The sequence below is a fragment of the uncultured Granulicatella sp. genome (assembly GCF_963516875.1).
Lineage (GTDB): Bacteria > Bacillota > Bacilli > Lactobacillales > Aerococcaceae > Granulicatella.
In genome coordinates this window covers 57672-173014 of the sequence record NZ_CAUQCL010000001.1, presented here as the reverse complement: position 1 = coordinate 173014, position 115343 = coordinate 57672, and the positions used below count along the sequence as shown (strand labels likewise).

General features: G+C 33.7%; 98 protein-coding genes, 1 other RNA gene, 2 pseudogenes and 1 CRISPR repeat array (2 of these 102 cut by a window edge). Of the genes and pseudogenes, 87 read left to right on the top strand and 14 right to left on the bottom strand.

Annotated features, from left to right (window positions below; all coding sequences use genetic code 11):
* Positions 1-537 carry the 5' portion of a cysteine synthase A gene (cysK, locus tag RWM24_RS00740; protein WP_314110638.1) on the bottom strand. Its footprint begins 390 nt before the window's first position, so only the first 537 of its 927 coding nucleotides appear in the window; its start codon is at positions 535-537; its stop codon lies beyond the left edge, outside the window.
* 120 nt (positions 538-657) lie between these two features.
* On the opposite strand from cysK, the gene RWM24_RS00735 reads away from it, so the two are divergent.
* The 16 genes from RWM24_RS00735 (at position 658) to RWM24_RS00660 (ending at position 31162) form a co-directional block, all read left to right on the top strand.
* A complete protein-coding gene (locus RWM24_RS00735; RefSeq protein WP_314110636.1) occupies positions 658-1665 on the top strand; it encodes a serine hydrolase domain-containing protein in 1008 nt (335 codons plus the stop codon).
* Positions 1666-2070: 405 nt separating this feature from the next.
* Complete coding sequence (cas1, locus tag RWM24_RS00730; RefSeq protein ID WP_314110634.1) at positions 2071-2937, top strand: type II CRISPR-associated endonuclease Cas1; 867 nt, start codon at positions 2071-2073, stop codon at positions 2935-2937.
* Positions 2934-3272: a CRISPR-associated endonuclease Cas2 gene (gene cas2, locus RWM24_RS00725; protein WP_314110632.1), complete on the top strand. Its 339-nt coding sequence runs from the start codon at positions 2934-2936 to the stop codon at positions 3270-3272. The genes cas1 and cas2 overlap by 4 nt, the downstream gene beginning before the upstream one ends.
* Positions 3268-3933: a type II-A CRISPR-associated protein Csn2 gene (gene csn2, locus RWM24_RS00720; protein WP_314110677.1), complete on the top strand. Its 666-nt coding sequence runs from the start codon at positions 3268-3270 to the stop codon at positions 3931-3933. Before cas2 ends, csn2 begins: the two co-directional genes overlap by 5 nt.
* A gap of 176 nt (positions 3934-4109) precedes the next feature.
* Positions 4110-8138, top strand: coding sequence for a type II CRISPR RNA-guided endonuclease Cas9 (gene cas9 / locus RWM24_RS00715; protein ID WP_314110630.1), 4029 nt, complete (start codon positions 4110-4112; stop codon positions 8136-8138).
* Between the two features lie 117 nt (positions 8139-8255).
* Positions 8256-9005: direct repeats of the CRISPR family, unit length 19 nt; unit sequence GTTTTAGAGCTGTGTTGTT.
* Between the two features lie 499 nt (positions 9006-9504).
* Positions 9505-23340, top strand: a complete 13836-nt coding sequence (locus tag RWM24_RS00710) for a YSIRK-type signal peptide-containing protein (protein ID WP_314110628.1) — start codon at positions 9505-9507, stop codon at positions 23338-23340.
* 240 nt (positions 23341-23580) lie between these two features.
* Positions 23581-24489: a hypothetical protein gene (locus RWM24_RS00705; RefSeq protein WP_314110626.1), complete on the top strand. Its 909-nt coding sequence runs from the start codon at positions 23581-23583 to the stop codon at positions 24487-24489.
* Between the two features lie 8 nt (positions 24490-24497).
* Positions 24498-24716: a CPCC family cysteine-rich protein gene (locus RWM24_RS00700; RefSeq protein ID WP_314110624.1), complete on the top strand. Its 219-nt coding sequence runs from the start codon at positions 24498-24500 to the stop codon at positions 24714-24716.
* Between the two features lie 106 nt (positions 24717-24822).
* Positions 24823-25119 carry a rhodanese-like domain-containing protein gene (locus tag RWM24_RS00695; RefSeq protein ID WP_314110622.1) on the top strand — a complete coding sequence of 99 codons (297 nt, stop codon included), beginning with the start codon at positions 24823-24825 and terminating at the stop codon, positions 25117-25119.
* A gap of 126 nt (positions 25120-25245) precedes the next feature.
* A complete protein-coding gene (gene tmk, locus RWM24_RS00690; RefSeq protein WP_314110620.1) occupies positions 25246-25902 on the top strand; it encodes a dTMP kinase in 657 nt (218 codons plus the stop codon).
* Between the two features lies 1 nt (position 25903).
* Positions 25904-26233 carry a cyclic-di-AMP receptor gene (locus RWM24_RS00685; protein ID WP_227930835.1) on the top strand — a complete coding sequence of 110 codons (330 nt, stop codon included), beginning with the start codon at positions 25904-25906 and terminating at the stop codon, positions 26231-26233.
* Positions 26234-26240: 7 nt separating this feature from the next.
* A complete protein-coding gene (gene holB / locus RWM24_RS00680) occupies positions 26241-27194 on the top strand; it encodes a DNA polymerase III subunit delta' (protein ID WP_314110619.1) in 954 nt (317 codons plus the stop codon).
* Between the two features lie 15 nt (positions 27195-27209).
* Positions 27210-27566: an initiation control protein YabA gene (locus tag RWM24_RS00675; protein WP_006703426.1), complete on the top strand. Its 357-nt coding sequence runs from the start codon at positions 27210-27212 to the stop codon at positions 27564-27566.
* A 506-nt stretch (positions 27567-28072) separates the two neighbouring features.
* Complete coding sequence (locus RWM24_RS00670) at positions 28073-29530, top strand: arylsulfatase (RefSeq protein WP_399539140.1); 1458 nt, start codon at positions 28073-28075, stop codon at positions 29528-29530.
* Positions 29530-30402, top strand: coding sequence for a formylglycine-generating enzyme family protein (locus RWM24_RS00665; RefSeq protein WP_314110614.1), 873 nt, complete (start codon positions 29530-29532; stop codon positions 30400-30402). Before RWM24_RS00670 ends, RWM24_RS00665 begins: the two co-directional genes overlap by 1 nt.
* A complete protein-coding gene (locus RWM24_RS00660; RefSeq protein ID WP_314110612.1) occupies positions 30383-31162 on the top strand; it encodes a sulfite exporter TauE/SafE family protein in 780 nt (259 codons plus the stop codon). The genes RWM24_RS00665 and RWM24_RS00660 overlap by 20 nt, the downstream gene beginning before the upstream one ends.
* Positions 31163-31663: 501 nt before the next feature.
* Here RWM24_RS00660 and rsmI read toward each other — a convergent pair.
* From rsmI to RWM24_RS00645, 3 genes are read right to left on the bottom strand one after another with little or no spacing between them, the layout of a single operon-like run.
* On the bottom strand, positions 31664-32551 hold the full coding sequence (gene rsmI / locus RWM24_RS00655) for a 16S rRNA (cytidine(1402)-2'-O)-methyltransferase (RefSeq protein ID WP_314110610.1): 888 nt from the start codon (positions 32549-32551) through the stop codon (positions 31664-31666).
* Positions 32548-32859: a GIY-YIG nuclease family protein gene (locus RWM24_RS00650; protein ID WP_314110608.1), complete on the bottom strand. Its 312-nt coding sequence runs from the start codon at positions 32857-32859 to the stop codon at positions 32548-32550. The genes rsmI and RWM24_RS00650 overlap by 4 nt, the downstream gene beginning before the upstream one ends.
* A gap of 4 nt (positions 32860-32863) precedes the next feature.
* Positions 32864-33610 carry a tRNA1(Val) (adenine(37)-N6)-methyltransferase gene (locus RWM24_RS00645; RefSeq protein ID WP_314110606.1) on the bottom strand — a complete coding sequence of 249 codons (747 nt, stop codon included), beginning with the start codon at positions 33608-33610 and terminating at the stop codon, positions 32864-32866.
* Positions 33611-33780: 170 nt separating this feature from the next.
* Between RWM24_RS00645 and RWM24_RS00640 the strand changes: the two genes are divergently transcribed.
* The 16 genes and pseudogenes from RWM24_RS00640 (at position 33781) to ssrA (ending at position 49319) form a co-directional block, all read left to right on the top strand.
* Positions 33781-35256, top strand: coding sequence for a DUF4097 family beta strand repeat-containing protein (locus RWM24_RS00640; protein ID WP_314110605.1), 1476 nt, complete (start codon positions 33781-33783; stop codon positions 35254-35256).
* Positions 35257-35283: 27 nt separating this feature from the next.
* Positions 35284-35565: a PspC domain-containing protein gene (locus RWM24_RS00635; protein ID WP_314110603.1), complete on the top strand. Its 282-nt coding sequence runs from the start codon at positions 35284-35286 to the stop codon at positions 35563-35565.
* Positions 35566-35569: 4 nt separating this feature from the next.
* The gene (locus RWM24_RS00630; RefSeq protein WP_006703435.1) at positions 35570-35917 is read left to right on the top strand and encodes a phage holin family protein; all 348 of its coding nucleotides are present in this window, start codon (positions 35570-35572) and stop codon (positions 35915-35917) included.
* A 178-nt stretch (positions 35918-36095) separates the two neighbouring features.
* Positions 36096-37028, top strand: coding sequence for an HPr(Ser) kinase/phosphatase (gene hprK, locus RWM24_RS00625; protein WP_314110600.1), 933 nt, complete (start codon positions 36096-36098; stop codon positions 37026-37028).
* Between the two features lie 11 nt (positions 37029-37039).
* Complete coding sequence (lgt, locus tag RWM24_RS00620; RefSeq protein ID WP_314110598.1) at positions 37040-37888, top strand: prolipoprotein diacylglyceryl transferase; 849 nt, start codon at positions 37040-37042, stop codon at positions 37886-37888.
* Between the two features lie 12 nt (positions 37889-37900).
* Positions 37901-38944 (top strand): NAD(P)H-dependent glycerol-3-phosphate dehydrogenase, encoded by a 1044-nt coding sequence (locus RWM24_RS00615; protein ID WP_314110596.1) that lies wholly within the window; start codon positions 37901-37903, stop codon positions 38942-38944.
* Positions 38941-39861, top strand: a complete 921-nt coding sequence (gene galU / locus RWM24_RS00610; RefSeq protein ID WP_314110595.1) for a UTP--glucose-1-phosphate uridylyltransferase GalU — start codon at positions 38941-38943, stop codon at positions 39859-39861. The genes RWM24_RS00615 and galU overlap by 4 nt, the downstream gene beginning before the upstream one ends.
* A gap of 100 nt (positions 39862-39961) precedes the next feature.
* Entirely contained in the window at positions 39962-40906 is a 945-nt protein-coding gene (trxB, locus tag RWM24_RS00605; protein ID WP_314110592.1) for a thioredoxin-disulfide reductase, read from the top strand.
* 187 nt (positions 40907-41093) lie between these two features.
* Entirely contained in the window at positions 41094-41246 is a 153-nt protein-coding gene (gene rpmG / locus RWM24_RS00600; RefSeq protein ID WP_005607156.1) for a 50S ribosomal protein L33, read from the top strand.
* 161 nt (positions 41247-41407) lie between these two features.
* Positions 41408-41740: pseudogene (locus RWM24_RS08335) on the top strand (helix-turn-helix domain-containing protein); the annotation flags it as partial.
* Between the two features lie 92 nt (positions 41741-41832).
* Positions 41833-42816, top strand: coding sequence for an IS3 family transposase (locus tag RWM24_RS00590; protein ID WP_314110676.1), 984 nt, complete (start codon positions 41833-41835; stop codon positions 42814-42816).
* A 431-nt stretch (positions 42817-43247) separates the two neighbouring features.
* Entirely contained in the window at positions 43248-44642 is a 1395-nt protein-coding gene (locus RWM24_RS00585; RefSeq protein WP_314110590.1) for an MATE family efflux transporter, read from the top strand.
* A gap of 3 nt (positions 44643-44645) precedes the next feature.
* Positions 44646-46358 (top strand): ABC transporter ATP-binding protein, encoded by a 1713-nt coding sequence (locus RWM24_RS00580; protein ID WP_314110588.1) that lies wholly within the window; start codon positions 44646-44648, stop codon positions 46356-46358.
* A gap of 116 nt (positions 46359-46474) precedes the next feature.
* Entirely contained in the window at positions 46475-48022 is a 1548-nt protein-coding gene (gene abc-f / locus RWM24_RS00575) for a ribosomal protection-like ABC-F family protein (protein WP_314110586.1), read from the top strand.
* A gap of 64 nt (positions 48023-48086) precedes the next feature.
* Positions 48087-48812 (top strand): histidine phosphatase family protein, encoded by a 726-nt coding sequence (locus RWM24_RS00570; protein WP_314110585.1) that lies wholly within the window; start codon positions 48087-48089, stop codon positions 48810-48812.
* A gap of 139 nt (positions 48813-48951) precedes the next feature.
* Positions 48952-49319: a transfer-messenger RNA gene (gene ssrA / locus RWM24_RS00565) on the top strand.
* A gap of 387 nt (positions 49320-49706) precedes the next feature.
* On the opposite strand, the gene RWM24_RS00560 is transcribed toward ssrA, so the two are convergent.
* Together RWM24_RS00560 and RWM24_RS00555 are read right to left on the bottom strand one after the other, a co-directional pair.
* Positions 49707-50360 (bottom strand): adenosylcobyric acid synthase, encoded by a 654-nt coding sequence (locus tag RWM24_RS00560; RefSeq protein ID WP_314110583.1) that lies wholly within the window; start codon positions 50358-50360, stop codon positions 49707-49709.
* Positions 50357-51700: a Mur ligase family protein gene (locus RWM24_RS00555; protein WP_314110581.1), complete on the bottom strand. Its 1344-nt coding sequence runs from the start codon at positions 51698-51700 to the stop codon at positions 50357-50359. Before RWM24_RS00555 ends, RWM24_RS00560 begins: the two co-directional genes overlap by 4 nt.
* A 217-nt stretch (positions 51701-51917) precedes the next feature.
* Between RWM24_RS00555 and RWM24_RS00550 the strand changes: the two genes are divergently transcribed.
* The 25 genes and pseudogenes from RWM24_RS00550 to RWM24_RS00430 all read left to right on the top strand — a co-directional run bounded on the left by RWM24_RS00550 (position 51918) and on the right by RWM24_RS00430 (position 74908).
* A complete protein-coding gene (locus RWM24_RS00550) occupies positions 51918-52496 on the top strand; it encodes a thymidine kinase (protein WP_314110580.1) in 579 nt (192 codons plus the stop codon).
* 10 nt (positions 52497-52506) lie between these two features.
* Complete coding sequence (prfA, locus tag RWM24_RS00545) at positions 52507-53586, top strand: peptide chain release factor 1 (RefSeq protein ID WP_314110577.1); 1080 nt, start codon at positions 52507-52509, stop codon at positions 53584-53586.
* Entirely contained in the window at positions 53573-54448 is an 876-nt protein-coding gene (gene prmC, locus RWM24_RS00540; RefSeq protein ID WP_314110574.1) for a peptide chain release factor N(5)-glutamine methyltransferase, read from the top strand. The genes prfA and prmC overlap by 14 nt, the downstream gene beginning before the upstream one ends.
* A 1-nt stretch (position 54449) precedes the next feature.
* Complete coding sequence (locus RWM24_RS00535; protein ID WP_314110572.1) at positions 54450-55475, top strand: L-threonylcarbamoyladenylate synthase; 1026 nt, start codon at positions 54450-54452, stop codon at positions 55473-55475.
* Positions 55476-55585: 110 nt separating this feature from the next.
* Positions 55586-56818 carry a serine hydroxymethyltransferase gene (gene glyA, locus RWM24_RS00530; RefSeq protein ID WP_314110570.1) on the top strand — a complete coding sequence of 411 codons (1233 nt, stop codon included), beginning with the start codon at positions 55586-55588 and terminating at the stop codon, positions 56816-56818.
* Between the two features lie 156 nt (positions 56819-56974).
* Complete coding sequence (gene upp, locus RWM24_RS00525; RefSeq protein ID WP_314110568.1) at positions 56975-57610, top strand: uracil phosphoribosyltransferase; 636 nt, start codon at positions 56975-56977, stop codon at positions 57608-57610.
* 130 nt (positions 57611-57740) lie between these two features.
* Entirely contained in the window at positions 57741-58454 is a 714-nt protein-coding gene (gene atpB / locus RWM24_RS00520) for a F0F1 ATP synthase subunit A (protein WP_314110566.1), read from the top strand.
* A gap of 24 nt (positions 58455-58478) precedes the next feature.
* A complete protein-coding gene (atpE, locus tag RWM24_RS00515; RefSeq protein WP_006703461.1) occupies positions 58479-58694 on the top strand; it encodes a F0F1 ATP synthase subunit C in 216 nt (71 codons plus the stop codon).
* A 41-nt stretch (positions 58695-58735) separates the two neighbouring features.
* Positions 58736-59236: a F0F1 ATP synthase subunit B gene (atpF, locus tag RWM24_RS00510; protein WP_314110564.1), complete on the top strand. Its 501-nt coding sequence runs from the start codon at positions 58736-58738 to the stop codon at positions 59234-59236.
* Complete coding sequence (gene atpH, locus RWM24_RS00505) at positions 59236-59778, top strand: ATP synthase F1 subunit delta (RefSeq protein ID WP_314110562.1); 543 nt, start codon at positions 59236-59238, stop codon at positions 59776-59778. The genes atpF and atpH overlap by 1 nt, the downstream gene beginning before the upstream one ends.
* A 4-nt stretch (positions 59779-59782) precedes the next feature.
* Positions 59783-61297 (top strand): F0F1 ATP synthase subunit alpha, encoded by a 1515-nt coding sequence (atpA, locus tag RWM24_RS00500; protein ID WP_314110560.1) that lies wholly within the window; start codon positions 59783-59785, stop codon positions 61295-61297.
* A gap of 28 nt (positions 61298-61325) precedes the next feature.
* Complete coding sequence (locus RWM24_RS00495; protein WP_314110557.1) at positions 61326-62258, top strand: F0F1 ATP synthase subunit gamma; 933 nt, start codon at positions 61326-61328, stop codon at positions 62256-62258.
* 21 nt (positions 62259-62279) lie between these two features.
* Complete coding sequence (gene atpD / locus RWM24_RS00490) at positions 62280-63704, top strand: F0F1 ATP synthase subunit beta (RefSeq protein ID WP_314110556.1); 1425 nt, start codon at positions 62280-62282, stop codon at positions 63702-63704.
* Between the two features lie 2 nt (positions 63705-63706).
* Entirely contained in the window at positions 63707-64141 is a 435-nt protein-coding gene (locus RWM24_RS00485) for a F0F1 ATP synthase subunit epsilon (RefSeq protein ID WP_314110554.1), read from the top strand.
* Between the two features lie 154 nt (positions 64142-64295).
* Positions 64296-64565: a 30S ribosomal protein S14 gene (gene rpsN / locus RWM24_RS00480; RefSeq protein ID WP_314110552.1), complete on the top strand. Its 270-nt coding sequence runs from the start codon at positions 64296-64298 to the stop codon at positions 64563-64565.
* A gap of 23 nt (positions 64566-64588) precedes the next feature.
* Positions 64589-64699 carry a putative metal homeostasis protein gene (locus RWM24_RS00475; RefSeq protein ID WP_227930882.1) on the top strand — a complete coding sequence of 37 codons (111 nt, stop codon included), beginning with the start codon at positions 64589-64591 and terminating at the stop codon, positions 64697-64699.
* A gap of 13 nt (positions 64700-64712) precedes the next feature.
* A pseudogene (locus RWM24_RS00470) lies at positions 64713-65681 on the top strand (metal ABC transporter substrate-binding protein); the annotation flags it as partial.
* Positions 65682-65905: 224 nt separating this feature from the next.
* Complete coding sequence (gene nrdD / locus RWM24_RS00465) at positions 65906-68074, top strand: anaerobic ribonucleoside-triphosphate reductase (protein ID WP_399539130.1); 2169 nt, start codon at positions 65906-65908, stop codon at positions 68072-68074.
* Between the two features lie 11 nt (positions 68075-68085).
* Positions 68086-68646: an anaerobic ribonucleoside-triphosphate reductase activating protein gene (nrdG, locus tag RWM24_RS00460; RefSeq protein WP_314110549.1), complete on the top strand. Its 561-nt coding sequence runs from the start codon at positions 68086-68088 to the stop codon at positions 68644-68646.
* A 72-nt stretch (positions 68647-68718) separates the two neighbouring features.
* The gene (locus RWM24_RS00455) at positions 68719-69870 is read left to right on the top strand and encodes an MFS transporter (protein ID WP_314110548.1); all 1152 of its coding nucleotides are present in this window, start codon (positions 68719-68721) and stop codon (positions 69868-69870) included.
* A gap of 284 nt (positions 69871-70154) precedes the next feature.
* Positions 70155-71045, top strand: coding sequence for a ribosome small subunit-dependent GTPase A (gene rsgA, locus RWM24_RS00450; protein WP_314110546.1), 891 nt, complete (start codon positions 70155-70157; stop codon positions 71043-71045).
* 22 nt (positions 71046-71067) lie between these two features.
* Complete coding sequence (gene rpe / locus RWM24_RS00445) at positions 71068-71712, top strand: ribulose-phosphate 3-epimerase (protein WP_314110544.1); 645 nt, start codon at positions 71068-71070, stop codon at positions 71710-71712.
* Between the two features lie 14 nt (positions 71713-71726).
* On the top strand, positions 71727-72401 hold the full coding sequence (locus RWM24_RS00440; protein WP_314110543.1) for a thiamine diphosphokinase: 675 nt from the start codon (positions 71727-71729) through the stop codon (positions 72399-72401).
* Positions 72402-72569: 168 nt separating this feature from the next.
* On the top strand, positions 72570-72851 hold the full coding sequence (locus RWM24_RS00435) for a DUF6110 family protein (RefSeq protein ID WP_314110541.1): 282 nt from the start codon (positions 72570-72572) through the stop codon (positions 72849-72851).
* Positions 72851-74908 carry a heavy metal translocating P-type ATPase gene (locus RWM24_RS00430; RefSeq protein WP_314110539.1) on the top strand — a complete coding sequence of 686 codons (2058 nt, stop codon included), beginning with the start codon at positions 72851-72853 and terminating at the stop codon, positions 74906-74908. Before RWM24_RS00435 ends, RWM24_RS00430 begins: the two co-directional genes overlap by 1 nt.
* 43 nt (positions 74909-74951) lie before the next feature.
* Here the strand turns inward: RWM24_RS00430 and rpmB are convergent, their stop codons facing one another.
* Entirely contained in the window at positions 74952-75140 is a 189-nt protein-coding gene (gene rpmB, locus RWM24_RS00425) for a 50S ribosomal protein L28 (protein ID WP_006703478.1), read from the bottom strand.
* Between the two features lie 263 nt (positions 75141-75403).
* Between rpmB and RWM24_RS00420 the strand changes: the two genes are divergently transcribed.
* From RWM24_RS00420 to plsX, 4 genes are all read left to right on the top strand, one after another.
* Positions 75404-75766: an Asp23/Gls24 family envelope stress response protein gene (locus tag RWM24_RS00420; RefSeq protein ID WP_227930892.1), complete on the top strand. Its 363-nt coding sequence runs from the start codon at positions 75404-75406 to the stop codon at positions 75764-75766.
* A gap of 34 nt (positions 75767-75800) precedes the next feature.
* Positions 75801-77480, top strand: a complete 1680-nt coding sequence (locus tag RWM24_RS00415) for a DAK2 domain-containing protein (protein ID WP_314110536.1) — start codon at positions 75801-75803, stop codon at positions 77478-77480.
* A 311-nt stretch (positions 77481-77791) separates the two neighbouring features.
* Positions 77792-79843: an ATP-dependent DNA helicase RecG gene (gene recG / locus RWM24_RS00410; RefSeq protein WP_314110534.1), complete on the top strand. Its 2052-nt coding sequence runs from the start codon at positions 77792-77794 to the stop codon at positions 79841-79843.
* Complete coding sequence (plsX, locus tag RWM24_RS00405) at positions 79836-80837, top strand: phosphate acyltransferase PlsX (protein WP_314110532.1); 1002 nt, start codon at positions 79836-79838, stop codon at positions 80835-80837. Before recG ends, plsX begins: the two co-directional genes overlap by 8 nt.
* A 460-nt stretch (positions 80838-81297) precedes the next feature.
* Here the strand turns inward: plsX and RWM24_RS00400 are convergent, their stop codons facing one another.
* Both RWM24_RS00400 and RWM24_RS00395 read right to left on the bottom strand, forming a co-directional pair.
* Entirely contained in the window at positions 81298-81639 is a 342-nt protein-coding gene (locus RWM24_RS00400; protein ID WP_314110530.1) for a DUF3899 domain-containing protein, read from the bottom strand.
* Between the two features lie 14 nt (positions 81640-81653).
* A complete protein-coding gene (locus RWM24_RS00395; RefSeq protein ID WP_314110529.1) occupies positions 81654-81932 on the bottom strand; it encodes a DUF4305 domain-containing protein in 279 nt (92 codons plus the stop codon).
* Positions 81933-82090: 158 nt separating this feature from the next.
* Here RWM24_RS00395 and groES point away from each other — a divergent pair, with 158 nt between their 5' ends.
* The 8 genes from groES (at position 82091) to RWM24_RS00355 (ending at position 89981) form a co-directional block, all read left to right on the top strand.
* Positions 82091-82360 carry a co-chaperone GroES gene (gene groES / locus RWM24_RS00390; protein ID WP_006703485.1) on the top strand — a complete coding sequence of 90 codons (270 nt, stop codon included), beginning with the start codon at positions 82091-82093 and terminating at the stop codon, positions 82358-82360.
* Positions 82361-82379: 19 nt separating this feature from the next.
* Positions 82380-83999, top strand: coding sequence for a chaperonin GroEL (gene groL / locus RWM24_RS00385; protein ID WP_314110527.1), 1620 nt, complete (start codon positions 82380-82382; stop codon positions 83997-83999).
* A 367-nt stretch (positions 84000-84366) separates the two neighbouring features.
* Positions 84367-84897: an ECF transporter S component gene (locus RWM24_RS00380; protein WP_390890836.1), complete on the top strand. Its 531-nt coding sequence runs from the start codon at positions 84367-84369 to the stop codon at positions 84895-84897.
* 2 nt (positions 84898-84899) lie between these two features.
* Positions 84900-85421 carry a transcription repressor NadR gene (locus tag RWM24_RS00375; protein WP_314110525.1) on the top strand — a complete coding sequence of 174 codons (522 nt, stop codon included), beginning with the start codon at positions 84900-84902 and terminating at the stop codon, positions 85419-85421.
* 453 nt (positions 85422-85874) lie between these two features.
* The gene (locus tag RWM24_RS00370; RefSeq protein ID WP_314110523.1) at positions 85875-86510 is read left to right on the top strand and encodes a TetR/AcrR family transcriptional regulator; all 636 of its coding nucleotides are present in this window, start codon (positions 85875-85877) and stop codon (positions 86508-86510) included.
* Positions 86511-86684: 174 nt separating this feature from the next.
* On the top strand, positions 86685-87425 hold the full coding sequence (locus RWM24_RS00365; RefSeq protein WP_314110521.1) for an ABC transporter permease: 741 nt from the start codon (positions 86685-86687) through the stop codon (positions 87423-87425).
* 132 nt (positions 87426-87557) lie between these two features.
* Positions 87558-88286 (top strand): ATP-binding cassette domain-containing protein, encoded by a 729-nt coding sequence (locus tag RWM24_RS00360; RefSeq protein WP_314110519.1) that lies wholly within the window; start codon positions 87558-87560, stop codon positions 88284-88286.
* A 12-nt stretch (positions 88287-88298) separates the two neighbouring features.
* Positions 88299-89981, top strand: a complete 1683-nt coding sequence (locus RWM24_RS00355) for an ABC transporter ATP-binding protein (protein ID WP_314110517.1) — start codon at positions 88299-88301, stop codon at positions 89979-89981.
* A 90-nt stretch (positions 89982-90071) separates the two neighbouring features.
* Here RWM24_RS00355 and RWM24_RS00350 read toward each other — a convergent pair whose 3' ends face one another.
* On the bottom strand, positions 90072-90788 hold the full coding sequence (locus tag RWM24_RS00350) for an SMI1/KNR4 family protein (RefSeq protein ID WP_314110515.1): 717 nt from the start codon (positions 90786-90788) through the stop codon (positions 90072-90074).
* 140 nt (positions 90789-90928) lie between these two features.
* Here RWM24_RS00350 and RWM24_RS00345 point away from each other — a divergent pair, with 140 nt between their 5' ends.
* From RWM24_RS00345 to RWM24_RS00315, 7 genes are all read left to right on the top strand, one after another.
* Positions 90929-91486 carry a LemA family protein gene (locus RWM24_RS00345; protein ID WP_314110513.1) on the top strand — a complete coding sequence of 186 codons (558 nt, stop codon included), beginning with the start codon at positions 90929-90931 and terminating at the stop codon, positions 91484-91486.
* A gap of 21 nt (positions 91487-91507) precedes the next feature.
* Entirely contained in the window at positions 91508-92404 is an 897-nt protein-coding gene (gene htpX, locus RWM24_RS00340) for a zinc metalloprotease HtpX (protein WP_314110511.1), read from the top strand.
* 165 nt (positions 92405-92569) lie between these two features.
* Positions 92570-93331 carry a hypothetical protein gene (locus RWM24_RS00335; RefSeq protein ID WP_314110509.1) on the top strand — a complete coding sequence of 254 codons (762 nt, stop codon included), beginning with the start codon at positions 92570-92572 and terminating at the stop codon, positions 93329-93331.
* 85 nt (positions 93332-93416) lie between these two features.
* On the top strand, positions 93417-94439 hold the full coding sequence (locus RWM24_RS00330; protein ID WP_314110506.1) for a lipoate--protein ligase: 1023 nt from the start codon (positions 93417-93419) through the stop codon (positions 94437-94439).
* Positions 94440-94556: 117 nt separating this feature from the next.
* Complete coding sequence (locus tag RWM24_RS00325) at positions 94557-95219, top strand: adaptor protein MecA (protein ID WP_314110504.1); 663 nt, start codon at positions 94557-94559, stop codon at positions 95217-95219.
* Between the two features lie 75 nt (positions 95220-95294).
* Positions 95295-96044, top strand: a complete 750-nt coding sequence (locus RWM24_RS00320; protein WP_314110502.1) for an NADPH-dependent oxidoreductase — start codon at positions 95295-95297, stop codon at positions 96042-96044.
* 63 nt (positions 96045-96107) lie between these two features.
* On the top strand, positions 96108-96419 hold the full coding sequence (locus RWM24_RS00315; RefSeq protein ID WP_314110500.1) for a hypothetical protein: 312 nt from the start codon (positions 96108-96110) through the stop codon (positions 96417-96419).
* Between the two features lie 61 nt (positions 96420-96480).
* Here RWM24_RS00315 and thrC read toward each other — a convergent pair whose 3' ends face one another.
* Positions 96481-97974 (bottom strand): threonine synthase, encoded by a 1494-nt coding sequence (gene thrC, locus RWM24_RS00310; RefSeq protein WP_314110497.1) that lies wholly within the window; start codon positions 97972-97974, stop codon positions 96481-96483.
* 130 nt (positions 97975-98104) lie between these two features.
* Positions 98105-98647, bottom strand: a complete 543-nt coding sequence (locus tag RWM24_RS00305) for a biotin transporter BioY (RefSeq protein WP_314110495.1) — start codon at positions 98645-98647, stop codon at positions 98105-98107.
* Positions 98648-98842: 195 nt separating this feature from the next.
* On the opposite strand from RWM24_RS00305, the gene RWM24_RS00300 reads away from it, so the two are divergent.
* Positions 98843-100582 carry an ABC transporter ATP-binding protein gene (locus tag RWM24_RS00300; protein ID WP_314110493.1) on the top strand — a complete coding sequence of 580 codons (1740 nt, stop codon included), beginning with the start codon at positions 98843-98845 and terminating at the stop codon, positions 100580-100582.
* Complete coding sequence (locus tag RWM24_RS00295; RefSeq protein ID WP_314110492.1) at positions 100572-102380, top strand: ABC transporter ATP-binding protein; 1809 nt, start codon at positions 100572-100574, stop codon at positions 102378-102380. The genes RWM24_RS00300 and RWM24_RS00295 overlap by 11 nt, the downstream gene beginning before the upstream one ends.
* Before the next feature lie 373 nt (positions 102381-102753).
* Here the strand turns inward: RWM24_RS00295 and RWM24_RS00290 are convergent, their stop codons facing one another.
* Positions 102754-103407 (bottom strand): PD-(D/E)XK nuclease family transposase, encoded by a 654-nt coding sequence (locus RWM24_RS00290; RefSeq protein WP_314110490.1) that lies wholly within the window; start codon positions 103405-103407, stop codon positions 102754-102756.
* A gap of 234 nt (positions 103408-103641) precedes the next feature.
* Entirely contained in the window at positions 103642-104667 is a 1026-nt protein-coding gene (locus RWM24_RS00285; RefSeq protein WP_314110488.1) for a PDDEXK nuclease domain-containing protein, read from the bottom strand.
* Positions 104668-104887: 220 nt separating this feature from the next.
* Here RWM24_RS00285 and RWM24_RS00280 point away from each other — a divergent pair, with 220 nt between their 5' ends.
* From RWM24_RS00280 to RWM24_RS00240, 9 genes are all read left to right on the top strand, one after another.
* Positions 104888-107074: a Tex family protein gene (locus RWM24_RS00280; RefSeq protein ID WP_314110486.1), complete on the top strand. Its 2187-nt coding sequence runs from the start codon at positions 104888-104890 to the stop codon at positions 107072-107074.
* 129 nt (positions 107075-107203) lie between these two features.
* Positions 107204-107485: a DUF1507 family protein gene (locus RWM24_RS00275; RefSeq protein WP_314110485.1), complete on the top strand. Its 282-nt coding sequence runs from the start codon at positions 107204-107206 to the stop codon at positions 107483-107485.
* 23 nt (positions 107486-107508) lie between these two features.
* The gene (locus RWM24_RS00270) at positions 107509-108810 is read left to right on the top strand and encodes a putative peptidoglycan glycosyltransferase FtsW (protein ID WP_314110484.1); all 1302 of its coding nucleotides are present in this window, start codon (positions 107509-107511) and stop codon (positions 108808-108810) included.
* Complete coding sequence (locus RWM24_RS00265; RefSeq protein WP_314110482.1) at positions 108788-112216, top strand: pyruvate carboxylase; 3429 nt, start codon at positions 108788-108790, stop codon at positions 112214-112216. The genes RWM24_RS00270 and RWM24_RS00265 overlap by 23 nt, the downstream gene beginning before the upstream one ends.
* A 17-nt stretch (positions 112217-112233) precedes the next feature.
* A complete protein-coding gene (locus tag RWM24_RS00260; protein ID WP_314110480.1) occupies positions 112234-112527 on the top strand; it encodes a YlbG family protein in 294 nt (97 codons plus the stop codon).
* A gap of 218 nt (positions 112528-112745) precedes the next feature.
* Positions 112746-113321 carry a 16S rRNA (guanine(966)-N(2))-methyltransferase RsmD gene (gene rsmD / locus RWM24_RS00255; RefSeq protein ID WP_314110674.1) on the top strand — a complete coding sequence of 192 codons (576 nt, stop codon included), beginning with the start codon at positions 112746-112748 and terminating at the stop codon, positions 113319-113321.
* Between the two features lie 9 nt (positions 113322-113330).
* On the top strand, positions 113331-113852 hold the full coding sequence (gene coaD, locus RWM24_RS00250; RefSeq protein ID WP_314110478.1) for a pantetheine-phosphate adenylyltransferase: 522 nt from the start codon (positions 113331-113333) through the stop codon (positions 113850-113852).
* A 2-nt stretch (positions 113853-113854) separates the two neighbouring features.
* Positions 113855-114889: a SepM family pheromone-processing serine protease gene (locus tag RWM24_RS00245; RefSeq protein ID WP_314110476.1), complete on the top strand. Its 1035-nt coding sequence runs from the start codon at positions 113855-113857 to the stop codon at positions 114887-114889.
* Positions 114890-114936: 47 nt separating this feature from the next.
* Positions 114937-115343: the 5' portion of a ComEA family DNA-binding protein gene (locus RWM24_RS00240; protein WP_314110474.1), read on the top strand. Its footprint extends 256 nt past the window's final position; 407 of the gene's 663 nt are visible here — the first part of the coding sequence; the start codon lies at positions 114937-114939; its stop codon lies off the right edge, out of view.

Sequence of the window (115343 nt, the reverse complement as noted above, 5' to 3'; positions counted from 1 at the left end):
TCCAATTCCGGCAACAAATGCATCAGGTGTTTCACCATCAAAAGCTTGAATAATTTCTTGACCAGTTGTTTGATAGTGAATGCTTGGATTAGCTGGGTTATCAAATTGTTTTGCCCAGAAATAACCAGGTTGTTGTGATAATTCTTCTGCTTTTTGAACGGCAGCTCCGAAACCTTCAGCAGCAGGTGTTAATAGTACTTCTGTACCATAGGCTGCCATTAATTGACGACGTTCGATAGACATTGAGTCTGGCATAATCGTAATCACTTTGTAGCCTTTAGCTGCTCCAACTAGGGATAAGCCGACACCAGTATTTCCAGAAGTTGCTTCGATAATTGTATCTCCTGGTTTTAGGTGACCTTCTCTTTCAGCAGTTTCAATAATATTCAGTGCGATACGGTCTTTTACAGAACCACCAGCGTTAAAAGCTTCCACTTTCACGTAAATATCTGCACTATCTGCATCTGTTAAACGATTTAGTTTAACAAGGGGTGTATTACCGATTAATTCAGTAATATGGTTTACTCTTTTTGACATAAGAATACCTCCAAAATATTTAATTGGGCAACTTTGAAGGGCTGCTTAAGGGGTATTTTAGACCTATTTTCCTTCTGTTGCAAGAGAAAAAAACAAAAAAATATGAAAGAAGTTAAATATATGAAAAAGTTTCTAAAAACAATGAAAAAAATTGAAGATTTCATGAATATGGGTGTATTTTCAGGATTTAGTGTAGCGTTTATCGAAGAGGGGAAAGTAATAAAGTCTTTTGAAGGAACTCTTACTAATCATGAGCATTCTAAATTAGTTGAAGATGGATTGTTTTATGATTTAGCTTCCGTTACAAAAGCATTCGTAACGAGTACTTTATTAGTCCAAATGGTCGAAAAAGGGGAAATTCATTTAGATGAACCTATTACTAAATGGTTTCTAAATGCGGATAAAAGAGTTACACTTCGGCATTTAATCACTCATACTTCAGGATTATGGGGATATATTGAGAATAGAAATGAATTAGAACCGAATGAGTTAATTGAAGCTTTATCGATATTACCGGTGACGGAAACATTTCATCATACGGTAAAATATACGGATACCGGCTTTGTTTTAGCGGGAATTATTTTGGAAAAAGAATTTGGCAAACCGATAGCAGATTTATTTGATGAAAGAATCGCTCGTCCGTTAAAACTAACCGCCTCATACGGTCCACTTCCGAGTGAGTGTTGTGTTCCAACTGGTTTTGAAGAAAGACGTGGAAGATTATTACAAGGGGAAGTACATGATCCTAAAGCAAGTATTTTACAAAGAAGATGTGGAAGTGCAGGGCTATTTGCAACGCTGGATGATTGTATTACGCTAGTGCAATTATATTTAAACGATGGGAAGTTAGGAGATTTTGAATATTGTAGTGCAGAGATGATACAAAGTTTGCTGATGGACTGGACACCTACAAGAAAAGCGGGAAGATCTCTTGGATGGGATATGGACCAAGTAGGCGAACAAATTTGGTTAAGACACACTGGATTTACAGGAACAACAGTATTAATGAATTTGAAAACAAAGCAGGCAATGATTTTATTAACGAATCGCATTTATCAATATGAAGATACGCCATCTTATAATCGATTACGAGAAGAATTGATTCAGCTTTATGAACGGGAAGCGTAGTATAAAGAGACTTCTTGAATATAGTAGCAAAGGACGCCAGCAGCCCTGCGGTCTCATGGCTAAATTTTGAGCCTAAGGTCTCAAAATTTCCAGTGATAAAATCTGCATACTGCAGTTTTTATCACTCGTGCTACTATAAGAAGACTTTTGTACTTTAAGGGGAGTTTATGAGAGTGCGATATTAAAATGACTTCTTGGTATGGTAGCAATATGGACGTCAGCAGCCTCGCTTGCGAGTCTCGTGCTACTATAGGAGGACTGGTATACTTTTAATTTAATAAGTTTAGAAAGAAGTTTCTTTTGTAGAACTTCTTTTTTTGTAAATTCACTCACAAAATGTAGACTAGAACTTCCGCCAATGATAAACTGACTATATACGGATTATATCAGTCAGGAGTGGGAAAAATGGGTTGGAGAACAATTGTTGTTAAAGCACATGCTAAGTTGTCGTATAAAAATAATTATTTAATTTATAAAGACTCTGAAATTGTAGAACAAATTCATTTATCGGAAATTGATATTTTATTATTAGAGAGAACAGATATTTTAATTACAACGATGTTAATAAAGCGATTAATGGATGAAAAAATATTAGTCATTATTTGTGATGATAAACGATTACCTATTGCTCAAGTGGTACCTTATTACGGAAGTCATAATAGCAGCTTACAATTGGCAAAACAACTTCAATGGGAGAAGGATAGAAAGGTAGAAGTTTGGACAGAAATTATATTGCAAAAAATGATGAATCAAGCAAGTCATCTATATCAGCAAGATTATACAGTGAAATCAGAATCATTAGGTCAACTCATTCATGAATTACAATTAAATGATATTACCAATCGAGAAGGTCATGCAGCAAGAATTTATTTTACAACATTATTTGGAAGTAAGTTTACAAGAGATGATGCTAATGATATTAATGCTGCGCTAGATTATGGATATATGTTATTATTAAGTCTATTTGCCAGAGAAATTGTTTCAAATGGATGTTTAACACAGCTAGGATTAAAACATGCAAATCAATTTAATGCTTTTAATTTAGCGAGTGATTTAATGGAACCATTTCGTCCATTAGTAGATCAAATTGTTTATCAGAATCGTTATAAAGTTTTTATGGATCTTAAAAGAGATTTATTTCAATTATTTTGTAAAACTTATCATTATGATAAAAAAGAAATGTATTTATCAAATATTGTTAGTGAGTATACGAAAAAGGTGATTAAAGTTTTAAATGGGGAGAAGACGGAAGTACCGGTGTTTCGTCTATGAGTGAGAGATATATGCGAATGTTGTTAATGTTTGATATGCCAGTAGAAACAGCGGAAGAAAGAAAAGCATATCGACAATTTCGGAAATTTTTATTGAGTGAGGGATTTATTAAACATCAATTTTCAGTCTATAGTAAATTATTGTTGAATGGAACTGCGAATCAAAGCATGATTGCACGATTAAAACAACATAATCCTAAAAGAGGGATGATTACAATATTAACTGTAACTGAGAAACAATTTGCTAGGATGATTTATTTGTCATGTGAGAGAAATCATTCAGTTGCCAATACTGAAGCAAGATTAGTATTTTTGGGAGATGATGAAAATGATTAGAATTGGATTACCTTTAGCAGATGAAGAAATTTTTGTGGAAGGAGCAACATTAGTAAGTATTGAATCAAGAGAAGCACTTGCTCGTACAGTTGAGAATTTTTATCGTTATGATGGTGAAGGAAGTGTGAAATTAGCCGATAAAAAATTTAAACCGATTAAAGAGTCAGAAGTAATGATTGTGACGGATATACTTGGTTATGATGTTAATTCGACAGCTATGTTAAAACTAATTTATGGAGATATTGAAAATCAATTAAATGAAAAACCAGAAGTTAAATCCATGATTGAAAAATTAACGGATACGATAACGGAATTAATTAGTTATGAACTAGTTGAAAATGAATTAGATCTAGAGTATGACGAAATAACGATTCAAGAATTAATTAAGGCTTTAGGAGTTCAAATTGAAACAAGAAGTGATAGTTTGTTGGATAAAATAATGGAAATTATCCAAGTTTATAAGTATTTGAGTAAAAAGAAGATTTTAATTTTTGTGAATGTATTAATCTATTTCAAAAAAAGAGAAGTGAAAGAAATTTTAGATTATATTCGTTTGAATCATTTAGATGTTTGCTTTTTAGAAGGGAAGTTAGTAGAGGATTTCTCAATGATAAGTTATAAAATAGATGAAGACTTTTGCTTCTTTACAAAAAATGTATAAAAAAAGATGTCGAATCGACATCCACGTATGAAACGTTGTTTACGGACAAGCCTTATTTTAACTTGCTGTGTTGTTCTGAATAGTTCCACACTGAAAGTATACAACAAATAGTTTTAAATGTAAACGTTTTTTTGTTAAAATGAAGCTGTGAATCATTTCTTAAAGAGGTGGGAAATATGAGAAAAAATTACTCCATTGGATTAGATATTGGGACAAATAGTGTTGGGTATAGTGTTATTTTTGATGACAATTATAAAGTTCCCGTAAAAAAAGTAAAAGTTTTAGGAAATACTAATAAAAAATCTATTCGTAAAAATTTAATGGGTTCCGTATTGTTTGATAGTGGTGAAACAGCGATGGCTCGTCGAATGAAGCGCACCAATCGTCGTAGAATTGAACGAAGAAGGAATCGAATTCGTTATTTACAAGAAATTTTCGCGCCATTTATGATGCAAGTGGATGAAAATTTCTTTGTAAGATTACAAGATTCATTTTTATGGGAAGAGGATAAACCACATAGTAAATATCTATTTTTTGGAAATGTTGAACAAGAAGTTGCATTTCATGATAACTATAAAACGATCTACCATTTGAGAAAAGAATTAGCAGATGGAAAAGAAAAAGCGGATTTACGTTTAGTTTATTTAGCCTTAGCTCATATTGTTAAGTTTAGAGGACATTTTTTAATTGAAGGAAATGTAGATGTTGAAAACAATGATATCCAACAATTATTTGATGAATTTTTAACTAGCTATAGTACCTATTTTGAAGATAGTTCTGTGTTAGAAAAGAAAATGGAAGTTAGAGAAATTTTAATAGAGAAAATTAGTAAATCTGCTAAAAAAGATAAAATTGTACAAAGCTATTTGATTGATAAAAAGAGTCCATTGATTGAATTTTTAAAATTAATCGTAGGTAATTCAGGAGAATTTAAAAAGATTTTTGAGTTAGATGAAAAATCTTCTCTTCAATTCTCTAAGGAAAGCTATGAAGATGACCTAACTGCATTATTGGAACAAGTAGGAGATGAAGTAGCGGATGTATTCCTAGCTGCTAAGAAAGTTTATGATAGTGTCGTTTTAGCAAATATTTTATCTATTAAGAATAAAAATACAAAAGCGCCATTATCTGCTGCTATGATTGAACGATATGAAAATCACCAAGAAGAGTTAGCGGAATTAAAACAGTTTTTCAAAGCAACTTTGGAACGAGAAACATACAAAGAATTCTTCAATGACCCTAAAAAAGATGGTTACGCAGGGTACATTGATGGAAGTACGACTCAAGAAACTTTTTATAAACAATTGAAGAAGTTATTTGAAGCAACAGAAGCTCCTGAATTATTCAAAGAAAAACTAGAACGAGAAGACTTTTTAAGAAAACAACGGACATTTGATAACGGATCTATACCACATCAGATTCATCAAAAAGAATTTGAAGCCATTATTGAACGACAAGGTGTGTTTTATCCATTTTTATTAGAAAATAAAGATAAATTAGTCAAAATTTTTGAATTTAGAATTCCTTATTATGTTGGACCTTTAGCGAAAAATCAACAAAGTCCATTTGCCTGGGCGACTTATCATTCTGATGAACCAGTACGTCCATGGAATTTTGAAGAAATTGTCGATACAAAAGTTGCTGCAGAAGAATTTATTCATCGTATGACAAACTATGATATTTATCTACCAGATCAAAAAGTATTGCCAAAACATAGTTATTTATATGAATTATTTACAGTTTATAATGAATTAACTAAAATTCAATTTGTGGATGATCAAAATCATAAATCATATTTTAATGCTAAAGCTAAAAAAGATATTATAGAGAATGTATTTAAAAAAGAACGTAAAGTTACGCTTGAAAAGCTAATGAACTATCTAAAAGTTGCTTATGCTGATTTTAGAATAGAAAGTATTGTTGGTTTGAGTAAGGATACAAAATCCTTTAATGCTTCATTAGGCACGTATCATGATTTATTAAAATTAAAAGTGGATAAAGAGTTTTTAGATAATGAATCTAATCTTCCAATAATTGAAGATATTATTTTAACGTTAACAATTTTTGAAGATCGAAAAATGATTCGTGAACGTTTAAGTCAGTATAAAACTTATTTTGACGAAAAAGTGATGAAACGATTGGAAAGACGCCACTATACAGGGTGGGGGAGATTGTCTAAGAAATTAATTGATGGAATTAGAGATAATGGGAAAACAATTTTAGATTATTTGAAAGATGATCCTGCTGGAAATCGTAATTTTATGCAATTAATTCGAGATGACTATTTAACATTCAAAAAACAAATTGCCGAAGCTCAAGTAGTTGGAGAAGCAGATAGTTTAGTCGAACAAGTACAATCTCTTGCTGGAAGTCCCGCAATTAAAAAAGGTATTTTACAAACTATGAAAATTGTAGATGAACTCGTTAAAATTATGGGATATAAACCAACTAGTATTGTCATTGAAATGGCTAGAGAAAACCAAACAACCGCTCAGGGATTGAAACAATCTAGAACTAGATTTAAAAAATTATCTGAAAGTTTGAAATTATTATCTAGTAAACTACTCGAAGACCATAATATTACGAATAAAGAATTGTTGAAGGAAAAATTATATTTGTATTGTTTGCAAAATGGAATAGATATGTATACTGGTAAACCGCTAGATATTAATTGTTTAAGTAATTATGATGTGGATCATATTATTCCTCGTAGTTTCTTACCAGATGATTCCATTGATAATAAAGTATTAGTTAGTTCGAAAGAGAATCGTGGGAAATCTGATAATGTTCCAAGTATAGAAGTTGTGAATCAAATGGATGCATACTGGAGAGTTTTATTAAATGCAAAATTAATGAGTGAATCTAAATATAATCGATTAACAAAAGCACGTCATGGCGGATTAACAGATAAGGACAAAGAAGGTTTTATTCATCGACAATTAGTTGAAACTCGACAAATTACGAAACATATCGCAAGAATGTTAGACGAAAGATGGAATTCAACTGTAGATGAATCGGGTAAGAAAATCTATGAAGTAAAAATTGTAACTTTAAAATCTAGTTTAGTATCTAACTTTAGAAAGATGTTTGATATTCCGAAAATTCGTGATTTGAATCATTACCATCATGCTCATGATGCATATTTAAATGCAGTAGTGGGAAATCTTTTGATTAAAAAATATCCAAGACTAGCTCCTGAATTTATTTATGGACAACACTTGTACCTAACTCGTAAGGCAAATGAAGAAGAAAAAGCTACTAAAAAGGTAATGCTATATTCAAATGTATTGAATTTTTTAAAAGATGATGGAGAACAGACAGACTCCAAAGGAAATGTGATTTGGAATAAGGATCAACAGATTGGAATGATTAAGAAGATAGTCTTTAATAATCAAGTAACCGTTGTGAAGAAAACGGAAGTTCAATCTGGTGGTTTTACTAATGAAACAGTTGAGAAAAAAGGAACTTCTGATAAATTACTTCCACGTAAAAATGGATGGGATACGAATAAATATGGTGGAGTAGGAAGTCCAAAAATTGCTTATTCTGTTATGTTTGAGTATGAAAAAACTAAAGGTAAGAAAACTGTTAAGGCCAAAGAAATTATAGGAGTATCAATTATGAATCAAAAACGGTTTGAAGATAATCCTAATAAATTCCTTGAAGAATTAGGCTATACAAATATACAAGAAAATTCTATTCTTATTCTTCCTAAATATACTTTATTTGAATTGGAAGACGGTAAACGACGTAGATTAGCAAGTCACCAAGAATTACAAAAAGCAAATGAATTTACAATATCTAAAGATTCTACACTATTGTTATATCATGCAATTCATAGAGATGATGAGGAAAATAAGAAATATCGAGAATATTTAAATCAACATCGCTCTGAATTTAGAGAGTTATTTGATTTCATTATTGAAAAATCTGAACAATGGATTGTTAAGCCAACAGCAGTAACTAAATTAAGAAAAATAATGGATAAAAATTATGAAAAAGCTTCAATTGATGAACTTTCAACAGCAATTTTATCTTTATTAACGTTCACTCAAGCAGGTGCATCGGCAGCCTTTCAATTTTTTGGAGAACAAATCGATCGGCAACGTTATACAACGGTTACGGAAATTTTAACTGGGACATTAATCTATCAATCGGTTACAGGTTTTTATGAAACAAGAATAGATTTGAAACTAGAAAAGTAATATAATCTACCTGTTCATGTAAAATATCAAATATAAAAAATGGAATTATTCAGAACTGAAGTCTTGCTAGGATGAATAGTGCGATTACGAAACCACGCGGAAATTTTGAAGTGCGAGGTTTTAGAGCTGTGTTGTTCTGAATGGTTCCAAAATGACCAAGTTACATTTGTAGCACAAGCTACAGTTTTAGAGCTGTGTTGTTCTGAATGGTTCCAAAATATAGTGTTTCGGGAGCTAATCTATTCGTATCGTTTTAGAGCTGTGTTGTTCTGAATGGTTCCAAAATTTCAAATGTCACGACTCCGTCTCGCCCTGGGTTTTAGAGCTGTGTTGTTCTGAATGGTTCCAAAATATAGTGTTTCGGGAGCTAATCTATTCGTATCGTTTTAGAGCTGTGTTGTTCTGAATGGTTCCAAAATAGTATGGATTGACTCTTTTTTGTGGTAAACAGTTTTAGAGCTGTGTTGTTCTGAATGGTTCCAAAATTGCAGATATAATAGTTACTGTACCTACATGGTTTTAGAGCTGTGTTGTTCTGAATGGTTCCAAAATCCACATTTCGTGGAGAGGAAAATACAAAGGGTTTTAGAGCTGTGTTGTTCTGAATGGTTCCAAAATTGAAGAACATAATGCAGAGACTACAACTAGGTTTTAGAACTGTGTTGTTCTGAATGGTTCCAAAATTACGGCACTTTCTGAATACCCATTTCTTGCAGTTTTAGAGCTGTGTTGTTCTGAATGGTTCCAAAATTTCGCTTTTAAATTTTAATTCTCTTATAGCTGTTTTAGAGCTGTGTTGTTCTGAATGGTTCCAAAATCCATGAAAGTACAGAAACAAACATCCCTCAGTTTTAGAGCTGTGTTGTTTCTATAGTTTTAAATTCAATAGTATTTTTTCTTGTATTTTGTAAAATAGTCGAGTAAGGTATGGATATAGTTCTCAATTTTTTGAGAATTTGCTGGTTATATTTTAAAATTTTAGAATGAAATATTTCTGAGAATAAGTTTGAAAATAGAATATAGGAAATGTTTTAGAGTTGTGTTGTTCAGAATGGTTCTAAAATAATGAAATATAATTTAAAAGGAAGCGGAGATACCAATTCCATAAATAGCACCTAGAACCTATCTAGGTGTTTTTTTGTGTCCAATAATTTGAATAATTAAAATTCGATATAATTCATAAAAATAATAGTTCTTAACTAGAAAAATAATAAATTCTCCAAATATAATGGTTTGTAAGAAGAAATGATGTAGAAAAGAAGAAATTCGAACATATTGTGAATTCTCAAACTATTATATTTTTAGATAATTATATAGTATAATAAAGCATATTTACAATATAAAAATAACAGTAAAGGAGAATACGATGAGAAGAAGATCAGAAAATATGTGGAATAAAGTCCAAAGATTTTCAATCCGAAAATTTTCATTCGGTGTAACATCAGCATTAGTTGGAACATTCTTTCTAGCAAATGCTTCAATGGTTCAAGCTTCATCAGTAGAGAAAGAAGTTGGAACTCAAAATAACCAGTTAGAAATAAATAAGGCAACCGAAGCCCCTTCGAAAGAAAATAAGGTTGAAGTAACAAAAGAAAAAACTGTTGAAAAAAACACTTTATCTGAAGCAATTAATCAGTTAACAGATATTTTAACAACTGTAAATAAGGATAAAGTTTCAAAGAGTAGTTTATTACAATTTGAAACAGCCTTATCAGAAGCGAAATCGGTTTTACAAAATGAATCAGCAACTCAAGAAGAAGTTGATAGTATTGCAAGAAGCTTAAAAAGTGCTATCTCGATTGTAAAATCAATGCCAAAATTATCAGCTTCAAGTGACAAAAAAGAGAAGAAAAATATTGTTCCTCAAAAAGAAACAGTAGAAACACCTTCATCCAAAGTACAAGAAGAAGTTTCTTCTCCAAAAACACAAGAAGAAAAGAATGCATCTTTGAAACAAATTCAAAAAGATCTTCAAAAATATCTAACAGTAGTTGAAGAAAAAGAAAATAAAGAAACTAAAATAGAAGAAGCGAAATCTATTTTAGCCAATATCACAACACAATTAGAAAATCCTACACTAAATTCAGAAGAGTTGACAGTATTGTTAAAACAAGCTAGTCAAGTAAGAAATTCTATTGTAAATGAAGTGTTAAGAGAAAATACAGGTACTCGTGATTTACGTAATGGAAATAAAATTGAAGAAGGTTCTCATAATAGAGCAGCTTCAATTTCTCCAACATGGGATTCAAGTGACAACTTATTAATTTATCAACGTCACCGTGCGAGTGATGGAAGCAGAGTCGTTAGAAATGGATTAACAGAATATACCGAAAAAAAAGTAGATATGTTCGCTAAAACGACAACAATCGGTGGAGAACGTTATGTAGTTTATGATGTTTTCTTCAATAATGATGGTGTCTCAATGGCTCACCTAAGTAGATATCAAATTTATCGATTAATTTTACCACCTCAAATTTTAGATTTGAATAGTGATGGTACATATAAAAATAACACTTTAAGAGATTTGAAATTTGAATCTTATACGAGAAATGGTAACTCTGGAACTCTTTCTCAAAATCCAGAAAACTTTACTAGAACGTCTTCTCATAATGTTAATTTCTTAAACAATTCAGTTGATTATGGTTCAGGTTGGAGAAAATTAACGTATTTCAATGCTTTAGATATTAGACATGGAAATAGTTATAACCAAGATATGAGTGAGACATTTAAAGGAAATAGTAATGACCCGCTTTTAATCCATGCAGTTACAAGAACGGAAAGCAAATTTAACAAATACTCTTATGGTTTTGGGGTTAAAACAGAGGATAGAGACTCTGCAATTCACATGCAAGTGAAAGCTAAGCTGAAAGCTGGAGTAACAGACGATCAGGTAAGAGATGCGTTTGCATTAGCAGTTGTCGGTACATTTGGAAAAACTACAAACCAAGCATATACATTCATTTCAGGACGAGATGCAAATGAACCAAAATATACAGATTATCCAGACCAACCAGTACAACCAACATTAAGAGAAAAACAAGCGAAACTATATCCTATCCAAGGTAGCACTCATACAAAAGTTGTCGGAGATGCAATTCCAAACACAGGTAATCCTGTAGTAGATAAATATATTACACGTAAGGGTAGTGGAGAATTTCCTGGTGGAATGAGTTGGAGCTGGAAAAATAATTCTGCACCAAGTACAGCAGAAGCTGGGAAGTTTACTTATACTGCAATTGCAAGATATCAAGATAATTCAACTTCAGAAGACGCAAATTCAGGTTCAGATGGGAAAGTCCACTTTACGGTTAATCCTAAAAAACCTGTGATCACAGCAAGTGATGTGCAACATAAAAAAGGATTAACTAATCAAACAATCACGGTAAATGTTGGTACAGGAGTTAAGAACGGTTCTGTTGTAAAATTATACGATGGAGATCGTGTAATTGGACAAGGAACATCAAATGGGACAACTGCAAGAATTACGGTGTCAGGAGCTTTACCAGGAAATCCTCTTAAAGCTGAAACAACGGTTGACAATGGTGGAGTTGTAGTTTCTGAGAAAAGTGACTCAGTTACACCAACAGAAGCACCAGATACACAACCACCAACATTAGCTATTACACCAGCTAATCAGACAGTAGTTGAAGGACAAAATGTAACCTTTACAGTAACAGCAAGAGATAATAAACATGTTAATCTTAATGCTAATGATTTTCTAACAAAATATGGTACTAGGGTCTTTTCAGGGAAAGCATCTATAATTTCACCAACAGACACTGAAACTGAAAAAGTAAGAACTATTACGATTACAACAACAGCAGAAGATGTTGGTAAGACTAATACAATTACTTTCAATGCTACGGATAATGCTAATCATACAGCGATACCAGTGAGCTTTACTTTTACTGTAACTAGACGTGACGATATGCCACCAACGGTTAAAATGACAAATCCGACAGACGGAAACAAATCAACTATATTAACAAACAATGAGTCAACATCTCCAGTTACTCGTATTTATAGAGGGGCAACTTTAAATGTTCCATTATCAATGTTTGATAATGATCCTAAAGGAAAAGTAAACTTAAAATATGAAAGTGGATTACCTAAAGGTGTTAATTTTAACAATGGAACAACTCTTACAAAAACAGGAGCAGTAGAAAATAATCCTGGAACAACAACTGTTACTGGAAAAGTTGCTGCTGATGCACCATTAGGAAAACATACGGCTACTTTTAAAGTGTCAGATGACCAAAGTGGTAATGTTGATAGAGGTAATACGTCTACGGTGAAATTTAGAACCGAAGTCGTTGATTTAGAGTTTGAAGATGGTAAAGGTGAAGTTAGACAAGATGGTACTTTAGTTATCAAAGGAAATAAAGGTACTTCACTAAATGATGCTAATGAGTATTTAAGAACTACTGATGGAACAACCCATAATGACAGTTTCTTCCCTGGAGGAATGAAATTTAGATTTATTCAACCAGATAACACTGTTAAGAATAATCTTACTTTTAATACGCCAGGTAAACATGTTGTAAAAGCAGCAGCTTACTTCCCTGAGAATTATGCAGGAACGAATGGAATTCAAACAGTTCCTCGTACTGGAGTTACAGGTGATAATGTTTCTGAAATTATAAATAGAGCATATTTAACGAAAACTATTGAATTCCAAGTAAAACCAACTGCGCCAACAGTAACGCCAGAAACAAATGGGGATGTTACAGTAACGCCAGTGACTGAAGAAAATGTCAATACATTTAATTTCACTTATAATGATCCGAATAACACACCAAAAACTGTTACAGCTACTAAGACTGGAAATGGATGGACATTAAGTAATGCTCCAGCTGATGGTGTGACGATTGATCAAACTACAGGTAAAGTAACAATCAAAGATAGAGCAATAAAAGACTCTATTCCAGTTACAGCAATATCTAAAACAACTGATAACGTAGAAAGTGATCCATCAAGAGCTAATTCAAACGTTGGAGATAAAATACCACCAGTATTTACGTTTACTCCTAATGGAAAAGAAAAAATAGTGGATGCTACTGGAAAACAAGTTGTTTATGTAACTCCAACGGAAGATACAAATCTTAATATTGGGGCTGTAACGGATAATTCAAATAAATTAGTGGAAGCTATATTTAAAGGAACAGATGGTAACGCTAGTGGCTTAGGTTTACCAGGGTTAACACATAATGGAGTACTTCGTGCTAATAATGTCGAAGTAGCCGCACCAAGAGATATCATAGTAACAGGGAAAGTAAGTGAGTATAAAACTGGAACAACACGATGGGTTGATGATGAGTTATATACTCGTAATGTGAATGCGACAGATGCTTCAAACAATTCAATATCTAATACGCGCGAACATCCTACAGCTGTTACCTTTAAAGTTTTAACTCAAGCAACGAAATATGTTCCGCATGTTGGAAATCAAGTAATTAATAAGGATATTACTGCTCCAGGTGCAACGGTTACTCAAGCAGAGTTTGATACTATTAAATCAAATATTACCTTCACTTCAGATCGTGGTGATGTGAAAATCAGTAACGGTGCTAACAATAGAACTGCTAATTTAAATATCACGATGAAAGACAATGGTGCAATTAAAAAGAATCCTACAGATGGTTCATATTATGTAGATGTTAAAATTGAATATCCAGACCACTCAACAGAAGATGTTAGAATTCCGGTTACTAAGTCTGATACAACAGCACCAAGAGTAACAATAAATGGTAAAGAATTATCAGAAACTGCTACAGATTATTCATTTGTAGTATTTAAAGGGTCTACATTTAACCCAACATTAAGAGTAAGTGACGATAAAAACAATGTGAAAAGCGTAACTGTTTCAGGTTTACCAAGTGGGAATAATTTCTCAGCAACAGGAGACTGGTCTAAAAATGGAGCAGATGTTCAAGTAGCAGGTAATACTGTTACAGCAACAAATACTGCTCAATTAGGAGAGCATGAAGCAAGTATTGTTGTAAAAGATGCACTAAATAATGAGAAAACTTATAAATTCAAATATAAAGTTGTAGATGTTGAAATTAAAGAAACACCAAAAACAGTTCCATTAAATACACAATTAGGAGATTCTCATAATTATGTAAAAGTAGTAGACGGCACAAATAATGATGGGGATGATAAATACTATCCAGACGGTATGTCGTTCAAATGGAAGAAGGGTACTGCAGAGGTTGCTAATGAAACTAGATTGAGCAGACCAGGAATTGTTTCTGATTATAAACCAGAAGTGAAGTTTAAATCTGGAGCTGGTTTCTATACAAAAACAATCGATGGTAAGGAAGTTAAAGTATACACACCTGCTACAATTGAAAGAGATCAAGTATTCCGTGTTAAACCAACAGCTCCAACAATTACGCCTAAAGATGACGGAGATGTGACAGTAACGCCGGTAAGTGAAGAAAATGTTAATAGATTAGACTTTACTTATGTTCATCCCAATAATTCTACTTTTAGAATAACAGCTACAAAAAATGGTAATATATGGTCGCTATCGCCAAATACTCCTCAAGATGGTGTAACTATTAATCCAGATACGGGTGTTGTAACGATTAAAGACCGTGCTATTAAGGATGCAACTGAAATAACAGCTAAATCTGTGACAACAGATAGCGTAGATAGTGATACAACAACAGGGAATTCTAAGGCCGGGGATAAAGAACCACCGAAATTTGAATTTACTCCGAATGGTGTAGAAACAAAAGTAGAACCTAATGGAGAACAAGTAGTTTATGTAACGCCTACAGAAGATACAAATCTAACAATTGGTAGAGTAACGGATAATTCTGGTAAACTATTAGAATCTAGAATGATGGAAAAAAATGGGGACATAAGTAATGGTTTAGGATTCCCAGGATTATCTTATAATGAATTGATTCGTAGAGAGAATACTGAAGTAGAAGCACCAAGAGATGTCAATATTACAGGGAAAGTAAGTGAGTATAAAACAGGAACAACACCATGGAATGATACTGACGATTATACACGTTATGTAATTGCAAAAGATGCTTCTACAAATGAGTTAAGAAATATATCAGATGGAACAAATCCTACTAGAGTTAAATTCAAAGTTCTAACTCAAGCAACAAAATATGTTCCACAAGTTTCAGCTCAACCAGTGAATGTGGATGTTAATGCTACAAGTGCAAAAATTAGTCAGTCTGATTTTGATGCACTGAAATCAAATATTACCTTTGATTCAACTCGTGGACCTGTAAAAATAGATAACACAACTACTGGATTGAAGATTTCTATGAAGGAAGAAGGAGCTATTAAGCAAAATGCAGATGGTTCTCACTATGTTGGTGCAACTATCGAATATCCAGACCATTCAATAGATGAAATTCAAATTCCTGTCGTAAAAGCGGATGCGAATGAACCAACTGCAACAATGGATGACATGTTGTTAACAAAAGATGAGAATACTACTGCTAACTTTGTAGTATTTAAAGGAGCAAAATTCACTCCTACCTTCACTGTAAGAGATGATAGAAATAAAATTACTAATCTGAAAGTAACAGGACTTCCAAATGGAACTGAAATTGAAAAAACTGGTTCTTGGACAAGTGGAACAAATGTTATGATTGAAGACGCAGCGAATACCTCAACAGATACTGCCACTTTAGGAGACCATGTAGGTAGTGTAGAAGTTACAGATTCAACAGGTAATAAGGGTACTTATAAATATAAATATAAAGTAGTAGATGTTGAAGTTAGAAATAGTCCAAAAACTGTTGAGTTAGGAACTAAACTAGTTGATGCAGCAAATGCAAATAACGGACAAGACTCTCATAATTTTGTAAAAGTAGTCGATGGTCAAAATAATGATGGTGATGATAAATATTACCCAGCAGGAATGAACTTCAAATGGAGTACGAATAATGCTGAAATAACAACTACTACTGAGTTTAACAAACCAGGTGTAGTAACGGATTATAAAGCATTAGTGAAATTCTCATCTGGTGCAGGATTCTATACAAAGAGTATCGATGGAAAAACTGCTAAAGTTTATACACCTGCTAGCATCGAAAAAGAGGTTACATTCCATGTAGCACCTCCAAAACCAACGTTTAATCAGGATGCAGTATCATCAACAACACGTACAATTAGTGGTACATTAGGTGGATTCACATTAGATAATAATAATGATAGAGTGGTAGAAGTACACTTAAATGATAAAGACAATACAGTTTTATCAAGTAAAAATGGACAAGTAACTATTAATGGAGATACTTGGACAGCGACATTACCAGATAATGTGAAACTTCGTCAAAGTGAAAATAAAAACGGAGAAACAACGCAACCATCAGCTATTACAGTAGTGAACAAAGTTGGAGATACAAATGTTTCTAAAACGAGTGATCCTAAAGTAGTTACAATGGGAGATTACTCACCTTCTGCTACGATTGCAGGTAGCAAGCATATTGATGTAACAGTGCCACATGATGCAAAACGAATCGAGATACGATTCCATAACAGCACTGACTCAGATAATACACCAAACAGTATTGTCCTTGTCCGTGATGAAAATGGTGGAGATTGGAAGGTTGATCCTTCTACAGCACCAGATGGAGTTACAAATGCAAATGGTTTTGTAAATGTTATTACAAATAGTATTAATGAAGGAAATAAAGCTCAAAACAAAGTAAGTATTGCTCTAAAAGAATCAGATAATAATAAAAAACTTCTTATTAAAGAAGAAACTGCTTCTGGAGACAATACAGATAACTATACTAGTGGATTAGGATTACGTGTAGATTACAAACCTGAAACTGGACAAAATCCAACACCAGCAGGAAAATGGCAAGTTATTACAGTAACTAATGATGCTCCAGTAGTAACGTTGAAAGATGCAGCAGTAGGAACTCAAGAAAATCCAAAAGTTTATACTGCAGGAACAGTATTAACAGCAGATAAACTAAAAGAATTAGTAACGGTATCTGATACTGAAGATGATCGTACTACGGATAAACCTTTCGGAACTGGTACTGTTAATGTTACTGGTCTTCCAGAAAATCCAACTGCAGGAGTATACACTGTAACGCTTCAACCAGTTGATAGCCAAGGAAAAGCAGGAAACCAAGTTACTGTACATGTAGTTGTAAAAGAAGAGAAACCAGCAGCTCCAACTATTTCACAATGGCAAAATGGAAATGTTAAAGTAACACCACCAACAGATGGAGATAAAGTAACGATTCCATTAGCGAACGGAAATGTAACATTAGTGAAAAATGGAAATGATTGGCAGCTTGAAACACCAAAAGAAGGTGTTGTATTCCGTAATGGTTCATTAGAAATTCCTAAAAAATTAGTAGGAACTAGTGTGACTGCCAAAGCAACAAAAGGTACAGGTGGTTCAGCTGTAGAATCTGATGATGCGACATATACAACAACACCTCACAAAGTAACAACTGTTGATGTTATTAAAGAAGTAGATTCTCCATTAACAAATTCTGATTTATCAGGAAAAACAGGGGTTACTGGAGTAGTAGATGGAACTGAAACGAAAGATTTCACAGCAGCGAAGATTACAAGTGTAGTGGAAAAAACATCACCATTACCAACTGTAACTCCAGATACTAAACATACAATTCCAGTGACAATTACTTATGAAGATGGTTCAACAGAAACAACTGACGTAATTGTTAAAGTGAAACCACAAGCTCCAACAGTGACACCAAAAGAAAACGGAACAGTAGAAATTACACCGATATTAACGGGAGAAGGAAATACAACTATCACATATACAGGTGAAGACAACACGCCACAAACAGTGACAGTAACAAAAACTGGAGATGGAACTTGGACAAGTTCTGATCCAACAATTGCTGTTGATGCAAATGGTAAAGTGACTATTCCTGCAGATAAAGTAAAAGATGGTTCACCAGTTACTGCGAAAGTGACAAGTAAGACAACAGACTTAACAAGTCAATCATCTACAGAAACAGCTGGAAAACCATTAACAGTAGAAGTAGGAACACCGGTAGATGCGATTGAAAATAAAGCATATACAAGTGATAAAGTGGTAACACCTAATAAAGATAATAGTACAATTACTCCAACTCCTAAGAATGGATTAACCGTGACTCCTGATGGTAAAGTTACTGGAACACCAGATATTAAAGACTGGGGAGAAATCGAAGAAAATCGTACTGTAACAATTAAAGTAACAGTAACACATGATGGTGACACACCGGTTGAAAAAGATGTTGTAGTCAATGTATTAAGAGATACAGATGGAGATGGAACGCCAGATAAAGATGATTTAGACGATGATAATGATGGTATTCCAGATGATCAAGATGAAAATCCAAAAGTAGCGGATGAACTTACAGGAAATGTGACACCACCAGCTCCTGTAAGAGAAAAAGCTGAAGTTCCACCGGTTACAGTTGTAACAACAAATAAACCAGGTGCTAAAATTACAACAGAAAATCCACCAGTTAATGGCTTGTCAGTTAACGGAAATGGTGAGTTAACAGGAACTCCAACAGTAGATAATTGGGACAAAGATGAAGAAGAACGTCAAATTAATATTCCTGTTAAAATTACAAAAGAAAAAGATGGAAAAACTGGAAAAGAAACTGAGGAAATTAAAGTAAATGTTCCAGTAACTATCCTACGAGATACAGATGGAGATGGAACTCCAGATAAAGAAGATTTAGACGATGATAACGATGGAATTCCAGATGAGGAAGAGAAGAAAAATGGAACAGATCCAAAAGTTGCTACGACTCAAACTCCAACTATAGGAATTACTCGTAAAGAAAATGGTGATGCAATCGTAACACCAACGAAACCAGGTGGAGGAACATATCCACCAGGAACTAAGGTAGTTATTCCAGGTGATAATAATACAACAATAGAGGTAGAGATTGGAAATGACGGTTCAGGAACAGTACCAAATGATAAACTTCCAAAAACTGATAAACCAGGAACAGGAACAGTAACAGAACCGAATAAAGCACCATCTAAACCTGTGAATGTAACAACACCAGCACGTAAACCATCAACAATAGAGTTAGAACAAGATCCAAAAACTGGAGATGTTACTGTAACACCTAAGAAACCAGATGGAACAACATATCCACCAGGAACAACTGTGGAAATTCCAGGTAAGAATGGAACACCTATTGTCGTAACAATAGAAGATGGCGGTAAAGGAAAAGTTTCAAACGATGATTTACCGGAAGATAAAACACCAGGTACAGGTACAATTACAGAAAAAGGTAAAGACCCTGAAGCCGTTAAAGTGGAAACACCAAAACGAATTGATCCAACGTTACCAGAAACAGATGCTCCAACAGAGATTGCAATTACTCGTAAGGAAAATGGAGATGCTATTGTAACACCTAAGAAACCAGGTGGAGGAACATATCCGCCAGGAACTAAGGTAGAAATCCCAGGAGAAGATGGAAAAACTATTGAAGTAACAATTGGAAATGATGGTTCAGGAACAGTTCCAAATGATAGCTTACCAAAAGATACTAAACCGGGAACTGGAACAGTAACAGAACCGAATAAGAAACCATCACAACCTGTAAATGTAACAACACCAGCCCGTAAGACACCAACAGTTGAGTTGGAACAAAATCCAAACACTGGTGATGTAACAGTAACACCTAAGAAACCAGGTGGAGAAACATATCCACCAGGAACAATTGTGGAAATTCCAGGTAAAGATGGAAACCCAATTAGAGTAGAAATTGGACAAAATGGTAAAGGCACAGTTCCAAATAGTGAATTACCAGATGGAAATACACCAGGTAATGCTAAGATAACAGAACCGAATAAACCTGTTGAAAATGTAACTGTTGTAACGCCAGCCCGTAAGACACCAACAGTAGAGTTACAACAAGATCCAGATACAGGGGAAGTAACAGTAACACCTAAGAAACCAGATGGGTCAACATATCCAAGTGGAACTAAGGTAGAAATTCCAGGTAAGAATGGAACACCAATCGTTGTAACAATTGGTGAAGACGGTAAAGGAAAAGTACCAAATAAAGATTTACCAGACGGTAAAATCTCAGGACCAGGAACAATCACTGAACCTGGTACAGGAAAAACACCAGAAAAAGTTACTGTAGAAACACCAGCTCGTTTAACACCAGCGTTAGTATTAGATCAAGATCCAAATACTGGTGATGTAACAGTAACACCTAAGAAACCGGATGGAACAACATATCCACCAGGAACAAAAGTAGAAATTCCAGGTAAGAATGGAGTACCAATTGTAGTAACAACTGGACCAGATGGAAAAGTAATTATTCCGAATAAAGACTTACCAGACGGAGAAATTCCAGGAACAGGTAAAATCACACCACCAGGCAAACCTTCTGTTGAATTAGAAGTGAAAACACCTAAGAAATTAGATCCAAATGCACCTCAAACAGAACAACCAGGTGAAATTGAAATTACAAGAAAACCAAATGGAGATGCTGTAGTAACGCCTAAGAAACCAGATGGAACAACATATCCACCGGGAACTAAGGTAGTTATCCCAGGTGATCATAATACTCCAATCGAAGTGACTATCGGAGATAATGGATCAGGTGAAGTGCCAAATGATAAACTTCCAAAAGGCGATTTACCAGGAAAAGGAATTGTAACAGAGCCGAATAAGAGACCATCTAATCCAGTTGATGTAACAACGCCAGCACGTAAGACACCAACAGTTGAGTTAGAACAAGATCCAAGTACAGGGGATGTAACAGTAACACCTAAGAAACCAGATGGTTCAATTTACTCACCAGGAACGAAAGTAGAAATTCCAGGTAAGAATGGAATACCAATTGTCGTAATAATTGGAGAAGATGGTAAAGGAAAAGTGCCAAATAAAGATTTACCAGAAGGAGATGTTCCAGGAACAGGTAAAATTATAGAGCCAGGAAAACCTGATGAAAATGTTAATGTAACAACACCTTCACGTAAGACACCAACAGTAGATTTACAACAAGATCCAGATTCAGGGGACGTAACGGTAACGCCTAAGAAACCAAATGGGTCAACATACCCACCAGGAACGAAGGTAGAAATTCCAGGTAAGAACGGTACACCAATTGTCGTAATAATTGGACAAGATGGTAAAGGAAAAGTACCGAATAAAGATTTACCAGATCGTGAAGTACCAGGGAATGCTAAGATTACAGAACTAGGGAAAGATCCTGTAGAAGTACCAGTGGTGACAACACCAGCGCGTAAGACACCAACAGTAGTATTGGAACAAGATCCAGATTCAGGTGATGTAACAGTAACACCTAAGAAACCGGATGGAACAACATACCCACCAGGCACTAAGGTAGAAATTCCAGGTAAGAATGGAACACCAATCGTCGTAACAATTGGAGAAGACGGCAAAGGTAAAGTACCAAATAATGAATTACCAGATGCTGATATTCCAGGAACAGGTAAGATTACAGAACCAGGTAAACCAACAGTAGAAGTAAACGTGAAAACACCGAAGAAATTAGATCCAAATGCACCTCAAACAGAACAACCAGGTGAAATTGAAATTACAAGAAAACCAAATGGAGATGCTGTAGTAACACCTAAGAAACCAGATGGAACAACATACCCACCAGGAACTAAGGTAGTTATCCCAGGTGATAATAATACTCCAATCGAAGTTATTATCGGAGATAATGGATCAGGTGAAGTGCCAAATGACAAACTTCCAAAAGGAGATTTACCAGGAAAAGGAATTGTAACAGAACCGAATAAGAGACCATCTAAACCAGTTGATGTAACAACGCCAGCACGTAAGACACCAACTGTTGAGTTGGAACAAGATCCAAATACAGGTGATGTAACAGTAACACCTAAGAGACCAGATGGGTCAACATACCCACCAGGAACGAAGGTAGAAATTCCAGGTAAGAATGGAAAAACAATCACTGTAATAATTGGACAAGACGGTAAAGGTAAAGTACCAAATAATGATTTACCAGACGGTGAAGTACCAGGAATTGGTAAGATTACAGAACCAGGAAAAGATCCTGTAGAAGTAAACGTGAAAACACCTAAGAAATTAGATCCAAACGCACCTCAAACAGAACAACCAGGTGAAATTGAAATTACAAGAAAACCAAATGGAGATGCTGTAGTAACACCTAAGAAACCAGATGGAACAACATACCCACCAGGAACTAAGGTAGTTATCCCAGGTGATAATAATACTCCAATCGAAGTTATTATCGGAGATAATGGATCAGGTGAAGTGCCAAATGACAAACTTCCAAAAGGAGATTTACCAGGAAAAGGAATTGTAACAGAACCGAATAAGAGACCATCTAAACCAGTTGATGTAACAACGCCAGCACGTAAGACACCAACTGTTGAGTTGGAACAAGATCCAAATACAGGTGATGTAACAGTAACACCTAAGAGACCAGATGGGTCAACATACCCACCAGGAACGAAGGTAGAAATTCCAGGTAAGAATGGAAAAACAATCACTGTAATAATTGGAGAAGACGGCAAAGGTAAAGTACCAAATAGTGAATTACCAGATGGAAAAGTTCCAGGAGTAGCTAAGATTACAGAACCAGGAAAACCAACTGAAGAAGTTCCAGTGGTAACAACACCAGCACGTAAGACACCAACGCCAGAAGTGAATCGTAATCCAAATGTACCTCAAACAGAGCAACCTATTAAGATTGAAATCACAAGAAAACCAAATGGAGATGCTGTAGTAACACCTAAGAAACCAGATGGAACAACATACCCACCAGGAACTAAGGTAGTTATCCCAGGTGATAATAATACTCCAATTGAAGTGATTATCGGAGAAAATGGTTCAGGTGAAGTACCAAATGATAAACTTCCAAAAGGAGATTTACCAGGAAAAGGTACAGTAACAGAGCCGAATAAGAGACCATCTAATCCAGTTGATGTAACAACGCCAGCGCGTAAGACACCAACAAGTGAATTAGAACAAAATCCGAAGATAAGCGATAAATCAGAAACATCGAAAGATAATCAAACACCAGCAACAACAGGTGAACCAGTACAACAAACTCAAGATACAAACCAAAATATCTTGCCAAATACTGGTACTGCAGATGGACTAGGAATCTTCTCTGCAGCAGCAGCTTCAATTCTTTCAGGTTTAGGATTAGTAGTTTTTGGAAAGAAAGAAGATGAAGAAGAGGAAAATAATTAAGTAGATTAATTAAAGTTAGTCTATTCATGAATTTCTAACTTCATCATTAAGGATAGAAAATAGTATCTCCGCTATTTTCTATCCTTATTCTTTTATAGAGACAGAAAGTATTTTATTGCATATGGGACAACAGATACCCGCCATGGAATTGTTTCTCTATATACTTGATTGTTGGACGCTTACATGTATTTTTCTAATTTTTTTGCTATAATTTGAATAGGCAATTAAAGGAGGCGTATTATGTCATTTGAAACAGAAAAATTTATAACATTACTATATAAATTCTTGGATGAACATGGAGATGAATATGAAAATGATGAGGAAGCCATTGCTGATTTTCAGATGAAATATAATTTGAACATAACGATGGGCGGAGGTTTTATCGATGATTCTGATGAAGATATACTATGGGATTTGCTAGAAGAATTACATTATGCAAGACCAGGAACTCCAAAACGTAAGAAGGTTGCGAAACAAATTTTGGAAATAGAGCCAGACAATCTCGAAGCTAAGCAAGCTTTGTTTAGCTATCTACCTCGACTTGAGGAACTTTATGAGTTAGAAAAACTTGAAAGAGAAGAATATAAAAAGTTAGATCCAGAAGAGATGGGATGGGAGTATATTGAAAATCGTCCGTATCTTCGTTTAAAAGCTGATTTAGCAGGTAAATATGTTAGAAATGCTTTCTTTACAAAAGCAGAAAAGCAATATAAAGAATTGCTAGAAATGAATCCAAATGATTCACTAGGTGCTCGTTTTGAATTAATGAATGTGTATGCACATTTAGAAAAATACGATGAAGCAAAAGCATTTTTAGATGAATACGAAAAAGAATATCGTTTGAATGATTTATTGCTAGTACCGATGATGTTGGTCGCTCTTAAAGTTGGTAAAAACGAAGTAGCTGAGGATTATTATAGAAAATTATTAAAAGGTAATTCTGATGTAACGAAATTTTTACGTCTGCTGAAGAAAGAGGGAGTAGAAGGCGTAGAAATGATAGCAGATGAGCCAAATGATGGATATTATAGACCGGATAGTATGGATAGTTTAGTGTTATGCTTTGGTCGATTAGCTAAGACAATTGACTTAAACTATTTTGCTGAATGGTTAATAGTGACAAAGAAAACTTTAACGAAGAAGAAATAGAGCTCGAAATGAAGAGGAGTATTACAATAGAAAACTCTCAAAAGACTTGGGTCATAGATGGATATTTATGGTTTCATTGCCCAGTATGCGGATATGAAGTAATGGACTATGATATTTGTGATATCTGCCATTGGCAGAACACTGGAATTATAAATATTGATGGCGGACCAAACAAGATGACACTTGCAGAAGTAAAAGAAGCGTATGCTAAAGGTTTACCGATTTGATAAATTGCACCTAGAATATTCTAGGTGTTTTTTATAAGACTCAAAAGTAGGACAAGTATAGGTTATATGTTAAAATTAGAGAAAATAGAAGCAAGGGGTTAGGAAGATGAAAAGTATTTCAGCAACAGAATTTCAAACAGTTAAACAATTAGAGGAAGTCGTTTTAATTGATGTTCGTGAAAAGGATGAATATCAAGCTGGACATATTCCGGGAGCAGACAATTTCCCATTAAGTGAATTAGGTACAATTTATACGAATTTAGATAAAAATCAATCTTATTATGTCGTTTGTCAAGCAGGTGGACGTTCAGGTAGAGCGTGTGAATTTTTGGAAGCGCAAGGATTTGATGTGACTAATGTTACGGGTGGAATGAATGAGTGGCAAGGTGAAGTTGATAAATAGAGCAGTTTTCTATGTAGCGGCTAATTCTCAGGTTTTCGTTTTTCGCTAGAATCTTGAATTTTGAATTTAAGTTCATTGGAAAATATGATAAAATGAAATAGAATTTGCGAAACTAGGAGGAGTATTGTGCCGGGATTATTTATTACGATGGAAGGCCCAGATGGAGCAGGAAAAACAACTGTGATTGAAAAGCTTATTCCATTATTAGAAGAACGAACAAATGTGACCATTACTTCTACTCGAGAACCTGGAGGAAGTCGAATTGCAGAAGATATTCGACAAATTATTTTAGATGTTCAAAATGTAGAAATGGATATTCGAACAGAAGCAATTTTATATGCGGCTGCAAGAAGACAACATTTAACGGATCGAATTTTACCGAATTTAGAAAAAGGTGGCATTGTATTTTGCGACCGATTTGTAGATAGTTCATTAGTTTACCAGGGGGTAGCTCGGGGAATTGGTGTTGAAGAAGTGTATCAATTAAATCAATTTGCAACAGCAGGAAAAACACCAGATGTGACATTATATTTAGATGTTCCAGCTGAAATTGGATTAGAAAGAATTCATTTAGCAAAAGGAAATCGTCAATTTGACCGTTTAGATCAAGAGGGATTACAATTCCACAAAATGGTTCGCCAAGGATATTTGGATATTATTCCAACAGATCCTGAACGTTTTATCCAAATTGATGCAACAAAAACAGTGGATGAAGTTGTGCAAGAATGTTTAACAGCTTTAGTAGAACGTTATCCAGAATATTTTACGAATGGAGAGAGATAATATGAAATTAATTATTGCAATCGTACAAGACAAAGATAGTCATTTATTAAGCGATGAGTTTGCAAATGCAAATATTCGTGCTACTCGTTTATCTACAACAGGTGGATTTTTACGAGCAGGAAACACAACATTCTTAGTGGGAATTGAAGAAGAGCGTGTAGAAGAAGTCTTATCAATTATTCGTGAAAACTGTGAATCAAGAGAACAATTAACAACTCCTCCAGTACACTTGGATACAACATTAGAAGCAGGAATGTCAATGCCGGTTCCAATTCGTGTAGGTGGTGCAACAGTATTTGTTGTTCCAGTAGATGCTTTCTATCGTTTCTAGTATGAAGATGTTGAAGCAATCTTTTATTCATGCAGTTCAAAAAAATCGTTTAGGTCATGCGTATTTATTTGAAGGAATGCAAGGTGTTGGGAAAAGAGAACTAGCTCTATTTCTTGCAAAATTAGTTTTTTGCCAAGAGCGTGACACTCACGAAGAACCTTGTCTAAAGTGTGATTATTGTCGAAGAATTGATGAGGGAAATTTCCCTGATGTTATGGAGATTACTCCAGATGGACAGACATTAAAAGTAGACCAAATGAGAGAATTGAAACAACAATTATCCAAGACCGCAATGGAAGGGCATATGAAAGTATGTATCATCCATGATGTGGATACATTAACGACTGGAGCAGCGAACAGTCTGTTAAAATTTCTAGAAGAACCAGAGTCTTCGATATTATTTTTATTATTAACAAGCCGACTTAGCAAAGTATTACCAACGATTCAATCTCGTTGTCAAATTATTCATTTTGCAACGCCTGTTATGGATACTTTAACGAATCGATTAGAAGAAGCAGGAGTAATCCCTTCTGTTTCTCGTTTATTAGCGACACTGACAAGTGATTTGGATGAGGCATTAGAATTAGCCAACAGTGAATCATTCCAACAATTGCGTCAAGATAGCTGGCAATGGTATACACGAGTATTCCAAAATCGTTCAATGGCATTTGTAACGATTCAGTCACAAATGATGCCGTTACTAACTTCAAAGGCTGAAGGTCAACGGTTTTTAGAATTGTTATCCATTTATGTGAGAGATTCTCTTTATATGGCTATAGGTGCCAACAAGCAAATCATTCAAAAAGATAAAGCAGCTACGTTACAAACAATTGCGAATCAGTTATCTGTACAAAAATGGATTGAATTACATGAAAAGACGAGTAGAGTTTTAGAAAAAGTTCAATCAAATGTAGGAATACAAGCAGCCCTGGAACAATGGGTATTAATGATTCCTAAGTAAGAAAGGAGAGATGGTATGACGAATCGTCAATTATATGACCGAGTAGAACAATTAAAAAGACAAGTTCATCAGCAATTAGAATTGTTAGAAGAAATTAGTCAAGAATTACAAGTAGTCATTGAAGAAAATCATAACTTAACGATGGAAAATCTTCACTTAAAAGAACGATTAGATACCATCGACGAATCTGTTCCCACGGATCAATCAAACGAGCAGGTGGAACAAAAGAAAAAACGTAGTCAGTCATTAATTAATTTGGAAAATATTTACGACCAAGGCTTCCATATTTGTAATTTTTATTATGGAAAACGTCGTGATAATGATGAAAACTGCATGTTTTGTACCGAAATTTTATTTAGTGAAAAACAGTAATAGAATAACAGACTAAAAAATACTTTTCGATTAGTAGCAAGGACGCAAGCAGCCTCGCAAAAGCGAGTCTCATTGCTAAACTTTGAGCCTAGGTCTCGAAGTTTCCTGTAATATAAGCCAGTATGGCTTATATTACTACTGCTACGGGAAAAGTGTTTTTTAGTCTGTTATTCTAGGTTCTATCATGATATTTGGTTGATATGTAAATGACGTAGAATACTAGGAACTGATGCATTTTCTCCGTAGCAAAAGTAATATAAACCGTGCAACGGCTTATATTACAGGTGAAATTTGAGACCCAGGCTCAAATTTTAGCCATGAGACAGCATAAGCTGGCTGCTGGCGACCTTGCTACTATTAGAAAATGCATCAGTTGCTAGTATTCGTTTTTTTTAAAAGAAAACAATATCTTGATAAAATGAAGCAATATATTATGCAAGGTTAACCTTTCTATAAAAAATACAATCGTTTATAATAAAAATACGTAAGAAATGGGAGTGAAAGATATGAAACAAAAACCAAATGTTATTTTATTAATGGTGGATCAAATGAGAGCCGATGCACTATCTTTTAATGATCCAAACCATTTTGCGATAACACCAACTTTAGATATGATGGCTTCTTTAGGATATAATTTCGAACAAGCCTATTCTCCTGTTCCGAGTTGTGTACCAGCACGTGCAGCCCTATTAACCGGAATGGATCAGTCTTCTACCGGTCGTGTAGGGTATGAAGATGAAGTTCCTTGGAATTATACGAATACATTACCTCAAACGTTTAGAGATTGGGGATACCAAACAGAGTGTATTGGGAAAATGCACGTTTACCCATCAAGAAAAAGAATGGGATTTGATCACGTAGTATTACATGATGGATATTTACATGTCGATCGAAAATATGACAAAGCTTATGGACAGAATTTTGAAGCTTCTAGTGATTATTTAGAATTTTTGAAAAAAGAATTAGGTCACGATATTGATATGATTGATGATGGTGTCAATTGTAATTCGTGGGATGTTCGTCCTTGGGAATTGCCAGAAAAATATCATCCAACGAACTGGGTAGTAAGCGAGTCAATTCAATTTTTAAAACGTAGAGATCCTTCTGTGCCATTTTTCTTAAAAATGTCATTTGAAAAACCACATGCACCTTTAAATCCACCAAAATATTTTTATGATTTATATATGGATGCATTGCCAGATGAAACAGATTTGCATATTGGAAACTGGGAACGACTAGAAGAAAAAATTCCAGACTTATATGCTCATCGTGGAAAATTAAAACCAGACGCTCAAAAAAGAATGTTAGCAGCTTATTATGGCTTAGTTTCTCATATTGATAATCAAATTAGCCGTTTCTTAACAGCGTTGGAAGAATTTGATTTAGATAAAAATACGATTATTTGGTTTGTATCCGATCATGGGGATCAATTAGGAGAACATTATTTATTTAGAAAAGCCTATCCTTATCAAGGAAGTATTAAAGTTCCATCATTTATTTATGATCCAGGAAATATCATTGCAGCCAGTCATAAAACAATTAAGCAATTAGTAAAATTACAAGATATTTTCCCTTCATTAGTTGATTTAGCGCTTGGAGAACATGTAGAAGTGGATGGAAAGAGTGTGAAGCAATTATTGTTTGGGCATTATGAAGGGTGGAGACAAGATTTCCATGGGGAACATAGTAAGGGAGTCGATTCTTGTCAATTTGTCTTAACTCAAGATTGGAAGTTCATTTGGTATCCTGTAAAAGATGAATACCAATTATTCCATATGCCAACGGATCCAAATGAAATGAAGAATTTAATAACAGAAGAAAGTTATGCTCCAGTTATTGAAGAGTTAACAGCGAAACTAGTGCAATATTTACAAAATCGTCCGGAAGGATTTGTAAAAGATGGACAATTACATCAAGTGCCAGTAGAAGCGATTCGTGCGACTCTTTATAAGGAGGAAGCATAATGGAATTTGTTCAAATACCAGCAGGGAAATTCTTAATGGGAGATTCTACTCATCAAGGATTTGTAGAAGATTATGAAGGTCCAGCTGTTGAAAAAGAAGTTCATGCATTTGAAATGGCAAAAACTCCGGTGACAAATGCAGAATTTTTAGAATTTGTACAAGCCACTGGTTATCAAACTTTAGCAGAAAGATTAGGAGATTCCTATGTATTTCATTTATTGTTGCCTGAGGAAAAAAGGGAGAATTATCCTCATGTAACAGGCTCTCCTTGGTGGAAAGTTGTGCCAAACGCTCATTGGGCACAGCCGTTTGGAGAAGGGTCTAGTATAGAGGGTATTGAAGATCATCCAGTCGTTCATATTGCATTAGAAGATGCTATTGTGTATTGTCGATGGGCAAAGGTGCAATTGCCAACGGAAGTGCAATGGGAATATGCAGCTAGAGCAATGAGTACAAGTACTTATCCTTGGGGAGAGGAGTTAGTACCTGAATCAGGATATCGTGCGAATACATGGCAAGGAGATTTTCCAAATGTCAATGACGCATTAGATGGATTTGTAGGAACAGCTCCTGTGTATTCATTTGAACCAAATGATTTTGGATTGTATCAAATGATTGGAAATGTTTGGGAATGGTGTAGTCATCCAAGAGGTATTGTTTTACCTTTAGTAGAAGAGAGAATTTCCTTGGATTCAATAAAACCTAGTGGAGAATTTGCGATTCGTGGGGGATCATTTTTATGTCATTGTTCCTATTGTAATCGATATCGAGTAGCTGCTAGAAATGGCGCCTTTGTAACGTCTACAACAAGTCATATGGGATTTCGTTGTGTCCGTTTTGAGGAGGGATCATATGTACGTAGCAATTTATAGCATCATCGTCTGGATTGCGACCTTTATTGGCGCAATAACGGGATTAGGTGGAGGAATTATTATTAAACCGGCTTTTGATTTTGTTGGGTTAGATCAAGCAGCGATGATTAGTGTGTATTCGACAATTGCAGTATTTTCCATGTGTATCGTGTCGCTCTATAAAAGATGGGATGATGTAAAAAATAGTCAGCGAAAAATTTCTATGGGACTTTCGATAGGATCGATTATAGGCGGATTATCTGGGGAACAAATTTTTCAGATGGCTTTACAATATTGGGGGAATCGATTCGTAAGTTTATCTCAATCGATTTTGTTAGTAATCATTCTTGTGGGGATTATTGTGTATGCTTTTTTCCAAGAAAAAATTTCGACGCACTCCTTAAATCATTTACTTGGGATTATGGTTTTAGGATGGGGTGTAGGTTTAGTATCTGTTTTCCTTGGAATTGGCGGAGGACCTTTGAATATTGTGCTGTTATTATATTTCTTTTCAATGAAATCAAAAGAAGCAGCATTTTATTCGATTCAAATGATTTTCTTTGCGCAAATTATGAAAATGGGTTCGATTGTGACGCATTTGCAACAGATTGAGTGGAATGGTTTTTTAGTGATTTTGATTATTGTTTTTGCATTTCTAGGTGGATATTTTGGGACAAAAATTCAAAAGAAATTAACCCACCAACAAGTACTAACTTGTTACCATTTATTGATGATTTTATTACTATTTATCAATTTGTATAATGTGTACCAACGACTATGAATAAAAATACAGAAAAAGCTTTTTAGTTGCAAGGTCGCCAGCAGCCTCGCTATGCGAGTCTCATGGCTAGAATTCGAGCCACAGTCTCGAATTCTCCCTGTAAAATAATCCAATAGTTATATTGGATTATTTTACTAATGCTACTAAAAAGCTTTTTCTGTATTTTTACTGTTCCAAAAAAGTACTTAAGATGACAAAGAAAATAAGATAGGGAATATATTGACTTCCGTGAAAAAAGCAGGAATGATAGATACGGATACGGATAATTGACAAAAATTTAGTAGTGCGAATTTTTCAGTATTTGTGTAAAAGATGAACAAAAATAATAAAAACTAGAACAGACTTTTTTTAGTAGCAAAAATAATATTATCCGATAGGTATATTGGATAATATTATAGGGAAATTTCGAGACCAGGGCTCGAAATTTAGCCATGAGACAGCATTAGCTGGCTGCTGGCGACCTTGCAACTAAAGGAAGTCTGTTCTAGGTTTTATTTCCGTTTATTCTTGGTGAATCAACTTATAAACGTCTTGTTTTTTTAGTTGGTTCTGTTTTGCCACCCATTTAATGGCATCTTTTTGAGAAAGTTGTTGGTGTTCCATTGCCCATTGGACTTGTTCTTCTAAACTTAAATGTTCGCAAGAAGAAGTCTCTTCCGTAGCAACACTCGTTGTTACCTCATCAGGACGAGTAGTCCCAATTAAAATACAACATTCGCCTTTCAATTCTTCTTCCTCACACAGTGTTTTCAATTCTAAAGCAGTTCCACGAATAAATTCTTCATGCTTTTTCGTCAATTCTCGACATAAAACGACTTCTTTTTCTTCACCATAAACTTGAGCAATAAGACTAAAACAATCCTCTAATCGATAAGGAGACTCATATAAAATTACCGTTTCGCTATGACTCGATAAAGCTGTTAACTCAGCCACTCGATCTTTTTTCTTTCTAGGAAGAAATCCATAAAAATAAAATGGTTGAGGAACTAATCCAGATGCAATCAGTGCAGTAATCGCAGCATTAGCACCCGGTAATGGAATAACAGTAATTCCTTCTTGAATACAAGCTTGAACAAGTTCAAATCCTGGATCACTAATCGAAGGAGTTCCGGCATCACTGACTTGAGCAATATTTTTTCCTTCTTTTAACCATTCGATAACAGAAGGAATTCGTTCCTGTGTGTTATGTTCATGGAAACTTTTTTGTGGAGTTTGGATTTCAAAATGATTTAATAATTTCTGAGTATGTCTTGTGTCCTCTGAAAGAATAAAATCGACTTCTTGTAATGTTTTAATGGAACGAAAAGTCATATCGTCTAAATTCCCAATAGGAGTAGGAATTAAGTATAACTTTCCATAAGGGGATTCTTCAAAACTTTTTTGTCTCATGACAGTTCCTCCTGTTGTAATAATTGAATGATAGGCTTGGCTGTTTTTCTAATTTTCACACCTTGGCTGGTTAGATAGTTTATTTTTTGGCTACGTGTTTGTTGTTTAAAAGCATATTCTGCTTTCAGCGCTTCGGATTTTGTAGCATATTCTTTGGCATATAATAGGGTAATAGGACGTCTTGTTTTTGTATATTTAGCCCCTGTTCCGTTATTATGAGCCATGATTCTTTTTTCTACGTTTGTCGTATATCCTGTGTATAAAGTGTTATCCTTGCATAAGGCAATATATATAAAATGTGTTCCCATCTCATTAACCCCATAATACTTCTTTTAATTTATCCGTATATTGATTATTTTCATCAAAAATAGTAATCGGTGGTAAAATACGAACGCCACCTGGTTGCCCATCTTTTATAAATTCAACTAGGACAATATTACTTTCTTTTCCTTCTTTAGGATGAATGAACTGAATCCGTTTTGGCTCTAGTCGGTATTGTCTTGCCGTTGTTAAAATGTCGGTCAGACGATCTGGACGATGAACAATAAAGGCTTTGCCTTTCATCTTTAGTAATCCGGATATATTTTGTAGCAATTCTTCTAATGGTAAATGAATTTCATGACGAGCAATGGTGAAAGCTTCTTTTTGATTGACGAGCGCTTGTTCTTGTAATTTAAAATAAGGAGGATTACACGTGATGTAATCGATGGAGTCTTTCTTTAGAATCGTTGTAATTTCTCGAACATCTGCTTGGATTATTTCTACTTTTTCTTCTAATTGATTGAGTTGAATGGTTCGATTTGCCATATCACATAAGGCTTCTTGTAATTCAACGCCAAGAATTTTATTGTTCGTTTTAGCACTGAGTAAAAAGCTGACGACTCCATTTCCTGTACATAAGTCTACAATTGTTGCTTTTCTTTGCTGAGGGATAGTAGCAAAGTCACTTAATAATACTGCATCAATTGAAAAGGAAAATACTTCTGAACTTTGGATAATATCAATATTTTCTCGTTCTAATCTATCTAGTCTTTCATGTGGTTTTAACTCAATTGTCATAAAGGCTCCTTACATTCATCCAATATAGTAGGTTTATTTTAGCATAGAAGGGAAGACTCTGTACAAAAATATATTTTTAAGAATCAAACTTAAGACCTATGACATCTAAAATGGAAAAAGGCATAATAGACTTGTAAATGAAATTAGTTAAACAAATGGAGGAATCCGATATGAATGAAAAAGAACGTATTTTAGATTTAGTAAAAAAAGGAGTGATTAGCTCGCAAGAAGCGATTTCCTTATTAGAAGAGCTAGGAAAAAATCAAGGTGAAGCTTCAAAAGTGAGTGAGCAAGAGAAAAAAGATGCATCCACTTACCAAAAAGAAGATGAAAAACGATTTGATACAGTATTAGACAGCATCGCATCTGTTGTCACAAATTTTTCAAGTGAATTTGATGAAGAATTTGAAACATTAAATCAAGTGACTCAACAAGTGAAACAAAAAGAAGAAAGAATCGAAGAACTTCATTCAGCAAAAGCTCTTGATAAACTAACTGTAGAACAAGAAATGGAATTACAAAGACTCACTGAAGAATTAGAAGTCTTGCGTTCTCAACAAAGAAGTTTAGAAGAAGAGAAAAAAGCAGCACAAGATGAAATGAAACGATTGAAAAAAGAAGAGTTTGATGAAAAAATTAAAAAAGCCAAACAAAAAATTGAAGAAACAGATTGGCAACAAACAACAAGTGATTCTTTATCACAGTTAGGAGGAATCATTGGACGCTTTGCAGGACAATTTGCGAAAGCAGCTGCTGAAACAGCACGTAATGTAAGTGTGACGATTAAAGATCATCCAAACTTTTCAACGATGTCTCCATTTTTCTATAAAACTAGTCATTCATATGCCTTTGAAGAAGAATTTGGAGAAATTGGCATTATTGAAATTAAAGTGGCAAATGGTGATATCAAAATGAAAACTGCTCCTCAGTCAACTGTAACGATTGAAGGAGAATTTCGATTAAATGAAGAATTTGAAACGCAAGAAGAAATTGAACAATATATTAATGAACGATTGAATGTTAGTCTAGAGAACGATACATTTAAATTCTTCGTCCCAAGTAAAAAAGTTTACGCAGATGTTACCTTTGTTTTCCCAGAAAAAGAGTATGATTATGTCAGTGTTAAAGGGTTGAATAGTGGGATTCGTATGAAAGATTTCACTGGGAAAGATTTTTATGCAGAATCACAAAATGGAGAAGTTTCTGTTAAAAATGTGAGTGGAACGATGTTAGAACTTACAAGTAAAAACGGAACGATTAAACAATTGGATGGACAATTCAAAGATTCCATTTTAGATGGAACAAATGGTAATATTATTTTTGATGCAGAAGCAGAAAGTGCAACACTAAAAACAGTGAATGGTTCTATTAAAGTGAAGAAAGTATCCCAAAATGCAAAACAAATTATGGCTAAAACCGTAAATGGAAGTGTATATTTAGACGTGCCTGAATCATTAGAATTAGAAGCAGCTTTAAGTACATCACTAGGGAAATTACATTATGATGATGCACAATATGAAGTCATTAAACATGAAAAAACAGTGACAAGTCATTTAGTCGTTTTAAGAAGACAAAAAGAAACAGTTCCTGTTAGAATTACAGGGAAAACAACGACTGGAAGTGTGACATTAAATCCGGTACAATAGAGATAAATTCGTAAAGAGGAGAAAATTATGAAAAGAAAAAAATTAATGCGTTCTAAAGATAATCGTATACTAGCAGGGGTTATAGGTGGACTTGCAGAATATTTAGACGTTGATGCAAGTATTTTAAGAGTCATCTTTGTATTGTTAACATGGTCAGGAATGCCAATCTTATTATATATTTTACTAGCGATTATTATTCCATCAGACAAAAGATCAAGAAATCAAAACTATTATTATGATTCTTACAATCGACCAAGAAAAGAAGCTCGCAAAGTAGAAGAAGACGATTCTGATTGGAGTGACTTTTAGGTAAATGTTTTTAAGAAAAATCGCTATTAACACAGTTGGATTTATGGTCATTGCAGCATTGCTCCCTCAATTCGTTGTCACTAATTGGGGATCAGCTTTGTTTGCGGCGATTGTTTTATCGATATTAAATGTTGTCGTGAGACCAATTTTGATGATTGCCTTTATTCCATTAATTGCAGCAAGTTTTGGTGTGTTTATGTTAATTATTAATGCGCTAATACTTTGGTTAATGATGGGAATTGTTCCAGGAATTCACGTGACATCGTTTTGGATGTTAATCGTTGTTAGTGTGTTATTAAATATTTTTAGAAAATTTGTTGAAAATTTCTTCAAGGAAGAAGAATATTATTAGAATAAAAATGACTTTTCATGAGTAGTAATAAACAGCTACTGTGGAGAGTCATTTTTTGTTTCAGTCATCTGGACTTAGAAAAGTATTAGAGAATCTATTAAGTTTTGATATAGAATTTACCCGAGAAGTATAAAAATGTGGTATGATAGAATAGAATAAGTAGAAAATGAGGGATGATATGAAATCAATCGTAACCATAGAAAAACTTGCTGAAAAACTGCATTTAAAACCATTACATGGTTTAGAATATTTAGATAGAGAAATTACTACAAGTGAAATTTCAAGACCAGGACTAGAATTAGCAGGATATTTTAACTTTTATCCAGCAGAAAGAATTCAATTATTAGGAAGAACAGAATTATCTTTTGCAGAGCAATTATCTTCACGCACAAGATTAAAAACAATGCGTCGATTATGTACTCCTGAAACACCTTGTTTTGTGATATCTAGAAAATTATTACCACCAGAAGAGTTAGTTCAAGCAGCTGAGGAAGCAAAAATTCCTATTTTACAAGCAAGCTCAAGAACGACTCATGTATCAAGTAGTGTTACAAACTATTTAGAGAGTCGCTTAGCCCCTCGTATGTCCATGCATGGAGTACTTGTGGATGTGTATGGAATTGGGATGTTAATTACTGGTGAAAGTGGCGTGGGTAAATCTGAAACGGCGTTAGAATTAGTTCAAAAAGGTCACCGTCTCGTAGCAGATGACCGAGTGGAATTATACCAACATGATGAATTAACGCTTGTAGGGGAAGCACCTGAAATTTTAAATAATTTAATTGAAATTCGTGGAATTGGGATTGTTGATGTAATGACATTGTTTGGTGCTGGGGCAATTTTAGATTCGAAACAAGTGGATTTATTAGTTCATTTAGAAAACTGGACACCTGATAAACAGTATGATCGTTTAGGTGGAGCAGCTGAACCAACTGAAATTATGGGAGTTACAATTCCAAAAATGAGAATTCCTGTTAAGACTGGTCGAAATGTATCGATCATTTTAGAAGTTGCAGCAATGAATTTCCGTGCGAAAAAAATGGGCTATGATGCAACAAAAACATTCGAAGAGCGTTTAGGGCAATTAATTGCTGAAAACAGCCAACGTTAGGAGGATGAGAGATGAATGAATTTTTACTTCAAACGATTAATCCAATAGCAATCGAAATTGGACCTTTACAAGTTCGTTGGTATGGTATCATTATTGCTTCAGCGATTTATATTGCAGCAACTTTAGCCGATAGAGAAGCAACGAAAAAAGGATTTCGTAAAGATTTTGTAGTTGATTTAGTATTTTGGGCGATTCCTTTAGCTTTTTTAGGAGCAAGATTTTATTATGTCTTGTTTGAGTGGAAACATTATATTGCTAACCCAATTGATATTATAAAAATTTGGGAAGGTGGTATCGCTATTTATGGTGGATTAATTGCTGGAGCTTTAACAACGTATTGGTTTTGTAAGAAGGAAGAAGTTTCTTTTACGTTGTTATTAGATATTTTAGCGCCAGTTGTTTTATTAGCGCAGTCTATTGGACGTTGGGGAAATTTCACGAATCAAGAAGCTCATGGTGCGGAAGTTACGAGACAATTTTTAGAAAATCTTCATTTACCAAGTTTTATTATTGAACAAATGAATATTGATGGTGTTTATTATCATCCGACTTTCTTATATGAATCATTATGGTCAGCTTTAGGAGTTATTTTATTAGTTATCTTAAGAAAGAAAGCTCCTATTAAAGTTGGGGAAATTGCGGCTACTTATTTGATTTGGTATGGATGTGGTCGTTTTGTCATTGAAGGAATGCGTACAGATAGTTTATGGTTATTTGGAGTGTTGCGTGTTTCTCAAGCATTATCTTTAATTTTAGTAATTGGTGCAATTGTCTGGGTATGGATGCAAAGAAGCAACCATCCACAGAGACCTACTTATGTATCCGTTGATGATCCAAAATCATCGGATTTATGGATTTAAAGGAGTCAGTTTATGAAACAAAAAATTGCAATTTTAGGAGCAGGTTCTTGGGGAACAGCATTAGCTATGGTTTTACAAGATAATGGTCATGAAGTATGTTTATGGGGAAATAATGCTTCTCAAATTGAAGAAATCAATACAAAGCATATGAATCATCAATATTTACCTGAAGTTATTCTAAATGATGAAATTTATGCAACGACTAATTTAACAAAAGCTCTATTAGGGGTGAATGCTGTTTTATTTGTTCTGCCAACTAAGGTCATTCGTTCAGTAGCAAAACAAGTGGCACCTTTATTAGAAGGAAATCCTGTCATTATTCATGCTAGTAAAGGACTAGAACAAGAGAGTTATTTGAGAATTTCCGAAATTTTAAAACAAGAATTACCGAAAGAAAAGTACCAAGATATTGTGGTACTTTCTGGACCAAGTCATGCAGAAGAAGTTGCTAAACAAGATTTAACTACCATTACTGCTGCATGTGCTGAATTATCTTCTGCACAAATTGTCCAACAATTATTTAGTAATTCGTATTTCAGAGTGTATACGAATACGGACGTTATAGGTGTGGAATTAGGAGCGGCATTAAAAAATGTCATTGCAGTTGGTGCGGGTGCTTTACATGGTTTAGGCTATGGAGATAACGCTAAAGCAGCTTTAATGACTCGTGGATTAACAGAGATTAGTCGATTAGGAGTAGCGTTCGGAGCAGATCCATTAACATTTATTGGATTAAGTGGTGTTGGCGATTTAATTGTAACTTGTACAAGTGTTCACTCAAGAAACTGGCGTGCAGGGGATCAATTAGGTCAAGGAAAATCTTTAGAGAATATTTTAGAAAATATGGGAATGGTTGTTGAAGGTGTTGAAACATGTAAAGCAGCTTACAAATTAGCCCAGTCAAAAGGAATTGAAATGCCGATTACAAATGCTGTGTACAATATTTTATATAATGGGAAAAATATTAAAGCAGAAATTTTGCAATTGATGGAAAGAGAAAGAAAATCTGAAGTTTCATTAAAATCACATCAAGAACAAATGGAGGTATCACAATGAAAAAAGTCAAAAAAGCTGTTATTCCAGCGGCAGGATTAGGAACACGTTTATTACCAGCAACAAAAGCAATGGCAAAGGAAATGTTGCCAATTGTAGATAAACCAACTATTCAGTATATTGTAGAAGAAGCATTAGCTTCAGGAATTGAAGAAATTTTAATTGTTACTGGTAAGAGTAAACGTCCAATTGAAGATCACTTTGACTCTAATATTGAATTAGAATCGAATTTGGAAGCAAAAGGAAAGACTGAATTACTTGAATTAGTTCAAGAAACAACAGGAATTAAATTGTACTTTGTTCGTCAATCTTATCCTAAAGGACTTGGAGATGCTGTATTACAAGCAAAAGCATTTATTGGTGGAGAACCATTTGTCGTAATGCTTGGTGATGATATTGTTAAAGCAGAAGTACCATTAACAAGACAATTAATTGAAGGGTATGAAAAAACTCATGCTTCAAATATTGCAGTTATGGAAATTCCACTGGAAGATACGAATAAGTATGGAATTATCGAACCAGAAAGCAAAGTAGCGGATAATATGTATAATGTTCGTCATTTTGTAGAAAAACCAAAACCAGAAGATGCACCAAGTAATTTAGCGATTATTGGACGTTACTTATTAACTCCTGAAATTTTTGATATTTTAGAAAAACAAGAACCAGGAGCTGGTGGAGAAATTCAATTAACAGATGCAATTGATACATTAAATCAAACACAACGTGTATTTGCGAAGAAATTTGAAGGTACAAGATACGATGTTGGAAATAAACTTGGCTATATGACAACAAGTATCGAGTTTGGATTAGAGCATCCAGAAATTAAGAATGAACTAAAAGATTATATTATTGATTTAGCACATCGTTTAGAAGGGAAATCTTCAAGCAAGAAAGTTGTTGAATCAGCTGAAAAAGAATAAAATAGAATAGAACATAAAAAGACTGAACAACAAAAATTGCAATAGAGCAGTAGTTTTTGTTCAGTCTTCTTTTATAACTGAAGGTAAAGGAGATTTGATAATGGAAGAAAGAACAATTTATGATGTGATTATTATTGGTTCAGGTCCTGGAGGAATGACAGCAGCATTATATGCTTCACGTGCAAATTTAAAAACATTAATTTTAGAAAAAGGAGTTCCTGGAGGAGAGTTATTAAATACTTCTGATGTAGAAAATTATCCAGGATTTTCAAATATTAGTGGACCAGATTTAGCTGATAATATGTATAAAGGTGCAATGCAATTTGGTGCAGAATATGCTTATGGCAATGTAAGTGGCATTGAAGTGGATGGAGATTTACGTATTGTTCATGCTGGTAAAAAATCATATGCCGCTTATGCAGTAGTGATTGCCACTGGTTCTTATCACCGTAAATTAGGAGTTCCTGGAGAAGAAGAGTATTCAGGAAGAGGCGTTTCTTATTGTGCGGTGTGTGATGGAGCTTTCTTCAAAGGTAGTGATTTATTAGTTATCGGTGGAGGAGACTCTGCAGTTGAAGAAGGAACTTATTTAACACAATTTGCCAATAAAGTGACGATAGTTCATCGTAGAGATGCGTTGCGTGCACAAAAGATTTTACAAGATCGAGCATTTGCGAATGAAAAAATGGACTTTTTATGGAATAAAGCTGTAGAAGAAATTTCAGGAGACGAACAAAAAGTGACTCATGTTACATTGAGAGATACTCAAACTCAAGAACTTTCTCAAGTAGAAGCAGCTGGAGTATTCATTTATGTTGGCTTATTACCGTTGACAGAGCCATTTAAAGATTTAGGTATTACAAATGAAGAAGGCTGGATTGTCACAAATGAAAAAATGGAAACAAGTATTCCTGGTATTTATGCAGTAGGGGATGTGCGTCAAAAACATTTAAGACAAATTACAACAGCTGTTGGTGATGGTGGGATTGCCGGAAATGAAACTTATCACTATGTAGAAGCTATTAAGGGAAAATTAGCGGAATAAGAGACGAAAATTATTATTAGATTTGTCGAATGACTAGAAGTTACTTTGAAACTTTACGGAGGAACAAATTATTTGGAATTTGTAGTAGAGCCATTGACAAAGGTCTAGGATTTTGTTATTATAAACAGGCAAATCGTAAAAAAATCGATGAGTTATTGAATCTATTTGGAAATGAGAGGTGTCATTCATGCGTATCAACATTTTATTAGAATGTGCTGAAACAGGTGAACGTTTATACTTAACAAGCAAAAATAAACGTAACAACCCAGAACGTTTAGAATTAAAAAAATATTCTCCAAAATTACGTAAACACGTTGTTTTCAAAGAAACTAAAAAGTAATTTCGAGAAAAGTAAATGGAAGGTCAAGCGAAGCTTGGCCTTTTTTTCTTGTTATGAGCGAGAAATGGAATTTTCTGAGGTAGCAAAGGACGCAAGCAGCCTCGCTGTACCGACCCCAAAAAGTTGGACCAAAAATCTAACTTTTGGAGGTCGGTATTTTTATGGCTAAATATGACTTTGAATTTAAGAAGAAAGTTGTGGAAGCATATCTTCGGGGAGAAGGTGGCTATCAAATTTTAAGTAAAAAATTTGGTTTAAAATCTACTAGGCAAATTGGTTATTGGGTAAAAGCCTACAAAAAATTTGGCGATGAAGGATTAAAAGTTTTGGAGAATGGACGTGTATACCCTTTTGAATTAAAACTATTAGTGGTAGAATCCTACTTGAAGGGAAATGGTTCTTATAGTAAATTAGGCTTAAAATATGGAATTTTAAATCATAGGGTCATCGGTTCTTGGGTTAAAAAATATAAAAAAGATGGTCCTGAAGCTTTAAGAAATCCTCAGGAAGGTAGAGAATATACAGTGGAATATCAACAAAAACGTCCATCAAAACCAAAAAAACAAAAGAATATAAGTGAAGAAGCATTCAAAAAATTAGAAGAAGAAAATTATCACCTAAGGATGGAAAACGACTTTTTAAAAGCAGTGCGGAGACTGAATTTAGAGGACGAAGCAAAAACGAAAGAACGGCTAGAGTCATTGACAGTCTCCGAGAAAAATACAAATTAAAAGATCTTTTAGAATATGCTGGTATGGCTAAATCAACTTTTATGTACTGGCAAAAACGTTTTACTAGAGAGAATCCAGATAAAGATATAGAAGAAAAAATACTTGAAATTCGTAACGTTCATAAAGATTATGGTTATAGAAGAATTCATGCAGAACTTCGTAATCAAGGATATTGTATTAACAAAAAGAAAGTTCAGCGTATTATTCAAAAATTAAAATTACAAGTAACATCCTTTACACGTAAAAGTAGAAAATTCAATTCTTATCAAGGCACAGTTGGAGTTATTGCGCCTAATAGAATTAAAAGAAGATTTCACACTTCTATTCCACATCAAAAAATTACAACAGATACAACAGAATTCAAGTATTATGAAGTAGATGATAAAGGTAAAAAAACACTACACAAATTATATCTGGATCCATTTATGGATATGTTTAACAATGAAATTATAAGCTATAATATCACTAAACATCCTTCGGTTAAAAATATTATTGATGTTTTAGATAGAACAATAAAAATAACATCAGATTGTATCTATAGGAGGACATTTCATTCTGATCAAGGATGGGCTTATCAATTAGACGAATATGCTTCTAGATTAAAGGATGGGAAAATTTTTCAAAGTATGTCTAGAAAAGGAACTTGTTTAGATAATTCAATAATGGAGAATTTCTTTAGTATACTTAAGCAAGAAATTTATTACGGCAGAATATTTTATAGTTACGAAGAATTAAAAAATGAAATTGAACGATTTATTAAATATTACAATGAAGATCGTATAAAAGAAAAATTGGGATGGATGAGTCCTGTTCAGTATAGAATACATTGTTCAGTATAGAGAAAAAAAGTGCCAAAAATTGGCGCAACCCCCTAGGGGGTTATTCATACATTTTATTTTAAGAATCAAAAAGAGACGACTAAAGTCGTCTCAAAAAAGTCTAACTTTTTGGGGTCACTACACGCAAAAGCGAGTCTCATTGCTAAACTTCGAGCCTAGGGTCTCGAAGTTTCCTAATATTAGTAGCCATCGGTATGGCTACTAATGCTCTTGCTACGGCGAAAAATCCATTTCTCTTTTTTCGTGTTCGTATGAGGGAGCGTAGGTGATGTGGATTTTTTTGATATAGTCGTAAAGGACGGCAGTAGCCCAGCGGTTTCATGAGTTTACTACTATAAAAAACCATTTCTCTTTTTATTCTATATTTTATAGAACTACCATAACACTACCTTAATCCTGCAAAATCTTGTATACTGTTAAAGGTGATTAAAATGGAGAGAAAGAATACAAAAAATTTTATAACGAGTGGAAATATTAATCGAGTCATTTTAACGATTGCCACTCCTTTAATGATTAATAACTTAATTCGAACTTTATATAATTTAACGGATGGATTGTATGTAGCTCAGTTGTCTGCTGAAGATTTTGCGGCGACTGCGTTTATTTGGCCGTTAAATTTTTTGTTTATCTCAATTGGATTGGGAATTAGTGTCGGAGCAACGGCTCTTATTGCGCAATATTTTGGAGCAAATGATTTAAAATTAGCGAAGAAATATACGTGGAATACGATGGCGCTAACGTTTGTTTTTGGGTTTATATTGTCGACCGTTGGCTATATTTTTGCAGGTCAGTTTGTCGAATGGATGGGAGCCAGTGGCGTCTTTTATGAGAAATCCACTTCATATTTGAAAATTAATTTTATTGGATTGTTTTTTGACTTTGCCTATTTTGGATATCAGGCACTACTGAATGCGCAAGGTAGAACGAGAGTAATAACAGTGGTCAGTACAATTTCATCTATCACGAATGTTCTACTAGATCCGATATTTATTTTTGCGACTATTCCTTTTACTCAAATTCCTGGGTTAAATGCTGGGATTGAAGGGGCTGGCTGGGCAACGGTGATTTCGAAAGTTATATTATTGATTTTAGTGATTATGGCTACTAGAAAAGAATCTATTATTCATGTTCCATTGTATGAAGTGGATTATGATACGTCCGTTATTCGTAAAATTTTACAAGTAGCATGGCCTTCTGCATTTGGATATGGAGGAGCTGCGTTTGGGTTTACTGTATTAAATGGATTAATTCAATCCTATGGCACATCGGTTCTTGCAGCTTATTCAATGGTCAACCGTATTTCAGATATTTTAACGCAACCTCAAATGGGAATTGGATCTGCTTTGACGGCTATCATTGGTCAAAATATGGGAGCTGGTTTATTTGAACGGGCTCATGCGATTTTTAAACGAGCATTGATTTGGGTGTTACTCATTTCTGCACTTGGAAGTGTCGCCATTTTTATGTGGCAAGATGCTTTACTTCATATTTTTATTAAAGATGTAACGGATACGATTCTTTGGAATAGTGCGGTTGAATATTTATATTACACAGCATTCATTATCTTCTTTATGGGGATGTTTTCTGCTTATAGTGGATTTTTCCAAGGTTGTAGTGCAACAAAATATTCTATGAATATGTCAATTGGTCGTTTATGGGTGGCTCGTTTACCAATTATTTGGATCTTAGGAAGCCTGACAGAGTTGGGAGCAACTGGGATTTGGATTGCGATGCTACTTTCGAATGCTTTAACAGTTTTATATGGACATTTAGTTTATAAATGGAAAGACTGGAGTAGTATGCATTATGCAAAAGGAGAGAGTTAGTAGATGTTAAAAGAATTTATTAAATATTATAAACCGTATCGAAAATTATTTTTATTAGACTTTACTTGTGCGGTTATTGTGGCAATTTTAGAATTAGCCTTTCCTGTAATGGTTCATCGTGTTATTGATGAAGTGTTACCACAACAAAATGTTGGAATTATCCTAGTAGTAGGATTTAGTTTAGTGCTTCTATATGTGACTTCTACCGTGTTAAATTATATTGTCGTATCATTCGGGCATTTATTAGGAATTAATATAGAAACGGATATGAGAAGAAATTTATTTGAGCATATCCAAAAACAATCATTTTCATTTTTTGATAATATGAAAATTGGTGAATTATTGAGCCGTTTATCAAGTGATTTATTTGATATTAGTGAATTAGCGCATCATGGCCCTGAAGAATTATTTATCGCTATTATGACGTTAATCGGGTCGTTTGTATTGATGTACCAAGTTCAGCCTACGTTAGCTTTATGGACAATTGTATTTGTTCCGTTTTTAGCGATTGCTTTAGCAGTTTTCAATCGAAAAATGTCAAACATTAATCGTCAAATTTATAAAGGGCTAGCTCATTATTCTGCTGGTTTGGAAAATGTTTTAAGTGGGATGCGAGTGGTAAAAGCTTTTGCCAATGAAGAACATGAACAGCAATTATTTGAAGGATTAATTCAAGAATACCGTACGAATAAAATTCAGTTTTATAAAACAATGGGTTCAAGTAGTTCGTTTAATTATTTATTAATGCGTAGTATTAATTTATTTACGTTAATGCTTGGTTCGTATTTTACCGTTACAGGCAAACTTACTGCGGGAGAATTAGTGGGCTATATTTTACTAGCAAATGTCTTTGTTCGACCAATTGATAAAATGAATTCGATGATTGAATTATATCCAAAAGGAGTTGCTGGATTCCGTCGTTATCAAGAATTAATGGCTATTGAACCGGATATTCAAGATCGACCTGATGCAATCGAAGCGCCTCATTTTGAAGGAGATATTTCTTATCGCAATGTAAGTTTTGGATATGAAGAAAATAAAGCAGTCTTGGAACATGTTTCAATGGATGTGAAGAAGGGAGAAACCGTTGCGTTTGTAGGCCCTTCTGGTGTAGGGAAAACAACATTGGTGAATTTATTACCTCGTTTTTATGAATTACAAGAGGGAGAAATTTTAATCGATGGACAAGATATTCGAAACTTTACAATGCAATCGTTAAGACGTCAAATTGGAGTTGTTCAACAAGATGTATTTTTATTTAATGGAACAATTCGTGAAAATGTACTTTATGGACGATTAGATGCAACGGATGAAGAAGTAGAAGAAGCTATTGAGCGTTCTAAATTAAGAGAAGTTGTCGATGATTTAGAGTTCGGATTGGATACTCAAATTGGAGAACGTGGAGTAAAACTATCCGGCGGACAAAAACAACGCTTATCGATTGCTCGTATTTTCTTAAAAAATCCTTCGATTTTAATTTTGGATGAAGCAACAAGTGCATTAGATACGCAAACGGAAAAATTCATTCAACAATCCTTTGATGAACTTGCAAAAGGAAGAACGACTTTTATTATTGCGCACCGCCTAGCAACGATTCAACATGCAGACCGCATTATTGTAGTAACAGAGGATGGTTTAGCAGAAGATGGTATGCATGAGGAATTATTGAAGAAAAATGGTATTTATGCTGATTTATATCATGCGCAATTTGCGTAGTAGAAAAGAAAAAAACTTTGCGATAGTAGCAAAGTTTTTTTCTTTTCCACCTATACTTTGATATTCCTCTTGTAAATATGATACAATGACCCAGAGAAATTTGAAGGAGAAAATCAATGAGTATTTTAAATGTAGAAAAATTAACCCATGGATTTGGGGAACGTGCCATTTTTAATGATGTTAGTTTCCGTTTATTAAAAGGGGAGCATATTGGATTAGTCGGAGCGAATGGTGAGGGTAAGTCCACTTTTATGAATATTGTAACGGGGAAACTTCAACCAGATGAAGGAAAAATCGAATGGTCTAAAAATGTAAAAGTTGGTTATTTAGATCAACATACAGTGTTAGAAAAAGGAATGACCGTTCGAGAAGTATTACGTAAAGCCTTTGATGATTTATTTGTGGCGGAAGCTCGTATGAATGAATTATATATGGCAATGGGAGATGCAGATGAAGCTTCTATGAATGCAATGTTAGAAGAAGTTGGAGAAATTCAAGAGCGTTTAGATAGTCATGATTTTTATATTTTAGATGCAAAAATCGATGAAGTGGCTCGTGCTTTGGGCGTTGTAGCATTTGGTATGGATAGTGATGTGAGTGAACTAAGTGGTGGACAACGTACGAAAATTTTACTTGCAAAATTATTATTAGAAAAACCAGATATTTTATTATTAGACGAACCAACGAACTACTTAGATGTGGAACATATTGAATGGTTAAAACGTTATTTACAAGAGTATGAAAATGCGTTTATTTTAATTTCGCATGATATTCCATTTTTAAATAGTGTTGTCAACTTAATTTACCATATGGATAATCAAGAATTAAGTCGTTATGTAGGAGATTATGATCAATTCCAAGAAGTGTATGCGATGAAGAAATCTCAATTAGAAGCAGCTTATAATCGTCAACAAAAGGAAATTGCAGATTTGAAAGACTTTGTAAATCGAAATAAAGCTCGTGTAGCTACTCGTAATATGGCGATGTCACGTCAGAAGAAATTAGATAAAATGGAAGTGATTGAGCTAGCGGGTGAAAAGCCAAAGCCTAAATTTGACTTCAAAACTTCTCGTGCACCAGGTCGTTATATTTTCCAAACAGAAGGATTAGTTATTGGATATGACCGTGCTTTAACGGGTTCATTGAATTTAGAAATGGAACGTGGACAAAAGATTGCGATTGTCGGTGCAAATGGTATCGGGAAAACTACTTTATTAAAGAGTTTATTAGGTATTATTAAGCCGTTAGAAGGAAAAGTGACTCGTGGAGACTATATTGATTTAGGATATTTCGAACAAGAAACTCCTCAAGGCAATCGTAAAACAGCACTAGAAGAAATTTGGGATACATTCCCATCGATGACACAACCTGAAGTTCGTGTAGCATTAGCTCGTTGTGGATTAACAAGTAAACATATTGAGAGCCAAGTTCAAGTACTAAGTGGGGGAGAACAAGCAAAAGTTCGTTTCTGTAAATTAATGAATGATGAATCGAATGTATTAGTGTTAGACGAACCAACGAACCACTTAGATGTAGATGCTAAGGATGAATTAAAACGTGCCTTAAAAGAATATAAGGGTAGTATTTTAATGGTTTGCCACGAACCAGAATTTTATGAAGGTTTAGCAACAGATATTTGGGATTTTTCAAAACTTTCATCTTAAATATATGATTTTTTGGCAAAATTGAGTACAATGGTAGTAGCAAATGATTTGAGGAGGAAATATCATGGCAGATAAAGGCGTTACATTATATTTCATGAGACATGGCGAGACAGTTTTTAATCGATACAATAAAATTCAAGGATGGGCGGATACTCCATTAACAAAAGAAGGTAGATTAGATGCAATTCGTTCTGGATTAGGAATGAGAGATATTCCATTTCACGCAGTGTATACAAGTGATTTAAGAAGAACAATTGAAACAGCTCAATTAGTATTAAGAGATCATCCTTTAAGAGATCAATTAAGCTTGCAAATGATGCCAGAATTTCGTGAAGTTTGTTTTGGAAGTTTAGAAGGACAAAATGCAACAGAAGTTTGGACGAATTTGTATAAAACATTACAACGTACCTTTGATCAAAATGATGGTAGAAATGTAATTGAAGAGATGAATCAAATTAAAGCAATGGATCCAGATCATATTGGAGAAAACTTTATGGAATTTTGGTCTCGTGTAGAACAAGGGTTGATTAAAGTAATCGATAAACATCGTGATACAAATCAACATATCCTAATTGTTAGCCATGGAATGACGATCCGTAATATTTTACATGAATTAATTCCTGATTTTAAATTATCAGATATGATTGATAATTCATCTTTAAACATTGTGGAATATTCAAATGGACAATATCATTTGAAAGTATTAAATCAAACAAGTCATTTTGCATTGAGAAAAGAAGCGGTAGAGCGTGAATTCTCATTATTACCAATGACATTATTTGAAAAATAAACACAGAAAGATTTATAAAATTGAAGTGACCCCAAAAAGTTAGACTTTTTGGGGTCACTTCATAATCTTTTGTAGATATAGATAATAGCAGTTATTATTTGCGTGAAGGTTAAATTTTTGTTAGTATAAAGGAATATACGGGGTCGTTACGGATTCGACAGGTATAGGTTGAGCTTTCAATGCATTTCGTAGGTTACGGCTACGTAAAAACGTTACAGTTAAATATAACTGACAAACAACAAACAAACACTTTAGCTTTCGCAGCGTAATACCTGCAAGCTAAGATCTGTCCGGCATCGCCCATGTGCTCGGGTCCAGGTCTCATTATTAGTGGGATACGGTTCACTTTTCCGTCTGTCTAAGTGAAACAGAGATGATCAGGCTAGCTTAAGATGATGCTTGTTTATCAGCTAATCAGTAGCGAATCTCTAAATGGATAAACTATGAATGTAGATTTGATTGTGTCGATATATTTGGACGCGGGTTCGACTCCCGCCGGCTCCATTTTTTACGATGAATAAGGCTTAGAAATGTTGATGTTTCAATGTTTCTAAGCCTTTGTTTTTTTAAAAATATTCAATGTTTTTAGGGAAGTCTTATGAAGGAAAGTGTATAGGTGTTTACTTCTTTCGCCCCTTTTTAAAGTACATTAAGTAAGTGTAGATAATATTTAAAATGATGCTAATATAAAGAGCAATCTTTGTATATTCTCCGTCAAATAAAACAGCGAAAACTAGTAAGCTTAATAGTAACAAAGGTATTACGATATCTCTAAATCTATTGTTCTGTTTCATTTTTTATACTCCCTTTCTTATGCCTATACTAATTATAACACAAACAAAAAGAAGCTTAGAAATGAATCTCACACATTTCTAGGCTTCTTTATTCTTATTGTTATTTACTTAATTGTCGTTGTGCGGCTAATTCAATCATACGATCAGCAAGATGTTGATTTCGAACGAGCAGTGGTCCATGGAAGTAAGAGCAGAAGACATTTTTGTAATGCACACCTTCTGTTTTGTCCTCATCATTATTTCCATTTCCACTAGTAACGGTACCTAATGGTTTAAGACCTTTGCAGAGGTAAGTTCTTCCGATGTGGTTTTCATAACCAACATATGTTTCTCCTGTTTCTTCATCCTGAATTGTAATATCTCCGATAAATCGGTGGTCAAATTGACCATTTGTATAGCAGTCAATGGCGCCAATTCCATCTAATTTTTCACCGGCTGCATTGATGTAGTAACGTCCTAATAATTGGAAGCCACCGCAAATTCCTAAAACAACTCCATCATCTTCGATGAAGTGGATTAAGGCTTCTTTTTTGGATTGTAAGTCTTTAGCCACGATAGTTTGTTCATAGTCTTGACCACCACCGAACATGACGATATCAAAGTCTTCAGGATTGAATGGATCACCTAAGCTAATCAATGTTGTTTCGACTTCATAGCCTAATTGTTTTGCACGATGTTGGAGCATCAGTAGATTTCCATTATCTCCATAAGTATTCATTAAGTTTCCGTATAAATGACAAATTCTGATTTTCATGAAGTCATTCCCTCTTTCAAGTAACCATGTTTAGCTAAGTCTTTACGGAGTTGTAATAATGCCGTATAGGTTGCTAAAATATTGATTTTTTTTGTTGGTACTGATTTTAATTTTTCAATTAAGTCATCATTATTTTCTATTTTTGTGAGATTTGTAAATCCTGCAACTTCCATTCGAGTTTCTAAGTCGTCAACTCGAAGTCCGCCAATGTATGTTTGTTTTGGAGTAAGTTTTGTAAGTTCTTCAAACTCACCATCCCAAATCCAACTAATATCTTGCCCGTCTGCATAATTATCGTTTAATAAAACAGCAAGTGAAAATTCTTCTTTTTCATAGCCAAGTAGTTGGACGATTTGGTTAAATCCTACTGGATTTTTAATTAAGTTAATCATGACTTCTTTGTCTTCTAGTGTAAAGGTTTCTTGACGACCGAAGACTCTTTGCGCTTGTCCAAATCCTGCTTGAATTTCTTCAGGAGTTAAGCCGAAAAATCTAGCTGTTGCATAAGCGCTTAGAGCGTTATAGATGTTGTATAGTCCACCAATTGGAAGTGAAAAATCAAATCCATCAATTTTAAAAGAAGATTTTGTTAGAGACAATTCTGTTAACTCTGTCACGGCATAGTCTAATTCAGGACGTTTGAAATCTCCGTTAGGGCAGTAATATTTTCCTAAATTACTATACGTAATAAAGTTATATTGTAAAATGGAATGGCAATGTGGACATAAAATACCATCCGTATTGTAATGTGCTTGATAGTGACTATCTTCTGTATGATTGAATCCAAAATACAGTCTTGGATTTGGAAGAGTATCACTATTAAAAATTGGCGCATCTCCATTTGATAAAATAGTTGCTTCTGGAACAAAGCTTGCCCCATCTAACATAAATTGATAAGTTGTATAAATTTCGCCAAAACGATCCATTTGATCGCGAAAAATATTTGTAAATACGAATAATTTTGGTTGAATAAATGGTGTAATATGTTTAATCGTTGCTTCGTCAACTTCTAATACAGCAATATTTTTTTCACCTTTAACAGGAGTATGATTTAAGAAAGTAGAAACAATCCCTTGTATTAAATTGGCTCCGGTTGGATTCGTTAAAATATTTGGGTATTTTTGTTTTAATAATTGAACGATTAATGAAGTCGTTAAAGTCTTTCCGTTTGTTCCACTAACAATAATGACTTCATAATGGTCTGATAAATGTTTTAAAATATGTGGATCAATAGCATGAGCTACTTTTCCTGGGAAACTACTTCCACCATTTGTAAAAGTTTTAAGTGCCCAGCGAGTCAATTTTCCCGCTTCAATGGCAAGTTTGGTACGTATATTCACGAAACGTGCATCCTTTCAAAAAATATTCTTTTTTATTGTAGCATAAAATGACTGAAAAGGAATACAATTCGCTTCTTTTCTTATTAAGAAATGAATAAGAATTTGTTTGGAATTATATGAAAAAGTTCATAATGATTTTTTATAGTTTTTCGTTGCACAACTCTCGATATTATCGTAAGATGTTAAAGGTATATAAAAGTGTCAGGAGGTTAAAATTGTGGCACAATTATTTTTTAAATATGGTGCAATGAATAGTGGAAAGTCGATTGAAATTTTAAAAGTTGCTCATAATTATGAAGAACAAAATAAATCTGTATTATTATTTACAAGTGCAATCGATGATCGTGATGAAGTAGGATATGTTTCTAGTCGTATTGGAATTCGTAGACAAGCGATTCCTATTTATGATGAAACAGATATTATTGCCATTGTGAAAGAACAAGAAGTAAAACCTGCTTGTATTTTAATTGATGAATCTCAATTTTTAAGTAGAGAACATATTTTAGATTTAGCGCATATTGTAGATATTTTGGATATTCCTGTGATGGCTTTTGGATTGAAAAATGATTTCCAAAATGAATTATTTACCGGATCTAAATATTTATTATTATACGCCGATAAAATTGAGGAAATTAAAACGATTTGCTGGTACTGCCATAAAAAGGCAAGTATGAATATGCGTGTCGTTGATGGAAAACCTGTTTATACAGGTGAACAAATTCAAATTGGCGGGAATGAATCTTATTATCCTGTTTGTCGTTATCATTATTCACACCCAGGTGAAGAAAGAGTTTAAGGAGGAAATTATGTTTGATCAATTAGATAGTTTTATTATTCGATATGATGAGTTATCTGAGTTATTAAGTGACCCAGATGTGATTAGCGATACAAAACGTTTCATGGAATTAACAAAAGAAGAATCGAATTTACGTCCAAAAGTTGAAACTTTTAAACGTTATCAACAAGTAGTGGAAGAAATTGGCGATACAGAAGAAATGCTAGGAGAAGGCTTAGATAGTGAAATGGCTGAAATGGCTAAAGAAGAATTAGCTTCTCTAAAAAAAGAAAAAGTAGAATTAGAAGAAAAAATTAAATTCTTATTATTACCAGAAGATCCAAATGATGGTAAAAATATTATTATGGAAATTCGTGGAGCTGCTGGTGGAGATGAAGCAGCGTTATTTGCTGGAGATTTATTAGCAATGTACCAAAAATATGCGGAATCTCAAGGCTGGCGTGTAGAAGTAATGGATGCTAACATTACAGGTATTGGTGGATATAAAGAAGTTATTTTAATGATTACGGGGGATAATGTATTCTCTAAATTAAAATATGAATCAGGAGCTCACCGTGTTCAACGTGTTCCTTCAACAGAATCTCAAGGTCGTGTTCATACATCGACTGCAACCGTTGTAGTTATGCCTGAAGCAGAAGAAGTAGAAATTGAATTAGAAGATAAAGATATTCGTGTAGATATTTATCATGCTTCTGGAGCGGGTGGACAACACGTTAATAAAACAGCTTCTGCCGTTCGTTTAACTCACTTACCAACAGGTATTGTCGTAGCGATGCAAGATGAACGTTCTCAATTAAAAAACAGAGAGAAAGCGATGAAAGTATTACGTGCTCGTGTATACGATAAAATCTCTCAAGAAGCTCAATCAGAATATGATGCTAATAGAAAATCTGCCGTTGGTACAGGGGATCGTTCAGAACGTATTCGTACATACAACTTCCCTCAAAACCGTGTGACAGATCATCGTATTGGATTAACGTTACAAAAATTAGACCAAGTTCTTGCAGGAAAAATTGATGAAATTGTCGATGCATTAATTTTATACGATCACACTGAAAAATTGGAGCAATTAAATAATGGAAATAACTAATCCAACGAATCAGGAAGTCCTAGTTAGGGCTTCTTGTTTTTTACAAGAAAGACAACCTTCTTTTTTGAAAGAAGATTGTGAGTGGTATGCTCGTCAATTAAGTTTATATTTGAATGATTGGACGATGACAGAGTTACTTATTCATTTGAATCAGCCTGCAGGAATTGGATTATGGGATCAAATGGAACCACTACTTATTCGTTTATCAAATTTTGAACCATTGCAATATATTACAAAGCAAGCGGAGTTTTATGGACGAGAATTTATCGTGAGTCCCGACACTTTAATTCCAAGACCTGAGACAGAAGAATTAGTTGAAAAAATTATTGCTTTTTTATCTAAACATTCTAGTGGAAAAGTATTAGAAATTGGAGTAGGGACAGGTTGTATTATTCATACATTAGCGTTAGAATGTCCAGGCTTTTCTTATCAGGGCGTGGATATTTCAGAAGGAGCGCTTGACGTTGCTAAGAAAAATCAAGAGAAATATCAGTTAGAAAATGTTTCTTTATATCTTAGTGATGTATTTCAAGAAGTTTCTCCTCAAAAGTTTGTCTGTATCATAAGCAATCCACCTTATATTGATGTTTCAGAAAAAAATGTGATGGATGAATCGGTTTTACGATTTGAACCAGAAGTAGCTCTTTTTGCAGAAGATGAAGGATTAGCGATTTACCGGAATATTGCCCAAAAATTAGAAACTTACTTATTAGAAGAAGGACAAGCATTTTTTGAAATTGGATTCCAGCAAGGAAAGGATGTTCAGCAATTATTTGAACAGTATTGTCCGAATCGAGAAGTGAGTATTCATAAAGATTTATCAGGAAATGACCGAATGATTATTGTAGGAGGGAGGAAGTAACATGAAAACACAAATTTTTCATCAAGAAACATTAGAAAAAGCAGCTACTTTATTGAAAGAAGGAGAAGTTGTAGCTTTCCCAACAGAAACGGTGTACGGATTAGGAGCGATTGCAACGAGTCAAGAAGCGGTCTTAAAAGTGTTTCAAGCTAAAGGAAGACCGAGTGATAATCCATTAATTGTGCATGTTCATTCTTTAGAACAGATTATCGATACTGTTGAAGAATTTCCAGAAAATGCGAAATTATTAGCGAAACATTTTTGGCCGGGACCATTGACGATGATTTTAAAAGCAAAGCCTGGTATTTATGCTTCAGCATTATCAGCAGGATTACCGACTGTATCATTTAGAATGCCAAATCATGAGTTGACATTATCGTTAATTGAACAAGTTGGCATTCCATTAGTTGGTCCAAGTGCCAATCAATCGACAAAACCAAGTCCGACAAGAGTCCAACATGTAGTAGAAGATATGGATGGAAGAATTGCAGGAATCGTTGATGGTGGAGATACAAGTGTTGGGGTTGAATCTACAGTCATTGATTTAACCAATGAAGAAGGTCCAGTCATCTTACGTCCAGGAGTCATTACAAAAGAAGAAATTGAACCAATTATTGGTCCATTAGTAGAATATATGAAAACAACAACCGGGGAAAAAGTAACTCCTAAATCACCAGGAATGAAATATCGTCACTATGCTCCAACTACTCCTGTTGTTGTGGTGGAAGGTTCTTTAGAGTTTTGGCATTTACTAATTGAAGAATATCAAAAACAAGGAAAAAAAGTTGCAGTGATGGCAACAAATGATGTTTTAGATGAAGTGAGCCCTAAAGTAGAAGAGTCTTATTCATTAGGAGAAAAAGATTCTGTTGCAGATATGAATCATCATTTATTTAATGCATTGCGTTCATTAGATCATACAGATGCGACTATTATTTTAGCGCAAGCAAGTGTGAAAGAAGGTGCGGGATTAGCATATATGAATCGTTTGGAAAAAGCGTCAAGTGCTACAAAAAAAGAACTCTAGGAAATCAATGTACTCATGGTAGAAATTAATAGCAAACAAGAAGCTACTAATTTTGAGGATATTGATAAACTATGTTAGAATAATTCTATTGAAGAAAAGGAGTGAAGCTAATGACACAGTTTAAAGAAGACACACTTGTGTTTGATGCAATTGAAAAAGAAGCCCAGCGTCAAAAGCACGGGATTGAATTAATTGCTTCAGAAAACTTCGTTTCACCTGCTGTATTACGAGCGCAAGGTAGCATTTTAACGAATAAATATGCTGAAGGCTATCCAAACCGTCGTTATTATGGTGGATGTGAATATGTCGATGTAATTGAACTATTAGCAATCGACCGTGTAAAAGAATTATTTGGAGCGGAATATGCCAATGTTCAACCCCATTCTGGTTCTCAAGCGAATATGGCGGCTTATCGTGCGCTTGTTTCAAAAGGAGACAAAATTTTAGGAATGGACTTAAGTCATGGCGGACATTTAACCCATGGAATGGGAGTGAACTTCTCTGGTCAAGATTATGATTTTATTGCGTATGGATTGAATCCCGAAACAGAAATGATTGATTATGATGCCTTAGAAGAAATTGCTAAATCAGAACGTCCAAAACTAATCGTTGCAGGGGCATCTGCCTATCCAAGAGAAATTAATTTCAAACGTATTAGTGTAATTGCTAAAAGTATTGATGCTTATTTCATGGTAGACATGGCTCATATTGCAGGATTAGTGGCAAAAGGAGCTCATCAAAATCCAGTTCCTTATGCTGATGTTGTTACTTCAACAACGCATAAAACATTACGTGGACCAAGAGGTGGCTTGATTTTAGCGAAGCAAGAATTTGCAAAGAAAATTAATAGTGCCATCTTCCCAGGTATCCAAGGTGGGCCATTAGAACATGTAATTGCAGCAAAAGCAGTTGCCTTCCATGAAGCACTTCAACCAGCATTTGGAGAGTACATCGAGCATGTTGTTGAAAATGCAAAAGCAATGGCAGAAGTATTTAATGAAAGTGGTATTCGTCCAATTTCTGGCGGAACAGATAATCATTTACTATTATTAGATATTACTTCTACTGGATTGAACGGAAAAGAAGCTCAAGAATTATTAGATAGTGTTGGAATTACAGTGAATAAAAATGCAATTCCATTTGACCCACTTCCACCTATGAAGACAAGTGGTATTCGTGTTGGAACAGCAGCAATTACAACACGTGGCTTTGATAAAGAAGCAGCAAAAACAGTTGCCCAACTAATTGTAGACACACTAACTCATGCAAACGACGAAGATAAATTAGATGAAGTTCGTCAATCTGTACAAGAGTTAACAAAACAATTTCCATTGTATGGATAACACAATGTAATCAGTCACATAAAAAATGAAAGCAATATTTTCTTAATGAAATTTTAAGGAAAAAACTCTTTTTTTCCTATTTATATACTAGTATTTTGATTCATTTTTTTGTAGAATAACAAATAGTGAAAATATATTGTGGAAGGAGCAAGCAAGATGGGTAAGTTTAATGTGTTAGATCATCCGTTAATTCAACATAAATTAACAATGATTCGACAAAAAGATTGTGGAACAAAAGTCTTTCGTGAGGTTGTAAATGAAATTTCAATGTTAATGGCATATGAAGTTTCAAGAGATTTACCGTTAGAAGATGTGGAGATTGAAACTCCATTAGTAAAAACAACATTGAAAACTTTGGCGGGTAAAAAAGTTGCCATTATTCCTATTTTACGTGCTGGTTTAGGAATGGTTGACGGAATTTTAGAATTAATTCCAGCTGCCAAAATTGGACATGTTGGAATGTACCGTGATCATGATACATTACAACCTGTTGAGTATTTTGTAAAATTGCCTTCAGATATTTCTGAAAGACAATTATTTGTAGTTGATCCAATGTTAGCTACAGGAGGATCTGCAGTGGCTGCGATTGATGCGTTATTAAAACGTGGAGCGCACCCTGAATCGATTAAGTTTTGTTGTCTTGTGGCTGCGCCAGAAGGGGTAAAAGTTCTTCAAGAAGCGCACCCAGAAATTGATATCTATGCTGCAGCATTAGATGAGCGATTAAACGAAAACGGCTATATCCTTCCAGGATTAGGCGATGCTGGTGATCGCCTATTTGGAACCAAATAAATAAACTCGTAGTCACGCTTTTGCGTCTGACTATTGCCATGAATTCTGACAATAATCACCGTAAAGCGAATGAATGCGATAGGTGGAATTTGTCAGTTTTTTATTTGGAATAAATAAGGGAGTATGAGTTATGGAAGCTTTACCAAAAACGATAGAATTTTTTGGTTTGTCTTTTTCAGTTCCAATCTTACTTTCTTGTCTAGTGACAGTATTAGTAGTTACGATTTTTTCTATTGTAGCTGCTAGAAATGTTTCTATGAAACCAGGAAAGATGCAAAATGTTTTTGAATCTCTAATGGATTTTACAAAAGGGATTGTAAACAGTGCGGTAGATGAAGAAACGGGCAAGTCATATTACTTATATGTATTTTCACTCTTCTCATTTATTTTAATCGCCAATATAGTCGGTTTAGTGATTTATTTCCATTATGGAGAACATAGTTACTTTGCTTCTCCTACAGCAAGTCCGGAAGTGTGTTTGGCATTATCATTGATGACAACTTTAATTGCACACTATTCTGGTGTTCAAAAAATGGGATTAAAAGGCTATATCAAAAACTCTTATTTGAGTCCGATGTCTTTAATGTTACCGATTAAATTAATTGAAGAGTTTACAAATACAATTACACTTGCATTCCGTCTTTACGGAAATATTTATGCAGGTGAAGTGTTGTTAGGATTAATTGTGATGTTTTCATCCAGTTTTGGAATCTTAACATATATTTTTGCAATTCCATTAGGAGTTGTTTGGCAAGGATTTTCTGTAGTAATCGGAGCAATTCAAGCCTATGTATTTTGTACATTAACAATGGTGTACATTGCACATAAAGTAGAACATGAATAATTTTTAGAAATGAGGAATTAACTTATGACAGAATTAGCAGCAGCAATCGCAGTAGCAGGGGCAGCTTTAGCAGCCGCTTTTGGTAACCAAGCAGTTATCGTAAAAACAATTGAATCAATGACACGCCAACCAGAAATGAGTAATGAATTACGTTCAACAATGTTCGTTGGGGTAGCCTTAATCGAAGCGATGCCAATCTTTGCGGTATTAATCGCTTTAATCCTAGTTTTCATCAAATAATCATTTATAAAGATAAATTTGTTGAAAAGGAGGGATGATGGATGTTTCAGTATATGTTAACAGGTAGCCCTGTTCTTGGGAATACACTTATTGTCTTAATTTCAATTATTATATTACTATTTTTAGTAAAACATTTTGCTTGGGATAAAATCGAAGCTACATTAGAGGCTCGTCGTCAAAAAATTAGTAAAGATTTAGATGAGGCAGAAGCAAAACGTAAAGCAGCTGAAGAAATTCAAGCAAATGCAAAAGAAATTATTCATAATGCAGAAGCAAAAGGTCAAGAAATTTTAAATACGACAAGAGAAGCTGCTTCAAAAATGCAAGATGAAATGATTAAAGAAGGACGAGATGTTGTTTCTAGAATGAAACTAGATGGACAACGTGAAGTAGATTCCATGAAACAACGTGCTTTAGCACAAATGCAAGGACAAATCGTAGATTTATCCGTTCAACTTGCAAGCCAAATTTTAAATAAAGAGTTGACTGAGCAGACACATCAAGATGTGATTGAATCCTTTATTGAAGGGTTGGAAAGCTGATGGTGAGATTTCATAAAGAATTAGTCAAGGCGGCCAGTCATTTTTATGGACAAGTAAAGTATGATGGAACTCTAAATATTGTTACACAAGAATTGCAAGAAGTATTAGAAGGCATTCAAAATACGGCACGTTTTCGTCAATTGATGCATTTAGAACAAGTGTCTGTTGATGAGAAAATGTCAATATTATCAGAAGCTGTTTCAAATTTATCCCAAAGTACACAAGATTATTTAAGACCGTACTTACATCCGGATAAATCATCATATTTAATTGAAGCAGTAGAAGCATTTTTAGATATTTACTCAGCTAATCGACTTGAAATGATTTCAGCGATTCCATTAACTGAGGAACAAATCGAACGTATTGCACAAGCTTTTCAAAAGAAAACAAAAAAAGAATATGATTCTTATGTGAATACGGTCGATCCAACTGTTATTGGTGGAGTAAAATTAAAGACAAAAGAATATTTATTAGATGGAACATTATTATATAAACTAGAACAGTTTAAGAAAAAAATTTGTCAAACAGGATTGAAGGGGTGAGACAATGGATACGGAATTCGGTAATATTACAGCAGGAATCCGAAACCAAATTAATTCCTTTGAAGCGGAACAACATATTGAAGAGATTGGTGAAGTTTCATTTATTGGGGACGGAATTGCTCGTGTCATCGGTCTTACCAACGTGATGGCTGGTGAATTAGTAGAATTTTCAAATGGTACTTATGGTATGGCACAAAATCTAGAAAAAAATGATGTTGGTGTTATTATTTTTGGTACTTATGAAAATATCCATGAAGGAGAATCAGTGCGTCGTACAGGTCGTATTTTAGACGTTCCTGTAGGAGATGCTTTGATTGGTCGTGTTGTGGATGCTTTAGGTCGTCCAATTGATGGCTTAGGAGCACTTGAAACAACAAAACGTCGTCCGGTAGAAAATGAAGCACCAGGTGTAATGCAACGTAAAAGTGTGCATCAATCATTAGCAACTGGATTAAAAGTAATCGATGCTTTAGTTCCAATTGGTAAAGGTCAACGGGAATTAATTATCGGAGATAGAAAAACAGGTAAAACAAGTATTGCAATTGATGCAATTTTGAACCAAAAAGGAAAAGATACTTTATGTATCTATGTCGCAATTGGACAAAAAGAATCTACTGTAAAAGCTTTAGTAGAAACTTTAAAACGTTATGGAGCAATGGATTATACAACAGTTGTATCTGCTAGTGCTTCACAACCAGCTCCAATGCTCTATATTGCTCCTTATGCAGGAACTGCAATGGGAGAGGAATTTATGTATAACGGAAAAGATGTTTTAATTGTTTATGATGATTTATCAAAACAAGCAGCAGCTTACCGTGAAATTTCATTATTACTTCGTCGTCCTCCAGGTCGTGAAGCGTATCCAGGAGATGTGTTCTATCTACACTCACGTTTATTAGAACGTTCAGCGAAGTTAAATGATGAATTAGGTGGAGGTTCTTTAACAGCCTTACCAATTATTGAAACTCAAGCGGGAGATATTTCGGCTTATATTCCTACAAATGTAATTTCTATTACAGATGGCCAAATCTTCTTAGAAAGTGATTTATTCTATTCAGGTGTTCGTCCAGGGTTATCTGCCGGATTATCTGTATCACGTGTAGGGGGATCTGCGCAAATTAAAGCGATGAAAAAAGTTTCTGGTACATTACGTATCGATTTAGCAAGTTACCGTGAATTAGAAGCATTTACTCAATTTGGTTCTGATTTAGATGCAGCAACACAACAAAAATTAAATCGTGGTAAGAGAACCGTGGAAGTACTAAAACAAGATGTTCATAGACCATTACCAATTGAACATCAAGTATCGATTTTATTTGCATTAACAAAAGGAATTTTAGATTCAATTCCAATTGAAAGATTAAAAGATTTCGAAAAAGCATTGTATCAACATTTAGAAAATGAACATGCAGATATTTTAGCAAGTATTCGTGATGAAGAAAAAATTCCGGATGAAGAAGCTTTCTACCAAGTAATTGAGAAGTTTAAACAAATTCATCTATACGAACGCTCAAAATAATACGAACTAGAAAGAAGAGGTGAATTGTATGGCGTCTTCATTAAACGACTTGAAGAAGCGTATTATTTCAACGAAAAAAACAAGTCAAATTACAAGTGCTATGCAAATGGTTTCTGCTTCAAAACTAGCTAAGTCTGAACAAGCCGTTCGTCGATATCATGATTATGCTGAAAAAATTCGTGAAGTTGTAACTCACTTACTATATGCACAGCATGATCATAAAGATGAAGAATTAGAGGAAGAAGTAATTCATGATGAAGATGAATCATTTATTGATTATCATGATTTATTAATTGAAAGACCTGTGAAAAAAACAGGATATCTTGTGATTTCATCTGACCAGGGATTAGCAGGAAGTTATAATTCTTCTATTTTCCAAGCAACACGTGAAATGTTACAAACAGATCATGATTCAAAAGATGAATATGTAATTTTAACGATTGGTGGAGCTGCAAGTCGTTTCTTCAAAAAGATGGGGATTGATGTTCGTTTAGAAATTAATGAAGTTAGTGATATTCCATCATTTGAAGAAGTTCGTAAAATTGTAAGTAGTGCCGTACAAATGTTTAGACAAGGTGAATTTGATGAATTTTACGTTTGTTATAATCACCATGTGAATGCATTATTATCAAATTATCGTGTTGAAAAAATGTTACCGATTATTGACTTAGATGAAGATGAAGCGAAAGAATATGAGTTAGATTATATTTTTGAGCCAAATAAAGAAATTATTATGGAAACATTATTGCCTCAATATGCTGAATCTCTTATTTATGGGGCAATTATCGATGCAAAAGCTGCTGAACATGCTTCACGTATGACAGCTATGAGAAGTGCAACGGATAATGCGAGAGATTTAATTAGTGATTTGACACAAGATTTAAACCAACGTCGTCAAGCACAAATAACACAAGAAATAACTGAAATCGTTGGCGGAGCAGCAGCTCTAGAAGAACAGTAAGAGTGAAAGGAGGAAATTTTTTTGAGAACTGGAGAAATTTTGCAAGTAGTTGGACCAGTTGTGGACGTTGTATTTCCTTTAGAAGCAGGCGTGCCTGATATTCACAATGCCCTGCATGTTATTAAAGAAGATCAAGAAGGGCATAAAAAAACAATTACGCTTGAAACAGCTGTTGAATTAGGGGATGGTGCTGTACGTACAATTGCCATGGAATCAACTGATGGTCTTCAACGAGGCATGAAAGTTATTGATTTAGGACGTACGATTAGTGTTCCAGTTGGAACAGAGACTTTAGGTCGTGTATTTAATGTATTAGGCGATACGATTGATTTAGGAGAGGAATTTCCTGAAGATTTTAGACGTGATGAAATTCATAAACCAGCGCCTAAATTTGAACAATTAAGTAGTCAATATGAAATTCTACAAACAGGAATTAAAGTTATTGACTTATTAGCTCCTTATCTGAAAGGAGGAAAAATTGGATTATTCGGAGGTGCCGGAGTAGGTAAAACTGTATTAATCCAAGAATTGATTCATAATATCGCTGAAGAATTAGGGGGTATTTCTGTATTTACGGGTGTAGGGGAACGTACTCGTGAAGGGAATGACCTTTACCATGAAATGCAAGACTCAGGGGTATCCGCTAAAACAGCGATGGTATTTGGACAAATGAATGAACCACCAGGAGCACGTATGCGTGTTGCATTAACTGGATTAACGATTGCCGAACACTTCCGTGATGAGCAAAAACAAGATGTATTATTATTCATTGATAATATTTATCGTTTTACTCAAGCAGGTTCAGAAGTATCAGCACTTTTAGGTCGTATGCCTTCAGCTGTAGGGTATCAACCAACATTGGCAACTGAAATGGGTCAATTACAAGAACGTATTAGTTCAACAAAAGATGGTTCTATTACTTCGATTCAAGCGATTTACGTTCCGGCGGATGACTATACTGACCCAGCGCCAGCTACAACATTTGCCCATTTAGATGCAACGACAAACTTAGAGCGTCGTTTAACCGAACAAGGGATTTATCCGGCGGTGGATCCATTAGCATCAACTTCAAGTGCATTGACTCCAGAAATTGTTGGGGAAGAACACTATGAAGTAGCTATGAAAGTTCAACAAATGTTACAACGTTATCGTGAATTACAAGATATTATTGCTATTTTAGGGATTGATGAATTATCTGATAGTGAAAAGATTATTGTAAACCGTGCAAGAAGAATTCAATTCTTCTTATCTCAAAACTTCCACGTTGCAGAAGCATTTACAGGTCAACCAGGTTCATATGTACCGATTAAAGATACAGTACGTGGCTTTAAAGGAATTATTGATGGAGAATATGATGATATTCCGGAAGACTTATTCAGAAACGTTGGACCGATTGAAGATGTTCTTAAAAAAGCACAAGCGGCAGGTTACCGAGGAGGTAATTAATCATGCTTGAAAATCATGAACTTTTAGTAGTCGTAACAACACCAGAAGGAAAGGTTTATAATCATAGATCTTATTCCGTAAGTGCACAAGCTATTGATGGGGGAATTACGATTCTTCCAAACCATGCACCAATCATGTTGCCATTAAAAATTGGAGAATTACGAGTAAAACGTTTCTTAGAAGATTCTCCTACCGATTATATTGCGATTGGTGGAGGAATTATGGAAGTACGTGATAATGTCGTAACAGTTATTGCGAACGTTGCCGAACGTGCACGTGATATTGACGTTAATCGAGCAGAACAAGCACGTGATAAAGCAGAAGCAATTATCCAAAATAAAAATTGCTCTAAGAGTGAAGTAGAACGTGCGAAAATTGCTTTAAACAAAGCGATTAACCGTATTGGTGTTTCAAAACACCGTCGATTAAAACAATAATGAAAATGAAAACTGTTGGTTTAATACCAGCAGTTTTTTCATTTTCTTCGAAAAAAACAGTAAAAACCTATTGCAAAACAAAAAAAGAACTGTTATAATCATAAAACGTAAATGTTACGATTTAAGAAAAGTTAAAATGAAAAGAGGAGAACAAATGGCTAAGAAGTCAAAAATTGCAAAACATCAAAAACAATTAGCATTAGTAGAAAAATATGCTCAAATTAGATATGAATTAAAACAAGCTGGAGATTATGAAGCTCTTCGTAAATTACCGATTAATTCAAATCCAAATCGTGTAAAAAATAGAGACATGGTTGATGGTCGACCAAGAGCCTATATGAGAAAATTCGGAATCTCAAGAATTAAATTCCGTGATTTAGCTCATAAAGGATTAATACCAGGTGTTGTCAAAGCAAGCTGGTAATTTATAGTAATGGAGGGAAAGAAATGAAACAAGATTTAGCAACAGCATATAGACAAATGAAAAGCCCAAATATTAAAACTCGTAAACGTGCGTTAAAATTGATTCATGAAGCGAAACGTGGAAAGAAAAAATAAGAGGAGTACAATGATGAAAGTAAGTAAAAAAATAATAGCAGTGTTAGGAGCAGCATTTTTATTAGGTGCTTGTTCTCAACCAACTACTTCTACAAAACCTCAAAAAGAATCTAAATTAAATATTATGACAACATTTTTCCCAATGTATGACTTCACTAGAAATATCGTTGGGGAAGAAGGGAATGTGACATTATTAATTAGTGCAGGAACTGAACCACATGAATATGATCCAACAGCAAAAGATATTGCAAAAATTTCTCAGTCAGATGCTTTAGTTTATGATAATGAAAATATGGAAACTTGGGTTCCAACTGTGATGAAGAGTTTAACAGATTCAAAAGTAAAAGAAATTAAAGCAACAAAAGATTTGGAATTATTGCCAATTGAAGAAGATCATGATCACGAAGGAGAAGAACACCATGATGAACATGAACATGAGTTTGATCCGCATGTATGGTTATCTCCTAAAAAAGCAAAATTATTAGTCGAAAAGATTACAGCTCAATTAAGTGAAGCATTTCCTGAAAAAGCATCTGCATTTAAAACAAATGCACAAGCATACTTAGAAAAATTATCTCAGTTAGATAATGAGTACACAACAGCTTTGAAAGATGCAAAACAAAAGAATTTTGTGACACAACATACAGCATTTAGATATTTAGCAACAGATTATGGGTTGAATCAAGTTGGGATTGCAGGAATTTCTCCAGAAGCAGAACCTTCACCAGCTCGTCTAGCTGAATTAACGAAGTATATTAAAGAAAATGAAATTCGTTATATTTATTTTGAAGAAAATGCATCAGAAAAAATTGCGAAGACTCTAGCAACAGAAACGGGAGTTGTGTTAGAGGTGTTAAATCCATTAGAATCTTTAACAAAAGAAGAAATGGATAAGGGTGATGATTATATTTCAGTGATGAAAGAAAATCTTCAGGCTTTATTGAAAACAACGACCGTAGCAGGAAAAGAAATTAAGCCAGAACATTAAAATTTTTCTAAGTTAGAATGAGGAAATTTATAGGGGAGTATGATTATAGTAAATCTTCTTCATTCGTTTAGAGACTTTAAGATTAAACTTCTATAGAGACGAGAGTGTCTATAGAAGTTTTTTTGTAGGTAATAATACTATATATAGTTTTAAAAATAGTTGAAAAACACAATATATAGGTGTATGATGATGTAGGTTATAAAAAATATAAAGGAGGAGTGAGTGTGACAGAATTATTTGTAACGAAAAAAGATAGTAGAGTACAGCCTTTCAATCATAAAAAAATCTTTTATGGTTTAGAAAAAGCAGAGAAAAGTTTATGCGGTGAACTTTCAAAAAAACGTAAAGAAGTGCTAGCAGAAGTTACGAGAAGGATTTTATCAGAAATAGAAAGTTTACAGCTAGCAGAAATTAAATCAGAAGAGATTGAACATATAATTCTTCAATCTTTAAAAAAAGAAGGGGAAACGGTATTAGCGAATCAATTTCTTGTCAATCGAATTGAATGGGATAAAAAAAGAGAAAAAGAAATGGATATTACCCAGCGATTAACAAAATTAAGTCAAAGAGATGCAAGTATTATTCATGAAAATGCCAATAAAGATAGTGAAGTCTTTAATACGCAACGAGATTTGATGGCAGGAACAGTAGGGAAAGCTTTCGGATTAAAAATGCTACCACCTCATGTTGCAAATGCGCATTTAAAAGGCGATATTCATTATCATGATTTAGATTATCATCCATATCTACCAATGACGAATTGTAGTTTAATTGATTTTAAAGAAATGTTTGAATATGGATTTAAAATTGGGAATGCTGATGTTGAAAGTCCAAAATCAATTCAAACAGCTACTGCTCAAATGGCACAAATTATTGCGAATGTTGCTTCAAGTCAATATGGAGGATGTTCAGCCAATCGTATTGATGAAGTATTAGCTCCCTATGCAAAATTAAATTATGAAAAACATATACAAGATGCTAAAAAGTGGGTAGATGGAGAAGAAAAACAAGAAGCGTATGCATTAGAAAAAACGAAAAAAGATATTTATGATGCTATGCAATCCTTAGAGTATGAAATTAATACGCTATATACTTCTCAAGGGCAAACCCCATTTACAACATTAGGATTTGGATTAGGAGTGTCATTATTTGAACGAGAAATTCAAAAAGCAATTTTAAAAGTAAGAATCAAAGGGATTGGGAAAGAACAAAGAACAGCTATTTTCCCTAAATTAATTTTCACGTTAAAACGTGGTATGAATTTAGAACCAAAGGACCCGAATTATGATATTAAATCATTAGCATTAGAATGTTCGACCAAAAGAATGTATCCAGACGTTTTAAATTATGAACAAATCGTTAGAATTACGGGTAGTTTTAAAGTGCCGATGGGTTGCCGTTCATTTTTACAAGGTTGGAAAAATGAAAAAGGTGAAGATGTTTCGGATGGAAGAATGAATTTAGGAGTTGTGACCCTAAACCTTCCAAGAATTGCGTTAGAATCAGATGGTAATCAAGCGCAATTTTGGACTATTTTAGAAGAAAAATTACAAATTTGTAAAGATGCATTAGTGTATCGTGTAGAACGTTGTAAAGAGGCAAAATCAGCGAATGCGCCTATTTTATATCGTTATGGTTCATTTGGAAAACGATTGATGAATGATGAACCAGTAGATGAAGTATTCAAACATCGTCGTGCAACAGTATCTCTTGGATATATTGGCTTATATGAAACGGCTACTGTCTTTTTTGGCAATTGTTGGGAAACAAATCCAGAAGCAAAAGATTTCACCTTAAATATTGTGAAACGATTGAGCGAGAAAACAAAGGAATGGTCGGATGAATATGACTATCATTTTAGTGTATATGCAACGCCAAGTGAAAGTTTAACAGATCGTTTTTGTCGATTAGACCAAGAAAAATTTGGAGATGTAGCGGATATTACAGATAAGGAATATTATACAAATAGTTTCCATTATGATGTGAGAAAGTCTCCAACTCCATTTGAAAAAATTGAGTTCGAAAAAGATTATCCAATTTATTCTTCAGGTGGATTTATTCATTATTGCGAATATCCTGTTATGAAACAAAATCCAAAAGGGCTTGAAGCAGTTTGGGATTATGCATATGAAAGAGTAGGTTATCTTGGAACGAATACACCGATTGATCGTTGTTATGAATGTGGGTATGAAGGGGAGTTTGAACCGACTGCAAAAGGATTTGAATGTCCAATTTGTAAAAATAGAAATCCGAAAACTTGTGATGTCGTTAAACGAACTTGTGGTTATTTAGGAAATCCTCAAGCTCGCCCCATGGTCCATGGAAGACACCAAGAAATTAAATCACGGGTAAAACATCTCTCTACTGAAAGAAATCTAAAAAATTAGGAGGGCTGGGTATGAAGTTTCCAAAGCCGGGAGAATGGACAAGTGATGAATATTCTAAAGGGAAAATTGCTAGTTATAAGCCTTATAATTTTGTAGATGGAGAAGGAGTACGTTGTTCTTTATATGTGAGTGGCTGTTTATTTGCCTGTGAAGGTTGTTATAATGTTAAAGCACAAAATTTTAATACAGGAATTCTTTATACAGAAGAATTAGAAAAACAAATTATTCAAGACATTGGAGCTAGTTATTGCCAAGGATTAACTTTATTAGGTGGAGAACCTTTTTTAAATACGCAAGTATGTTTGTCTCTTGTTCGTAAATTACGGAGTGTGTATGGGCATTCTAAAGATATATGGTCATGGACTGGATATACTTGGGAAGAGCTACAGTTAGAAACACCTGACAAAAAAGCATTGCTACAAGAACTCGATATTTTAGTAGATGGACGATTTGATATAACAAAAAGAGATTTAACATTGCAATTTAGAGGAAGTTCGAATCAAAGAATTATTGATGTACAAAAGTCTTTACAGGATGGACGAGTTGTTTTATGGGATGGATTAAGAGAATAGGAGAATTTTACTGGTACTTGACGATTCTTAGCATCATTCAGTAAAATAAATACTAATGTTTTTTAAGGAGTTATGTATATGAAGTTATCTACTATTTCAAAATTTTCATTAGTGAGTATTTCGACTTTATTAATGTCTCATTTGGCGATTTCTCCAGTACTACCTAAATTATATGAGTATTATCATGGGATGAATCCAGAACTAGGATTGGCTTCTGTCGAAAGTTTAGCGACGATTCCGGCAATGATGATTACGATTTTTGTGTTAATTAGTAATTTTGTCATGAATAAAATTGGAAAAAAGAATACAGTACTATTAGGGATTGCTTTAATTATTATTTTTGGACCTCTTCCAGCCTTTTTAACGAATTTTAAATTAGTGATGATTAGTCGAATGTTGTTAGGAGCAGGGATTGGATTATTTAATTCTCTGTCTATTAGTTTGATGAGTGACTTTTTTGAGTCGGATGAAAAAGCAACAATGATTGGGATGAGAACAGCTTTCTTAAATATTGGGAAAGCACTAACGACATTTTTATCAGGGTACTTATTGTTGTTTGGAGAACGTGCGGTATTTTTAACTTATTTAATTGCGATTCCAATTTTCCTATTATTTTATCAATATGTTCCAAATACTCCAGTAGAACAACGTGTTAAGAAAAAAGGAAACATTCGTTTAGCGACCGTTATGTTAACACTTCTAACATTTTTAGTAGGAGTGAGTTATATGGGATTAACGATTAAAATTCCATCGCTTATTTTAACGCATTATCAATTAGAAGTGGCTTTATCTCGTAATTTATTAACGATTTTAGCTCTCAGTGGTACGATTGCTGGCTTTATTTTCGGAATGTTATTGAAAAAAGTTGGAGATTTAACATTGCCGATGATGCTACTTAGTATGGCTATTGGTAGTTTAATCTTTATTTTCTTTAAACAGATTGTTTTATATTATGTAGCGAGTGTTTTAATTGGGGTAAGTTTTGTAGGTACAATGTCGTTTATTTTCTATTTTATTTATAAAATATTTGAAAAAGAAGAGATTAATTTAACAACTAGTATTGTGTTAGTTGGAGGGAATATTGGGGTGATTTTAACTCCGGTTATTATGACGAAACTCCCTGAATGGTTGAATTGGAATCCGTTTATTGCTCCATTTTATATGGCGAGTGCCTTTATGGGTATCGTTGCAATGATTAGCGGATGGTATTTATATAAAAAATAATTTTTTGAAAAAGAGTTTATGATAGTAGTATTAGGACGCCAGCAGCCTTGCTGTGCAAGTCTCATGGCTAAAAATTGAGCCTAGGTCTCAATTTTCCCTGTGATAGTATTTGTAAGAACAGATACTATCACTCATACTACTATGAAAACTCTTTTTCTCTAGCCTCAAGTATGAAAAAATTCTAAAAGAAGTTGAGATTTCAAGATGAATTCGAGTAGAAAGCATAGCAATTTCTTTGGAAAATCTTTATAATGTAACTGATAACAAAAAAAGAAGGAGCGATTATGCCTCAAGGAAAAATTATTCGAGCCTTAAGTGGCTTTTATTATATCGAGTCCTCTCATCAAATTTATCAAACTCGAGCACGTGGAGTTTTTAGAAAAAGAGGGCAGTCTCCATTAGTAGGAGATATTGTGGATTTTACAAGTGATACTCTGGAAGAAGGAGTATTGGAGAAAATTCATCCAAGAAAAAATTCTTTAGTTCGTCCGCCTGTTTCAAATGTAGATATCGGCGTAGTGGTAATGTCCGCTGTGGAACCGGATTTTTCAACGAATTTAGTGGATCGGTTTTTAGTCTATTTAGAAGGAATGGAAATTCAACCAGTCTTACTGATTACAAAGGTAGATTTATTAACTTCAGCACAATTACAATACTTAGAAACAGTGAGGAAGAAATACCAAGAAGTAGGATATGAAGTATGGTATTCTTCAGAAGTAAAAGAACACCAAAGTGAATTTTTAGCTTCTTATAAAGGGAAATTAGTAGTCTTTTTAGGACAATCTGGGGTTGGAAAATCAACGATGTTGAATCAATTAATTCCAGAGCTAAATCAAGAAACTGGAGAAATTTCTAGTGCATTAGGTCGAGGAAAACATACGACTAGACAAGTTTCTTTACATGAAGTAGAAGAAGTTTGGATAGCTGATACCCCTGGGTTTAGTACGGTAGACTTTATTGGAGTGGAAAAAGAAGATCTTCCACATTTATTCCCAGAATTTGAAGAATACTCTACTTATTGTAAATTTAGAGAGTGTTCTCATCAACATGAGCCTCAATGTGCTGTCATAAAAGCGGTAGAAGAAGGAAAAATTTGGCAAGAAAGATATGACCATTATCAAGATTTCTATGAAGAGATTAACCAAAGAAAACCAATTTATCAAAGAAAAAAATAATTGTTATAAAGGAGTCAGAAACATGAAAGTAGCACCTTCAATTTTAAGTGCGAATTTTGCAACACTAGGAGAAGACGTTAAAAAAGTAGAGCAATTAGGAGCAGACTGGATTCATATCGATGCGATGGATGGACAATTCGTTCCTAACTTAACACTTGGACCAAATATTGTAGAAGGACTTCGTCCCATTACAACATTAACATTGGATTGTCATTTAATGGTTCAAGAACCAGAACGTTTTGTAAAGGAATTTGCTAAAGCGGGGGCGGACTATATTTCAGTTCATATTGAAGCAACAAACCATATTCATCGTACATTACAATTGATTAAATCTGAAGGAGTAAAAGCAGGGATTGTCATTAATCCAGGAACGCCAGTTAGTGCGATTAGTGCTGTGTTAGGAATGGTGGACTTAGTATTAGTGATGACTGTAAATCCAGGATTTGGTGGACAAGCGTTTATTCCAGAAACATTAGATAAAGTAAGAGAATTAGTAGAATTACGTCATGAACAAGGTTACCATTATTTAATTGAAGTAGATGGTGGTGTAAATGGTAAAACTGCTAAATTATGTCGTGAAGCAGGGGTAGACGTTGCAGTAGCGGGATCTTATGTTTACTATGCAGATGATATTAAAAAAGCAATTGATTCTATTAAAGAAGCTTAAATGAGGAAATGGGTATGGAAATCATTGTAGTAATTGGGGGACCTTTGGAAGAAGGAGCTATACGACGATGGCTTCATCAAAAACTTCAACAAAAAGATAATCAAAAATTTCAATTTATTGGAGTAGATGGTGGCTGTTTGAAATTAATGTCAGAAGAGTTGCCGATTGATTTAGCAATTGGTGACTTCGATTCGATTTCTTCAGGAGATAAAGAAATATTAAAAAATTATGCTGCTAAAATGATTGAATTTCCTTCTGAAAAAGATTTTACAGATTTTGAAGAAGCATTAATGTGGGTTGCTAAGTCATATCCTCAGCAAAAGATTCATGTATTAGGTGCTTTTGGAGGAAGAGTGGACCATGCGATTAGCTGTTTATGGACTATGTTTCGTCCAGAATTACAAGCATTAATTCCTTATCTTTCGCTAGAAGATGAATGGAATCATATTTCTTTTTTAACTCCAGGAGAGTATGTCATTCATAAATTAGAGCATACGAAATATTTATCTTTTATTTCAACGGGATCTGTAAAACAATTAACGTTAAAACAGGTGAAATATCCTTTGAATCATCAAGATTATGATTTTCCAATCGCATTAATTAGTAATGAGTTTATCGATGAACAGATGGAAATTTCGTTTGAATCTGGTGGAATCATTGTAGGGCAAACAAGAGATTCGTGGAGATAAACCGTATCTATATCTACAATTTTAGGATTAATTCAGAAGTCGCTCTCGTATTTTCTTGACGGAATATGAGAGTGATTCTTTGTTTATTGTTGAATTTTTTACAAAAAACGGTATACTATATATGAGTCTATATAAAGACTTAAAAAAGTATAAAAATGGAGGACTTTTATGTTAAGAGAAGTATTTGAATTAGGAAAAATCGTTAAAAAAACGAGCGTTTTTGTTAGTGGAGTTGTGGTAGGTTCATTAGGCCTTAAAGTTTTAGCGAACAAAGATACAAAACATATTGCTGCAAAAGCTGTTGCTGTATCATATAAATTAAAAGATGGATTAGATGCAACAGTTTCTCAATTGAAACAACATGCAGATGATGTATTAGCTGAAGCAAATGACTTATATGCTGAAGAAAAAGCAGCTAACTTAGCAACAGTAGAAACAAGTGAACAATAATGAAAGTAATTATTAAGGCTCAATCAAAAAACAGAATGCGTTTGGAAGTGCCTTTTAGATGTACAGCTGCTGTTCAGTTGTATTTAGAAGAGGAAAAAAGATTATTTCCTGAAATTACGCAAATTGTTTGTTACAAAGATGAAAAACATATTGCATTTAGCTTTGAAACGGGACAAGAGTCAAAAGTTTATCGTTTCTTGGATCGTTTAGATGTATTAACCTTGAACGAAAAACAAAGAGAGTTTACAGTAGAAAAAAATGTCACACCGCTTGATATTGTAGCTTCTCATGTTTATCGTAAAATGGTGGCAAAAGTGCTTATTCCACAACCATTAAAAATTTTCTGGTTATTATGGAAAATGAAGAAATTCGGAAGAGCTGCATTTGAATCTCTTTTAGAAAAGAAATTATCCATGAGTATTTTGGATTTTGTAGCGATTGTAACATCGATGGCAATGGGAGATCATAAAACAGCTGATACGATTATGTTCTTATTAAATCTTGGAGATGATTTAGACGAATGGTCTCAAAAGAAATCCGTTGAAGATTTAGAGAAAAATCTAAAAAATAATATTTATGAATTATGGATTGAAAAAGACGGAGAACGATTCAAAAAATTAAGTCATCAAGTAGAAGTGGGCGATGTGTTTGTTGCTACTGAAGGACAAGAAATTTATTTTGATGGAACTGTTGTATCCGGTCGTGGATTTTTAAATGAAAGTTCATTAACTGGAGAAGCCTTCCCAGTATCTAAAAAAATTGGAGATACTGTTTTTGCGAATACAGTTGTGGAACAAGGTGAATTATTAGTAGAAGTTACAAATGCTGAACAAAATTCACGTTTACAACAAATTGTTCAATTGATGAAAACAAGTGAATTACATCAGTCGAAACAACAAAAACAATTATTAGAAAAAGCTGATGGATTAGTGAAATATAATTTCATTGGAATGGCAGTGACGTATTTATTAACTAGATCGGTGCAAAAAGCATTAACCTTCTTATTAGTAGATTATTCATGTGCCTTAAAATTATCATCACCAGTGACTTATTTAACAGCTATTAAAGCAGCTTCTACAAGAGGAATTGTTGTGAAAGGGTCTAGTTCGCTAGATGAATATCCAATGATTGATACGTATGTATTTGATAAAACAGGAACTCTAACAACAGGAATTCCAAAAATTCAAAAAATTATTCCGTATCGAGGATATTCTCAAGAAGAAGTATTACGAATTGCAGCATGTTTAGAAGAACATATTTATCATCCAATTGCCAGTGCCGTGGTGCAAAAAGCAGAAGATGATGGAGTCGAACATGAAGAAATGCATGGTAAACTAACGCATGTAGCTTCAAAAGGAATTTTATCTTCGATTGATGGTGAAAAAGTCGTAATTGGAAGTTTAGAATTATTGAATGAACAACATGTAGAAATTTCGAAAGAACAAGAAGCGGTAATTGAAGAGTATATTCAAAAATATCACCTATTATATTTAGGATATAAAGGCCAATTAATTGCTATTTTCTTAATTGATACACCATTACGTCCAGAAACGATTGAAGTGTTACAATCGTTAAAAGACCGTGGAAAGAGTATCATTCTATTAACTGGAGATACGAAGAAACGAACGGAATCTATTTGTTCGATCATTGACTTTGATGAAGTATATACAGAAGTAAAACCAGAACAGAAACATCAAGTGATTCAAGATTTACAAGATAAAGGTCATCGTGTCTTTATGATTGGTGACGGTCTAAATGATTCAGCTGCTTTATCTAAAGCAAATGTTGGTGTAGTAATGGCAAGTTCATCAGATATTGCTCGACAAGCTAGTGACATTGTGTTCTTAGAGGAAACATTATCAGGAATTCTTGTTTTAGACGATATTTCTGCACAATTGCAAAAGCAGTTAGGAAGAAACTTGAATACGACTGTATGGGTAAATACTTCTCTAATGGGCTTAGGATTGTTTAATCTATTAACACCAAGTACATTAGCTGTATTCCATAATTTAACAACAACGATTATTATCGGAAAGAGTTTTACTTATATTAAATAAAGAAAAAAGACTGGACAATGTCCAGTCTTTTTGTTTGTGTAAATTAAACGCGTTCTACTTTACCTGATTTTAATGCACGAGTTGAAACCCATACTTTTTTAGGCTTTCCATCGATTAAAACACGAACTTTTTGTAAGTTTGGTTTCCAAGTACGACGGTTAGCGTTCATAGCGTGAGAACGAGTGTTACCTGTTTCAGAACGACGTCCAGTGAAATAACATACTTTAGCCATGGTCATTCTCCTCCTTTAATTTAAATCATTGATCAGCTGATATAATTTTTAAACTAAATCATATACTTAAATAATTTATCATAGTTGGCGATAGAATGCAAGCTAGAGTCTAAGATAAAGTATAATTTTTTGTTCAATCCATTCTGATAGCGTATTTTCATGCATAAAAAGTTAGGTAAAATGAATCATTTATGATAAAATAATAGAGAATCATCGAACAGTCTGTAAAGATGGATTGTAAGAATTTTAAGGAGGTTACTAAAATGACAGTCAAAATTCAAACAGAACAAGGGTTAATTGAATTAAGCAATGAAGTTATTGCTACTGTAGTTGGTGGTGCAGCAACAGATAACTATGGAGTTGTTGGAATGGCCAGCCGTAATCATATTCGTGATAATTTAAATGAAATTTTGAAAAAAGAAAACTATTCTCGTGGCGTTGTGATTCGTCAAGAGGAAGAAGGTGTAGCTGTTGATGTATACATTATTGTAGGCTATGGCACAAAAATTTCTGCAATTTGTCGCAATGTTCAAGAACAAGTGAAATATAATTTAGAAACGATGTTAGGATTTTCTGCGAACACTGTTAATGTTTATGTTCAAGGAGTAAAAATCATTGAAGCGTAAGCTTTGATGGTGTGTCAGGAGGATATAAGAATCAATGGTAACAAAAAATATTATTACGGCTCAAGATTTTCGAGCAATGGTAGAAATTGGTGAAGCACGTTTAAGTGAAAATGCTGAATTTGTCAATTCATTGAATGTATTTCCAGTTCCAGATGGAGATACAGGTACAAATATGAGCCTTTCATTTAAGTCAGGTGCAGAACGTGTGGCAAATTCTTCGGCTCAAACGGTAGGAGAGTTAGCACAAGATTTAGCAAAAGGTTTATTAATGGGTGCTCGTGGAAATTCAGGAGTTATTTTATCTCAATTATTCCGTGGTTTTTCAAAAGCAGTTGAAGGAAAAGATAAATTAACAGGTGAAGATTTAGCAGAAGCATTCACTAAAGGGGTTGAAACAGCTTATAAAGCAGTGATGAAACCTGTTGAAGGGACTATTTTAACGGTTGCTCGTGAATCTGCTAAAAGAGGCGTTCGTAAATTAGAACGTTCGAATGATATTATTGAAGTGATGGGTTCTGTATTACGTGGAGCTCAAAAATCATTAGATAAAACTCCAGATTTATTACCTGTATTGAAAGAAGTTGGCGTAGTTGACTCAGGTGGTCAAGGTTTAGTATTTATTTATAATGGATTTTACGAAGCTTTAACAGGAGAAGCTACTCCAGTTCAAGCATTATCAACGAATAAAATTGATTTAAGTTCAGTTGCTCATCATGAAAGTGGTATTGATTATGAACATGCTTCTACAGCGGATATTCAATTTGGTTACTGTACTGAAATTATGGTACGTATTGGCGAAGGTGAAACAGTAGTGGATACTTTTGATTATGATACATTCCGTAATTACTTAAATGAATTAGGAGATTCTTTATTAGTTGTAGCGGATGATGAAATTATTAAAGTTCACGTTCATACAGAACGTCCTGGTGAAGTGATGAATTATGGTCAACGCTTTGGTTCATTAATGAAAGTGAAAGTTGACAATATGCGCTTGCAACATGAGGAAGTTTTAAAAACAGACTATACTGAAAAAGTAAAAGCAGTTGCTCCAAAAGCTGAATATGGAATTGTTGCTGTAGCTGCGGGTGAAGGAATCCATGAATTATTCAAGAGCATGGGTGTGACAACAATTATTAATGGTGGTCAAACAATGAACCCAAGTACAGAAGATATTTTAGCAGCAGTAAAAGAAGCTCATGCTGAAAAAGTGATTGTTTTACCAAATAATAAAAATATTTTAATGGCTGCAAATCAAGCTGCTGAAGTAAGTGAAGATGCAGAAGTAGCAGTTGTAGCAAGTAGAACAATTTCTGAAGGATTATCTTCATTATTAGCGTTTAATCCACAAGCAAGCCTTGAAGAAAATCAAGAAGCAATGACAGAACAATTGTCATTAGTGACAAGCGGTCAAATCACAAATGCCGTTCGTGATACTTCCATTGATGGCGTAGATATTAAAGAAAATGACTTCATGGGTATTGTAAATGGTAAAATTTTAATTAGTGTACCAGATCGCAAACAAGCGACAATTGATACAATTGCGAAAATGGTGAATGATGAATCTGAAATTTTAACAATTTTAGTTGGGGAAGATGTAGCATTATTTGAAGCCGAAGAAATTGTTTCTTATGTAGAAGAACATTTCCCAGATATTGAAGTAGAATTACACGAAGGTTTACAACCTGTATATGCATATTTATTAGCAGTAGAATAAAATATTAGAGAGACTGGATGGAAAACGTCCAGTCTTTTTGACGTGTTTTTGCAACTATAAAATTTCGTCATCGAAAACGTTCAAGCAAAAGAACTCGCCAAAATAGACAAGAATTTTCATAGTAGCAATATTATAGGGGAAATTCGAGACCTTAGTCTCGAATTTTAGCCATGAGACTCGCTTGCGAGGCTGCTGGCGACCTTGCTACTATGAAAATTTTTGTCTATAAATTATTAAAACAACAACAACAGTTGACAGCATCTCTTTTCCTCTCTAAACTATAAAAGAATAGAATGTTTGGAGGTGAAGAAATGGATAAAACAATATTTCAATCAGTAAGATTTTTATCAGGCGTCGGACCTAAACGAATGGAACCATTACATGACTTAGGAATTGATACTATTTATGACTTACTAACCCATTTTCCATTTCGCTACGAAGACCTTCAAGTAAGAGATGTTTCTACTATTATGGATCAAGAAAAAGTCACATTAGCAGGAATCATTGTAACTGAGCCAGTCATTCATTATTATGGATTTAAGAAAAATCGAATATCCTGTCGAATGGCAATTGGTGAACAAGTTATCCAAGTTTCATTTTTTAATCAACCCTATTTGAAAAATAAGTTAATCCAACATCAAGAATGTATCATTTTTGGAAAATGGGATGCAAAACGATCCACTTTAATGGGAATGAAAATTATTTCTACGAAAGAAGATATGGAAGAAACGTCCAATTTTGAAGCGGTATATCGAACGAATAAATCCATTCGACAAAGCACATTGTTGAAATTAATCCAAACAGCTTTACCGTTGTATAAAGAAAATATTCCAAATCCATTGCCTGCTTCCATTCAGAAAAAAAGACAATTACTATCGCATCCAGAAGCAGTGGAAGGAATGCATTTTCCAAAAGATGAACGTCATTCAAAACAATCTAGACAGCAATTAGTGTATCAAGAATTATTTTGTTACCAACTAAAATTACAAAGCTTAAAGAAGAAGAGATATCATGCTCAAAAAGGACAAAGTATTTTATATGAAAATGCAGCCTTAAAGGCGTTTATTCAAACTTTACCTTTTACATTAACAGAAGGACAAAAGAAAGTGGTCAATGAAATTTGTTATGACTTAAGAGCGCCTTATGAAATGAGTCGATTATTACAAGGAGACGTAGGAAGTGGGAAAACAGTTGTTGCTACAATTGCAATGGTAGCGACTGCTTTAACCGGAAAGCAAGCATGCTTAATGGTTCCAACAGAATTATTAGCAGACCAACATTACGAAACTATTTGTGCTTTAACGAAAGAAACAGAACTCAAAGTTGGAAAACTTACTGGAACAACAACACTTAAAGAAAGACGGCAGTTATTAGAGCAATTAGAAAAGGGAGAACTCCAACTCTTAGTTGGGACTCATGCTTTATTCCAGGAAGATGTCATTTATCATGATTTAGCGTTTATTGTCATTGATGAACAGCATCGATTTGGAGTGAAGCAAAGAGCACAATTAGCTCAAAAAGGTACAGGAGTAAATGTGTTGCAAATGACAGCAACTCCAATTCCAAGAACATTAGCCATTACAACTTTTGGAGAAATGGATACATCCATCTTAAAAGAAGCTCCTAAAGGAAGACAGCCAATTAAAACATTTTGGGTCAAAGAACAAGAGTTGGAAAAAGTCTATGATTATATTGAAAAACAAGTCCAATCAGGAAGACAAGCTTATGTGATTTCTCCTTTAATTGAAGAAAGTGAAAATTTAGATGTCCAAAATGCTACTGAAATTTATGAAATGATTTCTAAACGATTTGAAAATCGTTTGTCAGTAGGATTATTGCATGGACGGTTAAAAAGTGATGAAAAAGAAAATGTCATGAATGCCTTCCAAAAAAATGAAGTACAAGTACTAGTTTCTACAACTGTTATTGAAGTAGGTGTAGACGTACCAAATGCCACTGTAATGGTCATATTAGATGCAGATCGATTTGGATTAGCTCAATTACATCAGTTAAGAGGACGAGTTGGACGTGGTGAACATGCTTCTACGTGTATTCTCATTGCAAATCCTAAAACAGAGCAAGGAAAACAAAGAATGCAAATTATGTGTGAATCAACAGATGGGTTTTATTTAAGTCAAAAAGATTTAGAATTACGTGGGTCTGGAGATGTTTTTGGACTACGTCAGTCTGGAATTCCAGAGTTTAAAGTGGCTGACATTGTACAAGATTATGATATACTAGAACAAGCAAGAGAAGATGCTATTACATTTGTTATCGAAGAAGAGGACAGCGTAGCTTATAAAGAAATACAAGAATTTATCGAACAAACAAGTCGTGAAACGGAGGAAATTATAAATGGTTAGAATTGCCATTGATGCGATGGGTGGAGACCACGCTCCTAAAGAAATTGTAGCAGGTGCTATTCAAGCTGCAAAAGAATATCCAGAAAATGAATTTCAATTATATGGAGATCAAGATAGTATTCAAGCAGTGATGACAGAAACTCTGCCAAATATTAGAATTATTCATTGTAGTGAAAAAGTAACAAGTGAAGATGAACCGGTTAAGGCTGTTCGTCGTAAAAAAAATGCTTCCATGGTAGTTGCAGCTCAAGCCGTGAAAGATGGCGAAGCAGATGCTCTATTTTCAGCAGGAAATACTGGTGGATTACTAGCAAGTGGTTTATTAATTGTGGGTCGTATTAAAGGAATTGATCGTCCAGGGTTAATGCCAGTTTTACCAGTTGTTGGAAAAGAAAATCGTCAATTTATTTTAATGGATGTGGGTGCAAATGCTCAATGTAAAGTACAAAATTTAGAACAATTTGCAGTCTTAGGTTCTTATTATGCCAAATATGTATTAAAAATTGACAATCCAACAGTCGGTTTATTAAATAATGGAACTGAAGAAGGAAAAGGAAATGACTTAGTAAAAAGTGTGTATCCACTTCTTCAAGAAAATTCATCGATTAATTTTGTTGGAAATGTTGAAGCAAGAGAAATTTTAAATGGAATTATGGATGTTGTTGTAACAGACGGTTTTACGGGGAATGCCGTTTTAAAAACGATTGAAGGTACAGCTTTAACAATGATGAGTTTATTAAAGGAGAATATTTTAAATCAAGGGATTACAGGCAAATTGGGAGCTTTATTATTAAAAGGTACTTTCCGTTCATTAAAAAATACATTGGATTATTCTCAGTTTGGTGGGGCTGTTTTATTTGGATTGAAGGCTCCTGTCGTGAAGGCGCATGGTTCTTCTAGTGCAAGTAGTGTTTATTTTGCGTTGAAGCAAATTGATACGATTGTTCGAAGTGGCGTCGTGAAAGATTTGGTTGACTATTTTGAGGAAAATTAGAAATAGACTTTGCTATATAGTAGCTAAGGACGCAAGCAGCCTCGCAAAAGCGAGTCTCATTGCTAAACTTCGAGCCTAAGGTCTCGAAGTTTCCTGTGATATAATCTGCATTGCTGATTATATCACTTGAGCTACTATGCAAAGTCTTTTCTGTTTGGACGGATATTTATGAGAGAGCGTTTGAGAAGTAGACTTTGCGATATAGTAATAGACGACGGCAGCAAACAGCTTTGCTGTTTCATGCCTAAAAATTGAGCCTTGGTCTCAATTTTTCGTGTGATATAATCAGCAGTGGCTGATTATATCACTAGTATTACTATGCAAAGTCTTTTCTGTTTAGACGTATATTTATGAGAGGGCGTTTGAGAGATAGACTTTGCTATTTTGGATGAAAAATTTTTTCTACGTAAGTACAAAAAAGTGACGTGCTGTTGTTGCAGGTGTCACTTTTTTTCGTTGATTAATTAAAAATTGTTGGAAATGTTAGTAGAATTGAAATAATCCATAACATTGCAAAAGTCCATAAACAAAATTGAATAATAGACTGATATGATTTTTTCTTTTGTGGAACATACCCTTTTTTCTTTGAACGAAAACTATAAAGGAAAAAATCAAAGTTTCCAGATTGAATCACTAATAAAGTTAAGCCAATAATTAAAAAAGGGAAACTTAATAGTGTTAAACTATTTCCAATATACACAAAATCAAAAATTATTTTTTTAGTTAAACTTGCATAAATGATAACGAGTATTGTAAGGATAATTGTAGTTCCTAGTGCATGTAAAAAGAGTCGTTTATTCAATTGGATAACCTCTCTTATTCTTTTGAAGAATCAGAATCTTCATCTTCTGTTTCCATAAAAGTAAAATTCTTTTCAATTAGCTCTGAGGCTTCGTTGATTAGTTTTCTCATAGCAATATAAGATTGTAACATTCGAATCGCATTTGAAATACTAAATGTGGCAAAAACACAACAAAAAATTGTCGAAAATTCCCAACCACGAATGGGAAGTAATTGTTCTGCTAAAAAAATAAAGAAACATGCAATAAAAATTTCAATTATAAAATGTACAAAAAACTGTTGTTTACTAATCATTAAAGAACCTCCCCATTATTAATCTTTAAAAAAATCTTACAAGATTATAGAGAATTTTTCAAGTAATTTTTCTTGATTTTTTTTGACCAAATGAGTACTATAGTAATGTGGTTAGCACTTAAGGATAAAGAGTGCTAAAAAATCAAGGAGGAATGATTATGTTAAAACCGTTAAAAGATCGTGTTGTTATTCAAATGGTAGAACAAGAAGAAAAAACAGCTGGAGGGTTGTTTTTACCAACTGCAGCACAAGAAAAATTACAATTTGCGACAGTATTAGCTGTTAGTGAATTTACAGAAGAAAAAGATCGTCAAGTTCAAGTAGGAGACCGTGTTGTCTTTGAAAAATATACAGGAACTGAAGTTAAATTAGATGGTCAAGAATATATTATTGTAAAAGAACAAGATATTATTGCAATTGTACAATAAGAAAGTGAGGAACTGAAAGATGGTAAAAGATATTAAGTTTTCAGAAGATGCAAGAGCATCAATGCTACGTGGAGTAGATATTTTAGCAAATACAGTAAAAGTAACTTTAGGGCCTAAAGGTCGTAATGTTGTATTAGAAAAAGCATTTGGTTCACCATTAATTACAAATGATGGGGTAACAATTGCAAAAGAAATTGAATTAGAAGATCATTTTGAAAATATGGGAGCTAAATTAGTCGCAGAAGTAGCTTCTAAAACAAATGATATTGCAGGTGATGGAACAACAACTGCAACAGTTTTGACACAAGCAATTGTTCGTGAAGGATTAAAGAATGTTACTGCAGGAGCAAATCCTGTAGGCATTCGTCGTGGTATTGAATTAGCGACACGTGCTGCTGTAGAAGAGTTACACAAAATTTCTCGTCCTGTAGAATCAAAAGAAGCGATTGCGCAAGTAGCAGCTATTTCTTCAGGTTCTCAAGAAGTCGGTAGTTTAATTGCAGAAGCAATGGAAAAAGTAGGTAACGATGGCGTCATTACAATTGAAGAATCTAAAGGAATTGAAACAGAATTAGATGTTGTAGAAGGAATGCAATTTGATCGTGGCTACTTATCTCAATATATGGTAACAGATAATGATAAAATGGTTGCTCATTTAGATAATCCATTTATTTTAATTACAGATAAAAAAGTTTCTAATATTCAAGAAATTATTCCATTATTAGAACAAATTGTTCAACAAGGTCGTGCATTATTAATTATTGCAGATGATGTAGATGGAGAAGCATTACCAACATTAGTTTTAAATAAATTACGTGGAACATTCAATGTAGTAGCGGTTAAAGCTCCTGGATTTGGTGACCGTCGTAAAGCAATGTTAGAAGATATTGCTGTATTAACAGGTGCTCAAGTCATTACAGAAGATTTAGGCTTAGAATTAAAAGATGCTACTTTAGCACAATTGGGTACAGCTGGAAAAGTAGTTGTTTCTAAAGATAATACAACAATTGTTGAAGGAGCAGGTTCAAAAGAATTAATTGCGAATCGTGTAGCTTTAATTCGTTCTCAAGCACAAGATACAACAAGTGATTTTGATCGTGAAAAATTGCAAGAACGTTTAGCAAAATTATCAGGGGGAGTAGCTGTCATTAAAGTAGGTGCTGCAACTGAAACAGAATTAAAAGAGAAAAAATTACGTATTGAAGATGCTCTAAATGCCACACGTGCTGCTGTTGAAGAAGGAATCGTTTCTGGTGGTGGAACTGCGCTAGTGAATGTTCAAAAAACAGTAGATGCATTAGAATTAGAAGGTGACGAAGCAACTGGAGCGAAAATTGTTTCTCGTTCATTAGAAGAACCACTTCGTCAAATTGCAACAAATGCTGGCTTAGAAGGTTCTGTAATTGTGGCTCATTTGAAAGCTCAAGAATTAGGAATTGGATATAATGCAGCAAGTGATGAATGGGTAAATATGATTGAAGCAGGAATTGTAGACCCTACTAAAGTAACTCGTTCAGCTTTACAAAATGCAGCATCTGTATCTGCTTTATTATTAACAACAGAAGCAGTTGTGGCTGATAAATCTATTCCAGCTGCACCAGCAATGCCTGGAATGGATCCAGGAATGGGTATGATGTAATTGTATAAACTATAAACTAGACTTCTCTGAAGTAGCTAGGACGCAAGCAGCCTCGCGAAAGCGAGTCTCATTGCTAAAAATTGAGCCTAAGGTCTCAATTTTTCCGGTGATAAAATCTGCAGTAGCAGTTTTTATCACTCGAGCTACTGCGAGAAGTCTGTTTATTATGAACGTGTGGTTATGAGTGAACGTATAAAATCAAGACTTCTCTGAAAGTAGCAAAGTGAACGTAACTGGGCGTGAGCTACTTCGGGAAGTCTTTTTTCATTTTTATGAAAAAATTCTCTCATTTTCATAAAAAAACATTGAATTCTGTAAAGTTATGGTATACACTACTGTATATACAGTAGAAAAGGGGATATTTTCAATGAAAAAGAATAGATTTTTAACGTTCACAGCTTTACTAACAGCAATTGCGATTGTTGTTCCAATTATAATGCCATTTAAAATTGTCATTCCACCGGCATCTTATACTTTAGGAAGCCACGTAGCTATTTTTATTGCGATGTTTCTTTCTCCATGGATGACAGTATTTGTTGTATTAGGTTCTACCATTGGTTTCTTCCTAGCAGGATTCCCATTTATTATCGTTTTGCGAGCATTTTCTCATATTTTATTTGGAACTTTAGGAGCTCTTTATTTGAGAAAGTTCCCTAATATATTAGAAAATAAAAAATCTTCATGGATTTTTAATATTGTTTTAGCAATTATTCATGCCATTGGTGAAGTTTTTGTATGTTTTGTCTTTTATAGTGTGACAGGTCAAGATCTTCAAAAATTATTGTATGTCTTATTTGTCTTAGTTGGGGTTGGTACGATTATTCATAGTATGGTAGACTATGTAATAGCGATTGGTATTTATCGTTCATTAAAGAAAATCCATAAGAGAGAGGGTTAATAGTGACCATTACACGTCGAAAGAAATTATTGACTTTATTAAAAGAATCTTCATCAGCGATTAACGGACAGCAATTAGCGGATCATTTTCATGTGACAAGACAAATTATTGTTCAGGATATTGCCATTTTACGTGCAGATGGGGAAGAAATTATTTCAACAAATCGAGGATATATTCATTCTGCTTCTAAGCAACCGCAACAAATGCATCGTTTGTTTAAAGTGAAACATACGATTGATGATATTGAAGATGAGTTAGTTGCTATTGTTGATAATGGTGGAAGAGTAAAAACCGTGTTAGTAGATCATCCTGTTTATGGGGAAATTCAAACATTATTGAAAATGACTTGTCGTAGAGATATTGTTCATTTTATGAAGCAAGTGGAGGAAACGAAGTTTCGCCCTTTGTCTGAGATTACTGATGGGGTTCATTATCATTTAGTGGAAGCTGATACGAAGCAAGATTTAGATGAGATTGAAAGAGCTTTGAGAAAGTTGGGGTTTTTAATCGACGACTCTTTATAAATTTTGTATAGACTTTCTGTCATAGTAGTAGAAGACGCAAGCAGCCTCGCAAAAGCGAGTCTCATTGCTAAAAATTGAGCCTAGGGTCTCAATTTTTCTTGTGATAAAATCTACGGTGCAGTTTTTATCACTGGTACTACTATAGAAAGTCTAACTTATTGGACGTGTATTTATGAGGGAGCGTATAGAATTTAGACTTTCTGTTATAGTAGTAATCGACGCCAGCAAACCTTCGGTTTCACTGGACTACTATAGAAAGTCTTATTTTTTTGCTCATTTTTTGAACTGAATTTAAAAAGTTAAATTGAGAAAATATACTTTCAAAGAGTTATTTAAACAGATATAAATAATTGCTGCTGACATATTAGAGAAAATAATAGTGTGCTTGACAATGTAAATTTGGTTCATTATAATACGAGTTACATACCGTCGGTATGGAAAAGAGGTGTTATAATGGCAAGGAATAGAAATCCGGAAGAAACAAGAAGAAAAATATTAGAAGTTTCTAAAGAATTATTTTTAGAAAAAGGATTTGATAATACATCAATACAGGATATAATCGATGGATTAGGTGGATTAACAAAAGGTGTTATTTATCATCATTTTGAGTCAAAAAATGAAATATTGCAATCAATCATTAGTGAAAATAATCAAAAAATTTTAAATTATAATTGGAGAGGAGAAACAGGATTAGAAAAAATACAAAATTCTTTAATGGATTCTTTTTCAAATTTTGAACAACAAAGGCTTGTATACTCAGCTTCAATTATGTTAAGAAGTCCACGTTTGTTAGGTGAACAGTATCTAAATATATTTTCTGATTTTTTACCAGGGATTAGAGAAAAAGTTTTTGAAGGTGTTAAAGATAAATCAATTAAAACAGAATATCCTGAAGAGCTAGCTGATTTGATTGTTTTAACTTTGAATATTTGGATTGGGTTCCAAATTTCTATTTATTCAGTAGAGGAATTAAAGAGTAAAATGAATTTCATTAAACTAACTTTTGAAGGTCTGGGAGTGCAGTTGATTACTGATGAAATGATGCAAGTAATTTTCAAATTATTTGATCACTTAAAAAACAGTAAATAAGTTTTACATATAGATATTTTTTTAAATACCATACTATAGCTATGGTATTTAAAATTCTATTATACATACCTTTAGTATGTTTATTTTTTAAAATTTTTACATACCATGAGTATGTAAAGTGCTTTTAGAATAGTGTAATTAATATAAACAAAATTTTTTTGGAGGGAAAAGTCTATGTTGTCACTTATAAAAATTGAAATAAATAAAGTTTCAAAAGTTAAATTATTTTTAGCTTGGTTGATTACCATATTTATAGTATCAGGTATTACAGGAATTATAATTATGGGTCTAGGTACGGATAATAAATTGGGAGAATTCGTTGGTCAGAGTATTAATGATTTTAGAGGTACAAGTAAATGGGAAGGTTGGGCAGTTGCAGCGTCATTGTTTTCATCTTTATTTACAAAAGCAGCGTTTTTAATTTTTGAATCTTATTTATTGTCTACTATTATTATTGATGAATTTAAACGAAGAACAATTCTTCAGTTGTTTGCTTATCCTATTTCGAAAATAAAATTACTATGGGGGAAAGTGTTATCAGTAATCCTACTATCATTTATTACTCATTTTACTGCACATATTGTTATTCAATTATTTATTAAATTAATGGCATTTTTAACAGGGGAAAATTATATTCCATTAACGAATCATTTGATTAATTTAGTCGGAATTACATTTGGAACAGTATTAGTCGGTTTAATTCCTTTTGTTTTAGGAATGATTAAGTATTCAACTCCTATAACAATGCTTTCAGGTCTTGGTTTAGCAGCACTACTTTCTAATGTAACTCCTGGAAGTTTAACGAATAATTTTGTTGATAACGTATTTTTTTTAGTATTTGCTAGTTTTATAAGTTTAATGATTGTTTCATTTTCAATTTATATGATTTCAAAAAAAGATATTAATATCGAGTAGTATAGCTAAGTTTATTGAAGTGAGAGGATTTTTCTCAAATAAAAGAATGAATAAAAAGGGAACCTTTGTAATTTATATAACTGAGGGAAAATGACTCACTTTGAAACCGTATATTGAAAGAGAGGGATAGAAATGGAAAATATTGTTGAAATAAAAGAACTTTTTAAAACAATAGATAAGGAAGAAATTTTGAGTGATATTAACCTTCAAATTGCTGAAGGAGAAATCTATGGTTTTTTAGGACCTAATGGTGCTGGAAAGACAACGTTAATGAAATGCATGTTATCTTTATTAACGATTACGTCAGGTAGTATTGAAATTTTCGGGAAAAATTTACAAGAATGTAGAGAGGAAATTTTAAGTCAGGTTGGTAGTATTATTGAAACACCAATATTTTATGAAGACCGTACTGCAAAAGAAATTTTAGAAATTCACGCTCAATACATGGGAAAGAATATTACCGAATTAGACATAATAAGTGCCTTAAAAATGGTCGGATTAAAAAATACGACAAAAAAAGTAAAAGAATTTTCGTTGGGAATGAGACAAAGGCTAGGTTTAGCTCGTGCTTTTTTAACGAAACCCAGATTATTAATTTTAGATGAACCAATTAATGGTTTGGATCCGGTAGGGATTCAAGAGATTCGAAATCTTTTATTGTCACTTTCAAAAGAATATGGAATTACAATATTAATATCAAGTCATATTTTATCGGAAATTTCTCAGATTGCAGATAAGATTGGTGTTATCAAAAATGGATCAATGATTGAACAGGTCTATATGAAAGATCTGATACAAGAAAATATCGATTTAGAAGAATATTTTATGTCACATTTTCTAAGTAAAAATCAAGAATTATGAGGCAGATTAAGAATGAAACAATTAATAAAGAACCATCAGACGGCTTTCTATGCTTTCATGATTTTTAATATACTTGTTCCTTTAACTAATATTGCTTTTGCTTATTCTATTAAAGGAATTATTGATAGTGGAATGTCTAAAAATAAAGAAGATTTAACTCAAGCAATACTTGTGGGATCTGTTGTTATATTCATCTATGCTGGTCTTAATTTTATATCCTCTCGATTGAGAAATAAGCTGGTTAGAAAAATTATGGCAAGATATAAAAACAAGGTGTTCCAATCTATTTTAGATAGAGATTATAGAGAATTTTCTAAGGAAACATCAGGGAAATTTATTTCAATTTTGACTGAAAACATGAAAAAAATTGAACAGGATTACTTGTACCAGTTTTTTCATATTTCAAAAAATCTTTCCTTAATGATTTTTTCACTAATAGCTATGTTTATAGGTAATTGGTTTTTAACATTATTAGTTATTATTGCCAGTATTATTCCTATGATGATTACAGGATTTATTGGACAAAGGTCAGCCCGTCTTCAAAATAGTGCTATGATTGCAGAACAGAAATATTTAGCCAAGGTTAAAGATATTATAGCAGGCTTTCTAGTTATTAAAAGTTTTAATGTGAAAGAGATTATCTATCAGGATTATAGTCATGAAAGTGAAAACTTGGATGAGGTATATTTAAAAAAAGGGAAGTTTGATATTTTAGCTAATATTATTTCTCAGCTTTCAGGAATGATTGTTTTTTTAGTAGCCTTTGGAGGAGGAATGTATCTTGTTTTTAATGATTATACTTCTATTGGGAGTGTAACAGCTATTGTTCAATTAGTTAATTTTGTAGTAATGCCACTAAATGAGATTGGTGTAGGAATAAGTAAATTCCGTGAAGGGCAGGTAACACTAGAAGCTTTCGAGGTACACGAAGTAACAGAATGTCAAAAGGGAAAAACAAAAGAATATTTTGATGAAGTGATTACATTTTCAAATGTTGATTTTTCTTATCCAAATGCTAAAGAAAGGATTTTTATTAATCTATCTTTGAAGATTCAAAAGGGAGAAAAAATTGCTATTGTAGGTAGGTCAGGAAGTGGGAAATCAACTTTACTTAATCTATTGTTGCGTTTTTATGATGTAACTAATGGAGATATCTCAATTGATAATGAAGATTTACAAGCTATTTCAATGGAGAGTCTTTATAATTTAATGACAGTTGTTCAGCAAGATGTTTATATTTTTAATGATACTTTAAAAGCAAATATTACTCTTAATCAATCATTTACTGAACATGATATAAAACAAGCTGTACAGCAGTCTGGTTTAGACAGTTATGTATTAAAGAATGATTTAGGTCTACAAGCTTTGTGTGGAGAAAATGGATCAAACCTATCTGGAGGACAAAAACAGAGACTTAGTATTGCACGTGCTTTAATTCGAAAAACGCCAATTTTATTATTAGATGAAGCTACCTCATCTTTAGATAATCAAGTGACTGCTGAGATTGAAAATTCAATTTTGAAAATTCAAGATTTGACAGCTCTTGTTGTTACGCATAAGTTGAATGAGCCTATTTTGAAAAAATACGATAGAATTCTTTTTATGAAAGACGGGAGGATTGTTGAAGATGGCTCTTTTGATGACTTGATGGATCGAGAAGGTGAATTTTATAAGATGTTTAAGTTTAGTGAGTAATCATACTAAATTAAATCAGATTTACTTAGAATAAAATTGAGAAAAGCAAAAAAACAAGGCTTACTGAATGGTAAGTCTTGCTTTTTTCTATCAGTTATTCGTTGATTTGTGTTGAATCAATTTATAAGCGGGGGAGTTTTCTAATTCTTGTTTTCGGTATTCAAGTAAAAAATCGAGTGCTTCTTGGGCAATGGAAGAAATTGGAGTATTTTGCTCTAAGCCTTTAGCAATCCAGTAAATATAGCTATTAAAATCCTCTTCTTCTTCAATTTCTAATAAGCTTTGAAAGTTTTCAGGATGGAATAATCCCAATTGTTGCGTTCTAGTATGTTTGGTAATCCAATGACGGTGGTCAAAATCAACGATTTCAATATGAGATTGGAGAGAATTAATTAAGTCCTCAAAAGAAGAAGCAATTGTTAACCATTGATCCATCTCTACATCTATGAGGCGAATGCTAGGTTCTTTTCCTTTTTCAAGATAATCAAAACAATAGTAAACAGATTCATCTTTAAAAAAGGGAATAAAGTAATCAGGAAGTCCCGTCTCTTTAGGGGAAAAACAGTCATCCAATATACTTATCCAATTTCCTTGTTCTAATCCTGCAACGCCATTTAAGAGAGTATAGTCTAAGCCGAAACGAGTCGGTTCAATTGTGTCAATTCTCGAATCAAGAAAATAACCTGCTCCTTCATTTTGAATCCATTGGAGATAAGTTTCAGGTAAGTCTCCAATAGTCCAATGATGATGGATAGGAGTTGAAAGTTCTAGTGATGTTTTGGTATAAGGATTTTGAATGAGTGCCATGGTTCCTCCAAAAATAGGTCTAAAGTATGAGGTAAGTAATACTAAATATGATAAAATATGCTCAATCAATCGATAAAAGTTTTCAAAACTAATTCGATTTGTTACAATTAACTGTATAAAATATAAAGGAGTGTGTCAATATGACATTATGGATTATTTTAGGAATTATTGCAGTAGTCGTTATCTGGGCTGTATCTGCATATAATGGCTTAGTAAAATTAAAAAACTGGGTTAGCGAAGCAGCAGCTCAAATTGATGTTCAATTAGGAAGAAGAAATGATTTAATTCCGAACCTTGTAGAAACTGTAAAAGGTTATGCAAAACATGAACAAGAAACACTTTCTCAAGTGATTGCAATGAGAAATCAATTAACAAATATGGGAAGTAATACTTCTGTTCAAGAAAAAATGGATGTTTCAAATCAATTAAGTGGAACATTAAAAACAATTTTTGCACTTTCAGAAAGCTATCCTGATTTAAAAGCAAATACAAACTTTATCCAATTACAAGAAGAATTAACAAATACAGAAAATAAAATTGCATATTCTCGTCAATTATATAATTCAAGTGTGGCACAATATAACATTAAAATTCAAATGATTCCAAATAATATTATTGCAAATATTGGTGGATTTACAAAAGAAGCAATGTTAGAAATTCCAGCGGAAGAACGTGCTGTGCCAAAAGTTCAATTCTAAAATTGGACGTAGGTGAAGAAGATGATGTATGAACAAATCGCTGCCAATAAAAGAAAAACTTGGGTGGTAGTCGGATTCTATCTCATATTATTTTTACTGGTAGGTATTGCTCTAGGTTACACCTTAATCGATAATGCTATTGCAGGAATGGTTATTGCACTAGTTTCAGGTGGATTGTATACAATGATGATGATGAGTCAATCAACAGATGTTGTGATGCGATTAAATCATGCGACTGAAGTGACCGAATACCATGAAGCACCACAATTATGGCATATTGTGGAAGATATGGCGATGATTGCAAAAGTTCCAAGACCAAGAATATTTGTAATTCAAGATGATTCTCCGAATGCATTTGCAACTGGAAGTTCTCCTGAAAAAGCAGCGGTTGCTGTAACGACAGGTTTATTACAACGTTTGAATCGTGAGGAATTAGAAGGAGTTTTAGCTCATGAATTTGCTCATATTCGAAATTATGATGTAAGGTTGCAAACCATTGCGATTGCGCTTGGCGCAGTAATTGCTATTTTAGTACAATTTGGAAGTCGTATGATGTTTTTTGGACGATCTTCGAGACGTTCAAAAGATGAGGATAATGGAATTGCAGCGATTATGATGGTGATTTCCATTTTAGCAATGATTTTAGGGCCATTTATGTCTACGATTTTACAATTAGCAATTTCAAGAAATCGTGAATATTTAGCAGACGCTACAGCAGTAGAATTTACTAGAAATCCTCAGGGATTAATTTCAGCACTTGAAAAAATTTCTCAAGCTCCAGCGATGGAAGAAGCTGATCCTCAAAGTGCAGCATTATATATTGCTAATCCTTTTAAAAAGGGAAATGAAGAGAAAGATTCTTGGTTTGCAACACATCCTGCAACAAGTAATCGTATTAAACGTTTAAGAGAAATGTAGGATAAAGACAATTGAAGTTTTATTGAGAAAGGCTTCAATTGTCTTTATTTCATTTTTGTTACAAAGAAAAAGCTTTCACATGGAATTTGTAATGAAATAAATATACATAAACAGGGATTTTTCCCCTATAATAGTAATGTGGAATAAGTATAAGGGAGGAGTTTTGTGATGCAATCAATTTATGTACATTTGGATTCGATTTCGAATCATGTATTAAGTAGTTCAGTGAACTTTCAACCAGCAGTATTGACACAAAACGAAGTTCCTAAAAATTTATTATTATTAAAGGGACGTTCTCCATTAGCAACTTATGATGATTATACAGGATTTTATTATATAAAAGATGAGAAGAAGATTATTGCCTTTTTAGAAGAAATTCAAAATAGTGCGACAGAATATAATTGGATTGATTTTGAATCATTAGAATTTCTACATCAATTAACACCTCAAGAAATTGCAGACTTATTGTATATTTCGCATGCGAATACACACTTGCATTCTCCGTTTTTTTATAAATTACAAAATAATTTTATCTTTTTAAATTTAGGGCAAGAATTTACAAAAGTGTATTATCGTAAGATGGATGATTTTTATCGACAATTAGCTGCTCAATTGATGAATAAGATGAGCGAGGAAATGACTCGCTTAAGTAGACGTTTATTTTTCAATCAAGAGAAAAAGGCTGTAGAATTACCGGTAGAATTATTGAAAGAGCTAGTAACTTATTTTAAAGTCGGTATGATATTTTCAACAGAAAGAATTACAAAGGATATGAAATCCTACACGATTCCATTATATATTGCAGAAGATCGATATCATGTAATGGAAAATGTGTATATTAAGGAAAATTTATTTGGTCAACTCATGTATCATGAAGAAAATAGTTGGTCATTAGAGATTTATAAACGAAAAACAGAAATTTTATAGAACGTTCTTGAAAGAAGTGGCTTACTTTCTTTAAGAACGTTTTTTTGATAAAATACTAATAGTAAATTAGAAAAGAGGTTAGGTTATGTATTATGTAAAAAATCAAAGAAATGGTAAAGAAATTTATGATGCAACGACTAACTTAGCAATTGAATATTTCTTATTAAATGAGAAAAAATTAGATGAGCCGATTTTGTTATTTTATGTAAATGAAAATGCGATTATTATTGGGAAAAATCAAAATACGTATGAAGAAGTGAATCAAGATGGAGTTGATTCATTAGGAGTTCAAGTAGTTCGTCGTTTCTCTGGTGGTGGAGCTGTTTATCATGACATGGGAAATATTTGTTTCTGCTTTATTACAGAAGATGATGGAGATAGTTTCCGTGATTTTGGGAAATTTACAGAGCCTGTTATTCGTGCGCTACATAAAATGGGGGCAACTGGTGCTGAACTTCAAGGAAGAAATGATTTACTTATTGATGGGAAGAAATTCTCTGGGAATGCAATGTACTCAAATAATGGTCGTTTAACAGCTCATGGAACATTGATGCTTGATGTCGATGTGACGATTTTACCGCAATTATTACGTCCAAAAGCTGATAAAATTGCATCAAAAGGAATTAAATCTGTTCGTTCACGTGTTACAAATATTAAACCTTATTTGGCTGAAGAATTCCAAGATTTAGATATTTTACAATTTAGAGAAGTGTTATTAAAAAATATTTACGAAGTGGAAGATACTTCATTGATTAAAGAATATGTTTTAACAGAAGACGATTGGGAAAAAATTGAAGTATTGAGAAAGACATACTTTAATAATCCTGATTGGAATTATGGAAAAAATCCAAAATTTGCGTTAACACAATCAAAACGTACGACTGCTGGACAAATTGAATTCCACTTAAATGTTGAACAAAACCATATTAAAGAAATAAAAATTAATGGAGATTTCTTCGGTCTTGGAGAAATTAGTGATGTAGAAGAAAAATTAACAGGAATTGAATATCAACGAGATGCAGTTTCAACAGTATTCGAGTCGATTGATGTTCGTAAATATTTTGGAAATGTTACTGCTGAAGAATTAGTAGAGTTATTATTGAGCTAATACGAATAGTAGAAAAGGGGATATTACTTTACATTCTATGAAAATTCGTTACAATAATACTATTCTGTTAAAAATAATCAATGAATTTTTAAATGTAATGTAAGTGAGGTGAATATTATGGAAATGGAACGTATTAATGATGATACTATTTTAGTAAGAATTGAAAATGAGGATTTACAGGAACGTGGTACATCTGTTCCAGAACTTTTAGCCAATCCTGGAGAAATAGAAGAATTTTTCCATAGTATTTTAGTTGAGATGGATGTTATTGATCAATTTGAAGATTCTGAAGGTATGAGTTTCCAAGTAATGCCGAATCCTGAAGGAATTGAATTATATGTGACAAAATATGTTGAAAAAGCAGATATAGAAGCAGATAGTGAACGTTTTGTTCGAAATTTAGTGGATACAATTCAACATTCTTTAGGGCATCGAATTGGGAAACCGAAAAAAGAGAAAAAAGTTGAAATTCCTGTCAAAAAAGAACAGACAATGGAGCCGCTTGATTGTACAGTATTTTTTGATACATTTGAAGACTTTGTCCAATTAGCAAAAATGTACCCATATAATGTACAGCAATCATCCTTATATCGATATAGTAATTACTATTTCCTTCATGTCTATCAAGATGTTTTTGGAGGAGAAGATTTTACTGCTGATTTAGCACTTTTAAGAGAATTTGGAGAATTTTCAAGAGTATCTTGGGAAGTTATTCAAGAATATGGCGAAGTAATGATAAAAGATAAAGCGATTGAAACAGCTAAAAAATATTTTAAATAATTAGTATAGTGGGAGTGAGCAAAAACAAGTTCTGTTATTTGCTGACTCCACTATTTATATAAAGGGGTAAAAATCATGAATGAAACGATTCAAATACAATTAAATCACCGCTCTATTCGAGCGTTTAAGGATCAAGCCTTAACAAAAGAAGAAGTGGAATTATTAGTCAATGTAGCTAGACATACCGCTACAAGTAAATTTATGCAAGCTTATTCGATTATTAGTATTACAGATCCAACATTAAAAGCAGCATTTGCAGAGATTTCTAAACAACCTTATGTTGAAAAAAATGGGCATTTATTTTTATTTGTAGTGGATTATCATCGTAATGTTCAATTAACAAAAGCGCAAGATAGACCAGCAAAATTACAAGGAACAGCAGATTATTTTATCGCAGGATTAACAGATGCAACGATTGCTGCTCAAAATATGGTAGTAGCTGCTGAGTCATTAGGAATGGGCACTGTATTTTTAGGAAGTTTACATAATGATGCTAAGCGTATTATCGATTTACTAGGATTGCCAGAATATACATTCCCAGCAGTTGGTTTAGCAGTAGGTTGGCCAAATCAAGAGCCTCAATTAAAACCTCGCTTGCCAAAAGAAGTGATGCATATGGAAAATCACTATCAAGCATTAGAAAATCCATTAAAAGACATTGAAGCGTATGATGAAGAAATTACAGGATACTATGATACAAGAGATTTAAATAATCGAGTGGATCGATTCAGCAAACAAGTTTCGGATAAAATGGAAACATTACCTCCAAAAAGATTAGCATTATTAGAACTGATTCAACAACAAGGATTTTTGAAAGAACAATAATATAAATTTTTTGAAGAACTTATTCTATTAACTATAAAATTTACTGAAGAAAAGAGGATAATAATGGATATTAAAGATTTTACCGAACGTGAACAAAAACAAATTAATGCGGGATTAACAACTTCTGTCATTACGGATAAAGAAGCGTCTAAAAAAATTCTTGAATTAGTACCAAGTGAATGGATTAAGAAAATTCCATTTTTAGTGAGAGCACATGCTACAACAAGAACTGTAGCAAGAGTAGCAAAACAGTACCCAGAACTTTATGCAGTAGCAAAACAAGAAGGACCTTTACCTGAAAAGGAAAGAGAAGAATTAAGAGAAATTATGACAAATATTTTTGCAGAAAAAATGAATAAGCATAAAATTAAATAAAATGATATTTTACTAAATAAAAATACCAGCCATGAATGAAAATGGCTGGTATTTTTTGACTTTAAATATTTAAACTGTCATATACAGATTGTTTCATTTCTGAAATTTCAAGTACTCTTGTGTGACGGATTTCAGCTTCTAATACACTTGTTACTGCTAGAGGAATTTCTACTCCGCTTAATTGATGAACTTCTTCAATTAATTGTTGATCATTTAAAGCAGTAAAGTCAGAGTCTTTTACAGCCGATACAACACTTTGAGGGAATTTGTATGGACTTGCTGTTGAGACAATGACTGTAGGAGTGTTGTCTTTTGTTTCTTGTTGATATTTATTATAAGCACATTGAGCTACAGCTGTATGTGGATCTAATAAATAGTTTTCTTTTGATAAAACAGATTCAATCGTTTGTGCTGTTTCTTCTTGGCTAGCACGAGCAGCATAAAACTCTTCGTATGAGTTTAACACGTCTTTTTCGATATGATACTGACCGTTATTCGTTAATGAATCCATCAATGCTTTCGTTTCTTCGGCATTGCTTCCAGTCATTTCGAAAATTAGTCGTTCTAAGTTACTTGAAACTAAAATATCCATACTTGGTGAACTTGTTACTTCGAATTTTCTTTGACGATTGTATGTTCCTGTATGGAAGAAGTCTACTAATACATCATTTTCATTTGAAGCGCAGACTAATGTTTGAATTGGAACACCTAATTGTTTTGCATAATATGCTGCTAAAATGTTTCCGAAGTTTCCAGTTGGAACGACAACATTCATAGCTTCACCAATTTTAAGTGCGCCTTGTTTTACTAATTGTGCATACGCATAAACATAATACACTACTTGAGGGCATAAACGACCAATATTGATAGAGTTAGCGGAAGAAAGTTGGAATCCTGTTTCTGCTAATGTTTGGTTTAAGTCGGCATCATTAAATAGTTTTTTCACCATTGTTTGAGCATCATCAAAGTTTCCTTTAACACCATAAACAAATGTATTATCTCCAGCTTGAGTCACCATTTGACGTTCTTGAATCGTACTTACGCCACCTTTTGGATAGAAGACAATAATTTTTGTATGCGGTACATCTGAAAATCCTGCTAAGGCAGCTTTTCCTGTATCTCCAGAAGTAGCGGTTAAAATGACGATATCTTTATCTTGTTGATTTTTCTTAGCGGCAGTTGTTAATAAATACGGCAAGATTGATAAAGCCATATCTTTAAAGGCAATTGTACGTCCATGGAATAATTCCATAATGTAGGCATTACCAACTTTTTTAACAGGAGCAATGGCTGGATCGTCAAAAGTTGTGTCATATGCAGAGTGAATACAATGTTGTAATTCTTCATCGGAAAAATCAGTTAAAAATGCTTTTAAAATAGGGAATGCAATTTCTTGATAAGATTGATCTTGCAATGTTTCCCAGTTTAATGATAATTGTGGCATTGTCGTTGGAACGTATAACCCTCCATCTTCAGCAATCCCTTTTAAAATTGCTTGAGAAGCTGTTACACGATTGTTTTTATCTCGAGTACTAATATAGTGTAATTCTGTCACAAGTTATCCTCCTTTTTCTCTTCTAATGCTTTGTATTTTACCATAAGTTTTTCCATGTGCCTACTAAGTTGAATAAAAGAGAATCTATAAAAAAAGAGGTTAGAATTTTACATCCTAACCTCACAAAAAATTATGCTTCCTGTCTAAAATAAGGTTTGTTTTTTAAACTCTTTAATAATAATAGTCCGAAGATTGTTGTGAAACTGATTTTAATCAAATCTGGCAAAATAAATGGAAGTACTACGAGATTGATAGCTTTTGAAAAATCAGCATGTGTAATCAGAATAAATCCAATCAATCCACCAATAAATAGGGCAACTTCTCCTAAAAGATTCGCTACAAATAGACGAACTGCATTTTGTTTTCTTTGTGCAATAATTGAAGTGACGAATGCACGAACTGGGAAGAACACTAAAAAACCAGCAGTAGGTCCAAAGAAAGCTTGAAATCCACCTTTTCCACCAGCGAAAACAGGTAGCCCAATAGCACCTAATAATAAATAAAGTACAATAGCAAGTGTGGCTTCTTTTGGACGATAGATAGTAGCAACTAATCCAATGGCTAAGGTTTGCAGCGTAATGGGAATTGGCCCTAAAGGAATTTGAAAGGGTGACAATGCTGCCACTAATGCTGCTCCCAATGCGATTAATGTTAAAGAATATGTTTTGTTCATAATTGTTAACCTCCTAAATCTGTTTATGTTAACAATATAAAAGAGTTTAGAGAGACTGTCAAGAATTTTTTCGGAAAATCATAGTTTTTTTGAGTAGAAGATCTCTATATTCATTTTGATATTATTTGAAAAACCCTATGAACATTGTTAGAATAGATACAATACTTTTTATGAAATGGAAAGAGGAGTGAAAGGATGTTAAAGAAAATAGTTCCCTATTTTTCAAAATATAAATATTTCCCGTTTTTAGCATTTTTATCCATTTTAGTGGAAGTTGTCTGTGAAGTTGGGCAACCAATTATTATGTTAAAAATTATTGACGAAGGAATTCCAAATCGAGATACTACTATGATTTTATGGTATGGAATTTTAATGATTATCGTTGCAATGATTTCCCTTGGGGCAGGGGTGTTAGGTGCAAAATTTGCATCTATTGCAGGAACCGGTGTTGCAAGTGAATTAAGAAGTGCGCAAATGAAGAAAATTCAAGAATTTTCATTTAAGAATTTGGATTTCTTTTCAAATGCGTCTTTAATTACACGTATGACGAGTGATGTGACAAATGTTCAAAATACAGCGATTATGACGATGCGTATTTTAGCACGTGCACCAATGATGTTCTTATTTGCATTCTTCTTTGCAGTATCATTGAATGCACAATTGTCATTAGTCTTTGTAGTGGCTGTTCCATTTTTAGTAGTGAGTTTAGCTCTTATTATTTCAACAGCATTTCCTCGTTTTAGATTATTACAACAAGCAACAGATGGTATTAACCGCATTCTTCAAGAAAATTTTATTGGAATTCGAGTAGTAAAATCCTTTGTTCGTGAGCCTTTCGAACGTGTGAAGTTTGGTGTTGAAAATACAAACTTTAAAACACGTGCTTTACATGCGATGTATGTCATCGTATGGAATAACCCTATCATGCAATTAACGGTATACGCTTGTACAATTGCTGTGATGTGGTTTGGTGGAAAATTTGTAATGCATGGTGAAATGACGACTGGAGAATTAATTAGTTTCATTTCATATATTACACAAATTTTAATGTCCTTAATGATGATTTCCTTTGTTTTTGTCATGTTAACAATGACAAAAGCTTCAATGGATCGTATTTTTGAAGTGATTGAAACAGAAGTGGATATTGTAGAACCTGAGCAAGTGATTCCAACAGAAATTACTCGTGGCGATATTGAGTTTGATCATGTTCATTTCTCATACGGAAAAGATCAACAAGAAGAAGTGTTAAATGATATTCATTTTTCAGTGAAAAGTGGACAAGTTCTTGGAATTATTGGGCCAACCGGTTCTGGTAAAACATCACTAGTTCAGTTAATTCCTCGATTGTATGATGCAACGGCGGGAAGTGTTCGAGTTGCAGGTAAAGATGTTCGTGAGTATGCCTTTTCTGATTTAAGAAGCCAAGTAGCGATGGTTCTTCAAAAGAACACACTGTTTTCTGGAACGATTCGAGAAAACTTATTATGGGGAAATCCTCATGCAACTGAAGAAGAAATGATTCAAGTAGCTAAATATGCTCAGGCTCATAATTTTATTATGGAGATGCCAGATGGATATGATACAAAAGTAGAACAAGGAGGAAGAAATTTCTCTGGAGGTCAAAAACAACGTTTATGTATTGCAAGAGCGATGTTGAGAAAACCAGCTGTTTTAATTTTAGATGATTCAACTTCTGCGGTGGATACAACAACAGATTCATTAATTCGAGAAGCGTTCTTTAATCATTTACCAGATACAACTGTTATTATAATTGCTCAAAGAATTTCTTCTATCCAAGGTGCAGATAAGATTGTTGTATTAGAAGATGGAAAAATGAACGGAATCGGAACACATGAATCATTAATGGAAACAAATGAATTGTATCGGGAAATTTATGAAACTCAAATGGAAGGAGCGAAAGTAGATGAGTGCTAAAAAAATCGGACAAAAACGTCCTGAAAATTTAAAGCAAACATTAGCCGACTTATGGAGCTATTTATGGAAAAGTAAGTGGAGTCTTTTCGCAGTTCTTCTATTAATTATGTTAGGAAGTGCCGCTGGGATTGTCGGGACTTACTTTATTCGTCCATTAATTAATGATTTTATTGCGACAAAAGATGTTGCAGGTCTAGCCAAAATGCTAGGAGTCATTGGAGTGATTTATATCATTGGGGCGATTGCGAATTATTTCTCTGGTAAAATTATGATTACGATTGGTCAACAAACCATTGAAACAATGAGAAAAGATTTATTTGACCATATTCAAACATTGCCGATTCGTTTTTTTGATACGAATAAGCATGGAGATTTAATGTCGCGCTTTACAAATGATTTCGAAAATATTCAACAAGCCTTTAATAATAGTATGTTGATGATTGTTAGTTCTTTATTACAATTAGTGCTAACGTTTGTTATGATGATTATTTTATCTCCTATTTTAACAGGAATGTTAATCATTATGGTCTTTATTATGTTTGCAATTGTAAGATTCGTAGCAGGTCGTTCTGGAAAATTCTTTGCTGAACAACAAAAAGTTTTAGGACAAGTGAATGGATTTGTGGAAGAACATATTGAAGGGCAAAAAGTTGTTAAAGTGTTCAATCATGAAACATTAGTGTTAAAAGAATTTGAAACTTTAAATTCTCAATTAAGAGAAGCAGCAAATCAAGCACAATTTAATTCAAATATTATGTTTCCTATTTTAGGGAATATTAGTTATATTAATTATGCTTTAACCGCTTCTGTTGGTGGATATTTAGTTGTATTCCAAGGGATGGATGTTGGGGCTTTAGCTTCATTTTTACAATATTCAAGAACATTTGCACAACCATTAGCTCAAATGTCACAACAAACAAATGTCTTATTGGCTGCAATGGCTGGGGCTGAACGAATTTTTGCGATTTTGAAAGAAAAATCTGAATTAGATGAAGGAACTGTGACATTAGATCAAACAGATTCAAAACAATGGTATTGGGTTAAAGGAGACGAAAGAATCCCTGTTGTTGGAAATATTCAATTGAATGAAGTGGACTTTGGGTATGTTCCAGATGTACCGATTTTGAAAAAAATCAATGTTTGGGCCGAACCAGGTTTGAAAGTAGCTTTTGTTGGTGCAACAGGTGCTGGGAAAACTACGATTACAAATTTAATTAATCGTTTTTATGAAATCGATAATGGGGAAATTACGTTTGATTCAATCCCGATTACGGAAATTAAGAAAGATGATTTACGTAAAACAATTTCGATTGTATTACAAGATACTCACTTATTTACTGGCTCAATTGCGGATAATATTCGTTATGGGAATTTAGAGGCAAGTGATGATGAAGTGGTGAAAGCTGCAAAATTGGCGAATGCACATGGATTTATTAAACGTCTACCTCATGGTTATCAAACTGAGATTACTGGTGATGGGGAAGGTCTTTCTCAAGGTCAAAGACAGTTATTAGCGATTGCTAGGGCAGCAGTGGCCAATCCGAAGGTTTTAATTTTGGATGAAGCGACTAGTTCGATTGATAGTCATACGGAAGCATTGATTAGTAAAGGGATGGATCAATTGATGGAGGGTAGAACTTCATTTGTAATTGCCCATCGTTTATCAACGATTCGTAATGCGGATGTGATTATGGTTATGGATCATGGTGAGATTATTGAGCGTGGGAACCATGAGAGTTTAATGGAAAAACAAGGCGTGTACTATCAATTGTATACGGGGCAGCTTGATTTAGACTGAAATAGAAGAAATATGACTTTTCTGATGTAGCATAGGACGGCAGCAAACAGCTTTGCTGTTTCATGCCTAAAAATTGAGCCTAGGGTCTCAATTTTTCCTGTCCTATAAGCCTGCGTGGCTTATAGGACTATTGCTACGGCAAAAAGTTAATTTCTTTGGACGTGTGTTTATGAGAGTACGTAAATGAGATAGACTTTGCTATATAGTAGCTGGGGACGGCAGCAAACCTTCGGTCTCATTGCTAGAGCTACTATGCAAAGTCTTTTTGGATGATAGGAGAGTTTTTGGTGTTTTATGGATAAAAAGGGCAGGCGTTATTACAGCTGCCCTTTTTATCGAATCGTTATCATATTGTTTTACTGTAAAATGACTATTACTCTTTTCTTTCTTCAAGTGTTTTTCGAATTTGTTCGGCTTGTTTTAGGAGAGGGTCTGGTGCTTGTGTAAATGGGTTATTAGTGAACAATTCAATCCAACGTACTTTACTGTAATCTTGTGTATATTCTGTATGATATTTATCCAATTCTAAAAATTTCATTTCAGTAAGATTTTGTGGTTCATCGAATCCTTTGAAATCTACTTTTAGTGATTCGTTTGAAGCATTACTTAATAAAGTAAATGAATGAAACATTCTTTTATCATCGAAACATTGTTTTTGTGTGATGTAAATAGTGTAAAATGGTAGTACTTCATTGACAAAGTACATTGGATTAAGTTCTTTTGCTTCAAATAACTCTTTATTTTTAGTGAAATAGTTTGAAAGATATAAATAATAGGATTCGTTAATATTAACTTCCTCCACTATTTGAATTTCTATTATCATTTCGGATCCACTGGCTAATTGTGCTAAGGCAGTGATACTTGCTTTATTATGATCCAGATTCTCAAAAGGATTCAGTAATTTTACTTCATGAACGGGTAGTTCTAGTATATCACTCATAAATTGTGCAGTTATTTCAGGATTACTGAAAACTTTCTGTGCTAGGACATGTGTCATTGTTTGTGCTTGGTTCGTACGTTTTTCCATCGGATAACATCCTCTCTATTTTATTTTTGAAGAAGAATACTAGTAAATCATTTTTAGTATTGTCTCTTCACTTATAGATATGAAAAAAATTTCAAAAAAAATTTTTTTATGGTAACTTTTTTAGAAAAATTAAGTCGGGATGTTCACTTTATTTTTTGGGTTTTACTATTTGTATTCCCGTAATCGTCCCTTATTTTTTGAATAAGTAGCTTTCAATTTTTATTTAACGCTAGTTTATTTCCCGTTATAATCTCTTAACACTTTCTCAACTTGTTCCTCAAGTACCTCTCTATCTGGAATATACAAAGTGTATTTAGATGCAAATATTTGATTAGATAAATTCCCAAGAGCATATTCTGCTTGAATACTATCCTTATCGGTACAAAGGATAATTCCAATTGGTTCATGATCCGTTTCATCGTTTACTTCTGTTTTGTAGTAGTTCAGATACATATTGAGTTGTCCAACTGCTTCTGGCATTAGTTTTCCTGTTTTTAATTCAATCAAAACATAACTTTTTAATAGTTTGTTGTAAAATACCATATCCACATAATAATGAGTGTTTCCAAGTGTTATTCTTTGTTGTGTTCCAACATACATAAAGCCTTTGCCTAGTTCAAGTAAGAATTTTTCAATATGAATCATTAAAGATTTTTCTAAATCACTTTCCATTACAAGCTTTTCTTCAGGTAATCCTAAAAATTCAAATACATAAGGATCTTTTACAATATCACTTGCCTTATTAATTTCATTTCCTTTTAGAGCTAAGTCTAATACTTTTTCTTTATTCTCATCTCCTGATGAAAGTAGTAACCTTTCAAAAAGGGAGGTTTTTATTTGTCGTTTCAACTCTCTTACCGACCAATTTGCTTGAACGCTTTCTTTTTCGTAAAAACTTCTTTTCTTTTCATCACTGACAGATAGTAATTCACAATAATGTGACCAACTTAATTTTCCAGACACTGTCTGGAAAATTGGGAAACTTAAATAAAAATTTCTCATATTAAATAAGTTAGATTTTGAAAATCCTTTGCCATATTCTTTTGTGAGTTTCTTTGATAAATCTGCTATTAATTGTTTTCCATACTCAGCTCTATTTAAGTTTTTCTGTTCATCTTCTACGATAATTCTTCCAATTTCCCAATATGTTTGAATCAAAATATTATTTACTTCTCTGGATACCTTATTCCTTGCTTGATTCATTAATTGTTTAATATTGTTATAAACATCTTGATGAATGTTATCTATTTCATGCTTCATTTAGTTTCACCTCTTTTAGATTTTGTATTTTTATCTGTTCTTTCATTTTTATCATCCCTTAATTTTATTTTGAATACAACTATTGTCTCTTCACTTATAGATACGAAAAAATTTTCGAAAAATATTTTTTATTACGAGAAATATGCCTTTTCAATAAAAATGTAACTACTTTCAATCTATTTAAATTTATGATAGGATAAAAAAAGATTAGGAGGTTTTTATGACAGAGACAGAATTAACCATTGAACAGCGTGCATTGGATATTGTAAAACAAGAATTAAATCAATATTCACCAAAACAAATTGATACAGTATTAGCTTTGTTAGAAGATGGCAATACAGTTCCTTTTATTGCACGTTATCGTAAAGATCAAACAGGGAGTTTGGATGAAGTTCAAATTCGTGAAATTGAAGAAAGACATCGTTATTTAGTAAATTTTGAAAAAAGAAAAGACGAAGTTATTCGATTAATTGATGAACAAGAAAAATTAACAGATGAAATCTTAAATGACTTAATGAAAGCTAAAACATTAACAGCTTTAGAAGATATTTATCGACCATTTAAACAAAAGAAACATACAAAAGCTACTATTGCTAAAGAAGCAGGTTTAGAACCGTTAGCTGGATTTTTATTAGCTTGTACAGCAGATGATGTTGAAGCAAAAGCTGCAACATTCATTAACGAAGAAAAAGAAATTTTGACAGCAGAAGATGCTTTAAATGGTGCATTAGAAATTATTGCTGAAAAAATTTCTGATAATGCGCACTATCGAAAATTACTTCGTGAATACACGGTTCAAAAAGCTATGCTTGTCACAAGTCTTAAAGACGAGGAAAAAGACGAAAAGAAAGTATATGAAATGTACTATGACTATCAAGAACTCGTTAAAACAATTGTGCCACACAGAATTTTAGCGGTGAATCGTGCTGAAAAAGAAGGTGTGTTAAAAGTTAGCTTGGAAGTGGATGCAACGATTCCATTAGAAAAAATCATGAAAAAAGAAATTTCGAATGCGAATTCACCATCTGCACCTTATGTAAAAGCAGCAATTGAGGATAGTGTGAAACGTTTCATCACACCAGCCATTGAACGTGAAATTCGTTCGGAATTAACAGAAAAAGCTCAAACTCAGGCAATTGAGATTTTTGGAGAAAATTTACAAAATTTATTATTACAAGCTCCAATGAAAGGACATGTAATTTTAGGATTAGACCCAGCATATAGAACAGGTTGTAAACTAGCAATTATTGATGAAACTGGCAAAGTTTTAGACAAAGCAGTCATATATCCGCACCAAGGAGCGAGTGATTTTAAACGAGCTCAGGCAGGAGAAAGTTTTAAAAAATTATTAGAAGATTATCAGGTTACTTTAATCGCAATCGGAAATGGTACTGCAAGCCGTGAATCGGAAGCATTTGTCAGTGAACAGATTAAGGGAATCAATCGTAAAATTTATTATACGATTGTGAGTGAAGCGGGTGCATCTGTTTATTCAGCTAGTGAGATTGCACGAAAAGAATTCCCAGATTATCAAGTTGAAGAACGTTCTGCAGTAAGTATTGCTCGTCGCTTGCAAGATCCATTAGCAGAATTAGTGAAAATCGATCCAAAAGCAGTAGGAGTAGGGCAATATCAACATGACGTGAGTCAAAAACAATTGGATGAAAAATTAGATATTGTGGTTGAAACAGCCGTGAATAAAGTTGGAGTGAATGTCAATACAGCAAGTGCAGCATTACTCGAACATATTGCAGGACTAACAAAAACAACTGCAGCAAATGTAGTGGCTTATCGTGATGAAAATGGAAAATTCACGAATCGTTCTCAATTGAAAAAAGTTCCTCGCTTAGGACCAAAAGCTTTCGAACAAGCAGTAGGATTTTTAAGAATTGTTGATGGGAAAAATCCATTAGATGGAACAGATATTCACCCAGAGTCTTATGAAGTTGCAGAAAAGATTTTAGAAAAAATTCAAGCAACAAAAGTTGAAATTGGAACGGAGAAAGTAGAGCAAGCTTTATCTTCAATTGATAAAAAGTCATTATCTGACGAACTAGGGATTGGACTTGAAACTTTAGAATTAATTTTTGCAGGATTAACAAAACCAGGAAGAGATCCTCGTGAAGAAATTGATCCACCGATTTTAAGAAGCGATGTATTATCCATGGAAGATATTCAAGTTGGAATGGAATTACAAGGAACGATTCGAAATGTAGTCGATTTTGGAGCATTCGTGGATATCGGAGTAAAACAAGATGGCTTAGTTCATATATCAAGAATGAAAAAAGGATTCGTGAAACATCCAAGTGATGTCGTTGCAGTAGGTGATATTGTAACTGTATGGGTCATTGAAATTGATTCGAAAAAAGGAAGAGTAGGTTTATCGATGCTTCCGCCAATTCAATAAAATTAGTGAGTATGTAACTCTATTTGTGGGATTTAGTCACAAATAGAGTTTTTTTGAATCATTATTTAGAAAAGCTGGCTCTTTGTGGTATAATCATTTTGAGTTATTTTATTCAAAAGGAGAAAGTATATGTCAGATACAAAGCAAAATCAAGCATTAGAGCAATTAAAAGAAAATGCCAATAAAATTTATCAATTAATTCATCAACAAAAAAATCATTTATGTATTGCAAAATGCCCAGCATTTGAAGAAGTGGTAGACACTCAATTGTTTGGTTTATCAAAACAAGTGGAATTTGCAGTTTCAATTGGTGTAGTTGATGTAAATGAAGGACATCAATTAATGGCGGATTTAGAATATGCATTAAATGAAGTATATAGTGATGTATATGAGCAAAACTGGCAATCTTAAAGAAAGTAAGAGGAAATAGTGATTTGAAATTAAAAAGTAAAATCAAAAATTTATTTCAAGTAGATCAAATTATTTTGATGATATTTATAATATTGTCAGCTTTTGGTCTTATTATGGTTTATAGTGCTAGTAGTTATTTTTCGTTATCTTCTGTTGGAAATTCAGAATATTTCATTATTCGTCAATTTATATTCGTAGTAGCAGGAATCATCATAGCGATAAGTATAGCAAATAATGGCAAAAGATTCTTTTTTAAGGAACGATATTTGCAAGGGGTATATGTTTTATTAATTCTATTACTCTTTTATGTTTTAACTCAAACAGGAATTAAAGGAGCAAAAAGTTGGATTAATTTACGACTATTTAATTTACAACCATCAGAATTTGGAAAAGTCATTTTAATATGGGCGAGTGCATTTTATTACGACAAGTTTAAAGAGGTAAAAGATTGGAAAGTATTATTTAGATATCCACTGGGAATGGCATTATTTGTCTGCGTTCTAGTTTTGATGCAACCGGACTTTGGTACGATGGCGATTATTTTTCTAATGATGTGGTTATTAGCATTAACGACTGGATATTCAAGAAAAGCACTCGGTGTTTCAGGAATCTTATTTGTTTTAGGGTATTTATTTACTTTTTTACCAGTATCTGTTCTTCAATATTTACCTTTTAAAGCTTATCAATTAGGACGATTTTTATCATTTCATAATCCATGGGATGATACAAGTGGTACAGGGTATCAATCGATTCAAGGTTTTTTAGCTTTAGCTAGAGGTGGATTAACAGGGACAGGATTATCGAGTTCGATACAAAAAACAGGATTTTTACCAGAAGCTCATACGGATTTTATTATGGCAATTGTAGGAGAAGAATTAGGATTTTTTGTAGTATGGCTAGTGTTAGCAGTGCTATTTTTCTTAATTTTTTATATTTTTTGGAGAACTCAAAAATGTCGTTCTGCTTTTTCAAAATATATTTGTCTAGGAGTGGGCATTTTCTTTTTAGTTCAAAGTAGTATTAATATTGGAGCTTTACTTGGATTAGCTCCTATTACGGGAGTTCCATTACCATTTTTAAGTTATGGAGGATCTAGTTTTGTTGTTTCAAGTATCGCAATTGGGATGGTTTTATTTGCATTAAAATATGATAAAGAGTATCAAGCAGAAAAAATGTATCAAATTAGATTATTTGAAACAGAAATTGAAGAACATGAAAATCAGGATGAAAAAGAAGAGATTACTATTGATAGTAATGAGAAAGAAACTTTAACAAAGAACGAAGAGATAAAGGAGGATGAGCATGAAGAAATTACTGGTGGCTAACCGTGGAGAAATTGCGATTCGTGTATTTCGTGCCGCTTCGGAATTAGGGATTGAAACGGTTGGTATTTTTGCCAAGGAAGATGATCATTCATTGCACCGTTTCAAAGCGGATGAAGCCTATTTAGTTGGAGAAGGTAAGAAGCCAACAGAAGCTTACTTAGATATGGATGATATTATTCGTATTGCGAAACAATCTGGGGCAGATGCTGTTCATCCTGGTTATGGTTTTTTATCTGAAAATATTGATTTTGCTAGAAAATGTCAAGAAGCTGGACTAACCTTTGTTGGGCCTCGTTTGGAACATTTAGATATGTTAGGCGATAAATTAAAAGCAAAAACTGCTGCGCATAAGGCTGGTTTACAATCCATTCCTGGGACAGAAGGGACAGTGTCTTCTGTTCAAGAAATTTATGAGTTTGGGGAACAATTTGGTTATCCGATTATGATTAAAGCTGCACTTGGCGGTGGCGGTCGTGGAATGCGTGTCGTTTATCGCAAGGAAGAGGTTCAAGATAGCTATGAACGTGCTGTAGGAGAAGCAATTAAAGCTTTTGGTGTTGGAGAATGTTATGTGGAGAAATATATTGAGGATCCACAACATATTGAAGTGCAAATTTTAGGGGATGAACATGGAAATGTTGTTCATTTGTTTGAACGTGATTGCTCTGTTCAAAGACGTCACCAAAAAGTGATTGAAGTAGCTCCATGTGTTTCTCTTTCAGAAGAGATGCGTTCCAAAATTTGTAATGCTGCCGCTAGCTTTATGAAAGAAATTGGTTATGTCAATGCAGGGACAGTTGAGTTTTTATTAGATGGAAATCAATTTTACTTTATTGAAGTAAATCCGAGAGTTCAAGTAGAGCATACGATAACAGAATTAATTACAGGAATTGATATTGTTCAAGCACAATTAAAAATTGCTCAAGGGTTGGATTTGCATCAAGAAATTGGCATTCCTACACAAGAAAACTTAACATTTAGTGGAGCTGCGATTCAATGTCGTATTACTACCGAAAATCCTGAAAATAACTTCTTGCCAGATACTGGTAAAATTAATACGTATCGTTCACCAGGTGGATTGGGTATTCGTTTAGATGCGGGAAATGCCTTCCAAGGAAATGTGGTAACGCCATACTTTGACTCGCTATTAGTAAAAGTATGTACGTATGGACGTGATTTTTCTCAAGCAGTTACAACAATGCAACGTGCGTTAAAAGAGTTTAGAATTCGTGGTGTGAAGACGAATATTCCATTTTTAAAAAATGTGATTCATCACGATGATTTCTTAACAGGAACTGCAAAAACAACTTTTATTGATACAACACCTGAATTATTTAAGTTCCCTAAGGAAAGTAATCGTGGAAATAAAATTTTAAAATATATTTCTGAAATTACGGTTAATGGGTATCCAGGAATTCCACAAGAAATAAAGGCATTTGAGAGACCGACTTATATCGAAACATTGAAGTCTGTTTTAAAACCAGAAATAACTGCTAAGCAGTTGCTGGATGAAAAAGGTGCGGATGCAGTTGCGAAATGGGTATTGGAACAAGAAAAAGTTCTTTTAACGGATACAAGTTTTAGAGATGCGCATCAAAGTTTAATGGCAACAAGAATGCGTTCGATTGATTTAATTCAAGCAGCTCAGCAATATGAAGCAGCAGTACCTCAGTTATTTTCAGCAGAAGTATGGGGAGGGGCAACGTTTGATACAGCTTATCGATTTTTAACAGAAAACCCTTGGAATCGATTAGCAAAAATTCGTAAAGCAATGCCAAATACTTTGTTACAAATGTTATTGCGTGGTTCTAATGCAGTAGGATATTCCAATTATCCAGATGCTGTGATTCGTTCGTTCATTTTAGAAGCAGCAGCAACAGGAATTGATGTGTTTAGAATTTTTGACAGCTTAAACTGGTTGCCTCAAATGGAAGTGAGTATTCAAGCCGTTCGTGATGCAGGAAAAATTGCAGAAGCGACCATGTGTTATACAGGCGATCTATTAAATCCAATGCAAACAAAATATACATTAGAATATTATAAACAGTTTGCAAAAGATTTAGAAAAAGCAGGTGCGCATATGATTGCCATTAAAGATATGGCAGGATTATTAAAACCTCAAGCAGCTAAACAATTGATTACAACTTTAAAAGAATCAGTGGAGATTCCAATTCATTTACATACTCATGATACGAGTGGAAATGGTATTTTAACACTGGTAACAGCAATTGATGCTGGAGTGGATGTAGTCGATGTAGCCTTTAGTGCGTTAGCAGGTGGAACATCTAATCCAAGTATGGAAACTTTATACTATGGATTAGAAGGTACAAGTCGCCAGCCTGAATTAGAGATGGAAAATGTAACAAGATTAAATCGCTATTGGGGAACGATTCGCAAATCTTATCATGCATTTGATCAAGCGCAAGTGTCTCCAAGCCCTGAAGTTTACTATCATGAAATGCCCGGAGGGCAATATACGAATTTATACCAACAAGCTAAATCAGTTGGTTTAGGAGAACGTTTTGAAGAAGTGAAAGATATGTATCACCGTGTGAACCAATTATTCGGAGATATTATTAAAGTAACGCCTTCTTCTAAAGTAGTTGGAGATATGGCATTATTCTGTATTCAAAATGAACTCAATGAAGAAAATATTTATGAAAAAGGATTAACACTATCCTTCCCTGAATCAGTGATTCAATTCTTTAGAGGGGATTTAGGGCAACCTGTTGGAGGATTTAATGAAAAACTTCAAAAAGTTGTATTAAAAGATATTGACCCAATTACTGTTCGCCCAGGTTTATTAGCACCTGAAGTAGATTTTGAAGAAGTTCGTAAAGAATTAGAAGATTTACTAGGGCATAAACCAAAAGACCAACAAGTACTAAGTTATCTCATGTATCCAAAAGTGTATAAAGAATACCAAGAGAGAAAAGAACTATATGGAGATTTAAGTAAATTAGATACGCAGACATTCTTCTATGGAATGCGTATGGGTGAGACGATTCAAATGGAATATGCACCGGGTAAAGTCTTCATGATTACATTAGTACAAATTGGGGAACCTGACCAAGATGGAAATCGAATTATGTTCTATCGATTCAATGGACAAAGCCGAGAAATTATTGTGCATGATGCAAGTGCGACAATGACAACTGTCAAACGTCAAAAAGCAGATGCAAATGACTTTGGACAAATTGGGGCAACAATGCCAGGTAGTGTGTTAAAAGTATTTGTTACAAAAGGTGAAGCAGTTCGTAAAGGACAAGTGTTACTTGTCACAGAAGCGATGAAGATGGAAACAACGATTCAAGCACCATTTGATGGCGTTGTTGAAACGATTGCTGTTAAAGAACAAGACATGATTGATGTTAGTGATTTACTATTAACAATTCGTAAAAAATAATAAAGAGAGGAGTAAACATGGAACAAGTAGAAAGACGAGCAATTATTGTATGGCTCTATACATTAAAACCAATTAAACAATTAAAACGTTTCGGCAATATTCATTATATTTCCAAACGTCTAAAATATATTTACTTGTATGTCAATGAAGATGAAGTGGAAAGTGTAATGGATAAAGTTAGCAAATTCCATTTTGTTCGAAAAGTTGAAGTCTCTCCTCGCCATGAAGTTCGAATGGATTTTACACAAATCTTACCAGAATTACGTGAGGAAATTGAATTAGAAAACCGAGCATTGGCTACAGAAGCGTAATGTTTATGTGTAAAAGTCATGACTATCCGTTAGACAGGAGGTCATGACTTTTTTAGAAGATTTAATTCGGTCGAATTCGACTGAATTAAAATCGATTGCTACCTGCTTTTGTTTTAAACCTATCGAATTCGATAGGTTTAAATAATTATTAATAAGCTTTCTTCTACTTCTTGTGAGTTGTTATTCTTTTTTTGAGCGTATATAATAAAGAGAATCATATTAAAGGAGGAACACAGATGAGAATTATTTCTGGCGAATTTGGTGGAAGACATCTTCGTGCTGTTCCAGGAAAGAACACAAGACCAACAACTGATAAAATTAAAGAATCCTTATTTAATATTTTAGGAGGATATTTTGATGGTGGTGTGATGTTGGATATGTATGCAGGTAGTGGAGGAGTAGCGATTGAAGCTGTTTCTAGAGGGATGGAACATGCCTTTTTATTTGAAAATAATCGACAAGCGATTCAGACCATTGAACAAAATATTGAAATTACAAAAAGTCCGGAGCAATTTACATTATTAAAACAAAATGTGAAGCATGGATTGAAAACATTAGCGACAAGAGAAGACTTTGAACCTGTTTCTTTAGTCTTTATGGATCCGCCGTATCGACTGCAAGAAATTATCAATGATATCGAGCAATTGGAAAAGTTATCATTAGTAGCAGAAGATGCTGTAGTTGTTGCTGAAGTGGATAAAGCGGTACAATTACCAGAAAAAATTGGACGGTTTACTCAATGGAAACGAGTAGAGTATGGGATTACAGCATTAATTTTCTTTGAATTTGAATAGGAGATTTGTATGGTAAAAGCAATTTACGCAGGAAGTTTTGACCCCATTACAAAGGGGCATCTTCATTTAATTCAACGTGCGACAGTATTATTTGATGAAGTGATTGTGTTAATCTCTCATAATCATCAAAAGCAGTATGCTTTAACAAAAGAAGAGAGAGTTCAAACGGTTCAGGAAGCTGTATCAAACTGGAAAAATGTTCGAGTTGTTGTACAGGACGGTGGGTTAACGGTCGAAGCTGCAAAACAATTAGGGGCAACCGTTCTTTTAAGAGGCGTTCGCAATAGTCAAGATTTAGAATTAGAAAAGACATTAGCATATCATAATCATCGATTAGATGAAAAGATTGAAACTGTCCTACTTATGAGTGAACCAGCCTATGAATATGTCAGTTCAACAATGGTGAAAGAATTAGCTAAATTTGGTGGAGAATTTGATTCTTTAGTTCCAGAGTCTGTAGCAAAGATTTTGAAAAAAATTTATGTGGAACAAGAGTTTCAAAAAATGAAGCTTCAAGAAAGAAGTGAGTAAGAATGAAGAAAATTTCTTTACGAACGATTGTGATTGCGCTCGTTAGTGTATTAGTTTTAGGAATCCTTGCATTTTATCCTTTACCTTATGTGTTAGAAATGCCAGGGAGTGCTGAAAAAGTAGAGGATTTTATAACTATTGAAGGAGTTAATGAGAAGAAGGAAGGATCGTTTCGAGTAATGACGGTATTTTCACAACAAGCAACCCCTTTATTAGCCCTTCAAACATTGCTTCCTCATGTTGAGCTGATTCCAAAAGAAAAAGTGTATGGAACAACTCCTAGTAAGGAATACAATAAAATTCAGGAATATTATATGCAACAAGCTAGAAATGCTGCTGTTTCAGTAGCGTATAAGGCAGCAGGCAAATCTGTTGAAGAAGAATTTTTAGGCGTATATGTTATGACAGTTGTCCCTGAATCTGATTTTAAAGAGAAGATTCAAGTAGGAGATATTGTGACAAAAGTGGATGGGGAATCATTTTCATCCGCACAAGAAATGATTCAAGCGATTAGTTCTAAAAAAATTGGTGATCAGGTTACGATTGAAATTAATCGTAATCAAGAGACTATTGAAAAAACTGGAGTCTTAGTAGAAAATCCTGATACAGGAAAACCAATGTTAGGCATTCAATTAGTGACCCATTCGAAATTGCATGAATCACCTAAAGTAGATTTTGATCCACATGGGGTTAGTGGACCATCAGCTGGTCTGATGTTTACATTAGAAATTTATAACCAGTTAACGGATAATAATTTAAAACAAGGTCGAATTGTGGCTGGTACTGGGACTATGAATGAAAAAGGAGAAGTGGGACGAATCGGTGGAGTGGATAAGAAATTAGTGGCAGCTGTTCGTGCAGGAGCAACTATTTTTCTAGCACCTGATGATGAAATTACGGATGAAATGAGAGAAAAAAATCCCAATATTTTATCCAATTATGAAGAAGCTAAATTAACCGCTGAGAAGATAAAATCCAATATTCAAGTGTATCCAGTAAAAAAATTTGAAGATGCAGTAAAAATTTTAGAAAAATAAAATACAAAACGTCATTTTTTTCGTATCTATAGTTAGAGGAGGGAAAAATGATGTTTTATTTTTTTATGCAAGTAAGACGTTTATTGATGGAATATAAAAAAGTTCTGTCAATAATTGGAGGTGTATTATCAGTTATCGTTATTGTCCTTGTAGGAAGAGGGATGATGGCTTCTTCTACGAAAGAAAAAGTAATGGTAACGAATGCTGTGAATACAACAAGAGTGGAAGAAACAACGGTGATGATGTCACAAAATTGTTATGTGGATGTTAAAGGAGAAGTTCTAAGGCCGGGAGTGTATGAGTTTTCTTGTGAGAGCCGCATCCAAGAAGTGATTAAAAAGGCAGGAGGATTTACAGAAGAGGCAGATGAAACAAAAATTAATTTAGCGCAAAAAATTACCGATCAGATGCAAATTATCGTGCCTAATGTACAGTCTAAACAAGAAGGTGGCGT

Coding starts and splice junctions, on each gene's coding strand:
- RWM24_RS00735 (WP_314110636.1), top strand. CDS start 658: ATGAAAAAGTTTCTAAAAACAATGAAAAAAATTGAAGATTTCATGAAT.
- cas1 (WP_314110634.1), top strand. CDS start 2,071: ATGGGTTGGAGAACAATTGTTGTTAAAGCACATGCTAAGTTGTCGTAT.
- cas2 (WP_314110632.1), top strand. CDS start 2,934: ATGAGTGAGAGATATATGCGAATGTTGTTAATGTTTGATATGCCAGTA.
- cas9 (WP_314110630.1), top strand. CDS start 4,110: ATGAGAAAAAATTACTCCATTGGATTAGATATTGGGACAAATAGTGTT.
- RWM24_RS00710 (WP_314110628.1), top strand. CDS start 9,505: ATGAGAAGAAGATCAGAAAATATGTGGAATAAAGTCCAAAGATTTTCA.
- RWM24_RS00705 (WP_314110626.1), top strand. CDS start 23,581: ATGTCATTTGAAACAGAAAAATTTATAACATTACTATATAAATTCTTG.
- RWM24_RS00700 (WP_314110624.1), top strand. CDS start 24,498: ATGAAGAGGAGTATTACAATAGAAAACTCTCAAAAGACTTGGGTCATA.
- RWM24_RS00695 (WP_314110622.1), top strand. CDS start 24,823: ATGAAAAGTATTTCAGCAACAGAATTTCAAACAGTTAAACAATTAGAG.
- RWM24_RS00685 (WP_227930835.1), top strand. CDS start 25,904: ATGAAATTAATTATTGCAATCGTACAAGACAAAGATAGTCATTTATTA.
- holB (WP_314110619.1), top strand. CDS start 26,241: ATGTTGAAGCAATCTTTTATTCATGCAGTTCAAAAAAATCGTTTAGGT.
- RWM24_RS00675 (WP_006703426.1), top strand. CDS start 27,210: ATGACGAATCGTCAATTATATGACCGAGTAGAACAATTAAAAAGACAA.
- RWM24_RS00670 (WP_399539140.1), top strand. CDS start 28,073: ATGAAACAAAAACCAAATGTTATTTTATTAATGGTGGATCAAATGAGA.
- RWM24_RS00665 (WP_314110614.1), top strand. CDS start 29,530: ATGGAATTTGTTCAAATACCAGCAGGGAAATTCTTAATGGGAGATTCT.
- RWM24_RS00660 (WP_314110612.1), top strand. CDS start 30,383: ATGTACGTAGCAATTTATAGCATCATCGTCTGGATTGCGACCTTTATT.
- rsmI (WP_314110610.1), bottom strand. CDS start 32,551: ATGAGACAAAAAAGTTTTGAAGAATCCCCTTATGGAAAGTTATACTTA.
- RWM24_RS00650 (WP_314110608.1), bottom strand. CDS start 32,859: ATGGGAACACATTTTATATATATTGCCTTATGCAAGGATAACACTTTA.
- RWM24_RS00645 (WP_314110606.1), bottom strand. CDS start 33,610: ATGACAATTGAGTTAAAACCACATGAAAGACTAGATAGATTAGAACGA.
- RWM24_RS00640 (WP_314110605.1), top strand. CDS start 33,781: ATGAATGAAAAAGAACGTATTTTAGATTTAGTAAAAAAAGGAGTGATT.
- RWM24_RS00635 (WP_314110603.1), top strand. CDS start 35,284: ATGAAAAGAAAAAAATTAATGCGTTCTAAAGATAATCGTATACTAGCA.
- RWM24_RS00630 (WP_006703435.1), top strand. CDS start 35,570: ATGTTTTTAAGAAAAATCGCTATTAACACAGTTGGATTTATGGTCATT.
- hprK (WP_314110600.1), top strand. CDS start 36,096: ATGAAATCAATCGTAACCATAGAAAAACTTGCTGAAAAACTGCATTTA.
- lgt (WP_314110598.1), top strand. CDS start 37,040: ATGAATGAATTTTTACTTCAAACGATTAATCCAATAGCAATCGAAATT.
- RWM24_RS00615 (WP_314110596.1), top strand. CDS start 37,901: ATGAAACAAAAAATTGCAATTTTAGGAGCAGGTTCTTGGGGAACAGCA.
- galU (WP_314110595.1), top strand. CDS start 38,941: ATGAAAAAAGTCAAAAAAGCTGTTATTCCAGCGGCAGGATTAGGAACA.
- trxB (WP_314110592.1), top strand. CDS start 39,962: ATGGAAGAAAGAACAATTTATGATGTGATTATTATTGGTTCAGGTCCT.
- rpmG (WP_005607156.1), top strand. CDS start 41,094: ATGCGTATCAACATTTTATTAGAATGTGCTGAAACAGGTGAACGTTTA.
- RWM24_RS00585 (WP_314110590.1), top strand. CDS start 43,248: ATGGAGAGAAAGAATACAAAAAATTTTATAACGAGTGGAAATATTAAT.
- RWM24_RS00580 (WP_314110588.1), top strand. CDS start 44,646: ATGTTAAAAGAATTTATTAAATATTATAAACCGTATCGAAAATTATTT.
- abc-f (WP_314110586.1), top strand. CDS start 46,475: ATGAGTATTTTAAATGTAGAAAAATTAACCCATGGATTTGGGGAACGT.
- RWM24_RS00570 (WP_314110585.1), top strand. CDS start 48,087: ATGGCAGATAAAGGCGTTACATTATATTTCATGAGACATGGCGAGACA.
- RWM24_RS00560 (WP_314110583.1), bottom strand. CDS start 50,360: ATGAAAATCAGAATTTGTCATTTATACGGAAACTTAATGAATACTTAT.
- prfA (WP_314110577.1), top strand. CDS start 52,507: ATGTTTGATCAATTAGATAGTTTTATTATTCGATATGATGAGTTATCT.
- prmC (WP_314110574.1), top strand. CDS start 53,573: ATGGAAATAACTAATCCAACGAATCAGGAAGTCCTAGTTAGGGCTTCT.
- RWM24_RS00535 (WP_314110572.1), top strand. CDS start 54,450: ATGAAAACACAAATTTTTCATCAAGAAACATTAGAAAAAGCAGCTACT.
- glyA (WP_314110570.1), top strand. CDS start 55,586: ATGACACAGTTTAAAGAAGACACACTTGTGTTTGATGCAATTGAAAAA.
- upp (WP_314110568.1), top strand. CDS start 56,975: ATGGGTAAGTTTAATGTGTTAGATCATCCGTTAATTCAACATAAATTA.
- atpB (WP_314110566.1), top strand. CDS start 57,741: ATGGAAGCTTTACCAAAAACGATAGAATTTTTTGGTTTGTCTTTTTCA.
- atpE (WP_006703461.1), top strand. CDS start 58,479: ATGACAGAATTAGCAGCAGCAATCGCAGTAGCAGGGGCAGCTTTAGCA.
- atpF (WP_314110564.1), top strand. CDS start 58,736: ATGTTTCAGTATATGTTAACAGGTAGCCCTGTTCTTGGGAATACACTT.
- atpH (WP_314110562.1), top strand. CDS start 59,236: ATGGTGAGATTTCATAAAGAATTAGTCAAGGCGGCCAGTCATTTTTAT.
- atpA (WP_314110560.1), top strand. CDS start 59,783: ATGGATACGGAATTCGGTAATATTACAGCAGGAATCCGAAACCAAATT.
- RWM24_RS00495 (WP_314110557.1), top strand. CDS start 61,326: ATGGCGTCTTCATTAAACGACTTGAAGAAGCGTATTATTTCAACGAAA.
- RWM24_RS00485 (WP_314110554.1), top strand. CDS start 63,707: ATGCTTGAAAATCATGAACTTTTAGTAGTCGTAACAACACCAGAAGGA.
- rpsN (WP_314110552.1), top strand. CDS start 64,296: ATGGCTAAGAAGTCAAAAATTGCAAAACATCAAAAACAATTAGCATTA.
- RWM24_RS00475 (WP_227930882.1), top strand. CDS start 64,589: ATGAAACAAGATTTAGCAACAGCATATAGACAAATGAAAAGCCCAAAT.
- nrdG (WP_314110549.1), top strand. CDS start 68,086: ATGAAGTTTCCAAAGCCGGGAGAATGGACAAGTGATGAATATTCTAAA.
- RWM24_RS00455 (WP_314110548.1), top strand. CDS start 68,719: ATGTATATGAAGTTATCTACTATTTCAAAATTTTCATTAGTGAGTATT.
- rsgA (WP_314110546.1), top strand. CDS start 70,155: ATGCCTCAAGGAAAAATTATTCGAGCCTTAAGTGGCTTTTATTATATC.
- rpe (WP_314110544.1), top strand. CDS start 71,068: ATGAAAGTAGCACCTTCAATTTTAAGTGCGAATTTTGCAACACTAGGA.
- RWM24_RS00440 (WP_314110543.1), top strand. CDS start 71,727: ATGGAAATCATTGTAGTAATTGGGGGACCTTTGGAAGAAGGAGCTATA.
- RWM24_RS00435 (WP_314110541.1), top strand. CDS start 72,570: ATGTTAAGAGAAGTATTTGAATTAGGAAAAATCGTTAAAAAAACGAGC.
- RWM24_RS00430 (WP_314110539.1), top strand. CDS start 72,851: ATGAAAGTAATTATTAAGGCTCAATCAAAAAACAGAATGCGTTTGGAA.
- rpmB (WP_006703478.1), bottom strand. CDS start 75,140: ATGGCTAAAGTATGTTATTTCACTGGACGTCGTTCTGAAACAGGTAAC.
- RWM24_RS00420 (WP_227930892.1), top strand. CDS start 75,404: ATGACAGTCAAAATTCAAACAGAACAAGGGTTAATTGAATTAAGCAAT.
- RWM24_RS00415 (WP_314110536.1), top strand. CDS start 75,801: ATGGTAACAAAAAATATTATTACGGCTCAAGATTTTCGAGCAATGGTA.
- recG (WP_314110534.1), top strand. CDS start 77,792: ATGGATAAAACAATATTTCAATCAGTAAGATTTTTATCAGGCGTCGGA.
- plsX (WP_314110532.1), top strand. CDS start 79,836: ATGGTTAGAATTGCCATTGATGCGATGGGTGGAGACCACGCTCCTAAA.
- RWM24_RS00395 (WP_314110529.1), bottom strand. CDS start 81,932: ATGATTAGTAAACAACAGTTTTTTGTACATTTTATAATTGAAATTTTT.
- groES (WP_006703485.1), top strand. CDS start 82,091: ATGTTAAAACCGTTAAAAGATCGTGTTGTTATTCAAATGGTAGAACAA.
- groL (WP_314110527.1), top strand. CDS start 82,380: ATGGTAAAAGATATTAAGTTTTCAGAAGATGCAAGAGCATCAATGCTA.
- RWM24_RS00380 (WP_390890836.1), top strand. CDS start 84,367: ATGAAAAAGAATAGATTTTTAACGTTCACAGCTTTACTAACAGCAATT.
- RWM24_RS00370 (WP_314110523.1), top strand. CDS start 85,875: ATGGCAAGGAATAGAAATCCGGAAGAAACAAGAAGAAAAATATTAGAA.
- RWM24_RS00365 (WP_314110521.1), top strand. CDS start 86,685: ATGTTGTCACTTATAAAAATTGAAATAAATAAAGTTTCAAAAGTTAAA.
- RWM24_RS00360 (WP_314110519.1), top strand. CDS start 87,558: ATGGAAAATATTGTTGAAATAAAAGAACTTTTTAAAACAATAGATAAG.
- RWM24_RS00355 (WP_314110517.1), top strand. CDS start 88,299: ATGAAACAATTAATAAAGAACCATCAGACGGCTTTCTATGCTTTCATG.
- RWM24_RS00350 (WP_314110515.1), bottom strand. CDS start 90,788: ATGGCACTCATTCAAAATCCTTATACCAAAACATCACTAGAACTTTCA.
- RWM24_RS00345 (WP_314110513.1), top strand. CDS start 90,929: ATGACATTATGGATTATTTTAGGAATTATTGCAGTAGTCGTTATCTGG.
- htpX (WP_314110511.1), top strand. CDS start 91,508: ATGATGTATGAACAAATCGCTGCCAATAAAAGAAAAACTTGGGTGGTA.
- RWM24_RS00330 (WP_314110506.1), top strand. CDS start 93,417: ATGTATTATGTAAAAAATCAAAGAAATGGTAAAGAAATTTATGATGCA.
- RWM24_RS00325 (WP_314110504.1), top strand. CDS start 94,557: ATGGAAATGGAACGTATTAATGATGATACTATTTTAGTAAGAATTGAA.
- RWM24_RS00320 (WP_314110502.1), top strand. CDS start 95,295: ATGAATGAAACGATTCAAATACAATTAAATCACCGCTCTATTCGAGCG.
- RWM24_RS00315 (WP_314110500.1), top strand. CDS start 96,108: ATGGATATTAAAGATTTTACCGAACGTGAACAAAAACAAATTAATGCG.
- RWM24_RS00305 (WP_314110495.1), bottom strand. CDS start 98,647: ATGAACAAAACATATTCTTTAACATTAATCGCATTGGGAGCAGCATTA.
- RWM24_RS00300 (WP_314110493.1), top strand. CDS start 98,843: ATGTTAAAGAAAATAGTTCCCTATTTTTCAAAATATAAATATTTCCCG.
- RWM24_RS00295 (WP_314110492.1), top strand. CDS start 100,572: ATGAGTGCTAAAAAAATCGGACAAAAACGTCCTGAAAATTTAAAGCAA.
- RWM24_RS00290 (WP_314110490.1), bottom strand. CDS start 103,407: ATGGAAAAACGTACGAACCAAGCACAAACAATGACACATGTCCTAGCA.
- RWM24_RS00285 (WP_314110488.1), bottom strand. CDS start 104,667: ATGAAGCATGAAATAGATAACATTCATCAAGATGTTTATAACAATATT.
- RWM24_RS00280 (WP_314110486.1), top strand. CDS start 104,888: ATGACAGAGACAGAATTAACCATTGAACAGCGTGCATTGGATATTGTA.
- RWM24_RS00275 (WP_314110485.1), top strand. CDS start 107,204: ATGTCAGATACAAAGCAAAATCAAGCATTAGAGCAATTAAAAGAAAAT.
- RWM24_RS00265 (WP_314110482.1), top strand. CDS start 108,788: ATGAAGAAATTACTGGTGGCTAACCGTGGAGAAATTGCGATTCGTGTA.
- RWM24_RS00260 (WP_314110480.1), top strand. CDS start 112,234: ATGGAACAAGTAGAAAGACGAGCAATTATTGTATGGCTCTATACATTA.
- coaD (WP_314110478.1), top strand. CDS start 113,331: ATGGTAAAAGCAATTTACGCAGGAAGTTTTGACCCCATTACAAAGGGG.
- RWM24_RS00245 (WP_314110476.1), top strand. CDS start 113,855: ATGAAGAAAATTTCTTTACGAACGATTGTGATTGCGCTCGTTAGTGTA.